116 protein-coding genes, 1 tRNA gene and 1 riboswitch are annotated in these 97,065 nt (G+C 56.6%); of the genes, 15 read left to right on the top strand and 102 right to left on the bottom strand.

Going from position 1 to position 97,065, the window contains the following annotated elements; all coding sequences use genetic code 11:
• Positions 1-157: 157 nt before the first annotated feature.
• The 29 genes from ACI5FR_RS26560 to ACI5FR_RS26700 form a co-directional block, all read right to left on the bottom strand.
• Positions 158-1,843, bottom strand: a complete 1,686-nt coding sequence (locus tag ACI5FR_RS26560; protein WP_405460093.1) for a portal protein — start codon at positions 1,841-1,843, stop codon at positions 158-160.
• Positions 1,844-1,857: 14 nt separating this feature from the next.
• Positions 1,858-2,100, bottom strand: coding sequence for a hypothetical protein (locus tag ACI5FR_RS26565; protein ID WP_405460094.1), 243 nt, complete (start codon positions 2,098-2,100; stop codon positions 1,858-1,860).
• Entirely contained in the window at positions 2,094-3,611 is a 1,518-nt protein-coding gene (terL, locus tag ACI5FR_RS26570; RefSeq protein WP_405460096.1) for a phage terminase large subunit, read from the bottom strand. Before terL ends, ACI5FR_RS26565 begins: the two co-directional genes overlap by 7 nt.
• On the bottom strand, positions 3,559-4,128 hold the full coding sequence (locus ACI5FR_RS26575) for a hypothetical protein (RefSeq protein ID WP_405460098.1): 570 nt from the start codon (positions 4,126-4,128) through the stop codon (positions 3,559-3,561). The genes terL and ACI5FR_RS26575 overlap by 53 nt, the downstream gene beginning before the upstream one ends.
• 260 nt (positions 4,129-4,388) lie before the next feature.
• Positions 4,389-4,703 carry a hypothetical protein gene (locus ACI5FR_RS26580; protein WP_405460100.1) on the bottom strand — a complete coding sequence of 105 codons (315 nt, stop codon included), beginning with the start codon at positions 4,701-4,703 and terminating at the stop codon, positions 4,389-4,391.
• 260 nt (positions 4,704-4,963) lie between these two features.
• Complete coding sequence (locus ACI5FR_RS26585; protein ID WP_405460102.1) at positions 4,964-5,419, bottom strand: sigma factor-like helix-turn-helix DNA-binding protein; 456 nt, start codon at positions 5,417-5,419, stop codon at positions 4,964-4,966.
• A 335-nt stretch (positions 5,420-5,754) separates the two neighbouring features.
• Positions 5,755-5,937, bottom strand: a complete 183-nt coding sequence (locus tag ACI5FR_RS26590; RefSeq protein ID WP_405460104.1) for a hypothetical protein — start codon at positions 5,935-5,937, stop codon at positions 5,755-5,757.
• Positions 5,938-6,148: 211 nt separating this feature from the next.
• Positions 6,149-7,171, bottom strand: a complete 1,023-nt coding sequence (locus ACI5FR_RS26595; protein ID WP_405460107.1) for a coiled-coil domain-containing protein — start codon at positions 7,169-7,171, stop codon at positions 6,149-6,151.
• Between the two features lie 229 nt (positions 7,172-7,400).
• Complete coding sequence (locus tag ACI5FR_RS26600) at positions 7,401-7,559, bottom strand: hypothetical protein (RefSeq protein WP_405460110.1); 159 nt, start codon at positions 7,557-7,559, stop codon at positions 7,401-7,403.
• On the bottom strand, positions 7,556-7,951 hold the full coding sequence (locus ACI5FR_RS26605) for a RusA family crossover junction endodeoxyribonuclease (RefSeq protein WP_405460112.1): 396 nt from the start codon (positions 7,949-7,951) through the stop codon (positions 7,556-7,558). The genes ACI5FR_RS26600 and ACI5FR_RS26605 overlap by 4 nt, the downstream gene beginning before the upstream one ends.
• Complete coding sequence (locus ACI5FR_RS26610) at positions 7,948-8,079, bottom strand: hypothetical protein (protein ID WP_405460114.1); 132 nt, start codon at positions 8,077-8,079, stop codon at positions 7,948-7,950. Before ACI5FR_RS26610 ends, ACI5FR_RS26605 begins: the two co-directional genes overlap by 4 nt.
• 139 nt (positions 8,080-8,218) lie before the next feature.
• Complete coding sequence (locus ACI5FR_RS26615) at positions 8,219-8,413, bottom strand: hypothetical protein (RefSeq protein ID WP_405460117.1); 195 nt, start codon at positions 8,411-8,413, stop codon at positions 8,219-8,221.
• Between the two features lie 60 nt (positions 8,414-8,473).
• Positions 8,474-8,908: a hypothetical protein gene (locus ACI5FR_RS26620; RefSeq protein WP_405460120.1), complete on the bottom strand. Its 435-nt coding sequence runs from the start codon at positions 8,906-8,908 to the stop codon at positions 8,474-8,476.
• 23 nt (positions 8,909-8,931) lie between these two features.
• Positions 8,932-9,156 (bottom strand): hypothetical protein, encoded by a 225-nt coding sequence (locus ACI5FR_RS26625; protein ID WP_405460123.1) that lies wholly within the window; start codon positions 9,154-9,156, stop codon positions 8,932-8,934.
• Between the two features lie 16 nt (positions 9,157-9,172).
• Complete coding sequence (locus ACI5FR_RS26630) at positions 9,173-9,604, bottom strand: hypothetical protein (RefSeq protein ID WP_405460125.1); 432 nt, start codon at positions 9,602-9,604, stop codon at positions 9,173-9,175.
• 13 nt (positions 9,605-9,617) lie between these two features.
• Positions 9,618-9,785 carry a hypothetical protein gene (locus ACI5FR_RS26635; protein ID WP_405460127.1) on the bottom strand — a complete coding sequence of 56 codons (168 nt, stop codon included), beginning with the start codon at positions 9,783-9,785 and terminating at the stop codon, positions 9,618-9,620.
• Positions 9,782-10,597: a DnaA ATPase domain-containing protein gene (locus ACI5FR_RS26640; protein ID WP_405460129.1), complete on the bottom strand. Its 816-nt coding sequence runs from the start codon at positions 10,595-10,597 to the stop codon at positions 9,782-9,784. Before ACI5FR_RS26640 ends, ACI5FR_RS26635 begins: the two co-directional genes overlap by 4 nt.
• Positions 10,518-11,408: a replication protein gene (locus ACI5FR_RS26645; RefSeq protein ID WP_405460131.1), complete on the bottom strand. Its 891-nt coding sequence runs from the start codon at positions 11,406-11,408 to the stop codon at positions 10,518-10,520. Before ACI5FR_RS26645 ends, ACI5FR_RS26640 begins: the two co-directional genes overlap by 80 nt.
• Positions 11,409-11,411: 3 nt before the next feature.
• Positions 11,412-11,843 (bottom strand): endonuclease domain-containing protein, encoded by a 432-nt coding sequence (locus ACI5FR_RS26650; protein ID WP_405460134.1) that lies wholly within the window; start codon positions 11,841-11,843, stop codon positions 11,412-11,414.
• Between the two features lie 902 nt (positions 11,844-12,745).
• A complete protein-coding gene (locus ACI5FR_RS26655) occupies positions 12,746-13,666 on the bottom strand; it encodes an ATP-binding protein (RefSeq protein ID WP_405460137.1) in 921 nt (306 codons plus the stop codon).
• Positions 13,653-13,892: a hypothetical protein gene (locus tag ACI5FR_RS26660; RefSeq protein ID WP_405460140.1), complete on the bottom strand. Its 240-nt coding sequence runs from the start codon at positions 13,890-13,892 to the stop codon at positions 13,653-13,655. The genes ACI5FR_RS26655 and ACI5FR_RS26660 overlap by 14 nt, the downstream gene beginning before the upstream one ends.
• A gap of 270 nt (positions 13,893-14,162) precedes the next feature.
• A complete protein-coding gene (locus ACI5FR_RS26665; RefSeq protein ID WP_405460141.1) occupies positions 14,163-14,357 on the bottom strand; it encodes a hypothetical protein in 195 nt (64 codons plus the stop codon).
• Positions 14,354-14,557, bottom strand: a complete 204-nt coding sequence (locus ACI5FR_RS26670; RefSeq protein ID WP_405460144.1) for a hypothetical protein — start codon at positions 14,555-14,557, stop codon at positions 14,354-14,356. Before ACI5FR_RS26670 ends, ACI5FR_RS26665 begins: the two co-directional genes overlap by 4 nt.
• Positions 14,554-14,754, bottom strand: a complete 201-nt coding sequence (locus ACI5FR_RS26675) for a hypothetical protein (protein WP_405460146.1) — start codon at positions 14,752-14,754, stop codon at positions 14,554-14,556. The genes ACI5FR_RS26670 and ACI5FR_RS26675 overlap by 4 nt, the downstream gene beginning before the upstream one ends.
• Complete coding sequence (locus ACI5FR_RS26680; RefSeq protein WP_405460148.1) at positions 14,751-15,149, bottom strand: hypothetical protein; 399 nt, start codon at positions 15,147-15,149, stop codon at positions 14,751-14,753. Before ACI5FR_RS26680 ends, ACI5FR_RS26675 begins: the two co-directional genes overlap by 4 nt.
• The gene (locus ACI5FR_RS26685; protein ID WP_405460149.1) at positions 15,146-15,301 is read right to left on the bottom strand and encodes a hypothetical protein; all 156 of its coding nucleotides are present in this window, start codon (positions 15,299-15,301) and stop codon (positions 15,146-15,148) included. Before ACI5FR_RS26685 ends, ACI5FR_RS26680 begins: the two co-directional genes overlap by 4 nt.
• A gap of 130 nt (positions 15,302-15,431) precedes the next feature.
• Entirely contained in the window at positions 15,432-15,608 is a 177-nt protein-coding gene (locus tag ACI5FR_RS26690; RefSeq protein WP_405460152.1) for a hypothetical protein, read from the bottom strand.
• A gap of 18 nt (positions 15,609-15,626) precedes the next feature.
• On the bottom strand, positions 15,627-16,118 hold the full coding sequence (locus tag ACI5FR_RS26695) for a hypothetical protein (protein WP_405460154.1): 492 nt from the start codon (positions 16,116-16,118) through the stop codon (positions 15,627-15,629).
• A gap of 247 nt (positions 16,119-16,365) precedes the next feature.
• Positions 16,366-16,602 (bottom strand): helix-turn-helix transcriptional regulator, encoded by a 237-nt coding sequence (locus ACI5FR_RS26700; RefSeq protein ID WP_405460156.1) that lies wholly within the window; start codon positions 16,600-16,602, stop codon positions 16,366-16,368.
• A 164-nt stretch (positions 16,603-16,766) separates the two neighbouring features.
• Between ACI5FR_RS26700 and ACI5FR_RS26705 the strand changes: the two genes are divergently transcribed.
• The 3 genes from ACI5FR_RS26705 to ACI5FR_RS26715 all read left to right on the top strand — a co-directional run bounded on the left by ACI5FR_RS26705 (position 16,767) and on the right by ACI5FR_RS26715 (position 19,359).
• Positions 16,767-17,060 (top strand): helix-turn-helix domain-containing protein, encoded by a 294-nt coding sequence (locus ACI5FR_RS26705; RefSeq protein WP_405460158.1) that lies wholly within the window; start codon positions 16,767-16,769, stop codon positions 17,058-17,060.
• A 247-nt stretch (positions 17,061-17,307) separates the two neighbouring features.
• Positions 17,308-17,541: a helix-turn-helix transcriptional regulator gene (locus tag ACI5FR_RS26710; RefSeq protein ID WP_405460159.1), complete on the top strand. Its 234-nt coding sequence runs from the start codon at positions 17,308-17,310 to the stop codon at positions 17,539-17,541.
• A gap of 393 nt (positions 17,542-17,934) precedes the next feature.
• Positions 17,935-19,359 (top strand): recombinase family protein, encoded by a 1,425-nt coding sequence (locus tag ACI5FR_RS26715; protein ID WP_405460162.1) that lies wholly within the window; start codon positions 17,935-17,937, stop codon positions 19,357-19,359.
• Positions 19,360-19,382: 23 nt separating this feature from the next.
• Here the strand turns inward: ACI5FR_RS26715 and ACI5FR_RS26720 are convergent.
• The 5 genes from ACI5FR_RS26720 to galT form a co-directional block, all read right to left on the bottom strand.
• Positions 19,383-19,454, bottom strand: a tRNA-Pro gene (locus ACI5FR_RS26720).
• A 124-nt stretch (positions 19,455-19,578) separates the two neighbouring features.
• A complete protein-coding gene (locus ACI5FR_RS26725) occupies positions 19,579-20,610 on the bottom strand; it encodes a zinc-dependent alcohol dehydrogenase (RefSeq protein WP_405460163.1) in 1,032 nt (343 codons plus the stop codon).
• Between the two features lie 180 nt (positions 20,611-20,790).
• Entirely contained in the window at positions 20,791-21,780 is a 990-nt protein-coding gene (gene galE / locus ACI5FR_RS26730; RefSeq protein ID WP_405460164.1) for a UDP-glucose 4-epimerase GalE, read from the bottom strand.
• Between the two features lie 12 nt (positions 21,781-21,792).
• Positions 21,793-22,995: a galactokinase gene (locus ACI5FR_RS26735; RefSeq protein ID WP_405460166.1), complete on the bottom strand. Its 1,203-nt coding sequence runs from the start codon at positions 22,993-22,995 to the stop codon at positions 21,793-21,795.
• A gap of 1 nt (position 22,996) precedes the next feature.
• On the bottom strand, positions 22,997-23,977 hold the full coding sequence (gene galT, locus ACI5FR_RS26740) for a galactose-1-phosphate uridylyltransferase (protein WP_405460168.1): 981 nt from the start codon (positions 23,975-23,977) through the stop codon (positions 22,997-22,999).
• Between the two features lie 164 nt (positions 23,978-24,141).
• Here galT and ACI5FR_RS26745 point away from each other — a divergent pair, with 164 nt between their 5' ends.
• Complete coding sequence (locus ACI5FR_RS26745) at positions 24,142-25,341, top strand: ROK family transcriptional regulator (RefSeq protein WP_405460170.1); 1,200 nt, start codon at positions 24,142-24,144, stop codon at positions 25,339-25,341.
• Between the two features lie 85 nt (positions 25,342-25,426).
• On the opposite strand, the gene ACI5FR_RS26750 is transcribed toward ACI5FR_RS26745, so the two are convergent.
• The 24 genes from ACI5FR_RS26750 to ACI5FR_RS26865 all read right to left on the bottom strand — a co-directional run bounded on the left by ACI5FR_RS26750 (position 25,427) and on the right by ACI5FR_RS26865 (position 43,296).
• Positions 25,427-25,705 (bottom strand): HU family DNA-binding protein, encoded by a 279-nt coding sequence (locus ACI5FR_RS26750; RefSeq protein WP_405460172.1) that lies wholly within the window; start codon positions 25,703-25,705, stop codon positions 25,427-25,429.
• 253 nt (positions 25,706-25,958) lie between these two features.
• Complete coding sequence (gene spoIVA / locus ACI5FR_RS26755) at positions 25,959-27,437, bottom strand: stage IV sporulation protein A (RefSeq protein ID WP_405460174.1); 1,479 nt, start codon at positions 27,435-27,437, stop codon at positions 25,959-25,961.
• A gap of 321 nt (positions 27,438-27,758) precedes the next feature.
• Positions 27,759-28,493 carry a hypothetical protein gene (locus ACI5FR_RS26760; protein ID WP_405460177.1) on the bottom strand — a complete coding sequence of 245 codons (735 nt, stop codon included), beginning with the start codon at positions 28,491-28,493 and terminating at the stop codon, positions 27,759-27,761.
• Positions 28,487-28,828, bottom strand: a complete 342-nt coding sequence (locus ACI5FR_RS26765; RefSeq protein ID WP_405460179.1) for a 2Fe-2S iron-sulfur cluster-binding protein — start codon at positions 28,826-28,828, stop codon at positions 28,487-28,489. Before ACI5FR_RS26765 ends, ACI5FR_RS26760 begins: the two co-directional genes overlap by 7 nt.
• Positions 28,825-29,448: a nucleotidyltransferase family protein gene (locus tag ACI5FR_RS26770; RefSeq protein ID WP_405460181.1), complete on the bottom strand. Its 624-nt coding sequence runs from the start codon at positions 29,446-29,448 to the stop codon at positions 28,825-28,827. The genes ACI5FR_RS26765 and ACI5FR_RS26770 overlap by 4 nt, the downstream gene beginning before the upstream one ends.
• 13 nt (positions 29,449-29,461) lie before the next feature.
• The gene (locus ACI5FR_RS26775; RefSeq protein WP_405460184.1) at positions 29,462-29,758 is read right to left on the bottom strand and encodes a 2Fe-2S iron-sulfur cluster-binding protein; all 297 of its coding nucleotides are present in this window, start codon (positions 29,756-29,758) and stop codon (positions 29,462-29,464) included.
• Between the two features lie 55 nt (positions 29,759-29,813).
• Positions 29,814-29,993 carry a DUF2768 family protein gene (locus ACI5FR_RS26780; protein ID WP_405460185.1) on the bottom strand — a complete coding sequence of 60 codons (180 nt, stop codon included), beginning with the start codon at positions 29,991-29,993 and terminating at the stop codon, positions 29,814-29,816.
• A 157-nt stretch (positions 29,994-30,150) separates the two neighbouring features.
• Positions 30,151-30,429: a stage VI sporulation protein F gene (locus ACI5FR_RS26785; protein WP_405460187.1), complete on the bottom strand. Its 279-nt coding sequence runs from the start codon at positions 30,427-30,429 to the stop codon at positions 30,151-30,153.
• A gap of 91 nt (positions 30,430-30,520) precedes the next feature.
• Complete coding sequence (locus ACI5FR_RS26790) at positions 30,521-31,561, bottom strand: NAD(P)H-dependent glycerol-3-phosphate dehydrogenase (protein WP_405460190.1); 1,041 nt, start codon at positions 31,559-31,561, stop codon at positions 30,521-30,523.
• Positions 31,562-31,602: 41 nt separating this feature from the next.
• Positions 31,603-32,226, bottom strand: a complete 624-nt coding sequence (gene plsY / locus ACI5FR_RS26795) for a glycerol-3-phosphate 1-O-acyltransferase PlsY (RefSeq protein ID WP_405460331.1) — start codon at positions 32,224-32,226, stop codon at positions 31,603-31,605.
• 9 nt (positions 32,227-32,235) lie between these two features.
• Complete coding sequence (der, locus tag ACI5FR_RS26800) at positions 32,236-33,558, bottom strand: ribosome biogenesis GTPase Der (RefSeq protein ID WP_405460193.1); 1,323 nt, start codon at positions 33,556-33,558, stop codon at positions 32,236-32,238.
• A 119-nt stretch (positions 33,559-33,677) separates the two neighbouring features.
• Positions 33,678-33,860 carry a capping complex subunit for YIEGIA gene (locus ACI5FR_RS26805; protein ID WP_405460196.1) on the bottom strand — a complete coding sequence of 61 codons (183 nt, stop codon included), beginning with the start codon at positions 33,858-33,860 and terminating at the stop codon, positions 33,678-33,680.
• Positions 33,857-34,768: a YIEGIA family protein gene (locus tag ACI5FR_RS26810; protein ID WP_405460198.1), complete on the bottom strand. Its 912-nt coding sequence runs from the start codon at positions 34,766-34,768 to the stop codon at positions 33,857-33,859. Before ACI5FR_RS26810 ends, ACI5FR_RS26805 begins: the two co-directional genes overlap by 4 nt.
• 5 nt (positions 34,769-34,773) lie before the next feature.
• Positions 34,774-35,421, bottom strand: coding sequence for a YphA family membrane protein (locus ACI5FR_RS26815; RefSeq protein ID WP_405460201.1), 648 nt, complete (start codon positions 35,419-35,421; stop codon positions 34,774-34,776).
• Positions 35,422-35,587: 166 nt separating this feature from the next.
• On the bottom strand, positions 35,588-36,829 hold the full coding sequence (gene rpsA / locus ACI5FR_RS26820) for a 30S ribosomal protein S1 (protein ID WP_405460203.1): 1,242 nt from the start codon (positions 36,827-36,829) through the stop codon (positions 35,588-35,590).
• Between the two features lie 128 nt (positions 36,830-36,957).
• Positions 36,958-37,545, bottom strand: a complete 588-nt coding sequence (locus ACI5FR_RS26825) for a lysophospholipid acyltransferase family protein (RefSeq protein ID WP_405460205.1) — start codon at positions 37,543-37,545, stop codon at positions 36,958-36,960.
• A gap of 4 nt (positions 37,546-37,549) precedes the next feature.
• On the bottom strand, positions 37,550-38,230 hold the full coding sequence (gene cmk, locus ACI5FR_RS26830) for a (d)CMP kinase (protein WP_405460206.1): 681 nt from the start codon (positions 38,228-38,230) through the stop codon (positions 37,550-37,552).
• A 140-nt stretch (positions 38,231-38,370) separates the two neighbouring features.
• Entirely contained in the window at positions 38,371-38,655 is a 285-nt protein-coding gene (locus tag ACI5FR_RS26835) for a hypothetical protein (protein ID WP_405460208.1), read from the bottom strand.
• 62 nt (positions 38,656-38,717) lie between these two features.
• Positions 38,718-39,371, bottom strand: coding sequence for a flagellar brake protein (locus ACI5FR_RS26840; RefSeq protein WP_405460211.1), 654 nt, complete (start codon positions 39,369-39,371; stop codon positions 38,718-38,720).
• Positions 39,372-39,623: 252 nt separating this feature from the next.
• The gene (ypeB, locus tag ACI5FR_RS26845) at positions 39,624-40,979 is read right to left on the bottom strand and encodes a germination protein YpeB (RefSeq protein ID WP_405460214.1); all 1,356 of its coding nucleotides are present in this window, start codon (positions 40,977-40,979) and stop codon (positions 39,624-39,626) included.
• A 121-nt stretch (positions 40,980-41,100) separates the two neighbouring features.
• Positions 41,101-41,256, bottom strand: a complete 156-nt coding sequence (locus ACI5FR_RS26850) for a hypothetical protein (protein WP_405460215.1) — start codon at positions 41,254-41,256, stop codon at positions 41,101-41,103.
• 54 nt (positions 41,257-41,310) lie between these two features.
• A complete protein-coding gene (gene prsW / locus ACI5FR_RS26855; protein WP_405460216.1) occupies positions 41,311-42,006 on the bottom strand; it encodes a glutamic-type intramembrane protease PrsW in 696 nt (231 codons plus the stop codon).
• Positions 42,007-42,106: 100 nt separating this feature from the next.
• Complete coding sequence (locus ACI5FR_RS26860) at positions 42,107-42,715, bottom strand: genetic competence negative regulator (RefSeq protein WP_405460217.1); 609 nt, start codon at positions 42,713-42,715, stop codon at positions 42,107-42,109.
• 254 nt (positions 42,716-42,969) lie between these two features.
• A complete protein-coding gene (locus tag ACI5FR_RS26865; RefSeq protein WP_405460219.1) occupies positions 42,970-43,296 on the bottom strand; it encodes a hypothetical protein in 327 nt (108 codons plus the stop codon).
• Positions 43,297-43,490: 194 nt separating this feature from the next.
• Between ACI5FR_RS26865 and ACI5FR_RS26870 the strand changes: the two genes are divergently transcribed.
• Positions 43,491-44,336, top strand: coding sequence for a polysaccharide deacetylase family protein (locus ACI5FR_RS26870; protein WP_405460220.1), 846 nt, complete (start codon positions 43,491-43,493; stop codon positions 44,334-44,336).
• Here the strand turns inward: ACI5FR_RS26870 and ACI5FR_RS26875 are convergent.
• Positions 44,270-44,548, bottom strand: a complete 279-nt coding sequence (locus ACI5FR_RS26875) for a hypothetical protein (RefSeq protein WP_405460222.1) — start codon at positions 44,546-44,548, stop codon at positions 44,270-44,272. The genes ACI5FR_RS26870 and ACI5FR_RS26875 overlap by 67 nt on opposite strands.
• Positions 44,545-45,141 (bottom strand): CPBP family intramembrane glutamic endopeptidase, encoded by a 597-nt coding sequence (locus ACI5FR_RS26880; RefSeq protein ID WP_405460224.1) that lies wholly within the window; start codon positions 45,139-45,141, stop codon positions 44,545-44,547. Before ACI5FR_RS26880 ends, ACI5FR_RS26875 begins: the two co-directional genes overlap by 4 nt.
• A gap of 79 nt (positions 45,142-45,220) precedes the next feature.
• Between ACI5FR_RS26880 and ACI5FR_RS26885 the strand changes: the two genes are divergently transcribed.
• Positions 45,221-46,144 (top strand): hypothetical protein, encoded by a 924-nt coding sequence (locus ACI5FR_RS26885; protein ID WP_405460226.1) that lies wholly within the window; start codon positions 45,221-45,223, stop codon positions 46,142-46,144.
• Between the two features lie 58 nt (positions 46,145-46,202).
• Here the strand turns inward: ACI5FR_RS26885 and ACI5FR_RS26890 are convergent, their stop codons facing one another.
• Complete coding sequence (locus ACI5FR_RS26890; protein ID WP_405460228.1) at positions 46,203-46,526, bottom strand: rhodanese-like domain-containing protein; 324 nt, start codon at positions 46,524-46,526, stop codon at positions 46,203-46,205.
• 578 nt (positions 46,527-47,104) lie between these two features.
• Between ACI5FR_RS26890 and serA the strand changes: the two genes are divergently transcribed.
• Positions 47,105-48,694, top strand: coding sequence for a phosphoglycerate dehydrogenase (gene serA / locus ACI5FR_RS26895; protein WP_405460229.1), 1,590 nt, complete (start codon positions 47,105-47,107; stop codon positions 48,692-48,694).
• 117 nt (positions 48,695-48,811) lie between these two features.
• On the opposite strand, the gene ACI5FR_RS26900 is transcribed toward serA, so the two are convergent.
• The 12 genes from ACI5FR_RS26900 to ACI5FR_RS26955 all read right to left on the bottom strand — a co-directional run bounded on the left by ACI5FR_RS26900 (position 48,812) and on the right by ACI5FR_RS26955 (position 61,479).
• A complete protein-coding gene (locus tag ACI5FR_RS26900) occupies positions 48,812-50,695 on the bottom strand; it encodes an ATP-binding protein (protein ID WP_405460231.1) in 1,884 nt (627 codons plus the stop codon).
• A 1-nt stretch (position 50,696) separates the two neighbouring features.
• Entirely contained in the window at positions 50,697-51,416 is a 720-nt protein-coding gene (locus ACI5FR_RS26905) for a response regulator transcription factor (RefSeq protein ID WP_405460232.1), read from the bottom strand.
• A gap of 28 nt (positions 51,417-51,444) precedes the next feature.
• A complete protein-coding gene (gene ccsA, locus ACI5FR_RS26910) occupies positions 51,445-52,704 on the bottom strand; it encodes a cytochrome c biogenesis protein CcsA (RefSeq protein ID WP_405460233.1) in 1,260 nt (419 codons plus the stop codon).
• The gene (gene resB / locus ACI5FR_RS26915) at positions 52,701-54,374 is read right to left on the bottom strand and encodes a cytochrome c biogenesis protein ResB (RefSeq protein WP_405460235.1); all 1,674 of its coding nucleotides are present in this window, start codon (positions 54,372-54,374) and stop codon (positions 52,701-52,703) included. The genes ccsA and resB overlap by 4 nt, the downstream gene beginning before the upstream one ends.
• Positions 54,375-54,393: 19 nt before the next feature.
• Positions 54,394-54,918: a thiol-disulfide oxidoreductase ResA gene (gene resA / locus ACI5FR_RS26920; protein ID WP_405460237.1), complete on the bottom strand. Its 525-nt coding sequence runs from the start codon at positions 54,916-54,918 to the stop codon at positions 54,394-54,396.
• Positions 54,919-54,983: 65 nt separating this feature from the next.
• Complete coding sequence (locus ACI5FR_RS26925) at positions 54,984-55,733, bottom strand: pseudouridine synthase (RefSeq protein WP_405460238.1); 750 nt, start codon at positions 55,731-55,733, stop codon at positions 54,984-54,986.
• Between the two features lie 186 nt (positions 55,734-55,919).
• Positions 55,920-56,453, bottom strand: coding sequence for a spore maturation protein (locus tag ACI5FR_RS26930; protein ID WP_405460240.1), 534 nt, complete (start codon positions 56,451-56,453; stop codon positions 55,920-55,922).
• A 6-nt stretch (positions 56,454-56,459) separates the two neighbouring features.
• On the bottom strand, positions 56,460-57,065 hold the full coding sequence (locus ACI5FR_RS26935; RefSeq protein ID WP_405460243.1) for a nucleoside recognition domain-containing protein: 606 nt from the start codon (positions 57,063-57,065) through the stop codon (positions 56,460-56,462).
• 13 nt (positions 57,066-57,078) lie between these two features.
• Positions 57,079-58,281 carry a D-alanyl-D-alanine carboxypeptidase family protein gene (locus ACI5FR_RS26940; RefSeq protein WP_405460244.1) on the bottom strand — a complete coding sequence of 401 codons (1,203 nt, stop codon included), beginning with the start codon at positions 58,279-58,281 and terminating at the stop codon, positions 57,079-57,081.
• 121 nt (positions 58,282-58,402) lie between these two features.
• Complete coding sequence (locus ACI5FR_RS26945; protein WP_405460246.1) at positions 58,403-59,140, bottom strand: HoxN/HupN/NixA family nickel/cobalt transporter; 738 nt, start codon at positions 59,138-59,140, stop codon at positions 58,403-58,405.
• 108 nt (positions 59,141-59,248) lie between these two features.
• Entirely contained in the window at positions 59,249-60,727 is a 1,479-nt protein-coding gene (locus tag ACI5FR_RS26950; protein ID WP_405460247.1) for a sulfatase, read from the bottom strand.
• A 26-nt stretch (positions 60,728-60,753) separates the two neighbouring features.
• Complete coding sequence (locus tag ACI5FR_RS26955) at positions 60,754-61,479, bottom strand: FadR/GntR family transcriptional regulator (RefSeq protein WP_405460249.1); 726 nt, start codon at positions 61,477-61,479, stop codon at positions 60,754-60,756.
• A 287-nt stretch (positions 61,480-61,766) separates the two neighbouring features.
• Between ACI5FR_RS26955 and ACI5FR_RS26960 the strand changes: the two genes are divergently transcribed.
• Positions 61,767-63,182: an FAD-binding oxidoreductase gene (locus tag ACI5FR_RS26960; RefSeq protein WP_405460250.1), complete on the top strand. Its 1,416-nt coding sequence runs from the start codon at positions 61,767-61,769 to the stop codon at positions 63,180-63,182.
• A complete protein-coding gene (locus ACI5FR_RS26965; RefSeq protein WP_405460253.1) occupies positions 63,179-64,513 on the top strand; it encodes a (Fe-S)-binding protein in 1,335 nt (444 codons plus the stop codon). The genes ACI5FR_RS26960 and ACI5FR_RS26965 overlap by 4 nt, the downstream gene beginning before the upstream one ends.
• 73 nt (positions 64,514-64,586) lie before the next feature.
• Here ACI5FR_RS26965 and ytfJ read toward each other — a convergent pair whose 3' ends face one another.
• The 10 genes from ytfJ to ribD form a co-directional block, all read right to left on the bottom strand.
• The gene (gene ytfJ, locus ACI5FR_RS26970) at positions 64,587-65,075 is read right to left on the bottom strand and encodes a GerW family sporulation protein (RefSeq protein WP_405460256.1); all 489 of its coding nucleotides are present in this window, start codon (positions 65,073-65,075) and stop codon (positions 64,587-64,589) included.
• Between the two features lie 83 nt (positions 65,076-65,158).
• Positions 65,159-65,869: a DUF2953 domain-containing protein gene (locus ACI5FR_RS26975; protein WP_405460259.1), complete on the bottom strand. Its 711-nt coding sequence runs from the start codon at positions 65,867-65,869 to the stop codon at positions 65,159-65,161.
• A gap of 79 nt (positions 65,870-65,948) precedes the next feature.
• Positions 65,949-66,797: an EamA family transporter gene (locus ACI5FR_RS26980; RefSeq protein ID WP_405460261.1), complete on the bottom strand. Its 849-nt coding sequence runs from the start codon at positions 66,795-66,797 to the stop codon at positions 65,949-65,951.
• Positions 66,794-67,405, bottom strand: coding sequence for an SMC-Scp complex subunit ScpB (scpB, locus tag ACI5FR_RS26985; protein ID WP_405460263.1), 612 nt, complete (start codon positions 67,403-67,405; stop codon positions 66,794-66,796). The genes ACI5FR_RS26980 and scpB overlap by 4 nt, the downstream gene beginning before the upstream one ends.
• A gap of 17 nt (positions 67,406-67,422) precedes the next feature.
• Positions 67,423-68,241, bottom strand: a complete 819-nt coding sequence (locus ACI5FR_RS26990) for a segregation and condensation protein A (RefSeq protein WP_405460265.1) — start codon at positions 68,239-68,241, stop codon at positions 67,423-67,425.
• An 18-nt stretch (positions 68,242-68,259) separates the two neighbouring features.
• Positions 68,260-68,904, bottom strand: a complete 645-nt coding sequence (locus tag ACI5FR_RS26995; protein WP_405460267.1) for a site-2 protease family protein — start codon at positions 68,902-68,904, stop codon at positions 68,260-68,262.
• A gap of 5 nt (positions 68,905-68,909) precedes the next feature.
• Positions 68,910-69,380: a 6,7-dimethyl-8-ribityllumazine synthase gene (ribH, locus tag ACI5FR_RS27000; protein ID WP_405460270.1), complete on the bottom strand. Its 471-nt coding sequence runs from the start codon at positions 69,378-69,380 to the stop codon at positions 68,910-68,912.
• Between the two features lie 2 nt (positions 69,381-69,382).
• On the bottom strand, positions 69,383-70,630 hold the full coding sequence (locus ACI5FR_RS27005; protein WP_405460271.1) for a bifunctional 3,4-dihydroxy-2-butanone-4-phosphate synthase/GTP cyclohydrolase II: 1,248 nt from the start codon (positions 70,628-70,630) through the stop codon (positions 69,383-69,385).
• Positions 70,631-70,663: 33 nt separating this feature from the next.
• The gene (gene ribE / locus ACI5FR_RS27010; protein WP_405460273.1) at positions 70,664-71,347 is read right to left on the bottom strand and encodes a riboflavin synthase; all 684 of its coding nucleotides are present in this window, start codon (positions 71,345-71,347) and stop codon (positions 70,664-70,666) included.
• A 6-nt stretch (positions 71,348-71,353) separates the two neighbouring features.
• A complete protein-coding gene (gene ribD / locus ACI5FR_RS27015) occupies positions 71,354-72,472 on the bottom strand; it encodes a bifunctional diaminohydroxyphosphoribosylaminopyrimidine deaminase/5-amino-6-(5-phosphoribosylamino)uracil reductase RibD (protein WP_405460275.1) in 1,119 nt (372 codons plus the stop codon).
• Positions 72,473-72,719: 247 nt separating this feature from the next.
• Positions 72,720-72,875, bottom strand: a riboswitch (FMN riboswitch).
• A 164-nt stretch (positions 72,876-73,039) separates the two neighbouring features.
• Between ribD and ACI5FR_RS27020 the strand changes: the two genes are divergently transcribed.
• The 3 genes from ACI5FR_RS27020 to ACI5FR_RS27030 all read left to right on the top strand — a co-directional run bounded on the left by ACI5FR_RS27020 (position 73,040) and on the right by ACI5FR_RS27030 (position 74,573).
• Positions 73,040-73,480 carry a peptidylprolyl isomerase gene (locus ACI5FR_RS27020; RefSeq protein ID WP_405460277.1) on the top strand — a complete coding sequence of 147 codons (441 nt, stop codon included), beginning with the start codon at positions 73,040-73,042 and terminating at the stop codon, positions 73,478-73,480.
• Between the two features lie 164 nt (positions 73,481-73,644).
• Complete coding sequence (locus ACI5FR_RS27025) at positions 73,645-73,998, top strand: YflT domain-containing protein (protein WP_405460279.1); 354 nt, start codon at positions 73,645-73,647, stop codon at positions 73,996-73,998.
• A gap of 29 nt (positions 73,999-74,027) precedes the next feature.
• Positions 74,028-74,573, top strand: coding sequence for a general stress protein (locus tag ACI5FR_RS27030; protein WP_405460282.1), 546 nt, complete (start codon positions 74,028-74,030; stop codon positions 74,571-74,573).
• A gap of 156 nt (positions 74,574-74,729) precedes the next feature.
• Here ACI5FR_RS27030 and ACI5FR_RS27035 read toward each other — a convergent pair whose 3' ends face one another.
• Positions 74,730-74,894: a hypothetical protein gene (locus ACI5FR_RS27035; RefSeq protein ID WP_405460284.1), complete on the bottom strand. Its 165-nt coding sequence runs from the start codon at positions 74,892-74,894 to the stop codon at positions 74,730-74,732.
• A gap of 203 nt (positions 74,895-75,097) precedes the next feature.
• On the opposite strand from ACI5FR_RS27035, the gene ACI5FR_RS27040 reads away from it, so the two are divergent.
• Entirely contained in the window at positions 75,098-75,520 is a 423-nt protein-coding gene (locus ACI5FR_RS27040) for a MarR family winged helix-turn-helix transcriptional regulator (RefSeq protein WP_405460286.1), read from the top strand.
• A gap of 58 nt (positions 75,521-75,578) precedes the next feature.
• On the opposite strand, the gene lysA is transcribed toward ACI5FR_RS27040, so the two are convergent.
• From lysA to ACI5FR_RS27060, 4 genes are all read right to left on the bottom strand, one after another.
• Positions 75,579-76,910 carry a diaminopimelate decarboxylase gene (gene lysA, locus ACI5FR_RS27045; protein ID WP_405460289.1) on the bottom strand — a complete coding sequence of 444 codons (1,332 nt, stop codon included), beginning with the start codon at positions 76,908-76,910 and terminating at the stop codon, positions 75,579-75,581.
• A 175-nt stretch (positions 76,911-77,085) separates the two neighbouring features.
• Positions 77,086-78,720, bottom strand: coding sequence for a spore germination protein (locus ACI5FR_RS27050; protein ID WP_405460292.1), 1,635 nt, complete (start codon positions 78,718-78,720; stop codon positions 77,086-77,088).
• A 16-nt stretch (positions 78,721-78,736) separates the two neighbouring features.
• Entirely contained in the window at positions 78,737-79,171 is a 435-nt protein-coding gene (locus ACI5FR_RS27055) for a stage V sporulation protein AB (RefSeq protein ID WP_405460294.1), read from the bottom strand.
• Positions 79,168-79,806, bottom strand: coding sequence for a stage V sporulation protein AA (locus ACI5FR_RS27060; RefSeq protein ID WP_405460295.1), 639 nt, complete (start codon positions 79,804-79,806; stop codon positions 79,168-79,170). The genes ACI5FR_RS27055 and ACI5FR_RS27060 overlap by 4 nt, the downstream gene beginning before the upstream one ends.
• A 230-nt stretch (positions 79,807-80,036) precedes the next feature.
• Here ACI5FR_RS27060 and ACI5FR_RS27065 point away from each other — a divergent pair, with 230 nt between their 5' ends.
• Entirely contained in the window at positions 80,037-80,972 is a 936-nt protein-coding gene (locus tag ACI5FR_RS27065) for a phytanoyl-CoA dioxygenase family protein (protein ID WP_405460298.1), read from the top strand.
• Between the two features lie 41 nt (positions 80,973-81,013).
• Here ACI5FR_RS27065 and ACI5FR_RS27070 read toward each other — a convergent pair whose 3' ends face one another.
• From ACI5FR_RS27070 to ACI5FR_RS27100, 7 genes are all read right to left on the bottom strand, one after another.
• Positions 81,014-82,444, bottom strand: coding sequence for a VOC family protein (locus ACI5FR_RS27070; protein ID WP_405460301.1), 1,431 nt, complete (start codon positions 82,442-82,444; stop codon positions 81,014-81,016).
• A gap of 118 nt (positions 82,445-82,562) precedes the next feature.
• Entirely contained in the window at positions 82,563-84,182 is a 1,620-nt protein-coding gene (locus ACI5FR_RS27075; RefSeq protein ID WP_405460303.1) for an RNA polymerase sigma factor, read from the bottom strand.
• 136 nt (positions 84,183-84,318) lie between these two features.
• On the bottom strand, positions 84,319-85,068 hold the full coding sequence (sigF, locus tag ACI5FR_RS27080; RefSeq protein WP_405460306.1) for an RNA polymerase sporulation sigma factor SigF: 750 nt from the start codon (positions 85,066-85,068) through the stop codon (positions 84,319-84,321).
• 20 nt (positions 85,069-85,088) lie between these two features.
• Positions 85,089-85,535, bottom strand: a complete 447-nt coding sequence (gene spoIIAB, locus ACI5FR_RS27085; protein WP_405460307.1) for an anti-sigma F factor — start codon at positions 85,533-85,535, stop codon at positions 85,089-85,091.
• Positions 85,532-85,885, bottom strand: coding sequence for an anti-sigma F factor antagonist (gene spoIIAA / locus ACI5FR_RS27090; RefSeq protein WP_405460310.1), 354 nt, complete (start codon positions 85,883-85,885; stop codon positions 85,532-85,534). Before spoIIAA ends, spoIIAB begins: the two co-directional genes overlap by 4 nt.
• 219 nt (positions 85,886-86,104) lie before the next feature.
• Complete coding sequence (locus ACI5FR_RS27095) at positions 86,105-87,298, bottom strand: D-alanyl-D-alanine carboxypeptidase family protein (protein WP_405460312.1); 1,194 nt, start codon at positions 87,296-87,298, stop codon at positions 86,105-86,107.
• A gap of 230 nt (positions 87,299-87,528) precedes the next feature.
• A complete protein-coding gene (locus tag ACI5FR_RS27100; RefSeq protein WP_405460313.1) occupies positions 87,529-88,362 on the bottom strand; it encodes a phytanoyl-CoA dioxygenase family protein in 834 nt (277 codons plus the stop codon).
• A 181-nt stretch (positions 88,363-88,543) separates the two neighbouring features.
• Between ACI5FR_RS27100 and ACI5FR_RS27105 the strand changes: the two genes are divergently transcribed.
• Positions 88,544-89,455 (top strand): AraC family transcriptional regulator, encoded by a 912-nt coding sequence (locus tag ACI5FR_RS27105; protein WP_405460316.1) that lies wholly within the window; start codon positions 88,544-88,546, stop codon positions 89,453-89,455.
• 928 nt (positions 89,456-90,383) lie between these two features.
• On the opposite strand, the gene fni is transcribed toward ACI5FR_RS27105, so the two are convergent.
• The 7 genes from fni to ACI5FR_RS27140 form a co-directional block, all read right to left on the bottom strand.
• The gene (gene fni, locus ACI5FR_RS27110; RefSeq protein WP_405460318.1) at positions 90,384-91,433 is read right to left on the bottom strand and encodes a type 2 isopentenyl-diphosphate Delta-isomerase; all 1,050 of its coding nucleotides are present in this window, start codon (positions 91,431-91,433) and stop codon (positions 90,384-90,386) included.
• A 77-nt stretch (positions 91,434-91,510) separates the two neighbouring features.
• Positions 91,511-92,845, bottom strand: a complete 1,335-nt coding sequence (locus ACI5FR_RS27115) for a pyrimidine-nucleoside phosphorylase (RefSeq protein ID WP_405460320.1) — start codon at positions 92,843-92,845, stop codon at positions 91,511-91,513.
• A 163-nt stretch (positions 92,846-93,008) separates the two neighbouring features.
• Entirely contained in the window at positions 93,009-93,395 is a 387-nt protein-coding gene (locus tag ACI5FR_RS27120; protein ID WP_405460322.1) for a carboxymuconolactone decarboxylase family protein, read from the bottom strand.
• Between the two features lie 31 nt (positions 93,396-93,426).
• On the bottom strand, positions 93,427-94,272 hold the full coding sequence (locus ACI5FR_RS27125) for a purine-nucleoside phosphorylase (RefSeq protein ID WP_405460324.1): 846 nt from the start codon (positions 94,270-94,272) through the stop codon (positions 93,427-93,429).
• 42 nt (positions 94,273-94,314) lie between these two features.
• Positions 94,315-95,133, bottom strand: a complete 819-nt coding sequence (locus ACI5FR_RS27130) for a purine-nucleoside phosphorylase (RefSeq protein WP_405460326.1) — start codon at positions 95,131-95,133, stop codon at positions 94,315-94,317.
• 65 nt (positions 95,134-95,198) lie between these two features.
• The gene (gene deoB / locus ACI5FR_RS27135; RefSeq protein ID WP_405460328.1) at positions 95,199-96,392 is read right to left on the bottom strand and encodes a phosphopentomutase; all 1,194 of its coding nucleotides are present in this window, start codon (positions 96,390-96,392) and stop codon (positions 95,199-95,201) included.
• A 129-nt stretch (positions 96,393-96,521) separates the two neighbouring features.
• The coding region (locus tag ACI5FR_RS27140; protein ID WP_405460329.1) for a tyrosine-type recombinase/integrase at positions 96,522-97,065 on the bottom strand (544 nt) is incomplete at its 5' end.

Raw genomic sequence — 97,065 nt, forward strand, 5'->3', positions numbered from 1 at the left:
GCACTCGCTAGAAGCGTACCCTGTGTGTTGTTGCGCCAGCGGTCGAAAGTTGCTCCATTGTACCCCATACCGGGGACCAATCCGCTTTGAGCATCTGCTGCATTACTTCCCGTTAATGTTACAACGTCAATCAAGTTCCCGTTTGAATCCCACTGCCTCATGTTCCCACCCCTCTCTTTGCCTGTGCATTAATCTGTGCAATTTGCACCTTGGTATTGTTGTCCATTTCCTTTAATGCAGCCGTTTGTTGGAACTTCTGCGCTTCTTGCTTCTCCTGCATCTGTGCTTGCATCTCCGCTTCCTGCATCGGATCAACCGGAGGAACTTGCTGTGCCGCCTGAGCTTCGAGATCCTTGAGCAACCGTTCTTTAAACGGCACGACATTCTTCGGCGCGTACTTCAGATACTGGTCAAACGTGATGAATTGCGCTTCCAGCATCTTATCGAGGCTCGCCATCATGAGCGATTCCGAGTATTTGGAGGACGGCCCTACGTCAATCTTGAGGTTCATGTCGATGTCCTTGTACAGCGACCCGTTGAAATTTGCCGGTTGAGTGTTGCCATCGTCATCCTTGACCATGATTCGCCGCGTGACGTTGTACTTGACCTTCCAGAACTCTTCCCAGATTCTTCCTATGTCCTCGATAAACTGGTAAAACCGCCGCTTGATGGACTCGATCGGCACGCCTGCCGCTTGTTGAAGCATCATGATTGCTGAAGCGTTCATATCGGCGCTCGGTGCTTCGCCGGTCGCGGCATCGTTCGCCCCGGTCATTTGGCGTGTGTAGTCGATAAAGCTGTCTACAAGCGCCTGTGCCTGGCCTGTGGTGCTTCCTGGCGTCAGGTACTCAACGCCCTTTTGTCCAGGGGGCGAGTTATCCTTGATCATTTCACCTGGAACGTTGAGAACGAGGGCCGGATCAATCGCCTGTGCCTTATAGACCAACTTCGGCCAGCCGGTGAGTTGCACAGAAAGCACCTGCATGGCCATGAGGAAGTTAATGGACTTCTGATTAGGGATGAGTCCTTCCGTGTCGCCTACGCCAAAGAACGAGCGTTTCCGGCGTTTCCATTGCATCGCCGCGATCGGATATAGCTTCATCATCGTGTCTGTGTCCTTCTTGATTACGATGCCGCTGCACACCTTCTTGAACCAGATTGTTTTGCCTTTTTTCCAGTAGTAGGTTAGCACCGTGACCTTCTCGGCGTCCTGCAGCTCGGTTTGTGCACCGTCATATCCTTCGTCTTTTGTGTCCTTGTCGGGCTTTATCATCGCAATCATTGGGCCGGAAACACCATTACGACCGGCGTACTCCTTGACGCTTTTAAGCTCTTCACGGCTAGACACAATGTTGTACGGCTGCTTCTGTACATGGCGACATTGTGGATTGCCGGGAAAGAAGTTCATGGGGTCAATGAGTTCCCCGCACATCTCGTTTTTCTCTGCGTCCCAATAGTAATGCACCAGTCCGGTTCCCCGGTTCGAGCCGTCATCGAGCATTTCCTCGTTCATGTCGTCTTGCTTGAGACGTTCCCACGTCGTTTCCGCGTATCGGGTGAACAGGTCGGAGGCGTCTTCATTGTTCGGGTCGTCGGTGCTAAATACCATCTTGACTTGTTCGGCCATGACCGTGGATACCTTATGCGCTTCAATCAGTTCGATGATATTGAACACCGGTCGCGGCAGCGCCTTCGTTTTCTCCGTGGCGGTCGGCCATTGATCCCCAGCCTTGAATCGCTCATACTCCGGCCATTTGTCCAGGAACCGCATCCGGCGTTTGTAATTCAACCCGGCCTCGTACTTCTTCTGTACCTCTTGTGCTTCACCGGTTACGGCTTGCATCGCTTCACCTCCTCTCACGTCTTCTCAGGTCCGTTTACCCATTCGTTAAGGGTGTTAGCGCCCAACAACTCTTTGGCGACCTGTTCGGCATTCTGTATCGTCCTGAACGCGTCAATCTGCGCTGAATTCAACTGCTCAGGCTGATTAGTGTACTTACTCAGCAACAGGCGAATCGTGGCATTGATCTGCTGCTTTGTTTCTTGTTCAAGATCCGGCAACTCCAACAGCTTGCCGATCGCGTGAATCTCGTTCACCATTGCATAAACGCTCCTTGATTCGGTTCCTCGGTTCGGAACGGGAATGGAGTCGGCGCTTTTTCTCTCTCCGGGAAGTCGCCGCTAAAATAAATAAAGCGATGCAGCGCTTGGCTCATCGCGTCAACCTGGTCGTCATTCTTGCCCTTCGGGAAACTCGCAGCTTCCTCCACAAAATCATGCACCCATTCCTTGTGGCGCGGTAGGAACACGTTACCCGATTCGATGTAGGCCGATACCGCATTCACCCGGGCCACTTTACCGCCCTCGGGATTAATCGGGATGATCCCGCCAATCTCATTGTGCAGCGTGGAGATGATCGCGGAACCGTTCGCCTTATCCTCAACCAGTTTCCAACCGGCATCCGGGTGCTTAGCGGCCATGTTGCGGATGCTTTGAATGGTTGCGGGGAAGTTCATGCGTGCCCGTACCTGGTCGATGAGGTACATGTTCGCCCGACTCTTCCCCCACACTTGAATGACTACATAATCGCTGTCATCCTCATCCTTGAATGCGGCGTCTATGCTGATCAGCTGGCTTGCGATGTGCGGCAAGGTATCGTAATACTGCCACCACTCACGCTTCAGCATGTTCCCCTCTTGGCTCGTTGGACGGCCTTGATACAATGCGTTGAAGCTCGACGGGTACGCCTTGCGCTCCTCCACGAAGTCACGGCCATATCGTTCCGGCCATAGCGGTTCGCCTAGTTCGCGTTGCAACGGGTTGCCCTCTTGCTCCATGTGCATCTCGTCGCATTCCAGTGGGAGGTTGATCACCTTCCATGGCAGCGGTTTGCCGTACATCGGATCGAGCAGCCGCCCCCACAAATCATCCTCATGCCATCGCGTGTTAATCAGAATCACAATCGCGCCTGGATGAATACGTGTTGAGATGGAGTCTTGCCATTCTTGCCACAACTTCTCCCGATACGTCTCGCTGTTCGCTTCCTCGCGGTTCTTGATCGGGTCATCTATGATAATCAAATCGCCCCAGGATGAACCGGTTACGCCGGACATAACACCGCGTGACATCATGCCGCCGCGTGTCTTACGGCCATCCTTGACGATGGACCATTCACCCTTGGATTGACTGTCTTTCGCTACCTCAATGCCAAATAACTCTTTGCCGTGGAGGATTACCTTGTCTTTGTTACGACCGCCGAACTTCTCGGCAAAGTCGCTGTTATAGCTGATCTCGATTACGCCTTCATCCGGGAAGTGTCCGAGGAAATAGCTCGGCAATGTCTCGGTCACGTGCATCGATTTCCCATGCTGTGGTGGTACGGACAGCAGAATGTATTGCGTCCGAATCGGGATCTCACCGTCGAGCATTCGTTTGCGCTGCTTGATTGCATGGTCCAACTCATTGGCGATATATTCGCCGTGATGTGTATAGCCGTACATTGTCGCGTGGGTGTATCGCACATACGCATAATAGTTCTGCGCCGCTTGATACTTCTCTTCAGCCTCCAGCAGCGCTAGGAGCTCCATTTCCTCGGCGGCGGTTAAGCTCATCGATCCTCGCCCTCCGTTCGTCTGGGCTCATGTTGGTGAGGTCCGTGTTTGTGTTATCGAGCCCGCCACTAACACCGAATTGACCAGTTTTGCCGCCCGTCATTAAGGCGTGCTTGTCGTAGATGGTCCCGATAAACGTCGATATCTGTCCCAATGGCACCGCACTGATGTTGGCTAGTGCTTGTTGCAGTTCAATTGCTTTCTTCGGGTCCAAATCGGAATCACCGACCATGTCGGACAGTTCGTCTAATTTACGATTAGCATCTAAGGCCAGCTCAATCCGTTTATCGGCAAGCCCCAAAGCCTTATCCATGCTGTTCCATAAACGATCGATGAACTGCATTCTTTTCTGTTCTCGCAAATTCTCAAGGTTGTCAGGTTGTTCCTTGCTAACCTTGTCTACACTTGCCCATGATACGCCCACTTCCTTTGCTACTGCATTCTTTGCCATGCCCGTGGCTAACAGGGCCTTTATGCGCTCTTTGGTGCTGTCATCCATGCTGACTCCTGTAGCCATTCCCTCTCATCTCCTCTCTCGGCCATTTGCCTTTGTGTTGCAGATAGGTTGGACCACCTCCGCGCCGCAGCGCCTTCAGTCTGTATCCTCGTCATCGCGTAACACGTCATATAGCACATACATTGCGTACTGAAACCACAGTAAAGCTAGAATCGCAAATAGGGATACCACATCATAGAGGTTATCCACTACGGCCTCCGGGCTGAAGCCCTGAGCATATTCAGTCGATTTGAAGCAAAACAAAAAGCACCCGAAGGTGCTTAGAATAACTTTTTCAACTTTTTCGCCATGTAGATCTCGCCAGCTTTATAGAGCATAGCATCCCACGACTCGAAGTTAGTTTTTTCGTTTACGAATGTATCAACCATGTCTCGTTGGTTAGCCAACATGTCCTCGAACGATCCGTCCGGCAATGCTTCTAGGAAAGCGTCGAATGAGTTGAATTCGGTGTATTGTTCCATAAAAGCTTCGTTCAACAACGCCTGAACAGGTACTTCTTCCTCCGATTGTTTTTCGATGTCCTTCGCTATTTTCTTAAGGTGCCTTTCCAAATCCCTGAACCCATTATTTGGCATTCCGCCACCTCCCAGGACTATTTTCCCATAGGGAGTAAAGGTTTGCAATGGTATTGGGACTAAGCAAAGAGACACCCTCGCGCGGAGAGTGTCCCTGTGGCCCTGGGGTGGGCTATGTGATGTGCTGGTGGCACTGGTCACCTATTTTAGAGACGGTGTGAACGTTGACCGCGCGAGGGATCGTCTGCCCGTTCATCACCTGTCCCCATGGTACAACTATACACTACATATAGTGCAAATAGGGTGCAAATAAAGTGCAATTACGCTACAGGTGCCGCTTGCTTCGGATGGTCAACGAACCTTAGCACGATGTGCATCTTGTCGAGGCTTCGGCCATGGATCGTCTTCACGGTACGCTCGCTGTGTGGGGTCCGTTGACTGATTTGCTGCATCGTCAGTCCTTCCATCCACTTGAGCGTGATCACGTGCCTCTCGTCGGCGGTGAGCGAGTCTAGCGCGATATCCAGCCATTGTACCGTGCTTCGCAAGGACTCGTACTCTATCGTGTCTTGATGCGTCCATTCGCCGGTCAGCGTCGGCGCTCTCGATCCCGATCCAGTACCCATCGGCATGTCACTGTACAAGGTTACGCGGCATCCCGCAGCGTGGAATGGGTTATGTGCGCTTTGGTAGAGGTTCACTCGCTCATAGGCCATGACAGCCGATTTGAACGCCTTATAGAACTTTAGGCATTCTATGATTTGTTCCCGGTTCATTGTCTTCACCTCCGTAATCTCGATTTAATCACCATCGCTAAACTTAGGATTAAAAGGCCGTAAAAGATAGTTTCAAACACTTATTCGGCCCCCATTACGCTTCGCTTCATTGAGCGGATTCGGTCGGGGCGATGCTTTTCAGTTCAACCCCGCAATACGGGCAGTAGAAGCAAATGTGCCCTTGAATATACCACGTTCGATCAGAACCTTTGCCCCATGTGTATATTTCAAGGTCGAGCCCTGGTATGTTTCGATCACATGAGTGCAGAACTTTCACCTTGTACACCGCCTATAGGATATTGGGGAGACCACCTTCGGCCTCCACTTCGTTAAGCTTATTCGGTCGTTCCGGTGGCCTTCGGCAAGTTATCAAACCTCTGCAACTTGTCATAAGCCCACGCCTTGACTTTCGTTTTCAGCTTCATACGCTCGTCTCTGGTTATGATGCCGTCCGATTCCATGCTTTCAAGCGCCATCATGTATTTGCACACTTCATTGTCAATTTGTTCGGGTTTCATGGTTTTGTCCTTTCTTCGATTCGACCGAATCAGCGCGAGCCGTATCAGGATTTTATTCAGTTTTTGTTTGGGGAGAGGGAGCGCGCTAGGCTCCCCACCTGTATTTTACTTTGACAAATGGCGTCCAACGGTATCCGTTCATGTACACCCGTTCTCTTACGAACCAACGGCCGGCCGCATGATCCCATCGACCAAACGAGAGTGCAAACATTTACGCCGCCTCCTCACCGAACAAGTGCTTCTCCAACACTTCTATTCGCTTAATCGCCTCTTCGAATTCCGCTCGCGATACTTCAGCTTGAACGCCTGGTGTTTGATCAGCCATTCCCACGTTTGTCTCGTCGGGAAACTGGCTCAACGCAGGCGCTTCGGCAGCAGGAATTGGATTGTCTTGAGGCTCGGTAGCAGCAACTTCATCTTCGCCACGAAAGGGAGTCACCGTTTCAAGAGGTGGTGGGGTGATCTGATTTTCCGGTGTTTGTCGTGCGTTGAACCGAGCCAAAAGTTCGTCGGCTGTCTTGTTTCGCAAGCTGGCAACACGTTCTTGCAATGGTTGGCTAGGTGCGGTGTATTCGGCCGGCTTTTGTGCCTTCTCAGCGGCTTCCAGCTTGGTTGTCAATTCGGCAATTCGATCGTTCGCCATGTTCAACAGAGTTTGTGTCTGGTTCTGAACAAGTTCAAGTTCCCTGATTCTTTCCTCAAGCATTTCTTCGTCCTGCGCCCATTGTTCTTCCTTGGCTGCTTGTTCCTCGATTGTCCTTTTTGCCTCTGCTAGTTGGTTTTCCGTCTCTAGCCCCTGCTTGGTCATCAAACGAATCTTTTCGTCTTTCGCCGCCATCGCTTCGTTATGTTCGTTGTGTTGTGTTTGGAGCAACTCCCGTGCGACTTCGACTAGGATTTGATTGAACTCCTGCTTTCGCCCCTCGTACTCATGAATGCGCTCACCCTCGAATGGCTGTGGCTGGATCGACTCGAAGAGTTGCAGGCCGAGTATGTATTCCTGCAGTCCATCCAATTGCTGGATTTGCTTCTGTTCACGGTGTGCCTTCTCTTCCTCCGCTTTCTTCAGCGACTCCAGTTCGAGGTTCTTCTCACTCAACCGGTTCCGCACCACGTTCAACTCATCCTCGATGCGCCGGTACTCCGGTTCAATCTGATCCATGCGCTCCAACTTCGCCGCGAGTTCCCGTTCCGTCTCTTCCAACCGCACGATATCCATCAACAACTCTTCCATGTTCACCCTCCAAAAATATAGTTTTTTCAATCTTCCGAATCGCGTGAATGTTCAATCTTATTATAGCATATTTTGGCTATTCCGACTAGTGAAAATCCAGTAATGACGCGGGTTTAAGCGATGTTATCAGGTGGTCGAAATGGTCGTTTCTTCACCTCCTTAACGCTCGGTTTCGGCCGCTTACGATCACCCAGGTACAGTACTTTTGACGTTGGTTGAATGCGCATATTCACACCACCTTTCTCTGACGCTCTACAAGGCTCTTAGGCGCGTTTTTACGCTTAGGAATAGTTTGACATGGTACATCCTTAACGATGCCTACAAATCGATTCTGTGCATCCACAGCTATATGTCCGTTGCCGTACTGGTGGTACGCTACGATATTCATCCGGCTACCTCCTCGATCTCAAATTCAATCCCCGGCTGCTCGGCATAGCGTTTCTGGGCCGTGCATTTGACCACCAAATTGTCATCCTGCCATACGATCTTGTTCGCGGCGTCGAAAAAGCCTTTGATCAGATTGTCGATGTCCGGCCTTTTTTGGTGCGGGCGTCCGTTCATCTCGAACTGCTGGCGTTTGGACCCACTCGATGGAATGGGCATCCAGAAGGTCATATTGACCGCTACAGGCGTTTTCATAGGCTCGGGATACATTTCCCTTAGCTTGTATCCGATTTCGTTCTTGTAGCTCAAATAGGCCATTGCGCTCTTGTCCATGAACTTGCCCTTTTGCGTCATTCGTACCGCGCCTCTGGGGGCGATTTCGATGTAATTGCTCACTTGGTCTCCTCCTCATCCGGTACCTCTACCCAGGTGATGTTGTCGTACAGGTGTTCAACTCGCTTTTTCTCTTTCTCCGTCCTCGGATTGCCCAGCTTCTTGCCCTTGTAATAAGCCTGGAATCTCATCGGATCAACCTCCATTCCACGTTTTTGAATGTTTCGCTGATGGGTTTGATGTCTAAGTAGGTGAATTCGGAGGTATAAGTGCGGCCGTTGATGGTTAGTTCGTATCGGTCATAGGGTACGTACCATTGTTCCTTCGCTTTCATGCCCCTTCACCGCCTTTCAGACATGTTTTGATCTTGCCGATCGGTACCCCGTACCGAAGATGGTATTCCTGGATGAATTGTCGCTCCGTTAGATGGTTCCACACCCGCCGCATGTCGCGGACGCTTTGGTCAATATCTGGGTTACGGTCGTATACTTTGATGTCTCTTTTGCGGAATCGGTAGGGTTTCATTGGATTCGGCCTCCATCCCTTCGGGATTTAGTATTTCGGACGACTCGATGGCCATTCGGCCTATGCCGATACTTTAGGCGTGATCTTTGCCACTTCTTTGCGAACGAAGTCTAGCCAGTCTCTCAAATTGTAAAACTCGTTTTTACGATCAATCAGTCCACAACTGAACGCCCATATAACATCAAAGTCATACCAAGTAGATAAGGGTTCGTGCTTCTTTTCGGGGTCAGCCGTATAATCGCATTCCTCGAAGTACTCTTCCCCGTCTACATCGACTGCCTGGATCTCGTCATTTGCACAATACACATAATCCTGTGTACCTTCTTCGTAGCTCCCAGACTCTAGCACTAAGGTGGGTTTACCGCATTTCGGGCAAACCCTTGCAGCATCCATCTCTTCCTGCAATTCCAACTGATTGGCACACCATACCTTTGCGAGCGAGACCGGTATTCGTGTTTTCTTCGCGTAACTTACATGGTCATCGTAGAGTCCCATTATCCTTACCTCCGATTATTTAATCATGCTCCCGACCGCTTATAGCGTCTCGGCTGCTCGGCTACCAACTCATTGGCGATCCCGGCGAAAAACTCGGGCATATAGGCCGCAATCGCCTTATTGGTGACCCCCAACGCTTTGAGATTGGAGATCATGTCTTGCGTGATATATTCCACTTTGGCTTTGACTAGGGGCCTGTAGCCTTCTGCGGTTTGTTCTAGTTCGAACTTTTCGTATTTGGTGAGCAATGCCACCTACCTCCAATTACTTAGCTTGTTCGCTTGGCAACCGTTCGAGATTCCCGTTCTTCTCTCCACGAAACGTGGTTATCGTCCTGACGCCGTTGCGAGCTGCGTTAAAGGCCATCACATCGCCCACCATCTTGTCAAACTCGTACCGAACCGCCCCATCTTTGTACAGAATGTCGTGATGTTCAAGGAAATTCTGGGCCATTGCGTACCCTCGGTGTTGGTCGAATTTGAACGGCTTTACGCGGGCTAGGTTGCCTTGCGCGTAATTCCTCGCGATTCCGATCCGTCGGGCTTCTGCGTCAAAGAACACGTATAGCTCTATTTCCTTGTTCACGCAGTCCAACATTCGCCGGAGGGCGGCATTCAAGCAAAGCCGCCCCATTTTATCCACTGTGATCATTGGCTCTTCAATCTTGGAATCACTGCTGTAAGGTATAAAGGCCATCCGTTCATTCCTCCTAAAGTGTTGTTATAGTGTTAATCGCTGGACGATTCCACTTCGCACACTTTGGCCCAAATTTATTTTTAAACTGCTCTAAAGCCTCCTGCTGCCACTCGGCTATCATCCGCGCGTTCTCGGCCCGGATCTCGGCAATCAGTTGGTCATAGTCGATATCGTCGTTCATGCGCCCTCCCGCATCCGGTAGTTCAGCTCCCGGCCACCGTCCAGTTCGACCCGGAAGTCTCGGCACATTTCGTTGATCCGGCTTCCCAACGCTTCGTCAATGTCAACTAACTCGCTGATTTTACGTTCGGACGAAATCATGATTGGCATTTGCTCCATGTACCGATAGTTGATGACCTCGTACATTTTTCTGATTTCGTAAGCGGATGGAGTGTTTGGCGGCTTGAATAGATCGTCTATAAACAAAACTTCGACCTTCTGCATCTTCTCGATCCTCGCCTTGTTGATCTCCTCCTTGTGCATGTCGTTCTTCATTTCCTCGATGCACTGGACGAACGGGGCATATAACACCTCAACACCTTCCGACAAGAGCGCATTCGAGATTGCCGTGAGCAGATGAGTCTTTCCACTTCCCGGTTTTCCGAGTAGACATATGCCGTTATTCGGAGTCGTTCGGATGTCGGCAAACCGGGAATGGTACGTCCTTGCTTTCCGGTAGGCAGCTCGTACCGGATCGGCGAGATATGAAAGGTCGAAGCTATCGAATGTACGTTTCTGAAAAGCCCAGGTAATTTTGCTCGATTGGAACAAAGCATCGGTCTGCTCCTGATTCTTCCGTTTCGCTACACAGTCGCAGATGTGCCAATGATCCATCATCACTTCGACCAGTTCACCCTTAACCGTTTGTTTGACCGGCCGTTTTACGAAGTATCCGTCCTCGTCCCGGCATTCGTTACATTTGTATTGAGGTGTCGTCCCATCGACCAGGGTAGATTTTTGACTCTCCCGGTACTTTTGCGCTTTCTCTCGCATTAAGTCCAGATCCGCTTGCGTTAGCGAATCCTTTATGCTTTTCCACATCGGCTTGTCCACCTTTCGGAAATGGTTTGACCTTTTCTAAATGTTTGGCCCACCGTTCGTATGCAGCGACAGAGCAGTAGGAGAAAGTTCGGATTTCATCGCGCTCGTACTTCGGTTGAAATTCCTTAAATGATCGATCAATAGAGGCTTTAATAAATTCGACTGGAATCTTGGCGGCAACTAGAATCTTGATCTCGTGAAAATCGCTTGAGGATGCATCCATAATTCCGCGATGTTTGCAATAATGCTTTTCAATCTCATAAGACCGCTTCATAATTTCCGAATCGGGTAGACTGGCCTCTTCTTCTTCTGTATTTAAGGTTGTTTGTAAAGAATGTATTTCTTCTTGGGCGGTTTCGCCCATACCACCATGGGCGGTTTCGCCCATAGTTCCTTGGGTGTTATCGCCCTTGGGCATTATCGCCCTTGGGTGATTTCGCCCATGGGCAGTTTCGCCCACCCATTGTTCATAATCCTTGTTGAATTGGATCACCCGGGCCTGTCCACCGGACACCTTTTGGAATATGATCTTGCGTTCCTCCAGATCCTTCAGTTCCCGTCGAATATTGCGAATATCCAGTTCTGTGGCCTGTTGGATAAAGCTCAGAGATAGTTCATGTTGTTTTCGATTGAACCCGTATGTATATCTCCAAACTACGAACAGTATCCGGTATTGAGTCGGGCTTAGTTTAATCCGGGCCATCTGTTCCAGGATTTCGTCAGCAATTTTCGTGTAACCGTGTTCTGGCTGGACGTTAGCCATCCATCACACCACCTTATTGTGAGAAGCTGCCAGGTTTTTCAAATCGCGTAGGATGATCTCCGGGGTATTAACAATCTCCGAACCTGTATAACGTAAAATCACATATCCAAGCTTTTGGAATTCTCGGTCTCTCTTTTTGTCTTTCGCTGCTTGTTCTTTTGTTTTTTCGTGGAATTCATGGCCGTCACATTCGATTGCAACTTTAAAATTTATGGAGTCCTGTATTACGGTAATGTCAGCATGGTAAGGACCAACTTCTTCCTGTATTAAAACTCTCATATCTGTTGCACCCATTGAATCTCTGAATTGGATGCATTGTAAAACTGCGATCTTTTCAATTGGTGAACAGTTCTCTATTGTTTTTAATACTCCGTACACGTAGTCCATGTGATAAGTGATAAACTCTCTTCTGTACCATTCCCAATCCTTTGCCACGTTGTCACCGCCTTTCTTGAACCCTTTTGGTTTGTATCCAGAGACTCATAGCTTTAGGGAACCAATATAGTCTTTCTATTATGGTCAATGGGATCGGCCTCCGCTTCGCTGAGCATATTCAGTCGATTGATGGCCTGTCGGCCTGCTAAGTAACGTTTTATTCATTTTGTTTCGTTGAGTAGTTCTTCTAACATCTGTTCGACGCGTATTCTATCTTGTTGTAATTTCCTTACGTTCGCCTCAAGTTCCAGTATCTCCGATAGAATTGCAGACAGTTCTTCTTCCAATTTGGCTATTTGGCTCATGTTCTCACCTATTCATTTTTGATTCGATTAAACGAAGCATTCGCTTTATTACGATGTGCCAGAACATTAATTTGGTTGTGACCATAAAACCGATAAATAGTTCAGTAAGACTCATGTCCACCCGCCTTTGATTTTGATCTTGCCGAAGGCCCTCGATCGACCGAATCCGCTCAGGACGCCAGTCCGGGGGCCGTAGGGGTTCTAGGGGCTAAGAGAATAGAATCGTATTATTCGGCTTGGGCTTCCAATAGTCTCTTATACCGGATACCTTCCGGCGTTTGATCAAGGTAATGATGGCAAGCGATGCAGGAGTCCAGCAGATCCGCCGCCGTTGTTCGATGATTCAGGCGCTTCCGAGAGGTGATATGCGCCATCTGTTGGGCCGAGGCCCCGGAACATCGCTTCTGGACTTCACAGATGCCCCGGGATCGCGTCCGAACCTCTTTCCGCACCTTAGCCGTAATTTCACCTAATTGTCGCTGAGACAGCCTTATACGCGTCTTGGCGAGTTGCTTCTCTTTGGGGTAGGGGTGGAACTCTAGTGATAGATTCATAGGACACCTCAGAACGTCCAACGGCCGGTAACAATGGTACGATTCATGCGGATTGTTCCTCCTCATTTGTTGCGGATTGTTGAGACTCAGCCAATTTCGTCTGCAGAAGGCCGTCCAACTTTGCGATAAAGTCCTGTGCGCTTGTTTCTGTCAGATTGCGCTGGTTGGATCCGTAGGTTTTCATGAGCTGCGCATCCATCGATGCTTCCTTAAATCCAAGTTGCTCCCATTTCTCCTTGATCACCTGCAAGGTATCGCTCTTGACGACCTCAGCGCCTGTTTCTAGCCATTCCAGGAGTTTCTTTCCGGTATCCATACCCGGCTTGAAATATTGCCCGTCAAACAACCCTGTGCGGTCTTTAGAGGCCGATGCAGAATGATTCAGTGCAACGTCCAGCATGACAGTGAATTCATATTCCATGCCGTCACGTTGAATTGGAGCCAACCCGACTTTGCGAATTTCCGTTTTGCCATTGTCGTTCTTCTCCTGCACATATTCGGTCTTGGCGCGCATCGTGCAGATAATGTGGCATTTGCTTTGCAGGATTGTGTTGACGAGCGCATTGTGCTTTGGTGTCACCTCGCGCCATGCAGTGTAGCTATTACCGCTTCTAGATGCTGCCGCTGCCGCCGATTGAATGTCGAGGATTCCACCCTCACCCGCCCAAGCGTGAGAGAGCGAGTCTATGATGATCACGTCGAATCCGTTGTCCTCGAACAGCTTAATGGCTTGAATGTACTTATCCGGAGTAAACGGTGCTTCGATCGGGATCACGCTGTAATCCCCCAGGTGCGCGTACAAGTCTCCGCTACCGTTTTCCGTGTCGATCATCCCGACCTTGCTCCAATCCCCTGTGATGCCATACGCGATGTTAAGACTGCTGTACGTCTTCCCGGCCCCACTAGGAGCGCTGATACCCAAGCGCAATTTTGCTTTCTTACGTTCCGCTTTACGAATTTGCATTGTCTTCATCCTCCAATTCTCTTTTGGTCACTTCGATTCGAGCGTACTTGTAACACTCTTTATCTACGGGCGCGTAGTAGGCGTTCAGGAGCCATTCTGAGGCCTCGCCAATGTCTTTAAAGGTTATGGCTGCGTCCAGGTCTGTCGTTAGCCCAGACGCCCCACGATTGATGTAGGAGCCGCTATATTGCTTATGTGCGATCGCGATGCGAATTTTCGTTTGCATATTCTTCACATCCGTTTTTGTGATATAATTTCAGGTGAATCCATTCGAGAGGGTTCAACCGGCTACTGGTGCAAACAGTAGCTTTTTTCTATTTTTCAGCAGGATCATGACTTGGCGTTTGTTTGATCGGTGCAACTTGGCTAGGTCGAGTAGTGTCACGTTGCATTCTCCCTTTCTGCGCGATGTGTTGTTCCTTCAACTCCCGCACTCTCGCGTGATAGGCGTCTACGGCCTCTTGTGTCCAGTCCCGGCGATAGTTGGGGTTGGTGATCATACGATACCCCTTTGGGCGAACACGAGGTCTACGGTGCTTTTGAACGAGGGCTTTACCGTGTGCGACTTACACGTGACGCTGCCGTCCTCCGCAAATTTCAGCACCTTCACCCGATCGGCGTTATGGGGGCGTATGGCCGATGTGTCCGTGACTTGCCAAAAGGTTTCGTTGTCGAACTGGATGGTTCTCATGCTGTTTCCTCCTCGTCACCCTCAAATTCGTGTACCCACTCCATCAATTCTTTTGCCAGCGCCTTAGCTTCCGGTACCGAGATTTCATGGGTTAGTCCGATTCCATCCATCTTCACTTCCACGTTCAGTACCTTTGCGTCCTTATTGCGGTTGTAGAGTATTTCTGAGATGTACTTTCCAGTACGGTTAACAGTGATCATCCTGCTTTCCTCCTCTCATAGCCTTCCAACGCCTGGAGGCGTTCCACCTCAAGTTCAACCTCGTCGATCTCATCCAGCGCCTCGCGTGTCTTGTGTGCCAATTCCTGCAACTCCATCAGCGTGCTAAGGCCGCTGTGATTCTTGTGCAGGATGTCGTGCAACTTCTCGATTACGTTTCTTGCCGCGTTCATGGTCATTGGTTTTCTCCTCTCAGCCGCTTCAATGTCTCCCGGGCGCGATCTCCACCATCGACATGGATTTCACTCGTCCCATGTAAGATTCCATCCCAGTTATAATCAGCCGCGTACCATTCCAGTGTCTTTTGTGCTTCCTCTAGCTGCCTTTTGTAGTCGTCGCACATTTTGATTAATTCGTGCTCGACGTCCTTCGCTGTCTCTAGCTGAGATACTAGGGAGGCTAACCATTCAGGAGCGTTGGAAAGCAGTTGTAAGTTGTTTCGCATTTCGACAGTAGCGATTACTTCGTCCGCGACTCCAGTGAAAACGGTAATGTATGGTTTGATCGCATGCTTCCCTTTCCACGTTCCCGGCGTTGCCTTGCTCAGCGCTTCTTTGATCTCGTTCAGGTTCATCGGCCTTCCACCTTCTCATTCCACAGTTTGCGGAGCCGATCCATTTCATCGGGCCGGTATACAGGCTTTTGGTATTCGAACCGCTTCTCGGCCCAGATCATCTGTACCGTTTCCCGTTCCTCTTTCGTGAGGTGATCGTCTTCGTAAAGCATCGTTTTCATCCTCCAGCTCATTTATTTGGTTGATCAGGTATTGTACATATTGTTCTTGGGTTGTTAGTTGATGTTCTAGGAGGGTTATTCTTTGGAGTAGGGGATTCATTGGCGGCCTCCGTCCTGCGGACTAAGCGGATTCGTTCGTCTCGGTGGCCTTCGGCAAAACAATTTCGACATAACCCTGATCGAGCATACCTTGAAGATGATCTTCGTATATCTCGATGATTTCGCCTGGATTGTGATCGTCATGATACCCAACAGGCCGTAACACCCTTACGATGACTCTTTTTCGCTCGTCTTTCATTTCGCTTCCTCCAATGAGTTATGCCGGAACGCTCTCCGAATCCTCAATGATTTTGAAAAACTCGCTTGCTTTCATTTCCACGAATCCGGTAGGTGTTACCTCGGGAGCAGGGTCAATCGAACAGTAGAGGATTCGGTTTTGGTCGAATAGTCTGCTCCTGTATCGGCCGCCCATCACCTTGCAGTACATAATGACCATTGGCTTTCGCTTCACCTCTAACCCGGATTCTTTCAGTGACTTAACCCACGTCTTACCGATCTTCGAAGTGGATTTGATCTTCCTTAATCCGTTGTCGTGCTGCGCGCCAAGTATGTTTTTGAAATTCTCAGCGTCATTTCCACTCGGCACGATGTAGAGCGCGTCATCTGCGGCATAATACTCATCGGATTCAATGCCGTTTTCACTCGTAAACTTTTTTACAAAATCTCTGACCAGCTTCGAATTTTCTTTATACGCAAACCAATGTTGATGGAGCGGCGAGTGCTCTGTAACGATAAAGTATTTTTCCATGTTCACTTCTCCTTAGGTTTGATCTTGCTTCGATTTCGACCGAATCCGCTCAGCGATAGCGGCGGCCGTAGATTGTTGTTTAAATATGACTAAGGGTCATGCTATGATAGTGCCGTTATGCATCTTTAGCGTTTGAAGCTTTGTTTTGCTTGGATTGATCGAGGCGGTTTAGGATATCACTAAGGTGCTTATGGTTCTGGGACAGGGTTGAGGCGGAAAGTTTGATGTTCATCGTTTCACATCTCCTTTAAGATGCTGTTTTGTTCTTTTGATTCGAAACGAATCGTTTTTCTTCAAAAAAAAGATTCCAGTCGAAATGTAGCGCTGCTGCGATCTTTTTAGCCAACTTAACGCTTAATCCTCTACCGTTTTCGATGTTAGAATAAGCACTCCGACTAATACCGGCCAACTTAGCAACCTGCTCCTGAGTGAGCTTCCCCCGAATTTCAATAAGCCAAGTCCGAGGCATCAAGTATTGAGACATTAGGTATTCACCTCCTTGATTCGTATCGAATCATGTTATAAGCCTATAATAATGATTCATAACGAATCTGTCAAGGGGTTTTTATTCTTAACGAATCAAAATTGAAACGTTTCGATTTGAAGCGTTATAATATCTTAATGAAGCAAAAAAAAGGAGGCTCAAAAGTGATCGGCGACCGCATAAAGAGTCTACGGAAAGGGAAGGGTTTGACCCAAGAAGAAGCAGCGAAAAGATTAAAAATGATACGAAGCACTTATTCGAATTACGAAAACGGCAACAGAGAGCCAGACTTCGAAACTGCTGAGAAGATAGCAGAGTTTTACGGAGTTGACGTCAATTATTTATTAGGAAAATTCACCAATGATCAAGCGAAGAACGCTGTGTTAGAGGCATACACTCGCTTGCCGCAAGATAAGAGAAAAATCATTGATGAAATGATTAAAGCACTATCTGAGTAGGTTCTCTAATGATTCGATAATCTCAGAGAAATCAACATCATTCAGGGTTTTAATTTGCTCAAGTAGCACTCTTTGTTTGTCAGAGGACAAGTCTTCCATAAGTCTGAGTATCGCTTCAAAATGAATCGATTTTGTCATCGCTGCATTCCCCCATAATCATCCTGTGGATTTAATATTATCAGAAATGCGAACTTGAGAGAATGTATGTTCGCATTTTGATTAAAAAATTTTTGTTGAGGGGTAAAAAATGGCCTTCCGAGTCGGGAGAGTCCTTCTAAACCCTCGTCTAAAGGAACGTGGCCTAACACAAGAAGACCTAGCCCGACATATGAAGGTATCACAATCATACATTTCCCAGATTGCAAGGAACAAGAAACCGCTTTCTCTTGAATTTGCAAGAAATGTAGCTCACTTTATTGGTTGTGAAGTGAACGATCTTGTTATCTGGGAATGGGTTGACGAGGACGAAGAAGGCGAGTAGAAATACTCTCCCCGGCCCGAATATAACCCAGAGGTTATTTTAAAGACAGTAAATACCCCTTCATAGTTTTCCATTCACCATGATGCCGGAAGGGTACACTTGTCTCTAACTTGTATAGGCAGTTTACCACTCTTTTAAATTTTGGAAAAGAGAAATCTTGTCGAATCACCGTCCAAATTGATGCATTTTGTATCGACCTGTTTCATGTTGCCGAGTATCGGGTAAATATGTAATTTGTAAATTATCAGACAATTTAATTATAACAAGGTTTGTAAGGTTTTTATTTAGGAACAAACTCCTAACTTTATGGACAACTCCACCCAAAGCATGGACAATTGGAATTACACATAGATGATTTTGATCAAACTAGAGCCATTCCATAGAGGAGGAACTATGAGAGCTGTCGCCTACATCCGGGTATCCACTGACGATCAAGTTGATGGATACTCCTTAGAGAAGCAAGAAGAGGAATGTCTTCGATACATCAAGCAAAACGGCTATCAGTATATAGAGACGTTTATGGACGATGGCTATTCAGCCAAGGACATGAAACGACCGGCTCTGCAACGAATGCTGTCCGAGATCCCGAATCGATCCTTTGACATGATCGTGGTTTGGCACACGGACCGGTTAACCCGCGATATCATCGACGGTCTGACGATGGTTAAGACACTGTTCAACAAATACGGCATCAAGTTCGCATCTGTGACCGAGGATATAGACACATCGTCGTATGATGGCATGATGATGTTCACCATGCGGCTCATGATGGCCCAAAGGGAGCGCGAACGCATCGGGGAACGGGTAAGTATGGCATTGACCCGTAAAGCCTCTACGGGCAAACGTGTGAACCTGGGAGCCATATATGGATACGATGTGACGGGCGGTCGGTTGGTGGTCAACCCACAAGAGGCGGATGTTGTCCGTGATATTTATCAACATTATGTGTATAAGGGCTGGGGATACGGGAAAATCGCCGCCCACTTGAATGAATCAGGAGTACCGGCGAAGAAGACGCAATGGAACGCTTCCACGATCAAAGGAATACTCAAGAACATCACATACACAGGGATGAATGAGTGGACGCCGAAGAACGGGACGCCCATTGTGACCCAAGGCGATCATGAAGCCATCATAGACGCTGAATTGTTCACCCTCGCCCAGACGCAGCTAAAACGCCGTGGATCGCTCGAAATGTCCCGTAGTAGTTACCACTACCCCTTCTCTTCCATCATCAAATGTGGGGCCTGTGGCGCTTCCTATACGGCCTCCTACACGCGTAAGCCGGTGGACAAGTATGGGTATTGCAATTACCGCTGCTCGAATAAGAAGGCGGGCCTGTGCCATGAGCCGGACATAGCGGAAATCAAGTTCGCTAAGTTGTTCTTTGAGTTTTTCTCCAGGGTGACGATTGAACCCGAACCCTATACACCTGCGATCAGTGAAGACGTGGTGAAGCAAGCCGAGAAAGAACGGAAGCGAATCGAACGGGAAATAGTGAAGTTGGACAACCGGAAGAGTAATTTGTTGGACATGCTTGGGGATAAAATCATCACACGCGAGGACTACAAGAAGAAGGTCGAGGAAATCAATCAGTCGTTGACGAAACTGCAAAATGACTTGAATGTGTTGCAACCGAAGGAAGTTGCGGTTACGCGGTCGCCTGATGAAGTCGTGGACATGATTCGGAAACTCGAAGATAACTGGATGGCAATGCCGAACGAGGACCGGAAATTTATCATTCAAATGTTGTTCAAACGAATCGTCATTCAGAAAACTGAAAATGAATGGGTCATAAAAGAAGTGGAGCCAGCCTAAGCCAGCTCCACTTTCTTTGTAAGTCGGAATGGCGGGGATCGAACCCGCGACCTCACGCACCCCAAGCGTGCACGCTACCGCTGCGCTACATCCCGAAATCTCCGGGGTTTCCTATGTCCTGACAGGCTGCGCCATACCCCGACGATTCAGCGGTGCAAAAACGATTATACTATAGAGGGACGCCCCCTTGCAATCCTTTCCTTCCCCGCGAACACGAAGTCACGGATGCAGCAGCACTTTCGCGACCGGCCCCGGGTTCGAAATCAGCCGCTCGTACCAGGCCCCCGCCTCCTCGAACGGCGCCTTGACGACCCACGCCTCGTCCATGCGGATGCGGCCGTCGGCGATCCATTGCAGCGCAGACTTGAAATTCGCCGCCGAATAGGCGAACGCCCCGACGCAGACGATCTCGCTGCGGATGATGTGGTTTACCGGCAGCGTCGAGTCCGCCTCATGCAGGCCGGTGAAGATGACCCGTCCGCCGTAGGCGACGCACTCGATGCACTGCGTGCGCGTAGCGCCGGCGCCCACGGCATCGACGGCGACGTCTACCCCCTCTCCCCCGGTCAGACGCTCCAGCTCCTGCTTCACGTCGACCTCGAGCGGGTTCAGGGTCACCGCCCCCAGCTCGGCCGCCAGCGCGAGCCGCTCCGGATTGCGGTCGACCGCATAGACCGCCGTCACCCCGTGCGCCTGCATCGCCTGCAGGGCGAACAGGCCGATCGGCCCGAGGCCGACGATGAGGACGCGGTGACCGGGCTGCGCCTCGGCCAGCTCGGCCGCCCGGACTCCGCAGGCGAGCGGCTCGACATAGGTGCCCTGCTCGAACGTGACGTGGTCGGGCAGCACATGGACGGAGCGGGCCGGTACGGTCACATACTCGGCGTTGCTGCCCGGCAGCGCGGCGCTCAGCAGCTTGCGGTTCACGCACCGCTGCTGCTGCCCCCGCTCGCAGGCACTGCAATGCCCGCACGTGACGAGCGGGTTCGCGGTCACGCGGACGCCCGGCTGCAGGTGCGGGAAGAGACGGCCTGCACGCTCCCCGATCTGCTCGATCGTACCGGAAAACTCATGGCCGAAGATCATCGGCGGCTTCCGCAGAGAGTTGTGCCCGAGATAGCCGCTTAGCTCCGAGCCGCAAATGCCGGAGTAGACGACGCGGATCAGCACCTCCTCTTCCCCGGGGACCGGCTTCGCCGTCTCCCGAACGTTCATCTGACGGGGACCGTCGTAGTACAAGGCTTTCATCATGCAGCTGCCTCCTTGTAGGTAGCAAGAATATTTTCTGTAATGCCGAACGTAAATCCGATATTTCAAAATGTCGCCCCTACTGTACCACGGTCCCCCGACGCCGTCAATAGAGCAGCCCGCCCCGGACGGAAAAAAGCCGCACGGCATCCCGTACGGCACATTCCCTATTTCTGAATTCAATTAAGACTCGAACCCTTGCGGCTTGCGAACGTGCCAATCCCAGGCTGTCTGAATGATCGTCTTCAGGTCCGCATACTTCGGCTGCCAGTCCAGCTCCCGCTGCGCCTTGGCTGAGGAGGCGATGAGTACGGCCGGGTCGCCCGCGCGGCGTGGAGCGGCGACCGCCGGGATCGGATGGCCGGTCACTTCGCGTGCGACATCGATGACTTGCTTCACGGAGAAGCCCGTGCCGTTGCCCAAGTTGTAGACACCGCTCTCGCCCGTCTCCCGCAGCCGTTTCAGCGCGAGCCAATGGGCGTTCGCCAGATCCATGACGTGAATGTAGTCCCGCACGCAAGTGCCGTCCTCTGTCGGATAATCGTCTCCGAAGATCGTAATGTGCTGCCGCTGACCCAGCGGTACTTGCAGGATCAAAGGGATCAGGTGCGTTTCCGGCTTATGATCCTCCCCGATAGAATGATCCGGGTAAGCGCCGGCTGCATTAAAATACCGGAGCGAGATCGACTTCAGCCCGTAAGCCTGCTCGCACCAGCGGAACATCCGCTCCATAGCGAGCTTCGTTTCACCGTAGGGGCTCGTCGGCTCGGTCGGATCGCTCTCCTCGATCGGGACCCGTTTCGGCTCCCCGTACGTAGCGGCTGTGGAAGAGAACACGATTTTATTCACACCATGGCGCACCATCGCTGAGACGAGCACATGCGCGCCAATCAGATTGTTGTCGTAATACTCGAGCGGCTGCTGCACACTCACCCCGACAAGCGATGAAGCCGCGAAATGAATGACCGCTTCGATCTCATGCATCGCGAACAAATCGTCCAGCAGCGCAGCATCGCGCAGATCTCCCTGCACGAAGACTACGCCGTCCGATACCGCTTCCTTGTGGCCTGTCACCAGACTGTCGATGACTACGACCCGCTCCCCTTGCGCGAGCAGTTCCTTCACCGTATGGCTGCCGATATAGCCGGCTCCTCCGGTTACCAAGATGGCCATCCCTATTCCTCCTTATATCTCTATCGCTCCATCACCAATATCGCATACATAAAACGAAGGGACAAGTCCGGTCCGGGCCGTATACCGCTCTCCCACCGTCTGCCGGAACGCATCCACCGCATCCTCGCGCACAAGGCTGACGTTGCAGCCGCCGAAGCCGGCACCCGTCATCCGGGTCCCGATACAGCCGTCAACCTCGCGAGCTACGGCATAGAGCGTATCGAGCTCGAAGCCGGTCACTTCGTACAGATCGCGCAGCGATTCATGAGACTGGTTCATCAGCTCGCCGAAGGTGGCCAAGTCGCCTGCGTCCAGGCTGCTTTTCGCCCGCAGCACCCGGTCGTCCTCCCGGACGACATGCTCGACCCGGTTCGCCACGACGGGATCGGTGATCGCATCCTTCACGCGCTCCCACTCCTGTACGGACAGCTCGCCGAGACTCGACAATCCGGGAAGTCGCTCTTGAATCCCGGCAAGCCCTGCCTCGCATTGCGACCGTCGCTCGTTGTACTTGGAATCGGCCAGCCCGCGGCGCTTGTTCGTATTGGTGATGATGAGCTTGTAACCGTCTATATCGAGCGGCACATAGTTGTAGTCGAGCGTATCGCACTTCAGCATCATCGCTTGCCCTTGCCGGCCCATCCCTACGGCGAATTGGTCCATGATGCCGCAGTTGACGCCAACGAACCGGTTCTCGGCTCGCTGGGACAGCTTCACAAGCTCCAGCATCGGAACTTTCAAGCCGGCCAACGTTGACAATGCCAATGCCGTCGCCAGCTCGATCGAAGCCGAGGAAGACAAGCCGGCGCCGTTCGGCACGTTGCCCCAGTAGACGAGGTCTGCGCCCGTATAGGCGCCTTGCCCGTCACCGGACGTACGCTGCAGCTCCAACAGCTGGGCGAGTACGCCCTTCGGGTAATTCGCCCAGTCGTCTTCCTTGCGGTATTCCACCTGATCTACCGGCGTATCGACCTGGGCCTCGAACTGCAGCGACCGGAACCGGTACTGCCCATCCTGTCGCGGAGCGACCGCGACGTAAGTACCGAACGTGAGCGCGGCAGGAAACACATAGCCCCCGTTGTAGTCGGTATGCTCCCCGATCAAATTGACGCGTCCCGGAGCGAAGAAAACCCGAACCCCATCCGATTTGCCGAAAAACCGTTCGAATCCTTGTGTGACCTCATTTTGCCCTTGGATATGCTGCTCCCCACTCATCCTACAACCGTCCCTCCTTCTCTAGATAACGCTGATAAGCTTCACGCAGCTTCAGTGCCGTATCTTCGACCGCCGCCGTATTGGCCGCCGCCCACGCCCCCATCTCGGACGAGGCATACCACTTGATCTTGTCCTTCTCTCGTAGTGGCGGATAAAACTCGATGTGGAAATGGTAGTAGTCCTCCACATTGTCGCCGTTCACCGGGCGTTGGTGCATGACCATCATGTAAGGGAACAGCTTGTCGAACAGCTGGTCCATCGCGCCGGTTGTATCCTTGAGGATGGAAGCGAGACTGCGTTTTTCTTCTGGGGTGAAATCCGTCAGCGCGGTCTTGTGCGACTTGCTCACGATGAACACGCCGTAAGGATAGTCGGTGAAAAAAGGCACGTAGCTGATGAAATGGTCGTTCTCAACAACCACACGCCGCTCGAACGCCTGCTCCTCCCGGTTCATGTCGCAGAGCAAGCAAGTGCCGTGCTCGGCATGATGCTTCTTGCAGTTGTCGAGCTCTGTGCGGAGCTTCAGCGGCACATGCGAGTAGGCGTAGATTTGACCATGCGGATGCGGCATCGTCACCCCGCACTCCTCGCCGCGATTCTCGAAGATCATCACGTACTTGTTCTTCGGGTCCTTCTCCATCTCGACGAACCGTTCCGTCCAGAGATCGATCAGCTTGCCGATGTGGTCCACCGACAGCTCCGGCAACGTCTTATGATGGTCCGGGGAGTACAGGATAACCTCGCATTTGCCGTAAGCTTCCGTCGTCTTGTACAGCGAAGTCGCCACCGGATCGGGCACCGGGGGATTCGGGCTAAGAACGGGAAAATCGTTTTGGTACATCAGCACGTCGTAGTTGTCCGGAACTTTGCCGGAGCCGGGACAGAACGGGCAATAGCCCTTCGGCATATGGGGCCGGTTCGCCCGATTGGACGCCACCATCACCCAGTCGCCCAGCAGCGGGTTGAAGCGCATTTCAGCCATGATTGCCTCCCAGATACTTTATTAAATATTTTAATTAAGATTACCTCTATCATAGTGCTTTTATAGTTTTTTTTCAATTCTTCTCTGTTGATTTCGAAAACTTTTTTCGTTATCCTAATGAAGATAAGATGGCAACGGAAAGGAGAGGTCGGATGCTTCCCCCCATGACAGGCAATTTTCAATGGATGAAGTCGCTCAACCGGTCGATTGTCCTGAACAAAATTCGGGAAGCCGGACCGATCTCCCGGGCGGAGATCGCGAAGCAGACGTCGCTCACCCCGCCTACGGTCACACACCTCGTGAATGAGCTGATCGCCGAACGGTTCGTCGTCGAGAGCGAGATCGGCACCTCCAGCGGCGGGCGCAAGCCGATCCTGCTCACCATTAACGCCTCGGCCTATTATTGCATCGGGCTCGACGTTGGCGTGAAGTCGATCAAAACGGTCATCACCGATCTGAACGCCCATCCGGTACTTGAAGACAAACAACCGATGCCGCCGGGGATCGACAGTGATTCGCTGCTGCAGCTTCTCGAGCAGACCGTCCGGCGCGTGTTGGATGCGTCCGGCCTTGACCGCTCGCTCATCCTCGGCATCGGCGTCGCCATGCACGGGCTCGTCCAGCCTGAGGAAGGCATCGCGCTCTTCGCGCCGAATCTGGGGCTGCGGCAGGTGCCGATTCGCGCTTTTCTGGAAGAGCGTACGGGGATGCCGGTGCAAGTGGAGAACGACGCCGCGGCTATGGCGCTCGGCGAGATGTGGTTCGGCGGCGGGCAGCAGCTGCGGGATTTCATCAGCGTGAATATCGGGGAAGGGGTCGGCGCCGGCATCGTGCTGCAGGGCAGCCTGTACCGCGGCAGCCGCTACTCCGCAGGCGAGATCGGCCACACGACGGTCGATCTGAACGGTCCCCGGTGCAGCTGCGGCAACTACGGCTGCTTGCAGACGCTCGTCTCCGGACCGGCGATCGCGGACAGCATGCGCCGCCATATCGCGATGGGCGGCACGAGCCGCTGTGAGGCGATGGCTGCGGGACGGCTCGAGAGCATCACCGGGGAGATGGTGTTCGAGGCCGCCCGGCAAGGCGACGAGGCGGCACGCGACATCTTCCGTCGCATGGGACAATTGCTCGGCATCAGTTTGACGAACTTGATCCATACCCTCAATCCGCAGAAGATCATTCTCGGCGGCGGCGTGTCCCAGGCGGCGGAATTCATCCTGGAGTCCGTGCACACGGCGGTCCGCTCGCGGGCGCTCGAATCCTCTCAAGCGAATCTTACGATAGAAGTGTCTCCCTTAGGTGAACGGGCTACTCCCATCGGTGCCGCCACCCTCGTGCTGTCCAAGCTGTTTGCCCCGAATTGAACGAAGACGGCGACCGCATAAAAGACGCCCGGCCTTATGAAAAGGCGGGGCGTCTTTGGCTTGGGAAGCCATCAGCTTCCGTGTATTATTGCGCTGCGCATACGTCGCGAAGCGATTTTCCCGGTCTGAAAGCAGGCACCTTGCTCGCCGCGATCTCGATTTCTTCTCCCGTTTGCGGATTGCGACCTTTACGGGCCGAACGCTCACGAACCTCGAAATTCCCGAATCCTACGAGCTGTACTTTATCTCCGGTTTGCAATGCGTCTGTAATCGCATCGAACACGGCATCCACTGCTTTAGTCACGTCTTTTTTGGAAAGATCGGTCGACTCGGCCACTTTGGCAATCAATTCGGATTTATTCATGCCATTCACCTCCCCCCACGAATGATCAATTCCTTTATTCTCCTGTGTTCACCGATTTTGCGGAAAATATACATGAGACTTGAAAAATCCGTGCTCGGCCCTAGGGAGCTGCCAATATAAGCCTAGAGCCCCGAACAAAATTTATGTTAAACGATCGCCGATCCGGACACAACCGACTTTTTACCTAATTGGCGGGCGTGCACCAGTGCATAGAATAGCAAAAAGAGCACTCTTACGAGTGCCCTCGATTGCCTTACAGGATGATGGCGATCAGTCCGCCGGAGCCTTCGTTGATAATGCGGCCCAGCGTCTCCTGCAGCTTGTAGCGCGCATTGTCCGGCATCATGGCCAGCTTGCCCTGAATGCCCTCGCGCACGATGGAGTGCAGCGAGCGGCCGAAGATGTCTGACTCCCAGATCTTGAGCGGGTTCTCTTCGAAATCCTGCATCAAGTAGCGGACGAGCTCCTCGCTCTGCTTCTCGGTGCCGATGATCGGTGCGAATTCGGACTCGACGTCGACGCGGATCATGTGGATCGACGGCGCGGTCGCCTTCAGCCGTACGCCGAAGCGGGAGCCTTGTCGGATAAGCTCCGGCTCGTCGAGCGACATATCCTCGAGGCTAGGAGGCGCGATGCCGTAACCTGTCGTCTTGACCATCTCGAGCGACTCCGCGAACCGGTCGTACTCACGCTTCGCGTGCGTAAACTCCTGCATGAGCTGGAGGAGGTGATCCTTGCCGCGAATTTCGACCCCGACCACTTCGACGAGAATTTGATCGTACAGCTCATCCGGCGCGTACAGGTCGATCTCGGCGACGCCTTGCCCCATGTCCATGCCGGCCAGCGCGGCCCGTTCGATGAAGTCGTACGTATCGAAATGCCCCACGACGCGATCGACGTCGCGCAGACGGCGAATGTCCTTCACCGTGTCGCGGACCGAGCTCTCGAAGTAGGAACGGAGCCAATGCTTCTCGTCCAGCACCATCACCCAGCTCGGCAGGTTGACGTTCACTTCGTGAACCGGGAATTCGTAGAGCACTTCGCGCATCACTTGCAGAATATCGTCTTCGTTCATGTTCGCTACGCTGAGCGCCATGACGGGAATATCGTATTTGGCGGACAGCTCGCCGCGCAGCTCCTGCGTCTCCGGGCTGAACGGACGCGTCGAGTTGACGATCAGGATGAACGGCTTCCCGACTTCCTTCAGCTCGCCGATCACCCGCTCTTCGGCTTCTACATACGAAGAACGCGGGATTTCCGCGATAGTGCCGTCCGTCGTAATCACTACTCCCAAAGTCGAGTGCTCCTGGATCACCTTCCGCGTCCCGATCTCGGCCGCCTCCTGGAACGGAATCGGCTCGTCGAACCAAGGCGTGTTGATCATCCGGGGGCCGCTCTCGTCCTCGTAGCCCTTCGCCCCTTCGACCGCATAGCCGACGCAATCGACGACCCGCACATTCACGTTCAAGCCTTCGGCCACTTGCAGCTTCACGGCATTGTTCGGCACGAACTTCGGCTCCGTCGTCATGATCGTCTTGCCCGCGGCGCTCTGCGGCAGCTCATCGGTGGCGCGCACCCGCTCCGCCTCGTTCTGAATGTTCGGCAACACCAGCGTCTCCATAAAGCGTTTGATGAATGTCGATTTGCCTGTACGGACAGCGCCTACTACCCCCAGGTAAATGTCCCCGCCAGTACGTTCTGCGATGTCCTTGAAAATATCCACTTTCTCCAATTTGATCCCTCCCTACAGGATGATGAATGAAGCAAGTGTCGCGATACGAGAGACGGATGCTGCGAACGGCAGGCCCGGTATGCGACTAACTCGTACATGCTTTCAGACTAGTAAAAAATATATGTACGGAACGTCGGAATATGACTGCCTGGCTCTATTTTTTTCTCTATCAAATTAGCAGCTTCCGCCCGACCCACCCAGCCTGGATATGAATCCAATATATGTGCCTCTCCTAAGCAATATGCGGAAACGACGAAGAACCCTCGCCGCCGAAGGACACAATCGGCATTAAGGGTTCCGGATAAATAGGGGTGAATGCGGCTAAGATTCCGATAGGACCGGCTGTCCGTCTTTCCAGCGGTACGGGTACGACTTCGCCGGTACGAAAGGAGACTCCTGGACCAGGATCGAGCGCAAGTCGGTGGTGCCGTTCAACCCTGCCGCGAGCGAACGCTCGGTAATCAGCTTCATCAAATCCGGCGCATAATCGATCAGCACGGTCCCGGATTCATGAACCCCGAACGTGAGATACGCCCTGGAGTAGCGGCTCTCCACCTGCGGCAGCTTCATCCCGAGTTTGTCGAAGTCCAACTGGTAGAAATGCGGGGCGATGGCCGGACCGACCGGCAGCTGGCCTTGATGGGCGGCCTGATACTCCTTCACCCGGTTCTGCAGGTCCCCGGCCTGCTGATAGGCGACGAGGTCCATGACGCGCACTTCCGGCTTCGTCTCCGCGTTCACCAGCAGGAAGATCGCCGAGCCTCCGTTCTCGTAGGAAACGGAGGGCAGCTGGGACAAATAATGGCCGTCTTTCAGCTTGCGCATATCGAGAATATATTTTTCATAGATCGGCGTGGAAGCCTCGGAGTTCTTGATCGGGAGCACGCCGGTACGCTGCTTGTACGTGTCGACCGCATTCTGCACGAGCAGAATGCTCTCTCGGACAGCGGTCACGTTGTCCAGCTTCGTCTCCTTCTTATATAAACATCCCGACAAAGCGAGCATGATGGCGGCCGCGGCCGCCAGGCGCGTGAGGCGCCTCATTGCGGTTACCATAAATCCTCCTCCTGCTGTTTGGCCAATTGGGCCCGGACGGCCGCGCGCAGCGGGTCCTCCGGCACGACGACCGTGGCCTCGCCTATGACCCGAGCTTGACACGCCAAGCGGATCCCTTGATCGGCGAGCGGGCCAAGCTTGTGCCTCTCGTTCGCCGAGATCGGCGACAACCCAGCCGGCTGCTCCGCCGTCACTTTGCACATCAGGCAAGACGCGTTCCCCCCGCAGCGGGAGCGGATCAACACCCGGGCTTTGCCCGCGGCAGTCAGTACGGTCGTCCCGGGAGAGACGGACACCGATTTGTGATCCGGCTCGAAGGTGATCCGTCCGTTCATGCCGGTCCCTCCTGTTCTACGAGTTCGGGCAGCAGCGAGCGAACCGTGCCGAGGAACGGCTCTCCGATCGGATTGCGGCGCGCAAGCTCCCGCCATAGTTCCTGGTGCCTGGCGATTGGTTGAAGGCGGATCGCCTTCGCGATGGGAATATAGCGGTCGGGCCGCTCGCGCAGGACGTTGAACAGCAGCTCGTGGACGAGTGGCATCACCTGCATGCGAGCTTCCCGAAGCTTGACTTCCATCGCATAGCGGCGCATGACCGCTTCCGTCTCCACTCTATAACGTGCAGTGCCGCGGTCCACCTCTAAGCTGCCTACAAGCTCTACCTGCACATCACAAACTCGATAATGGCTTAAGTTCGACCGGTACATGCCGGTCTCGCTGATTTGCGGTACATCGGTCGCGTAAACGGACAATGCTTCATGGATCACGGCAATCGAAGCGTGGTCCGCATAGAGATCGAGATCGCGGGGCTCCGTCTCGAGCGCGACGCCATGCAGGAGCAGGCCCGTGCTCCCTCCGACGATCCAACTGACGCCCACCGAAGCGAGCCGCGAGCCCAGCGTCTCCAAGGCCGGCTCGAGCCGTGCAAGATGGAGCTCCGTATTTTTCTTGTTCATTCGATCCTTCATCCTAAAAATACGGCTTAAGCGCCACGACGAAATGGGCGTCCGGCCGCTCGATGCGCGTCTGGCAGCCCAGCCGGTAGCCCTGCTCCAGTTCCTCCGGCTCGAGCCGCAGCTCCTCCGCCTCCGTCGGGGGCATTAGCGCCGCTCTCCCTTCCACGACCAGGCATCGGCAACGGGCGCACGTGCCTCGCGTACAATTAAATCCCCAATCCACTCCGTGCTTCATAGCAAGTTCTAGGATCGTCCGTCCCGGCACCGGTTCTACCGTCATCCGTTTCGACCGGCCTTTAAGCTCTAGCATCGGATGGCACCCCCTTCTCTGTGTGAAGCTCTGCAGGACTTCCCCGGGTTATTCCTTACATAATGGAAATCAGCATATACACGATCGATAAGAGCAATAACAGAAAGGCCACCGTTGAGACGACGCCTCGAATAATTCCTTTGAGCTTCAGCCTGGCGAACGTAATCAGGAACGAAGCGGCGATCATCAGCCCCATTCCGGTGAAAGACGCCCACATTTTGGTCAATCCATCCATATGTAATCTCTCCCGTTTCGCGGTGTTCGTCGGGTTCCCGGGCGCATCCCGCCTCGTGAAACCCAACCCTGATTATAGCATTCCGCAAATCGTTTGTGAAACAAGTCACAAAAAAGTCAAGCGGCTTCTCAGGAAGCCGCCCGTACCATAACCTGCATTATTTGTTCATCATCAGTTTCATCAACGATTCCATGCTGTTCGGATTCACGCCGCTCTTCTGCACCGCTGAAATGATCTCGTTAACGGTATTCTCCGATACCGGAATATTGACCATGTCGGAAACCTGCTTGATCAATTGGCGCAGCTGTTTCTCGCTCTGTATGGTGGACGGCTTCACTCCGCTCGCCAGCTTCTGGATATCCTTCTCCGAAACGTTTTTTCCGGTTTTCTTCTTTATGGTATTGAGCACGTCTTTAGACATATCTTTGCTGCTCATTCCAAACCTCCTCTACACCTGGGTTCATGGTATAGTATGAGGAGGCCCTCCCATCTGTATGGGCGGCTGTCCGCTCGGAGCCCGTCTTATTTCACGTATATTTCCCGGAGTCGGCCGCGACCTCTTCGATCTCGTGCGTGCGTCCCCGGCCCATCAGGTCCCGGACCGCCGCTTCCGGCGCCTTGCCCTCGAACAGCACTTGCTGCAATTGCTCCGTAATCGGCATCGGTATGGCATACTCCTTCGCCAGGGCATAGGCGGCCTTGGCCGTCTTCACACCCTCCACGACCATGCCCATCGACTGCAGGACTTCCTCGAGGCCTTTCCCTTGCCCCAGCATATAGCCGGCTCGCCAATTGCGGCTGTGCCGGCTCGTGCCCGTGACGACCAGATCGCCGACGCCGGCGAGTCCGGTGAACGTGAGCGCATGGGCGCCCATCGCCACGCCCAGCCGGGAGATCTCCGCCAAACCGCGCGTGAGCAGCGCAGCCTTCGCGTTGTCGCCGAAGGACAGCCCGTCGGACAGGCCGGCGCCCAGGGCGATGATGTTCTTCAGCGCGCCCGCGACCTCCACCCCGGTGACGTCCGGGTTCGTATACACCCGGAAGTAGGCGTTGATCAGCAGATCCTGCGCCTGCTCCGCCGCTGACACCTCCTCGGCGGCTACGACGACGGTCGTCGGGCAGCGGCGGATGACCTCCTCGGCGTGGCTCGGACCGGACAGTACGACGATCCGACGCGGATCGGTCTGAGGCAGCTCCTCCGCGAGCACGGTCGTCATCCGCTTGAGCGTCTCCATCTCGAAGCCCTTCGTCGCATGAATAATCGACATCCCGGCGGTTATGTGTGGGCTCGCGAGCCGCGCCACCTCTCTCATGCCCGCGGACGGTGCGACGAAGAGCACCGTGTCGGCGCCTGCAATCGCCTCAGCGGCACTCGTAGTCGCCCGGATGCGCTCGGAGAGCTGCGCATCCCCCAGCGCCTTCCGGTTCGTATGCTCGGTCTTCATCTCGTGCGCCTGGTCGGCATTGCGGGTCCACAGCCGCACCTCGACGCCATTGTCGGCCAGTACCGACGCGAGGGCTGTCCCCCAGCTGCCCGCCACCATGACGGCTACTCGGCGATCGCTCAAACGATCCTCTCCTCTCCGGTATCCTTGGTCGTATGATCGGACTACTTGGTCGCGTGTGTCGGCGCCCCGTCTTTCTTCGAGCCCAGCTTGTTCTCCTTGCCCTTGATCAGCTTGACGATGTTGGTGCGATGGCGGATATAAGCGAATACGGCAATTACGAGACTAGCGATTATAAGTTCAGAAGGCCGGCCCATTGCGACCAGCAAAATCGGGAGCAACCCGGTCAAAACGAGCGAGCCCAAGGAAACGTAACGCGTAACGGCGATACACAGAATCGCCACGATGCCGGCGATCAGCGTCGGCAGGAAACAAAGTGTAGCGGCGACGCCGACCGTGGTCGCGATGCCTTTGCCGCCCTTGAACTGAAAGAAGATCGGCCAGTTATGGCCTACAACCGCTCCGATTCCGGCCAAGACGGGCGCCCACTCTTGATCCCCGCCAAGCGCTCCGCCGATTAGGACGGCGGCTACGCCCTTCGCCGCATCCAACAGCAGAACGGCGATCGCCGGGCCGACCCCTAGCACGCGGAGCGTATTGGTCGCCCCCGCATTGCCGCTGCCGTGGCTGCGAATGTCGATCCCCTTGGCCAGCTTGCCGTAGATGTAGCTGAAGCTGATCGAGCCCAGCAAATACCCGATCACGATAGACAGTGCCAGCTGCACGATGCCTCTCCCCTATTCGTCGTCAGATTTCCTTCTCGTAAACAAGCGCAGCGGCGTGCCCTCGAACCCGAACGAGGCCCGGATCCGGTTCTCCAAGTAACGCTCGTAAGTGAAGTGCATGAGCTCCGGATCGTTCACGAAGAACACGATCGTCGGCGGCTTCACCGATACTTGCGTCGCATAGTTCAGCCGCATGCGGCGTCCCTTGTCGGTCGGCGGCGGATTCACAGCCAACGCGTCGGAGATGACGTCGTTCAACAGATGCGTCTGCACCCGCATCGCATGCGCTTCGCTCACTTCCACGACAAGAGGCAGCAGCTTCTGCAGCCGCTGCTTCGTCTTCGCCGAGACGAAGGTGATCGGCGCGTACGTCATGAACAGGAAGTGATCGCGAATCTTATTCGAGAACTGCTGCATGGTCTTGTCGTCCTTCTCTACCGCGTCCCACTTGTTGACGACGAAGACGGACGCTTTGCCGGCCTCGTGCGCGTAGCCCGCAATATGCTTGTCCTGCTCGATGATGCCTTCTTCCCCATTAATGACGACAAGCACGACATCGGCCCGCTCGATCGCCTGCATCGCGCGCATGACGCTGTACTTTTCCGTAGACTCGTACACCTTGCCCCGCTTGCGCATCCCTGCGGTATCGATCAGCACGAATTTCTGTCCGTCCCGCTCGAACGGCGTATCGATCGCGTCCCGAGTCGTCCCCGCCTGATCGCTCACGATGACCCGCTCTTCGCCGAGAATCGCATTGACGAGCGACGACTTGCCGACATTCGGCCGACCGATCAGCGCCACGCGAATCGTATCCTCACCGTACTCGTCTTCCTGCTTCTCCGGCAGCTTGCTCGAGACGTTCTCCAGCAAGTCGCCGATCCCGGTGCCGTGCGACCCGGAGATGCCGATCGGGTCTCCGAAGCCGAGTGTGTAAAACTCATAAATATCGTCTTGACGCTTCAAATTATCGACTTTGTTGACGGCCAGCACCACCGGTTTGTTCGCCCGGTACAGCATTTGGGCTACTTCGGAATCGGCAGCGGTTACGCCTGCCTTCGCGTCCACCATGAAGATGATGACGTCGGCTTCCTCTACCGCCAATTCCGCTTGCGTGCGGACCAACTTCAGAATTTCGTCTTCCCCGTCGATTTCAATCCCGCCGGTATCTATAATACTGAAAGAAGTGCCCATCCATTCCCCGATTCCATAGATTCGGTCGCGGGTAATGCCGGGCTTGTCCTCCACAATGGCCAGCCGGTCACCGACAATGCGGTTGAATATCGTCGACTTCCCCACATTCGGGCGGCCTACAATAGCGACGATAGGTCTTGCCATTTCCGTTCAACTCCTACTCTTTCGAATTCTCACCGCTTAACATCATAGCAAAAAAGAGAAGAAATGGCTAATTGTTTTCCCTTCCCAGCCAATTCCGATCCCAACGCAGCACAGCCCGTTTATCTATGCTTGACGATGATGACGGAGCCGTTGCGCAGATCATGCGCGGAGGCGTCCAATATTTTCTCGAGCGAAAAAGCGAGCTTCTGCAGCTCCTCCGCATCGGGTACGCGAAAGATCGGCGCGCCTCCCGCCACCATGTCCGGGTGCGTCGTCACGATAGCCAGAATCATCCCGCTCATGGCGCTCCCGCCTCCCGGATGTCCGACTTCGCTTCGGACGGCATGCGTACGGCGCTTTCCAGCATCGGCACGCGCAGCAGCACTTTCTTCGCCAAGTTCACATCGCGCTCCTGGGGGAGTATGAAGAGCGCGAGCCGCCCGTCGTCCATATCCAGCTTGCCCAGAGGGATGAGAGAAGGCTCGCCGGAGTCGCGATACACGCCCAGGATCGTGGACAGGTCGTGCAGCATCGCCTGCCGCTGCCCCAGATTGGCCAGCGTCGTGCGGAAATTGCGATTTTTGGGCGTCAGGATCAAGCCCAGCCCGTGCTTCGCGATCGCATCGCGCGTAGACTCCAGCCCGACATTCATAATATAAATATCGCCGACATACAAATCCGGCCCCTCGATCCGCACTTCCGCTTCCTGTACGTGCGCGGCTGAACGGACCGACTTCCCGGACTTGAATTTGAGCGCGATGAGCAGCCCCGCGAGCCCTGCCAGCAGCCCATACCCCCACCCGAACAGGATGGAGAACAAGGAAGTGATAAATGCCGCGAAGATGACCATGTAATTCCGGCCCTCGAACACCATCGCCGTTCCCTCGATATAGGTGCCGCCGCGTGGAACGAGCTCCATCTCATCGATCTTCGATAAAGTGTTGCGCTCCATGTTTCGAACGTCGCGGAACTGCTGAGCCGCCAGAGACAGGAAAGTGATCGCCGTGTAGTTTTTGTCAAACAACGAAGGCACGGCCACCGCTCCTAGCGCCGCCGCAATGAAGCCCAAGGAGATGTGGATAATCCTCCCATGGGGATATGTCGGGTATTGGCGGTAATCGGTCCGAAGCAGCGCGAGCCTCGTGCATAGGCCGATACAGACGCCGAGCACGATCCCGAGCGTGTACCGCTGCGTATACATGGCATCCATGGATGTCACTCCTCTCTCTCTTGTTCGTCGCGCTCCTCGCGCACCAGCCGCTTCCGCATCAGTCCGGAACTCGCCACCCATACAGATTCGAAGGCGAGGGAAGCAAGCCGGACCGCGGCGACCGATGCCCACCATTCGTCCTGAAACGTGCGGCCTCCCCATAGAAAGGGAACCGTATTCTGCCGCACATAGGCGACTAACCCGGTCCCGATGACGATTCCCAGGGAAACGACGCACAGCTGATCGCCCGGGTCCCGGGTCAGGAAGAGAGCGGTCAGCCCTACGACGATGCCGGCGGCTACGGGCGAATGAAGCGGAAGCAGCAGCGGATCGGCCCGGAGGGCATGATGAAGCAAGGCGTACAAGGACCCGAGGAACAGTCCGATCGAGACCAGGTGCAGCCCCTTCACGGGCGTTTCGCACGATCCGATCCGATGCAGGACGAAGATAAGAATGGGGATTAAGACCAGTCCGATCTCCGCCTGCGCCGATCCGGGGCCTGGGATGTGGATTTGACTCAGTACAAGCCAGCCGATCAGGAACGCGATCAGTCCCCGGTCGCGAAGTCCGGGCAAGAGGGCCGACTTCCACCCGCTCGCGAGCAGGATGACGGCCGAGCATAAAAGGATAAGGCTTAAGTAGCCGGGATTCATAACGGGATTCGTTCACCTGCCCCTACCTGCTTTGCCTAGTATTTCTGTTTCCGGGGGGTTTTAGTCTTCCCGCGCATCAAGTGACATGTGCGGGGAACCCAGGATCAAAAAACGAAAAAAACGACTGCCTCCCTTGTCGGAAAACAGTCGTTCTGGTCGTCATCTCTTATTTGAACTTGCTCAGCTTGTCGCCGAACCGCTCGCCGAGCGTCAGGCTCATCGATTGGTTGGAGAGCGAGACGTTCTCGTTCTGAAGCTGCGGCTGCTTCTCGCGACGCTCCGGACGCTTGTCGGCTTTTGCGGGCTGCTCCGGCGCTTCTTCCGTCTCCTTGATGCTCAGGCTCACGCGCTTCTCGTCCGGGTTGAAGTCCAGGATTTTCACTTGAACCTCTTGCCCTTCCTTCAGCACTTCGTGTGGTGTCCCGATGTGGCGGTGCGCGATCTGGGAAATGTGCACGAGTCCTTCTACTCCCGGCGCGATCTCCACGAAGGCGCCGAACGATACAAGGCGCTTCACGGTGCCGGAAACGATCGTATTAGGCGCGAATTGACCGGCCGCCTGTTGCCACGGTCCCGGCTGCGCCGCCCGGATGCTCAAGCTGATGCGGTCCGCTGCCGGATCCACCTTCAGCACTTGCACGGTAACTTTGTCGCCTTCCTTCACGACTTCGGAAGGCTCTTTCACATGGTGCCATGCCATCTCGGAGATGTGCACCAAGCCGTCCACGCCTCCGATATCGACGAATGCGCCGAATGGAGTGAGACGTTGAACGGTGCCTTCCAATTGTTGGCCGACCGACAGGTTAGCCATCACTTGCTGCTTGTTCGCTTCGAAATCTTGGTCGAGTACGTCCTTCTGCGACAGTACGACCTTGTTCTTCTCCCGGTCGAGCTCTTTTACTTTCAGACGGAGCGTACGACCTTTGTAATCGGAGAAGTCTTCTACGAAATGACGCTCCACCATGGAAGCCGGGATAAATCCGCGCAAGCCTACGTCTACGACCAAGCCGCCCTTGACGACTTCGGCCACTTCCGCTTCAATGATCTCGCCGCTCTCGAGCTTCGCTTGAAGCTCGTCCCATGCCTTCGCACCGTCGATGACGCGCTTGGAGAGTACGAGACGCTCCTTCGCATCGTTCAGCTCCATGACCTTGAGTTCAACTTCTTGCCCGACTTGTACCGCGGAACCGGCGTTCTCCAGTTGGAGGGAAGACAGCTCCTTCAGAGGAACGACGCCGTCATATTTATAACCAATATCGACGATGGCTTGATTGTCCTCGATCTTGACGATTTTACCGGACACGACGCTGCCCTTCTTAATAACGGCTACGTTCGCGAAATCCGGCGTGGCGGTATCGGCTGCTTCCTGCACCGCTTCGGTGGATTGTACATTCGTTTCTTCTGACATTGGTAAGGACCTCCTCGACAAGACAACCTGTGCGATCATCTATAGACATATTCAGTAGTATAATTCCAAGATACCATTTCCATACGCTCGAAGCAATGTTCGATTCATGAGTTTCCCCGTATTCCCAACTATTTCTGCCGAGAATACCGCTCAACCATGCCGCGAATATCCGACATGATCCGTTCTGTTGCGAGCTCCAGCGACTCCGAGGACGGATTCTCCTTGAACTCGGACAAATCCACAGGCGGGCCGTAATAGATGCGCATCCGGCGGAACAGCCGATAGTTGCCGACGATCGCGACCGGAATGACGATCGCGTCCGCCTTGAAGGCGAGCGACGCCGCTCCCTTCTTGCCCATCCCTCCCGCATTGCTGCGCGTACCCTCCGGGAAGATGCAGAGCACGTTCTGATCCTTCAGCAGCTGCGTGGCGAGGCGGATCGACTCTTTGCTCACGCCTCCGCGCTTGACCGGGAAGGCGCCCAACGCCCGAATGAATCGGCCGAAGCCGGGAATCCGGAACAGCTCTTCCTTAGCCATAAAATGCACTCGGCGCGACAACGGCGTGCCCACCAGCGGCGGATCGATCAGACTGATATGGTTCGAGCATAGAATAAGCCCTCCGCCGGACGGGATGTTTTCCTTCCCGAACGACTGCAAGCCGAAAGCAAGCTTGAAAATGATCCGCAGCAGAACTCGACACGTGCGATACAGCATAGAGCTAGGCTCCTTTCCCCGAGGACGCTCGCGAGATTTCCAGAATGCGCTCCGCCACCTGCTCCGGGTTCAGCTCGGTCGCGTCTAGCAGCACGGCGTCGCTCGCCCGCCGCAACGGGGAGACTTCCCGCTCCTGGTCCATCCGATCCCGCTCGGCTTGGTCTTGCTCGACCTGTTCCAACGTGATGTTCGGCTGCTTGAGCTTGATCTCTTCAAAACGCCGGGCGGCGCGTGCCTTGACGCTGGCGGTCAGGAACACCTTCACTTCCGCGTTCGGCAATACTTGCGTACCGATGTCGCGGCCGTCCATGACGACTCCCTTCTCGTCGGCCATCCGCTTCTGCATGCCCACGAGCCGCGCGCGCACCTCCGGGATCTGGGAGACGGCCGACACGTTCGAGGTAACCGCGGCGGAGCGGATCTCCTCGGTCACGTCGCGGCCGTCCACGAGTACGATCTGGCCGTTCGCTCCCGGCAGGATCTCCAGCTCCATGGAATCGGCCATGGCGGCTATGGCGTCCGTCTGATCCGGGCGCAAGCCGAGCGAAAGCGCTTTCCATGTAACGGCTCTATACATCGCGCCGGTGTCTACATAGATGAAGCCGAGCCTCTGCGCTACCAGCCGGGCCGCCGTACTCTTCCCGGCCCCCGCAGGGCCGTCAATGGCGATGTTAAACTTGTCCAACGGTTAACTCCTCCTAAAAATGCACAAAAGATAGGCCAGCTCTCAAGAAATAACCCCACTGGCATCCGTGGGGCTCCCGGTTCGTATCGCTGTCCATGATACCATGAATCCCAAGTCATTGCCACCTGCAAACCGTACTCCTATCGCTCCGGAGCGGGATAAGGGTGTCCTTCGAGCCGCTCTACCTTCACTACGGTTTGGCGGAAAACCGGCCATTGCAATAAAGCCTGACCGGCAAGCAGCAGAGCCAGCAGCCCGATGATGGCGACGCGGATGATCCGCTCCCAGCGATCCGACCACCGGAGGAACAAGTCCTCATAGGACCGTTCCGTACTTTCGTCCTTGATTTGCTGCTCGGTCGCTTGGCTTCCTCCGGTATCCGCCGAAGTCGGCTCGTTCGGCTCGTTCGGTTTGTTCGTACGCATCGTGGTCACCTGATGGATGTAGTTTCCATTTATTGTACCCACGCGGCTGTCCGCGTATTCTCTTAACGCTTGCGGAAGTCGAGCTGCCGCTCGAAGCAATACCGGATGATTTTTTGGCGCTCGACGTCCTGGATATCGGTGAACGACATCATGACGATTTGCTTGCCCGTCTCGAGCGGCTTCGTCCGGACGACTTCCCCGGTGAAATTGGCGTGCTCCACTTGTCCGTTCTTATAGGGCGTGAGCAGCCAGCTGTTCAAGCTGTCATGTTTGGCCAGCGGGATACGGCCGTCGCAATAAAAGGAAACGCCTCCCCCTCCGACATCCTCCGTTGTAGCGAGGAATTGCATCTGCTCCGAGAGCTTCACCGCGAGCTCCAGCTCGGCCGGCACCCGCAGGAAGTTCCGGCGCTGCACTTGCGTGATTTGCCCGGGCTCCGGCGGCTTGAGCAGGACCAGGCGCAGCACCTCTTCCTTGAACCCAAGGATGACCGAATTGAAATAGTTCTTCACGCCGCCATCGGTGACGAAATAGGCGGAAATCTGGTCGCCGGCGTACAACCGCTTCAGCTTCCCGGTGCTCGTATGAATCGGCACTTCCATCGAGATGTAGTTGGCGTTCACATCCGCGATGCGGGCTTTGTATTCTTGCTTGGCTTCATCCTCGTCGATCGAGTTGACCTGAAGATACAGCACAGAGTTCACTTTTGGAAGCACTAGCTGGTCCACCCCTGTTCATTCATGCTCAGTCGCACAATATCCTGATTATACCACGTCCCCTTTGTTTGGGAACAGTAGGGATGACACGGTTACTCCTTAGCCATTCAATTTACGCTTGGGGGCATGAGGAAGGGCTCCGACCGTTTGTTGAAATCGGATTCCATGGATTGACCTCTCGGATGGAGCGATCCCCGGACAAACCAAAAAGCGGCCGGCGGCCGCTTCTTGGTGAAGTGCTTATCTTCTCTTTTACGCGCTAACCTCAACGTCAACAGGTTTAAGTTCTTCAACCTTTTCCTCATTCCCGGTGTCGGCATTCAGGAAAATTCGGTAGTCGCCCCCGTTGATCTTGCCCGAGAACTGATAGCACAGTACTTCCTTGTCCAGCTCGTTTTTAATGATCGCAAGCGTCTCATGCGACACCTGAAGCGCCGGGTTGAGCGATTTCTTCACCTGCTCCATCGACAGCGCCGGGGCTTTCGACTCGCGCGCCTTGTGCTCGAACAAGTAGTCCGCGGCTTGCAAACCCGTCACATCGCCGCTGTCCATCGCCACCATGGCCGTGACCTTCTCCGGATACACGATCATGTTGTTTTGCTGCCCGGCGAACGTGATGTTGGCGACATTCTGGTACTCGTCATAGCTGACGGCGGTCATGCCCTTATACCCATGCGCCTCCAGGAAGGACTGCGCGGCCTCGCGCGCCTTCTCCGGACTCAGATTCCGTTCGTTCACGGTTCTCGGGTTCATGTACCAGATCATCTCGCCGCCTTTCTTGGAATAGTCGAGCGAGATGTCTTCCTGGGTATTCGGCTTCTTCGTCGTGACGCTGAAGGAGCTGTATTCGATGCCATCGCCGTTCTCCACGACGTGAATCGTGTTCAAGTCCGAGATGCCGAGGAACGCACCCGCCTTCTGCTTGACTTCGTCCGCGGTCACGACGGGTCCCGAGAGCGCCTGGAAGGAACGCTTCTCGAACAGGCCGGCCATGGAAGGGCCCCAGTTCAAGTCATCGTACTCGCTCACTTTTTTGTCGACGGTCTGGAAGCCGTCGATGATCGTGTTGTCGAGCGCCTTCTCATCCGAAGCGAGCGCCACCTCCACGTCCATCCATCGCAAATTGTTGGCGATAACTTGCGATTGGACATCGCGTAACTGGGTCGAGATTTCTTTAGACCTCTCGTGCAGCGCCGACATCGATTGGAGCTCCTCCGGGGACAGCGGTTCCTTCGTCAAGTCCCGGGCGGCCACTCGGTAGGAAAAGCTGGCGATGTTGCTCAGGAACTCTTCCGTCTTGTTGAACGGCATAAGCGTAAGCGGCAGTTGGTTGATCTCGTTGCGCGCTTCGCTCGTAATGCGCCACACGTTCACCAACCCGCGCCGCTGCGAGGCGTGGGACGTGGAATTGATCGCCAGCGAATTGCCCAGCTCGCGCTGCAGCTGGTCCACGTGGTACGACAAGTCGTGGAACGCCCGCTGGTATTGATTCTCCGCCTTCAGCAGAATCGAGTTTTTCTCTTGGTTCACTTGATACCCCCACAATACGGCTCCAGCCAGGAGCAGCGTGACAATGGGGAACATAATGCCGCTTAATCGTCTGTACATCCAAGGTTCGCTCCTTTCATCCACCAAAACTGTCAATAGTTTTCGTCGGGGGCGAAGCCTTTATGCATCCATTCTCGCGAGCTCAAAAAAAAGAAGGCCTCCTCGCGGAAACCTTCTCATTTTACACGTCATAATCGACTTCAAAATCGTCCCGGTTGTTGCACAAGCACATTTTGAACCCGGTCTCGACCTTGTCTTTCTCGCGCCGGCCGCGCAATACGAACCGTTCCCCGCATTGCCTGCACCGAATCCGAACCTTAATGCGTTCGCCTATCATGGGCTCCCCTCCCGTAAATTTGCGGAATGTATACCCCCAGTATAGACGAAACGCTCAGCTTTTAACCTCATCTTCGCGGCGAACGAGGCGAAAAGGCGATCGGGCGTTGGCGCGCTGCACCTTCCACAAGCTCCGGAGCCACAAGTACACCATCAGCGGGACCATAAACCAAACCCAATACGTCGACACCTGCAGCAGGATGTAGTCGAACAACCCGTGCCAAAACACGGGAATGAGGAGCGATAGGAACAGCAGCTTCGACTTCTCGGACGGCGTGCCGAACTTGGCCCGGCCCATGTAATAGCCCATCATGACGCCGAACAGGGCATGTCCGGACACAGGCAGCAAAGCGCGGAACATAAGCGCAGACAAAGAAAAATGGTTCGTCAGCGCATAAATGACGTTCTCTAGTGTGGCGAAACCCATCGCGATGCTGACCGCGTATACGATGCCGTCGTACGGCTCGTCGAAGGCCGCATGCTTCAACACGGCGAAGTACAGGATGAACCACTTGACGAACTCCTCCACGAAGCCGGTAATTCCGAAGGCGAACAGCAAATTGTTCTCCCCGAGCCCCAGCACTAGCGTCCGCTGTATGACCATGGTCGGGAACACGAGCAGAACGCCAAAGAGAAACACCCGTACTACCATGCCGATGGGTTCCGCATCATACAAGTCCTTCAGGTAAAAGTACACGAGCAGAGCGACGCCCGGTGCCACGGCAGCCGTTATGATCGACAACCATTCCATTCTCGCTTCCCTCCTTTCCGTATCATACACAAGCGAAAAGCACCCGCAAAAACGTAACGTTTTTGAAGATGCTTCACTAGGGGCGTCTGGACGGCCGCAGTTAATTCTTGAAATGCGTGCATAGCACCTTGATCGCCGACTCGCCGATGATCGTATTGCCGTATTCCATGAGGACGGCCGGCGTAACCGACGTCGCTTCCCCGAATTCGGACAGAATGGCGATTAAGGCGTGAAACTTCGTTTCTTCCAGCTCCGACGGATCCACATGCAGAATCCACTTGTTCATATAGGAATACAAGCTCCCGTGCTCCAGCCCGATGCCGGCGATGACCTTGGCAGCTCGTACTAAGTGTTCGAAATCCTGAAACGCGAACGCGATCATGTCGCTCTGTTCCATCGTTACTTCCATCTCGTACACATCTTCCACTTCTTCCTCGTCCAGCACATCGCCGTCCGCCCCTACGTGCACTTTGCCTCGAGTGACGATGACGACCATGCCCTGCGCCGGCAACTGGAATACTTCCACCGCGAGCGGACCGGTCGCGTCGAATCCGACCTCGTTGTAGGCTTGTTCCATCATTTCACTGAATAGCTCATGGACCCGGGGGATTTCGCGCCACATATCTTCCTTCTGAATGCCGCGCTCCTTCAAATCGTCGAAAGTAAGGAAAATCCTAATCTTATCCACGCTCAATCGTTCGATCTTCATGACAGGACCTCCCTTTCCATACTCTGTTAGAACAGATTATGAATTCATAGAAAGAATGGTGAACGAAAGATCAGGCTTGTTTCATATATGTTATCATTTTTTTATGCGCAATGCACGTAAATAATGAAGGCAACTTGTATCCGATGGGCCATCGTCTCATAAGTATGTAACAGACGTCCTGGAAATCCGAACGACGTAAAAATCCGGCAGTTCTCGAACGGAGAATGCCGGACTTTCAACACGCCTATTTGGAATTATTGGGTTAGGGCATGCGAACGCTTCTCGATCGAGGCTCCGTGATGGTCCAGGATTTCCTGCACTTGCTGCTTCACTTTCGGATCCCGGTAAATGATTTCCTTCAGCTCGTCGATCCCAAATCCGAAGTCGAGCTTGTCCTTAACGTTAGAGGCGGACTTCACGGCCTCCTGGCCTTTGTCCTTGGCCCGATTCATCATCCGCATAGCACGGTTCGTAAGCGCGGAGAAGTTCATGTTCATGTTCATATGACGGCCTCTCCGGTTCCAAGCCATCACCGCGCCGATCCCGACAAGACCGCCCACTAGAAATGCTCCCATTCTCATCTTGTTCCCCTCCATCCTGAACCAGAGTGATTTCGATTCATGACGTAGTGTTCGCCCTGCGGGCCAGGTCCATCCCTGAAAAAAACAGGAAAGCCATGCCTGTTCGGCAGACAGACTGAAATGCTACAATAGGTCAACACTAACTGTGAGTCGCCGGCAATCGTTTCGACCATTTTGCATACAGGAGATCTCATATGAAACCTTTCATCTCTATACAATGCCGCACATGGGCGCTGATCGCCCTGATCGGAAGCGTAGCGTCCGCCTGTACCGCATCCGTCCCGGCTGGGGAGCAAACGCCGTCCGCGGTCCCGTCCGTCGTTCCTTCGAGTACATCTCTTCCCACACCCCAAGAAACGCCAGCCCCAGCGCCTACGGCGGCTCCAACATCCGAACCCGTTAAGTTCACGTATCGGCTGAACGCCAACTACGATGTCGTCCCGATCGACCCGAACGGGAACAAGAAGGTGGTGCTGCTCACGTTCGACGACGGACCGAAAGAGCTGGAGTTGAATGAGAAGCTGCTGGCCGCGCTGGAGAAGCACCGGGCGAAGGCGATCTTCTTCGTGAACGGCTACCGGGTGAAGCAGCATCCCGAGCTGCTGAAGCTGATCCACAGCAAAGGCCAGACGATCGGCAATCATTCCTGGGATCACATCGATCTTAAGAAAGAGAAGCCGGAAAAGGTCGATGCCCAGATCCGAGACGTACAGCAGCTCGTGCGCGATACCGTCGGCTCTGCTCCCTTATTCTTCCGGCCTCCGTACGGGTCAGGCAGCGATTATGTGAAGCAGCGGGCGAAGGAGGAGAAGCTGCTGTACATGACGTGGTCGAACGGATCCGAGGATTGGGTAGAAAAATATCAAAACCCTCCTGCCGTAATCAAGAGGGTTCTGGAGCAGCTTCACAATGGAAGCAATATATTAATGCACGAGGTGCCTTGGACCGCGGATGCGCTCGACGAGCTGATCACTCAGCTCGAGGCGAAAGGATATTCGTTCGTCGACCCCAGTTCCATCGAGACTGCGGCCACGCCTTGATCCGAGTCCGAATAGACGTGATACCAAATGACCATGCCTGCGATCAGCATGCACAGCATGAGCACCAAACTGAACTGGAATACCCGGCTCCACTTGGAAGCGTCGTTCGGATGGATGACCCGGCGCGGCGGAAGACGACGCTCGTCGTCGAGAGCACTCGGATCCGGTCGATCCATTGAACCTAGGACAGTGTGTTTCTTGTCCCCTATCACTGCGATTTCCTCCCATAACGAATAATGCAACCCATAACGAAATCAATAATAAAATGCGCTACAATCGGTGTCCATAGGGTATTAGTCTGAATATATATCCACCCTAGGCCATAGCTGATGCTGAAGACGAGTCCGGTCATCAGCCAGTGGCGGAGATACCGGACGTGGATCGCGGCGAACACAATACTCGTCCAATAAGGCCCGAACGCGTGCTGAATCGCTCCCCGAAAAAGCATTTCCTCGCAGATCGAGACGATGGCGGACATGACCGCGATATGCCAGAGAGGACGCGTCCCGAACAGCATCTGGTTGATGCCGCCGTCGTCGGTTACGTCCTCCGGCACCCAGCGCGAGATCACGAAGTCGACGATCAGGACCGCGGCCGCGAAACCCGCTCCCCAGATCAGGATCGAATACGAATTCGGAAGTCCCAGCACGGAGACCGGATTACGGGACTGAAATAATACGATCAAGATGCCGACAATAAGAGTAATGGCCTGGGTGACGTATAGATTGATGACGAGCAGCCGGTCGGTCAGCTCGGACGGCTGCGCGAACCGAACCTTGAATTTTTTGAAATCGAATTTCTTCATATGTCTCCTGGTCTACCCGGTTCACAATTCATGCTTTATCCCCTATACTAGGTTACGACACTGGACAAGGAGCTAAATTATGGAAAAGCGACTCACCCGCGGGGATTATTTGTTCTCGCTCATCATCGTCTTCATGCTCGTTTGCATCGCTGGAGCGTTTTTCTATGGGGTCAAGATCGGCCGAGAGAAAACGGAAACGAAATACGCCATTATCATGAAAAATCAGGAAGAAGCCGCCCGGAAGCCCGGCGCCTACGATCAGCAGCATCTCGTCTCGTTCTACCACAGCGTGCTCGTCCCTTATCGGGAATTTCAGTTGAAATGGTTCGACCAGCTGAAGCAGCTGGACCAAGGCTCCCCGTCCGTCGACCCCTCCGATGTGATGAAGGATCTGAGCCGGCTCGCGGCGCAAAAGATGGAGACCGCCTTTAACGTCCCGATGCCTGCTACGTCTCCCCTGCTCGTGGAGGCGCAGCAAAACTATATGAAGAGCATGCAGCTGTTCTCCGATACGCTGAAGAAGTTTCAGAGCAAGGCGAACGGCATGCCGATCCATACGCTGCTCTCGGAGCTCGAGAAAGACTCTTTCCTGGCGGAGGCGAAGCGGTTCGCTCTCCAAGGCCAGCAGCAATATTACGCCGCGATGACCAAGTGGAACGAGACGATCAATCCGAATGTGCCAGGGCTCGATCAGCTGGGCAAATCACCGCTCACTATGAAGGAATGGGCGCAGATGAGCTTGATCGTGAAGAACAACGCGACGGCGAACCTCGTCCTGAACAGCCGCCAATTCACGGCGGTCTACCCGCAGGACATCACGGTGCGGATCGAGGAGCTGATCGCTTCCGGCCAGGCGAAGAAGATGAACTTGAACGACATCCCGGCGATGATCGACACGCTGCTCGGCACAAACGCGGTTCGCCCCGGCGACTTCATCCAGCGGAAGCAAAAATATTTCGGCAACGAAACTCTCCCGCAGCTGCCGTTCTTCTCCGAGCAATAAGCTTCGCCGTCACCAGCCTGTGCCCTCATCGCGCAGGCTTTTTGGGTTGCCGACGCGTTCAGTCGTAGGCAAACCCTCGAAGCTCAGCCACGGCCGCCATGCCTCCGTTAACATTGATGACATGCGTGTACCCTTGCTCCGCTAAGTAGTGGCTGACGGTTTCGCTTCGAACGCCGTGTGCGCAAATGATATAGAGCGTCTCGTCCTTGGACCAGTCGTCCATGCGGGACGGGACCGTATTCATCGGGACGAGCCGGCTGTTCTCCAGATGGTAATACTCCCATTCATAAGGTTCGCGAACGTCGATAATCGTCCCTTGCTCCGGCGTCCAGCGCTCGAGCAGCTCCGCGAATGCCTTTGGGTGAATATACGTATAGGACATGAAAAAGGTTTCTCCTCCGAACGTATTCGCCGGGCGTTCCCGCTCCGGTCAAAGTGTCTTTACTAGAACAATAGCGAAAATAACGGCTCACTTCAAGGCCGGCGGGCAATTGTGTCGATTGTTTGACGATTCCCGAATGCACCTGCTCCGCAATGTCATTAATGTGTCTCTAATTGATTGACATGAGATGCGATCGCGTGATACAGTAGGAAACAAGCAAACAAAGCAATGGCTTTGACGGAGAATCGGATAAAGTCCCGTTACCAGAAAGCCGGTGGTCGATGCGAACCGGCAGCGCCTTTACCCCGTTCCGCTCCCGAGCTACTCCGCGAAAACCGTTCCTCTCCGAGGCGGACTAAGCGCGAGTCGGTCCCGAGACCGTTATCTCTTCCGGGTCATGCTCGCATGACCGATAAGGCAGTCTTGCGCAAGCGAGCTGCGAAGTTGGGTGGCACCGCGATTACAAACTCTCGTCCCTTCTATACGTTCCGACGACGTATGGAGTTCGGGAGTTTTTTGATTTTTTGATGTACATCCTGTTATGAGGCAAGGGATACAGAAAAGGGAGGAATCTTACTATGTACAAAGTGTTAGTCTCCGATCCGATCAGCGATCACGGCTTGCAGCAGCTGGCCGAAGCGAAGGACGTTGTAGTCGACAAGCAAACCGGTCTCTCCGAGGACGAGATCGTCGCGATCGTCGGCCAATATGACGCCCTGCTCGTGCGCAGCCAGACCAAGGTAACGGAACGCATTATGGAAGCCGGCACGAACCTGAAGGTCATCGGCCGCGCCGGCGTCGGCGTGGACAACATCGATCTGGACGCCGCCACGACATGCGGGATCGTCGTCATCAATGCGCCGGACGGCAATACGATCACGACATGCGAGCATACGTTCGCGATGATGATGGCGCTCGCCCGCCACATCCCGCAAGCCTATCGCAAGACGGTCGAAGGCGTCTGGGACCGCAAGTCGTTCGTCGGCGTCGAGCTTCGGGGCAAGACGCTCGGCGTCCTCGGCCTCGGCCGCATCGGCACGGAAGTGGCGAAGCGCGCGATCGCCTTCGGCATGACGATCATGGGCTTCGATCCGTTCATGAGCGAAGAACGGGCGGAGAAGCTCGGTATTAAGCTGGCGAGCGTGGACGAGATCGTCCGGAGCGCGGACTTCATGACAGTCCATACCCCGCTGACGCCCGAGACGCGTCATATGATCTCCAAGCCGCAATTCGACGTCATGAAGCGCGGCATGCGCATCGTGAACTGTGCGCGCGGCGGGATCATCGACGAGCTGGCGCTCGTCGAGGCGATCGACGAAGGCATCGTGGCCGGAGCGGCCTTCGACGTATTCGAAGAAGAGCCTCCTCGCGCCGACCATCCGTTCTTGAAGCATCCGAAGATCATCGTGACCCCGCACTTGGGCGCCTCCACGATCGAAGCGCAAGAGAACGTCGCGATCGACGTCTCGGAGCAGGTGCTGAACATCCTCCGCGACGAGCCGTTCCGGAACGCGGTGAACATGCCGCCGGTGCCGGCCGAGGTGCTGAACAAAATACAGCCTTACTTCAATCTGTGCGAGAAGCTCGGCCTGTCGCTCGCGCAAATTACGGAAGGCGCCGTGCAAGAAATCAAAATCAACTATTCCGGGGATTTGGCCGACTTCGATATGAACCCGCTCACCCGCTATGTGCTGAAGGGCGTACTCTCCCATCACCTGGGCAAGGAGCAGGTCAACATCGTCAACGCGACTCACTTGGCCAAGCAGCGCGGCGTAGCGGTCGTGATCGAGAAATCGACCGCCGCTCCTACATTCACGAATCTCGTCACGATCACGCTGAAGACGAAGGACGAGGAAAGATGGCTGTCCGGTACGCTCCTGGCCGGCTACGGCGAGCGGATCGTCCGGTTCGGCCCGTACCCGGTCGACATCGCTCCGACCGGGCACATCCTGCTCATCTCGCATAACGACAAGCCGGGCATCATCGGCAAGGTCGGGACGCTGCTCGGCAACAACGACGTCAACATCGCGACGATGCAGGTGGGCCGTACGGACATCGGCGGCTCCGCCGTTATGCTGCTGACGGTCGATAAGCCGACGCCGAAGGACGTGCTCCTCGAGCTCGGCAAGCTGCCGGAGCTGAAGCGGGTGCGCGAAATTACGCTATAAGGCTCCTTGATTCACCGTGTAAGGCATGTGTAATGTTCCACGATAAACAAGATTTGTCTCGTTTGTTCAACATAAAAAGGATTTTTCCGAGGAAGCCCTCGGAAAAATCCTTTTGTTTTATGTGGAATGATTAGGAATCGTGATGGAAAATGTCGTCCCTAGGCCCAGCTCGCTCTCGGCGGTAATCGTGCCTTGGTGGGCTTCCACAAGGTTCTTGACGATGGCAAGGCCGAGCCCGGTTCCCCCTGAGCTCGAGCTGCCTCGGGTGCGCGCTTTGTCGGCCTTGTAGAACCGCTCGAAGATGTACGGCACGTCCTCCTTCGGAATGCCTTGCCCTTGGTCGGACACTTGCAGCCGCACCGCCGGGTTGCCGCCCGTCGTCACCGTCCGTGCGCGTATGGCCAGTTCCCCGCCCGGCGACGAGTGCCGGATCGCATTATCCAACAGGTTCGTCAGCACCTGCTCGAGCCGATCCTCGTCGGCATGATCCAGGCGGATCGAGTCCGGCTCGAACTCGACGTTCAACGTCAGCCCCTTCTCGCGGCACAGCGCGGAAAATTTGCGCTGGACGCGCATCACGAGGGCGTTCAGGTCGACGGGCCCGAAGTGCATCTCGAGGTGGCCGGCCTCCATCCGGGCGAGGTCGAGCAAATCCTGCACGAGCCGCCCCATCCGCAGCGATTCGTCATGGATCACCTGGGCGACGTCGTGCCGCTCCTCCGGCGTCGAGACGATGTCGTCGAGCAGCGCCTCGCTGTAGCCCTGCAGCATCGACAGCGGCGTCCTGAGCTCGTGGGAGACGTTCGCCACGAAGTCCTTGCGCAGCTTGTCGAGGCGGTGTTCCTCCGACACGTCCCGCAGCACCGCAACGGCGCCGCGCAAGCTCTCGCCGGCATTCAAGGGCGCCATCACGACGGAATAGACGCTGTTGCGGACGTGGATAGTCGACGTCGCCTCGCGGCTGTCCTGCACGACCGAGTCGAACAACGCTTGGAGCGGAACGGGAACGTGCGGCGGATTCGCCTCATCTGGCCGGGCTTCGGGATCTGTACCCTTCCGGTCTTCGCTATCGCCCTGCTCTTGCTCCGGGTCCTGGTCTGTATCCGACCACTCTAGGTCGAGCCACTCCCGAACCAGCTTCTCCCCGGGCGGATTCGTCAGGATGACGACTCCGTCCGCGTCCAGTGTCACGACGGCGTCGGTCATGCTGCGCAGCACGCTCGACAAATGCTCCTTCTCATGATTCAGCGCATGGATCGTCTCATCGAGCTGCCCCGCCATATGGTTGAACGACTGGGCCAGCTCGCCGATCTCGTCGCTGGAATTGACCGGCACGCGTGTGCGGTACTCCCCTAGCGTAATGTAGCCGGCCGCCTTCTTCATCTGCAGTAGCGGCTGGGTGATTTTGGTCGACAGGAAGAAGGCGAACAACGTAGTGAGCAGGAACCCGACCACGGCGGCGATGAAAAATAAATTGCGGAAGTAGGCCTGTGTATTGCTGAGCGTTATTTGCGATTGATAGATCATGACGAGCCCGCCCGGCTTCCCCGTCAGCTTATTCGGATGGGGAACCGCGACGGCCATAAACCGCTTGCCGCTGCCGGGATCGACGAAGATCCGCTTCGACGTCCCTCCGCCTGCGGTCACCCCGACGAGCTCATCCTGGGAGAAAATATCGATCGCCTTGAACTTGGGCAATGCCTCTGCCCCCGGATTCGCGAACGCTTCCTCCAATTGGGCGTCCAAGACGACAAGAGCCGCGTCCTGGGCTGCGAGCAGCTCGTTCACGGCGTTCAGGTAATTGACGTCCTGCTGATGATTGTTAAGGTCATCCGATACTTTGGCGGCCAGCTTCTGAAGACTGATCTCCTGGTCCTTCGAATTGGCGAAGTTCGTGTCCAGGAACTGACCCATGAACAGCCCGTTAATAAGCAGCACGACGGCCACGAGCACGATGATCGTCATCCAGAGCTTGCCGACGACGCTTTTCCACAGTTTCACGTTATTTGGGCACCTCGAGCTTATAGCCTACGCCCCAGACGGTCGTGATCATCGAGGCGGCTTCCGCCGACACCTTGTTCAGCTTCTCGCGCAGCCGCTTGACATGCGTGTCTACTGTACGGAGGTCGCCGAAAAACTCGTAGTTCCAAACGTCCTTCAGCAAATCCTCCCGGGAGAACACTTTGTCCGGCGAAGAGGCCAAATAATGCAGCAGCTCGTATTCCTTCGGCGTGAGCGCCACCTCCTGCCCTCCGGCCGTGACGCGGTGCGCGTCGTGCTCGATCAGCAAGTTCGGGAAGACGATGTTGTTGCTCGTGTTGATCGTGTCCTTCGCCAAGTAAGCGGTCGCCGAGGAGCGGCGGAGGATCGCCTTCACGCGATAGATCACTTCGCGCGGGCTGAACGGCTTGACCACATAGTCGTCGGCGCCGACCTCGAAGCCCTGTACCCGGTTCGCTTCTTCGCCCTTCGCCGTCAGCATGATGACCGGCGTAGCCTTTGCCTGACGCAGCTTCGTGCACACCTCGATCCCGTCCATCCCGGGCAGCATCAAGTCCAGCAGCACGAGGTCATAATCGTTGTCCAGCGCAAGGCTTAGCGCCGTCTCTCCGTCCTCGGCCTCCTCGATGGAGAAGCCTTCCTTCTCCAAGTACATCCGAAGCAAGCGGCGAATGCGTTCTTCATCATCCACAATCAAGATGTTCGCTTTCAAATCGTTCATGGGACGTTCCTCTCCTTAGAAGGATTTCTTAAACGCCAGCGTAAGAATGAAGACCTGCTATGATCAAATTAACCCCGATGAGCGTAAACATAACGACGATGAACCCGATTACCGACAGCCAGGCGGACTTGAGCCCGTGCCAGCCCCGAGACAGCCGGAAATGCAGATAGGCCGTGTAGAACAGCCATGTGATCAGCGCCCACACTTCCTTCGGATCCCAGCCCCAGAACCGGCCCCACGCCTCCGACGCCCAGATCATGGCGAAGATGAGCGCCCCGAGCGTGAACACCGGGAACCCGATGGCGATCGCCCGATAGCTGATCTCGTCGAGATCCTCCGCATCCATCCCTTGCATCGCCGGATGGATCGCCGCGCCCAGCTGCTTGCGCAGCACGAGACGGGCCAGGCCGTACAGGACGGCGCCGGTCAAGAACGACCAAATCACCGTGTTCAGCTTGCGCCCTGCGTTAACACCGTTCATCCAGGACGGTGCGGTGAAGAGCGGCTCACTGGCGCCCAAGAAGGGGTCCATCGAGATCACTTTGCTATTGTAGGGCTTCACGATCGGAGGCAGCACGTAATCGACCGTCTCCGTCGTCGTCGTCTCCACCCCCGCATTGTCGATCTTCACGACTTCGCGATCGAACTTGGCCTCGTAGCCGATCGCCTGGAAGGCGAATACGTTTACAACGAACGAGATGATGAGAATCACCGTGAAGATCGTGAGCTCGATGCCGCGGCGGGAACGCTTGCCGCGCTTGCTCGAGTCGGTATAGTCGACGACGCGGATCAAGTACATGAGGCCCGCGGCGAACCCGACCGCGAAGAACGCTTCCCCGGCGGCGGCCGTCGTCACGTGGATTTTCAGCCAATAGCTCTGAAGGGCCGGAATTAACGGCTGAATGTCGTGCGGGAAGACGGAGGCATACGCCAAAATAATGAAGCCGACCGGCGTAGTGAACAGCCCTAGCACCGGTGCCCGGTAGATCAAGTATACGATGACAAAGGCGACCATCGTCATCATCGCGAGGAATGTCATGAATTCGAACATATTGCTCGTCGGAATATGGCCTGCCGCTGCCCAGCGGGTGAAGAAGAACACCAGGTGCGTAATCAGGCCCAATACCGCGACGCCGAAGCCGAACCGGCTCCACAGGCGGGTATGCTCCTGAGGCTCGCGGGCGCTGAAGCGCTTGCCGGTAATGGCGATGGCGAACAGCCCGAACGACAAGCAGTAGAAAATGAACGCAAACAATAAAAAGGTGCTGCTGACCGACTCTAAACTCACTTTTTCACCTCATTCGCAAGCTGCTTCGGATCGATGGGCAGGTCGAGCGCCTTGAGCGCGGCGGCTACCTCATGCCGAAGGCCGTACCAATTCTTGTTCGTATGCGCGCCCAGCGTCAGGGCCTGTCCGTCGTCGATGCGAATCCAAATGCGGCGATGCTGCCAATACAGGCCCATGACGACGCCGATCATGAAGAGCGCCGAGCCCGCCCATATATAGGGGAGCGCCAGATCTTTGCGGATGTTCAGGAAGCTCGTGTAATTCGCGATCTCGACATCCTGCATGGAATTCACCGAGATGTCCCACTGGCTGCCGATCGCCCCGTTGATCGCATCTTGGCGGAAATTCACCTTGTCCACTTCCCGCGGGAAGTACATGAACGCTTCGCCTTCCGCGGGCAAATTCGGACCTGTGATCGAGAACACGAATGCCGGCGCGTTAGGGTCGTTCGATTTCGTAACCGGCTGGCCGGCGTCGTTCAAGCCGAAATCCGGGAAGTAGCTTTTCATGGTCAGCTTGTATGGACCTGCGACGTATGTGTCCGCCGGATTTTTCATTCGGAGCTTAAACGGCCCGAACTGCTCGCCCGTCTTTTTGTTCTTCAGCATCGGACTGACGGACAGCAGCTGCGGCGTCTCGGAGAAATCGAATTGATACGCCAAAAGCCCTTTGTATTCGAGCGGCTTGTTCACCAGGATGTCATGCCGCGCCACTTCCTTCAGTTGCGGTTCCTTCGTCTTGCTGTTGCAGTCCTTCTCGCATTCGTAGAGCACGGCTTTCGTCTCGTACGTCTTGGCCACCGTTTGATTGCGGTCCCGGAATTTATCCGACATCTCGTTCTCGTCATAGTAGGTCACAGTGAATTGCTCGTTCTTGAGGTAATACGGCGTCGACGGAATCGGGACCGGCTGTCCCTCGAGGAAGCCCATGTAATAATCGAGGCTCCAGCCCGGAATGCTCCTCGCGACAACCGCGAGCAGGAAGATGATGAGGCCGATATGATTCACATAAGGTCCCCAGCGGCTGAACCGGTGCTTCTCGGCGAGCAGCGCGGAGCCGTCCGTATGGACGCGGTATCTTTTGCGGCGCAGCTGTTCGGCCATTCTCTGGACCCACTGCTCGTCCGCCCCAGACTCCGGATCCAGCTCCAGCTTCGCCGAATAAGTAACGCGCTGGCGGATCAAAAACTGCATGTGCTTGCGAATTTGCTGCTTGCTGAGCGCCCGATAGAGCGGCAGCACCCGGTCCAGACTGCAGATGACGAGCGAGGTGCCGATCATGACGAGGAGCGTAATGAACCACCACGAGCTGTACGTGTGCGACAGCCCCAGCTTGTAGTAGATCATGCCCAGCGTCCCGTACGTCTGCTCGTAGTAGACGGCCGGATCCAGATTAAGGAACGTATTCTCCTGCGGATAGATCGTCCCCAGCATCGCCCCTACAAGCGTTGCGAGAATAAGGTAGATGGCGATTTTGACCGAGGAGAAAAAGTTCCACACCCGGTCGAGCCAGCCTGGATTCGCTCTCTGGGACCGGCGGGCGACCCCGTCGTACCGCATCTCCAGCAGCTCCTCGCTCACATCCTCATTAAGAGGCTTCCCGCAAGATTCGCACAAGACCGTCCCGACGTGATTCTGGTGGCCGCATTCGCATTTCGTGTTCGTGATCAAACCGTCTGCGCCTCCTTCCTCACTTGTTCAACATGGCGGTTAACGTCTGTTCGAGATAAGCCTCGTCCATGCCTCCGATTTGAATTCTCTCAATTTTGCCGTTGCCGTCGATGAAAAACGTAGTAGGGTAATTTTTCACATGGTACTTGTCCCGCATACGCAGCTCGTTGTCGATCAGAACCGGGAAGGTGAGTCCATATTGCTTCATGAAGTTTTGGATCGTGACCGGGCTTTCGTCCAGATTCAGGCCGAGCACTTCGACCCCGCGATCCTTCCACTTCGCATAACTGTTCTGAATCGCCGGCATCTCCGTATAGCACGGCTCGCACCAGCTGCCCCAGAAGTTCACGACCACCACTTTCCCCCGATAATCCGACAGCTCATGCGTCTTGCCGTCCATGCCCTGGAGCGAAAAATTAGGAGCCGTGCTCCCTTCCTTCGGAATCGACTCCTTGGCAAATAAGCTGTTCCCGATCGTATACCCGCCTATCAGCAACACGGCGACAAAAATGATGATTTGGATTCTTTTTCTATTTGTTCCCATCACCCATCACCTTCAAACTGGAATGTCTCTTATCTTGCCTTCATTATAACGAATCCTAGCCGGTTCTAATCCGGCCTTTTTTGAACATTATGTGTCTCGAGGGCGCTTTGCCGCAGGTCTTTCACTTGAGTGGGCGTCAACTTCTGCGTCTTGCCCCGGGGCAGCCCCGACAGCAGGAGCGATCCGAACTGAACCCGCTTCAGCCGGTTGACCGGATAATGGATCGCTTCGAACATGCGGCGCACTTGGCGGTTGCGGCCCTCATAGATCGTAATGGCGATGACGGACTCGTTCTTGTCCGGGTCGACGTCATGGTATTCTACTTCCGCCGGAGCGGTGATGCCGTCTTCCAGCTCGATGCCCGTCCTCAGCTTCTCCATCAGCGAGCCGTGCGGCACTCCGCGGACGGTAGCGTGATACGTCTTCGGGACGTGATGCTTCGGATGCGTGAGCAGGTTCGCGAGCTCTCCGTCGTTCGTCAGCAGCAGCAAGCCTTCGCTATCGTAATCCAGGCGGCCTACCGGATAGACGCGCTCTTCGATATGCTTGATATAATCGGCCACGGTCTGACGGCCCTCCGGGTCGGTGATGCTCGTAATGACGCCCTTAGGCTTGTTCAGCACATAATACACGAGCGTCTGGGACTTGATCGGTTTTCCGTCCACCGTAATGACGTCAGTCAGCGGGTCCACCTTGGCGCCCAGCGTCGTCACCGTTTCTTCATTCACCTGCACACGGCCGGCGGTGATATATTCCTCGCATTTTCTTCTAGAGGCGATCCCGGCTTGCGCCAGCACCTTCTGCAATCGTTCCATCGTCTCGGTTCAGCTCCAACTCATTCTTGTGATCTCAGCTTTATATTACCGATCCTGTGTGCAAATCACAAGCTTGTCCCCAGGAAGCGCCCGATTGAACAAAGCTAAATTGAAAAATAAAAAAGTGGGGATCCTTTCCTGATGATAGGAAAGATCCGCCACATCGGCGCGCTTGACCCTATTAAGTTAACTAAAAATGAGCAGGCAAATCGCTACCGAGGCTACGAAGCCGACCAAATCGGAGAACAACCCGACCTTCAGCGCATACCGGCCCTTGCGAATGCCGACGGCGCCGAAGTAGACGATCAGTACGTACAACGTTGTGTCGGTGCTGCCCTGAATCGTGGAGGCGATCCGGCCGATCATCGAATCGGCGCCGTATTGCTTGATCAGCTCGGCGGTGAAAGCGAGAGAGCCCGAGCCTGTGATCGGGCGCAGCAAGGCGAGCGGCATCACTTCGCTCGGCACCCCGACGGCATCGAACACGGGTCGGAACCACCCGAGAATCCAATCCATGGCGCCGGATGCCCGGAAGACGCTGATCGCAACCATCATCCCGACGAGCGGAGGAATGATCCGGATGGCGGTGTCGAACCCGTCCTTCGCTCCTTCCACGAACGTTTCATAGACGGGAATTTTGCGGTAGAACGCATATAGCGGTATGAGCACTACAATAATCGGAATCGCCCATGCCGAGAGCATCGAGATGAGTGCGTACATTCGGCATCATCCTTTCGGCTTGCTTTTGCCCGAGGACAGACTACGGTACCGGTACCACCGGTCGAGTGCGATCGCGGCCACAGTGGCGACGGCGGTCGCGAGAAGCGTCGTGCCTACGATCTCCGCCGGATTGGCGGAGCCGAAGTTCATCCGGATGGCGATCAGCGTCGTCGGGATGAGCGTAATGCTGGCGGTGTTCATGGCGAGCAAGGTGCACATCGCCGCGCTGGCGGTATCTTTATCGGGATTCAGCTTCTGCAGCTCCTGCATCGCCTTGATGCCCATCGGCGTCGCCGCGTTGCCCAGGCCAAGAATATTCGCGCTCATATTCGACATGATGTACCCGAGCGCCGGGTGATCCTTCGGCACATCCGGGAACAGGAAGCGCACGATCGGCCGCAGCAGGACGGCCAGCTTGCGCAGCAGGCCGGCATCCTCGGCGATGCGCATCATCCCCATCCAGAACACGAGGATGCTGATCAGCCCGAAGCACACGGTCACCCCGGTTTTGGCGCCCTCGAAGATCGCCTCCGTCATCAATTCAATGCGTCCTTGGAGCGCCGCTGCGATGAAGCCGGCGATCAGAAAAAACAACCAAATGAAGTTCACCACGATGAATCCCCTCCTAATCCGTGCTCCCGGCGGAGAGCAGCCGGATCCACGCTAGCTTCAGGGCCGCGGGCCAGCTCCCCCGTACCGTCACATAGCTGAATGAGGCTTGCTCCTTCTTGGCCGACTGCATCCGAGGGCTGTTCGCCTCATACAGCGGCACCGTGCCGGCCAGCGTATCGTTCACATAGATGCGCAAGAAGCCTCGATCGCCGAACGCATAGCCGGGGCTCTTGCTGTTCGCGAGCACCGCTTCCTTGCGTACCGTCGTCTTCTCCTCCTCCTTCAGCGGATACCGGAACGATCGGCCGACCGTGACCGTCTGGCCTTCCAGACGGTCGCCCTCGGTCACGATCTCGTTCAGCGGGTATGTGGAGAAGCCGTAGTTCAGCAGCTTCGTATGATCGTTCCAATCGTCGGAATCGTTCAGCGTTACGACCGCGAGCTGCTGCCCGCCCCGGGTCGCGGAGGAGACGAGACAGCGCAGAGCCAACTTCGTATAGCCGGTTTTTACACCGTCCGCCCCTTCGTAGATCGTGAGCATTTTATTTTTGTTCCTCCACTTGTAATCCCAAGGCTCGTTCGGGTTCGGCGCCGACTTCTCTTTCGTCTTCACGATATCCTGGAACGCCGGATTGCGCAGCGCATATGCCGTCAGCTTGGCCATGTCGTTCGCAGTGGAGTAATGGCCGGCTTCATCGAGTCCGCTCGGGTTCTGGAAGTGGGAGTGGTCCATTCCGAGCAGCTCGGCCTGCTGGTTCATGAGGTAGGCGAACCCTTCAATCGAGCCCCCGATGTGCTCGGCGATGGCGGTCGCCGCATCGTTGCCGGAACGCAGCATGAGCCCATAGAGCAGGTTATGCAGGCTCATCTCCTCCCCTTCCTTGAGGTAGATGGAGGACCCTTCCTTGCCGGCCGCGTTGCGGCTTACCTTCACGATGTCCGACAGCGTTCCCTGCTCGATCGCCACGATGGCGGTCATAATCTTCGTGAGACTCGCGATCCGCATTTGCTTGTCCCCTTGCTTCGCATACAGTACGCGCCCGGACTGCACGTCGATTAGCGAGGCCGCTTCCGCCCGCGTCGAAACGGCCGTCGGGGTGGGGGTTGGGCTGGAGGCGGGGCTGGGGGCCGCCCAAGCCGCATGGGCGATGCCCATCGCTAGGATGAGGGAGAGCGAGACACTCCAGAGGAATCGCGATATTCTAATCTGGTTCATTCGTTGAACCTCCTGCCTGTACATCAATCGGTACAAGTATATGCGGCCGCACATAGAAAAAGACATGCCCTCCCCAGGCATGCCTTCTTTGAATCACTCTTCCATTTTCAAGGGCGGACGTTTAAAACCACAGCCCGAACAGCCCTTCCGTTACGCCGAGATTGTACATGTAATAGACGCCGTACAAGGCGCTCAGTGCGCCGGTCATCCACGTCATGGTTCGGTTGAGCCGGAACCGGCGCGTCGTCAGCACGAACGGAATGCCGATCGCTGTCGTGAACAGCAGCATCCCAAGAATCGTCCCACAGCCGAAAATGGCTATGTATAGCATCCCTTCCCACATCGAGTCGACCGTCGACATCGTGAGCAGCGCCATCGCCGCGCTGCCTGCCAATCCGTGGACGAGGCCCACAAGCACCGATTTCATGTAAGAGAAGCCGTTCTTGTTGCCGTGCTCCGACGTTTCCCCGTGGTGATGGTGGCTATGGCTGTGGTCGTGGATCACATGAAAATGCGTATGGCTGCTCTCTCCGTGGCTGTGGTCATGCGCGTGAATATGCTGCTTGAACGTGCGGAAGCTGGAAACCCCGAGCACGACAAGCATGATGCCCACCAGAAATTCCAACGACATCGACCATTTGTCGCTGATCTCGCTCTTGAACAGGAATAGGAAAAACCCGACGATGAGCAAAGTCGCCGTATGCCCCATTCCCCAGAATGCGCCGGCAAGCGACGAACGCCACAAGTTCTTGCTGCGGCTCGCGATCGTCGACACCGCAATGATATGGTCCGGTTCAATGGCATGTTTGATGCCCATCAAAAAACCGAGACCCAGAATCGAAAGCAATCCAACCTCCAAACGAACACTTCCCCTCGTACCCGATATCCTCTCTATGCACACGTTCTCATTATGAGGCATCCGGCACGTTTTGCCAATGATTATTTGGGCAAGGTTGTATCCGATCGTTCAGGAAGGCAGCTTCTTTCGGTTAAGCCCAATGCGCTCGTATTGCTCCTCCGGCGCATCCGTTGCTTCCATCAGCTCGATCAGCTTAGCTTGCATACGCTCCACCAGCTCCGGGTCGCTCAAAGAATGCTGCTGGCCGGGATCGGCTTCCATTTCGAACAGCAGATCTCCGAACCGGTGCAGCTGATTGGCGCTCCTCACCTCGATCTTCATCGGGCGAATCCCCTTCGTGAAGGCGAACGGCTCCGCCAGTTCGAGCGTACGCAGCTCATCGAGTGAGAACCGCTTCCGCATATGCGTCGGCATCAGCGTATAGTTGTAGAGGGGCTTGTTATGCGCCGATACGGGGGCGCGCATGTAGACGTAACGACCGTCGGTGCAATTGACATGGCCGCCATGTATGCCGAACAATGCGGCCTCCCGAACCGGCTCATCGCGCTCAATCGTCGCCCGGAGCGACTTGCCTTGCATGTCCGGCGTCGGGTCGATGCCGAAGTACTCGAGCAGCGTGGGCGCCATGTCGATCATCTGCACGAGGCTGCTCCGGCGCTCGCCCCGCTTCCCGCTGCGCGGATCCCAGATGAACAACGGCGTGTGCGACACTTCGTCGTAGAAGGGCATGTGGCACTTCGCCCACATGTCGTGCTCGCCGAGCAGGAAGCCGTGATCCGTATTGACGATCAGCATCGTATCGCTCCACAGACCGAGCTCATCCATCAGATCGAGCACTTGACCGAGATAATAGTCGCACATGCTGAGCAACGCCGCGTATTCGTAACGGATATGCGCAATCTCTTCCACCGTTTCCGTGACGCTGCGGTAGGAGGGCCAATCGAAATGCTTCCCCTCATATGTATGGGTGTACAACTCCCGGAACCGCTGGGGCGCATGGAACGGTTCATGCGGATCGAACGTCTCGAGCTGCAGGAACCAGCTGTCTTCCGCGTGATTCGCCCGTATGAATTCCAGACCGCTCCGGAACGTCCGTGCCTGGGGGAAATCACCCTCATCCCGGATATAACTTCGGTTGATCCAATCCTGCCGAACCATGTTCCCGGTATTCGTGCCGAGGCTGTCCGGGATGACCGGGTCCCGGACTTCTCCCTTCCAGGGGTCGCCCTCCTGGCCTCGGATCAAGTCGAAGCTGCTGTAGCGCGTATGGTACGTCGCTCCGCCATCTTCCCAATAATGCTGATGATCGGTTACGAGGTGCGAGTATACCCCGTGCTGGGCCATCCGTTCGGGCAAAGAGTCATCGAACGGCTCGAGCGGCCCCCAACTCCGGTGCAGGAAATTGTATCTGCCCGTGTGCAGGTCGCGGCGGGCCGGCATACACGGCATGCTTCCGACATAGCTCCGGTCGAATACTACCGACCGCTCCGCCAGACGCCGGAAGTTCGGCGTATGCGTCCAATCGCAGCCATATGGCGACAGCATGCGGCGATTGAGCGTATCGAACATGATCATGATCGCTTTCATTACCACGTTCCCCTCTCGCTAATCGATTAAGGTTGCTTCTGCCTAAGCGCACTTTCCAGGACGTTCTCGACTTTTTGCAAATGGCGTTTCATCGTCTCGAATGCGGCGGCTTCATCCTGGCGACGGATGGCCTCGACAATGCTCGAATGCTCCTGCAGCAGCCGCTGGGCTTCCGCCCGCTCGCCGTAGAACCAGAGCCGGCGCGTCTGCTTCATGCTCTCGTGCAGCCGCTGCGAGACGGATTCCATCAGTTGCTGCAGCAGCGCATTATGGGTTGACGCGGCCAGCTGCAGATGGAAGCGCACGTCCGCCTCTTCGCCGATCGACTCGTCGGACAAGTGCGCCTGCATCGTTGCCAGGATGCCGTCGAGCACAGTCAGATCTTCCTCGGTGCGGTGCTTCGCGGCAGCGGCGGCGCAGCCGGTCTCCAGAATCTTCCGCACCTCGAGCAGCTGCTGCAGCGACTCGGCGCGATCGAAGATCGCTTCCGCATCCAGCGCGAGCGTCTCCTTGCCGGGCAACGGATCGGCCACGTAGGTGCCTCCGCCCTGGCGGATGTCGACCAGGCCCATCGCACGCAGCCCGCTCAGCGCCTCGCGAATCGTCGACCGTCCAACGCCGAACGAGACGGCGAGGTCGACGACCGACGCGAGCTTCGCGCCCGGTGCGAACTCCCCGTCGACAATTTGCCGCTTGATTTGGTCCATGACGAGCTCGTATCCTTTTTGCGGCTTCACTTGCTTGAACGCCACGTGCATCCACCCGTTTCTAGATTTGTATGCGAATCCAGTCTATACACACATTTTATAGTAAGCTATAATAAGGGAAAAGTCATCAGATGACCTGATTAATTTATTTCTGTGGGGATGCTGCGCACCGAGTTAGTCGGTCTCGCCGACTAATTCTCGAGTGACCGTGCGTCTTGACGCCGAGTTAGTTGGTTTCGCCGACTAATTCTCGCGTGACAGGCCCTTCTGGCACCGAGTTAGTCGGTTTCGTTACAAAGTAAGCATTTATTCTACATTCGGGGGTACAGCAAATGCTGGAGCAAGCGGTTCGGCAACGATTGATCGACATCGTCGGTCCCAAATATTTCAAAGATGACAAGGAAGCGCTCGTCACCCACTCTTACGACGCGACGCCGATGCTGCAGGCGATGCCGGACGCCGTCGTTTACCCAGGCAGCACGCAGGATGTGTCTGGCATTCTCAAGATTGCGAACGAGCACCGTATCCCGATCGTCGGACGCGGCGCGGGCAGCAATCTATGCGGAGGAACGGTCCCGGTCGAAGGCGGCATCGTCATGGTCATGAACCGGATGAACAAGCTGATCGAGATCGATACCGACAACTTGACCGCCACATTCCAGACCGGGTTGAATACGAAGGCGTTCCATCAAGAGGTGGAGAAGCTCGGCCTAATGTACCCGCCGGACCCGAGCAGCATGGTCATCTCTTCGCTCGGCGGCAACATCATGGAATGCGCGGGCGGGCTGCGCGGGCTGAAATACGGTACGACGAAGGACTACGTGCTCGCCCTGGAAGCCGTCCTGCCTTCCGGCGAGATCATCCGCACCGGCGGCAAGCTGTACAAGGACGTGGCCGGCTATGACCTGACGAAGCTGCTCGTCGGCTCGGAGGGAACGCTCGCGATCGTTACCGAAGCAACCGTCAAGCTCATTCCGGCGCCGAAATACAAGAAGACGATGATCGCGATGTACAAGGACATTTACGCGGCTGCCCGCACGGTAGCGGCGATCGTAGGCAACCGGATCATTCCCGCGACCCTGGAATTCCTGGACAACCCGACGATCCAAGTCGTCGAAGGCTTCAATAAGATCGGATTGCCGCTCGACATGGACGCTATCCTGCTAATCGAGCAGGACGGCCTGGACGAAGGCGTCGTCGAGAAGGACATCGTCGAGATCGTGCGTATCTGCCAAGAGCAAGGGGCCGTGGAAGTGAAGATGGCGACCGACGCGGCGGAGGCGGAGAAGCTGATGTTCGCCCGCCGTAGCGCCCTCTCCACCCTGGCGCGGATTCGGCCGACGACCATTCTCGAGGATGCGACGGTCCCACGGTCCAAAATCGCCGAAATGGTTATCGAGATCAACCGCATCGCCAAAAAATACAACATTCAAATTTGTACGTTCGGTCACGCCGGTGACGGCAACCTCCATCCGACCTGCACGACGGACGCGCGCGACCATGAAGAAATCCACCGCGTCGAGGAGGCCTTCGCGGAAATTTTCGAGGCGGCGATCGCCCTCGGCGGCACGATTACCGGCGAGCACGGCGTCGGGATGGTGAAGGCGCCTTATCTGGAGATGAAGGTCGGCCCGGTCGGTATCGAAGTGATGCAAGGCATTAAGAAAGTGTTCGACCCGAACAACATCATGAACCCGGGCAAAATTTTCGCCAAGGAGTATCGGAAAAGAGTGGTGGTCCAGCAATGAGCAACGTTCAACTGTTAACGGAGAAAATGAAAGCGACGCTCGACTATGACCAGCTCACGAACTGCATGCGCTGCGGCTTCTGTCAGGCGGCATGTCCGACGTTCGCCGAGACTGGTCTTGAGGCGGCGTCCCCGCGCGGACGGCTCGCGCTCATGAAGGCCGTCGTGGACGACCTGATGGAGCCGGACCAATCGTTCCGAGAGCAGATGGACCTGTGCCTCGGCTGCCGGGCGTGCGAGCCGGTCTGTCCGGCCGACGTACAATACGGCCACCTGCTGGAGCAGACGCGGGACGCGCTCGAGGAGCATGAGGAGCACCGTTGGTGGGTCAAGGGCGTGCGCAATGTGATGTTCAAGCGGGTGTTCCCGTTCCAGAGCCGCATGAAGCTGATCGGCCGCGGCCTGAAGCTGTATCAGAAGTCCGGGCTTCGCACCGTCGTGCGCGGTTCGGGTCTCATGAAGCTGTTCCCCAAGAACATGCGCGATATGGAAAAGATCATGCCGGACGCGTCCGGCCAAGGCGTGGTGGAGCTGTTCGGCACGTTTGTGCAGGCGTTGGGCGGCCCGGCCGTAGCGCGGGTCGGCATGTTCCGGGGCTGCCTGATGGACGTCCTGTTCACCGAGACGAACAAGAAGACGGTGCAGCTGCTGGCCGAAGCCGGCTTCGACGTCGTCATCCCCGAGACGCAGAATTGCTGCGGCGCCCTGCATGCGCACTCCGGCGAGATGGCCGAGGCGCGGACGCTGGCGAAACGCAACATCCGGGCGTTCCGGGAAGCGAACGTCGACTATATTATTTCCAACGCAGGCGGGTGTGGAGCGCTGCTCGTCGAGTACGACCACCTGCTGCATGACGATCCCGAATTCCGGGAAGACGCCGAATGGTTCGCCTCCCGTGTGAAGGACGTTTCCCTCATCCTGCTGGAGAAAGGACGCTTGCCGGGCTTCGCCGCGAATGCCAAGGACAAAGCCGGGCAGGAGCAAGTGACCATTACGTATCAGGACTCGTGCCATCTGCGCAATGTCATGCGCTCCGGCAATGCGCCGAGGAACTTGATGAATCGGGTCGCCGACGTACGGTTCGTTGAACTCAAGGGCGCGGACAAGTGCTGCGGCTCGGCCGGGATCTACAACCTGGTGCAGCAGGATATGGCAAACGACATTCTCGAGCACAAGATGGAGCACGTGAAGGAGACGAACGCCCACTACTTGATCACGAGCAACCCCGGCTGCCTGCTGCAGATGAAGGTCGGGATCGAGCGCGAGAAGTTGGGCGGCAAGATGGAAGCCGTGCACATCGTCGACTTCCTGTACGACCGCATCAAACCATAAACAGCGTTACCATATATGGCTCCGCACAAAAAAGCTGCCCCTTGGGCAGCTTTTTCACTGTTGCATATCCAGCTTAAGCAAGCGGACTATCCGGATCCATCCTGTACTTGCTCGAGCCCGTCGTATTGGATTTAATCATGCCCTGGATCTTATCGAACATATGCGGCGCCTGATCGATAATCCGCTCGTACAGGTGAGTCTGATTATCCAGCGGAACGACCTTCACCCCGCCGTGTCCCACCACGAGAAAAGCGATCGGAGTAATGGACACCCCGCCGCCGCTGCCACCGCCGAAAGGAAGCTGCACAGAGGCGTTGTGCATATTTGAGCCATTGCCGCTCCCGTCCCGGTTAGCTTGCTTGCCTTGGCCGTTCCGATCCTCCTCTTCCATCCCGAACTCGCTGCCCCCGGCGGCGAAGCCGAAGCCAACTTTGGAGATCGGCATGATGACGCTCCCGTCAGGCGTTTCAATCGGGTCGCCTACTATTGTGTTAACATTTACCATTTCTGTAATTTGTTCCATGGCTGTCTTCATCAGCCCTTGGATCGGGTGCTCTGACATGCGTATCCTCCTTCAATGTAGAATATGTCGCTTTGCATCCATTATCATTTCCCTAAGGAACATCCCGTATGTACCCTGCCCGTTCAAGACGGTTCGGGGCTCCGGGAAGTGCCCAGAACCGACTTTCTCCATGTCGATAGCCCCTCCTTGGCCTTGGCGATTCTGCGAAGCAGCTTGAGCCCTGCCCAGAGCGCGGACCCGGCGCGGAGATGACCCTCCGCAAGAAACTCCGTAGTAAAATGAAGCCTATTGTAGAGAGGAAACACGTGAATGACGGGTTGCGCCTGCAAACGAATTCGCTTCGCTGCGAGATGAAGGATGGATGATTTCAAAGCCCATATAAGACCTGTTAATACGGCCGTTTCCGGCGCGTCGTTCAACCCGACGCGGGTCGTCCAGCGAAACTCCGTGCATTTCAAGAGCCGCATCGTTTCTTTCGTCCAGGCGTTAAGCCCTTCGGTATGTGTCAAGAGCAGCTTCGTCTGCTCAAAAAACTGCATGATTTTTCTACGATCTATGACCCCGGCCCCGTCGCTGACGGAGGCGGTTTTCCCGTTGACGCTCATCTCTCCCTCGTACAAAAGGGCCTTCAAGCCGCTCAGCTTCAGCTTAGGCACCTCGTAATCGAGCTTGATCAGGCCGAATAAGGCTTTCACGCGAATATGAAATCGATCGTTCTGCCCGAGTTTGGAGAAATGGACGTGCAGGTAGACCGAACTTAGCATAGCTATCGTGGTCGCGAGTTGCACGACAGCGCTAACGCCAATCCATATCCATGTCCAAGTCGAAAACATTCTTGCCGGACCTCCTCCCTTAGAGAGATTGACAAGAATTAGTATGGCTTGCGTGCTTGATTCCATGCTTCCCCCACGTCTACAACGCCATGGCAATGACGCCCAACACGATCAGGGTACTCGCGATCAGCCGGTCAGGCCCATGCGCCTCCTTCAATATGAAGATGCCGAGCAGCGTCCCGAACACGGTTCCGATCTCGCGCATTGGAGCAAGACGAGAGACCGGCTCGAGCTGCAGGGCATAGAGAAACAGCGTATAGCCCCCGGAGGCGAACAGACCGCCCAGCATCCAGAAGCGCTTATTCTCCCGGCCTTCCGCCGCCCATCTTCCTTCCCGCAGCGCGAACGGCATCAGGCACAGCCAGTTCCCTACGTTGCTCGCGGCATTCAATGTCAGCGGTGGGATGCCGCCATACGAGATGGCGAGCTTATCCACAAACGTATAAGCCGTAATCGCCAGCCCTACCGCGAGCGCCAATCCGATCACTTTGCCCGGAACGGCTCCCGACGATCGCCTGCCACGGCCAATGAGCCAGATCCCCAAAGTGATCAAGGCGATGCCGGCCGCATTCCACAGGCTCAGGCGGTCGTGCAGCACGAGTACACCCAGCAGCGGGACAAGCACCGGCCCCGTACCGCGGACAATCGGGTAGACGACCGAGAGGTCCCCGGCCCGATAGGCGAAAGCCAGCAGCACGAGGTACGCCCCATGGAGCGTCATGCTAATTAGTAAATATCCGAAGGGGATGATGCCAATTGGAAATACGTCCCACTCGAGCAGCAGCGCGATCGGCAGGAACACAACAACCGCTACCAATTGGGCCCACCACAAAAAAGCCATTTGCGAACCGCTTCGTTTGGCAAGCAGGTTCCAAATGGCATGCAGCATTCCAGAGCCCAGCACCATCGCCAGCGCTAAGCCGTTCATCCGGTATTCCCGTCCACATCGTCGATCGTAAGCTGCTCCGCATCGAGGCGGGCGAACAGCATCCGGGTCTCTTCCTCCAAGCCTTCCTCGGAGTGAAAGGCGTCCGCTTCCGGCAAATCCTCGATCTGCGCGAGGCCGAAGTAGTCGAGAAACGCCTTCGTCGTCCCGTACAGGATCGGCCGGCCCACGGCCTCGGCTCGTCCGACCTCCTCGATGAGCTCCTTCGCCACCAGCGTGTGGAGCGCCCGGTCCGACTTGACGCCGCGAATTTCTTCTATGTCTACCCGAGTGAGCGGCTGCTTGTACGCTATGATCGCCAGCGTCTCGAGCGCCGCCTGAGACAAGCTGGTCCGTGTCGGTGAGTAAGCCAGCTTCTCAAAAAAAGGCGCATGCTCCGGCAGCGTAGTCAGTTGGTAAGTGCCGGCGAGCTCCACGATCTGCAGGCCGCGCCCCTGCCGCTTGAAATCGGCCCTCATATCCTTGATCAGCTCTTTCACTACACTGGGCTGAACCTCTAGGACGTCGGCCAGCTGCTTGGCTTCGAGCCCTTCGTCTCCCGAGACGAACAGCAGGGCTTCGACGACGCCCTTCATCCGTTTCGCATCCATGCCGGTTCCCCGCTTTCTTAGTGGTACGTATCCATCATGACATCGGCGGTTCCCGCCTTATCCTCCGATTCGCCGGCGCCTTGGGCTTCTGCCGACTCCTCCCTCCAGCGAAGGACGATATCGTCGAACAGCCGGTTCTGATAGCAGACGATCTGCTTGACCTTCATCAGTTCGAGTATGGCCAGGAACGTCACAACGACGTCCTCTCGATGATAATCCTCGTCGAGCAACGCGGAGAAGAGCGCCTGCCCGCCATTCTCGCTCAGGACGCCTGCGATTTCCTTCATCCGGTCCTTGACCGAAATCTCGTCGCGCCGGATACGCGCGATCGTCTGGCGGCTCTTCGCCTTGCGGAGCGCCCGCTGGAACGCGAGCACCAGATCGGCGACGCTCAACCCTTTGACCGGATTCTCTACCTTCTGCGTCACAAACGGGGTCAAATCATCCGGCTCCCGGGTGTAGATCAGACTGCGCGCCTGCTCTTTATCCCGCAAATCCTCCGCGATGCTCTTGTACTTCCGGTACTCGATCAGCTTCTGGACGAGCTCGGCCCGCGGATCGTAATCCTCATCCATCCCATACTCGTCATCGAGGTGAAACACAGGCGGCTTCGGCAGCAGCATCTGGCTCTTGATCGACAAGAGCGTCGCCGCCATGACGAGGAACTCGCTCGTCACGTCCAGCTCCAGCTCCTGCATGCCGTTCAGCACTTCCATATATTGATCGGTGATCACGGCAATGGGAATGTTGTAAATATCAATCTCCGACTTATCGATCAAATGGAGCAGCAAATCGAGAGGGCCTTCGAACAACTCCAGCTTATACGTCACTTTCATTTCCCGCCGTTCGCCTCCCTAGCCCCATGCATACAAATCCATTATCAGACCGCTCAACCACTCAAAGCCGTTCTGGAATAGCAACTGCCCGATGGGTGTCACCGCCAAGCCGAAGAGCACGGCTATGCCTAGCTTCTCCCGTTTGTTCAGCGCGGGGGCCCACGCAGCCGGCAGCCAACCTCGCACGATGAGCCACATATCCATCGGATAGAACGGCAGCAGGTGCAGCAGCACGAACATCATATTCATGATGTAGCTCCATTCCAGAATGCCGCGAATGAGCTCGTACAGCCATGCCGGCATCCACCCGTCGACGGCTGCCGGCAGCTGGAACGCCACCCACCACAGCACGATGCCGAGCGCCAGATTGGCGATCGGTCCACAGGCGTAGATGAGCGTCGCACGCAGCGCCGTACGGCCCTGCAGACGGTCCCGGTCGACCGGTATGGGCTTGGACCAGCCGAACGGGCCGAACAGGACGGGCAAGAGCCCGATCGCACTCAGATGGGCGACCGGATTCAGCGTCAGCCGGCGCTCTTCCTTCGCCGTGCGGTCGCCCAGCATCAGTGCGGCTGCCGCTTGCACGGCATCGTGCACGGCGATCGCCAGGAGCAGCGCCGCAATCCGGTACAGGAGCGCGTCGAGCTGGATCCCGTTCAACAATGGACTCAGCCCTCCAGCTGTTTGGTCAAATTCGCCATCTCAATGGCGGTAGCGGCCGCTTCCCAGCCTTTGTTGCCGGCCTTCGTGCCGGCCCGCTCGATCGCCTGCTCGATGGAGTCCGTCGTCAGGACGCCGAAGATCGTCGGGACGCCGGTCTTCAGGCTGATCGCCGCCACTCCCTTCGATACTTCGCTGCAGACGTAGTCGAAGTGCGGGGTCGAGCCGCGGATGACCGCTCCCAGCGTGATGACGGCGTCATAGCGGCCGCTCGCGGCCATCTTTTGCGCGATGAGCGGAATTTCGAAGGCGCCCGGCACCCAAGCGATGTCGATCTCCTCTTCCTTCACGCCGTGCCGTTTGAACGCGTCCAGCGCCCCGCCGAGCAGCTTCGAGGTGATGAATTCGTTGAACCGGCCGACTACGACTCCATATTTTAACCCTTCCGAGACTAAATGTCCTTCATAAATACGCGCCATGATCAAATACTCGCTCCTTCTTCGTTGAAATTCAGCATATGGCCCAGCTTCAGCTTCTTCGTGCGCAAATAGTTCCGGTTGTCTTCCTTCTCTTCCATCTGGATCGGCACGCGCTCCACGATTTCCATCCCGTAGCCCTCGAGCCCTTTGATCTTGCGCGGATTATTCGTCAGCAGCCGGATTTGGCGCACCCCAAGGTCCTTCAAGATTTGAGCGCCGATGCCGTAATCGCGCAAATCGGGGGCGAAGCCTAACTTAATATTCGCGTCGACCGTGTCCAATCCCTGCTCCTGAAGCACGTATGCCTTCAATTTGTTGATCAGCCCGATCCCGCGGCCTTCCTGGCGCAAGTAGACGAGTACGCCGCTGCCTTCCCGGCTGATCTGCTCGAGCGCGGCGGCGAGCTGGGGCCCGCAATCGCAGCGGTGCGAATGGAACACGTCGCCGGTCAGGCACTCCGAGTGCATCCGTACGAGCACGGGGCGGGACGAATCGATCGTTCCCTTGACGAGCGCCACATGCTCCTGGTCGTTGACCGCGTTCGTATACGCGATGGCGGTGAATGCGCCGAAGTCCGTCGGCAGCTTGACCTCGACCTCCCGCTGCACGAGCTTCTCCTTCTCATTGCGGTAATGGATCAAGTCGCGGATCGTAATCATCTTCAGCTCGTGCTTGCGCGCGATCTCATGCAGATCCGGGACACGCGCCATGCTGCCGTCTTCCTTGATCACCTCGCAGATAGCCGCCGCGGGATACGAGCCGCACATGCGGGCCAGGTCCACGGCCGCTTCCGTATGGCCGGCGCGGCGCAGGACGCCGCCTTCCTTCGCGATCAGCGGGAAGATGTGGCCCGGCCGGCGGAAGTGCTCCGGCAACGCCTTCTGGTCAATGATCGCCCGGATCGTGGCCGATCGCTCATGCGCGGAGATGCCGGTCGTCGTGTTCACATGATCGACGGAGATCGTGAACGCCGTGCCGTGGTAGTCGCTGTTGCGCGCGACCATCGGCGGCAGATCGAGCTCCAGCGCGCGCTGCTCCGTGATCGGCACGCAGACGAGGCCGCGTCCTTCGCGGATCATGAAGTTAATGACTTCCGGCGTCGCCTTGTCTGCCAGAGCGATGAAGTCGCCCTCGTTCTCGCGGTCCTCGTCGTCGACGACGATAATGACTTTGCCGAGCATCAGATCGATGATCGCTTCCTCGATCGTATGGAATCTCGGGTCAGAACCCTGATTTTGTCCTTGTTCCATATGACTTCCCCTCCTGTGATCAAGCTGTCTCGATTATAGAAACCCATGCCGGGCCAAAAAATCTTCCGTTACCCCGCCGGTCGATGCAGCGGACGGCGTCGATCCCGGGCCCGACGATTCGGAGCCTCGGAACAGAAGCAGGCGCTCGACGTATTTGCCCAACAAATCACACTCGAGGTTGACGACATCGCCCGGGTTTTTGTCCTGCAGCACGGTCTCGGCCAGCGTATGCGGAATGATCGACACCGTAGCCGTCGTCTCCGAAACATTCACGAGCGTCAGACTGATGCCGTCGATCGTGATCGATCCGTTCGGAAGCATATACTTCATGAGTCCGCCCTGCAGCGGCTCGACCACGAAGACGACGGCGTTCTCCTCTTGCCGCCTGGAGACGATTCGCCCCATGGCGTCGACATGGCCCTGCACGAGATGTCCGCCGAATCGGCCGTTCGCCGGCATCGCCCGCTCCAGGTTGACCCGGCTGCCGGCTGCCAGCTGCTTCAAGGTCGTCTTGCGGTACGTCTCGGGCATGACGTCAACAGTGAAGCTGCTGCCGTCGAAGGCGACCACCGTCAAGCAGACGCCGTTCACGGCGATGCTGTCCCCGAGCTTCACGTCGGTCAGCACCGTCTTCGCCTCCACCGTCAGCACCATCGCCTGGCCTTGCTTCTGAACGCGGCGCAGCCGGCCGATTTCTTCTATGATCCCCGTGAACATTGCGGATCAGCTCCTCTCATAGCGCGGATAGCCGGTGATGCAGCAGTCGGCCCCAATCTGCTCGATCCGGACGCCGTCCAGCGCGATCGCGTCCGCCATCCGTTCGACGCCTTCGAAGGCGAAGGCGGAAGGCGCCGCGGAACCGCCGCCTACGAGCTTCGGCGCGATGAAGACGGCGAGCTTGTCGACAAGCCCCGCATCGAGCATCGCCCCGTTCAGCGTCCCGCCGCCCTCCAGCAGGATGCTGCCGATCTCGCGCTCTCCGAGCATCGCGAGCGCGAGCGCCAGGTCGACCCGCGGGCCGTCGCCGCACTTCATGACTTCGACTCCAAGCGCGTTCAGCTTCATGATCTGCTCAATGGACGCTTGCTGCGTCGTGATGACCAGCGTCTTGGCGTCGCGCTCGCGGATGAGGTGCGCATCAAGCGGCACCCGCAGCCGCGAATCGACGACGATGCGCAGCGGCTGCAGCGCCGGTACGGATAGACGGGTCGTCAGCTGCGGGTTGTCTGCGATGACCGTCTCAACGCCGACCATAATCCCCTGATGGCGATGCCGCATCGCATGGACGAGCTCCCGGGAGTCCGGGCCGCTGATCCACTTGCTGTCGCCGGTACGCGTGGCGATCTTGCCGTCGAGCGTACAGGCGGTCTTCAGTGTAACCCAAGGCATCCGGGTGACGATGAACTTGTTGAACGATTCGTTCAGGAGGCGCGCCTCCTGCTCCAGCACCCCGACCTGGACTTCGATGCCGCGGCTGCGCAGCTGCTCGATGCCGGAACCGGCTACCGCGGGGTTCGGATCGACACAGGCGACGACGACCCGCTTCACCCGCTCCAGCACGAGCCGCTCCGCGCAAGGGGGCGTCCGCCCGTGGATGCTGCACGGTTCGAGCGTCACATATACCGCGCTCCCCTCGGCCTCCGCGCCGGCCATATGCAGGGCGTTTATCTCCGCGTGATGCGAGCCGCGCTGCAAGTGCGCGCCCATGCCGACGATGCGGCCGTCCTTCACGATGACGCAGCCGACGACCGGGTTGATGCCGGTCTGGCCCTGGGCCTGTGCGGCCATCTGCAGCGCGAGCCGCATATACGATTCGTCGTTCAACCGTTCCGTCAACTGCATGATCCCTGGCCCTCCTGACTGATGAAACGCATAAAACCCCTTTACACTTTCGTAAAGGGGCGGTTTGATGATTGATGGAAGCTGCGGCAAAATGAAAGTGGGCATAGCTCAAGCAAGGCCAGTCGGAGTGCGCAAGGACTTCCCGCGCAGACCGAAATAAACATAGCCCGGCCGTTCATTCCGAAGGCATGTGAAAAAAAGCACGTGCAACCCCGGCGAACACGGCCGCAATTGAGCCGCTACTCCGTCATTCCTTCTCCCATCCAGACTATACTGTCGGTTTCGGAGTTGCACCGAATCCACCGGCCGGCTTCTCAACCGACACGGGTCACGGACTGATTCGCGCCGCAGTGGCCGCGAAATTACCGCCGGTAGGGAATTTCACCCTGCCCCGAAGGAATATGATTATGAAATTACTGTCTAGTATACCCATTTCCCTAATATCTGTCTAGTGTTTCGGCCCTGCAGCCTCTTTCAGCCTCCACATATCGGTCCCGGAGCCACGCTTTGCGTCCCGCGCTCGTTTTTAGTACAATGGTCGTACTACATCCCTTTAGGAGGTTTACCATGAAAAAAGGAAGTATCGAGCTCGAAAACGGAGAAAAGGTTCTAATTGATTTCTACCCTGAGGAAGCTCCCAATACGGTTGCCAACTTCGAGAAGCTGGCGAATTCCGGTTTCTATAACGGCTTGAAATTCCACCGCGTGATCAAAGGCTTCGTCGCCCAAGGCGGCTGTCCGCAAGGCACCGGCTACGGCGGCGCCGGCTACACGATCGACTGCGAGACGGCTACGAACACGAGCAAGCATGAGCGCGGCACCCTCTCGATGGCGCATGCAGGCAAGAACACAGGCAGCAGCCAGTTCTTCGTCTGCTACCAGCCTCAGCCGCATCTGGACAGCGTCCATACCGTTTTCGGCAAAGTGACGAAAGGGATGGAATACGTGGATGCCCTGAAGCAAGGCGATACGATGAAAGAAGTGAAAGTGTGGGACGACGAAGCTTAAGTCGGATCGACACTAGACTCCATATTCGAGACGGAACCTCCGGGTTCCGTCTTTTTCGTTGTCGCCCGATGTTTCAATGTCCTCTCTGACGGGTAAATCATGTAAGTCAGGAGATGGCGCGGGCTGTCGTCCTGGCGATGAATCCAACCCGGAGGTGAACCCTTATGAAACCGAATCATTACATCAGGGCGGTAAACAGTGCCGCGCGTGCGATGGAAGAGATCGATCGGCTTCACCGGCAAGGTATCCAGCGTGAGGATATTTATGTGCTCGCCCATTCCAAAGAACGGACGAACGAATTGGCGGAGGCGGCCGATATTAACACGATCAGTGTGGAGGAGGAGGGCCTGCTGACCACGATGGCGAACCTGTTCCGCTCTAGGGGCGACGAACTGCGCGCGAAGCTCGTGGCCGCCGGCGTGACCGAATCCGAGGCCCGTATGTATGAGGAAGAGTTGGACCGCGGCAAAGTGCTGATCATGGTTGCGAACCGTCAAGCCGCCTCGGCCTCTCGATAAAGTCAATCAACCTTTAGGAGGTGTGCCTCATGTCACAGCTAATCGCAATATTCGAGCGTCAAGGACAAGCCGTCGAGGCGATCGAGGCGCTGCGGCAAGCCGGCTTCGGCGCCGAGCAAGTCCGCGTGGTCGCGAAGAACGAAGATATGGCCTGGCGAATCGATAATGAGACGGATATCCCCGTCGATCGATTGGAGGACGAGGCACGGGAACGGTATTCCGAGCGAGATCGCCTCGCGGTTGAATCGGACGGCTCGATGCCGATGCCGATGCCGATGCCTACTATACCGCTGGCAGCGAGCCCCATCTATCTGGGCGATACGGTAAGCACCGGTATGCCGGGGCTAGGCGCCAACGTCGCCGGCGAGGGATATGCCGGGATGCCCTACCTGGTAAATTCGGACGAGTCCCCCGCCCTGCTGCGCGATCTGGGCTTGAGCGAGTCGGACTCGAAAAAATTCGGCGAATGGATCGACCAAGGCCGGCTGCTCGTCGTAGTCGAGAGCGGTCCGGAGACCGAAGACATCGCCGAACGAGCGCTACGCCGCCATGGCGCCGCGCATATCGTACATTAGCTCTCTCCCCCCCAGAGCTGACGCCTGAAGCCGTCGACCCCTAGGTCGACGGCTTCTACTTTTAGAAAAAGAATACAAAAAGATCACCCCCAGCCGCGTCGCCGCGCTCGCTGAGGGCGATCTTTCCTCGTTTGGCTCAGCCTGTTTTCCCCTAATTTAGAACATTGGGAAGACATATCTCACGAGGAAGTACAAGGCTCCGAAGAAAATGACTACGTATGCCGCATACTTGATGAAGGTGGAGGCGACTTGGCTAGAGTCCATCCGCTTCTCCACGGTATTGCGATCAATCTCCACATTCCGATTCTCATTGATGGCCATGATGAACATCTCCCTTCCCTGACGCTTGTAGTTCACTTCCTTGTTCTTCATTACCCGCTGCGGCCCGAATTGAAACGCGGTTAGCCCCTTGGAAGAACTATGGGGAAGAGGGTGCGCGAATTTGCTACTGCCCCTCCGGACGTTGTAAGATGGCTATAGAAGAAAGTGCCGGCAAGTTATGAAACCCTAGGGGAGGTGATGGTATGGATGCGCCGACGGAAGAACTGATCGACCGATTTCTGGACTGCTTTATTTCCGCCTTTCGCAAATCGGCATCCACGGTCGATCTCTACGCGCAATTCGGCATCACCCGCCCCCAATTTTTCATCATGAAGACGCTCGAGCAGTGCGGTCCGCTCAAGGTCACTCAGCTCGCGGAGCACATGGAAGTGAAGCCGAGTGCGATCACCGTCATGATCGACCGGCTCGTGGCCCATCATCAGGTGGCCCGCATGGTGGACGAGCAGGACCGCCGGGTTGTTATGCTGCACTTGACCGAGGCGGGCAGCGAGACGATTCAGAAGGCCAAAAAGCTCCAGCGGGATATGATGGCCGAACGACTGACGCGGGTCGACCGCGCCGAGCTGGAGCGGTTTCTGGATACATTCGAGAAAATTATGGAATAAGATAGTACCAAAAAAGCTCCTGGCAGACCGTTATCCGCCAGGAGCTTTGTTGTTTGCATTACTTCGCGACCGGCTGCTTCATCAGCCGCTCAGGAATGAGATCGTTGCCCGCCACATCGTCGTACGTGTCGCGGCGCACGACCAGGTCGGCCTTGCCGTCCTTCACGAACACGACGGCCGGCTTGCGAATCCGGTTGTAATGGCTCGCCATCGCATAGTTGTACGCCCCGGTGCTGGAGACGGCGAGCAAGTCGCCGGTCCTCACGGCCGGAAGCGCCAAGTCCCAGATGAGCATGTCGCCCGTCTCGCAGCATTTGCCCGCGACCGAGACGACCTCCTCCTCTACCTCGAGCGCCCGGTTCGCGAGCATTGCCTCATACTTGGCGTCGTACAGCGCCGGACGCGGGTTGTCGGTCATGCCGCCGTCGACGGCGATATACTTGCGCACGCCGGGAATGTCCTTCACCGAGCCGATTGTGTACAGCGTCGTGCCGGCTTCGCCGACGATGCTGCGCCCCGGCTCGATCCAGATCTCCGGCAGCGGGTAGTTGTAGGCCGCGAAATTCGTCTTCACGGCATCCGCGATCGCGCCTACATAATCCGCCGACGGGAGCGGCGTGTCGCCTTCCGTATAGCGGATGCCGAACCCGCCGCCCAAGTTCAGGACGGTGAACGTGTAGCTCAACTGGTCGCGAACTTCGGCCGCGAAGCGGGTCACTTTGTCGGCGGCGAGACGGAAGCCCTCAGTCTCGAAAATTTGAGAGCCGATATGCGAATGAATGCCTAGCAGTCGCAGCTGCTCCAGCTTCAGCGTCTCCTGCACCGCGCGAAATGCCGTGCCGTTCCCCAGATCGAAGCCGAACTTCGAGTCGATCTGCCCGGTCGAGATGAACTCATGCGTATGCGCGTCAACCCCCGGAGAGATGCGCAGCAGGACGTTTGCCTTCACTTTGCGCGCGCGCGCCAACTCGTTCAACACTTGCAGCTCCAGGAAGTTGTCCACAACGAAGCAGCCGATATTCGCTTCCAACGCCATCACGATCTCATCGGGCGTCTTGTTGTTTCCGTGAAAATGGATTTTTCCCGCCGGGAAACCGGCTTGAAGGGCGGTATACAGCTCGCCGTCCGAGACGACGTCGAGGGACAAGCCCTCTTCTTCCACGATGCGGCACATCGCCATGGTGCAGAACGCTTTGCTCGCGTAGGCGACCTGAAAATTCAACCCGGTCGCCTGAAACGCATCCCGGTACTCCCGGCAGCGCGTGCGGATCAATTGCTCGTCGTATATATAGAGCGGCGTCCCGAACCGGCTCGCCAGGTCGGACGTATCGCAGCCGCCGATCTCCAGGCGCCCCTCGGCATTGATGATGCTTGTTCCGTGTAGGTACATATCGATTCCCTCTTCTCTTCCGATTCTCGCTCGCCAATGGGGCCAACTAATCTGTTTCTAAATTATCATACGTCCAGTAGGAAGACAATAAGCGGACGCACGGAAATGCGTACAGCCCAAAAAACCGCCCCTTCAAATTGTAGCGCGGGCGGTCCATCCAGGCGACGAGAGGGGGCTATTCCTCCTTATTCGGCTGCCGGGTCTTGTCCTGGGATCTCGTCAGGCTCATCCGGATCTTCATGCTCAGCACCGGCCTCCGGATCACGATCGACAGCATCGATTTCGCGTCGAACGGAATGAACGGCCACATGTAGGGCGCATTGTAGGAGCGCTGGGTGGCCAGGATGATCAGCCACAGCGTGGTCGCGATGATGAAGCCGGGAATTTTGAATATCGCAACACTGCACAGCAAGAACAGCCGGAAGATCCGATTGGCAAGCCCGAGCTCATAGCTGGGGGTAGCAAACATTCCGACAGCGGCAACCGCCATGTACATGATGACTTCATTGATGAACAAGCCGGTCTTCACGGCGATGTCGCCCACGAGAATGGCCGCCACCAAGCCCATCGCGATCGAGAGCGACGAAGGCGTATGTACAGCCGCCATCCGCATCAAGTCGACGCCGATCTCGACGAGCAGGAACTGCACGAGGAGCGGGAGGCTTCCTTGCTTTTGCGGCCCCAGAAATTCGAGACCGGCCGGCTTCAGATCGGGGTTCATGACGACGAGGAACCACAGCGGCAGCAGGAACAACGACGAGAAAATGCCTATAAATCGTACCCAGCGCAAGTAGCTGCCGACGAACGGCGATTGCCGGTATTCTTCCGCATGCTGGATCAGATGGAAGAACGTCGTCGGCAGGATCATAACGCTGGGCGAGGTGTCGACGAACAGAATGACGTGGCCTTCCAGCAAGTGCGCGCTCACCACGTCGGGCCGCTCCGAGTAACGGACGGACGGATACGGGTTCCAGCCTTTGCCGATGATGGCTTCCTCCAGCTGCTTGTCCCCGAGAGGCAGCCCGTCGATGCGGACGGACTTGATCTTGTCCCGGATCGACTCGACTAGCTTGGGATTGGCAATGTCCTGAATATACCCGATCGACACATGCGTCTTGGAGCGGTCCCCTACGGTGAGCAGCTCGAACTTCAGCCGCGGATCGCGGATGCGGCGGCGAACGAGGGTTACGTTTGTCAGCAGCGTCTCGACGAAACCGTCCCTTGCTCCGCGCACGACCCGCTCCAGATCCGGCTCTTCGATCGAGCGGACCGGGAACGTCTTGGCATCGATGACGAGCGCCGACGTCTCTCCCTCGATGAACAGCGCCGTGGAGCCTACTAGCACGCTTTCGACGAGTTTGTTCATGTCGTCCTGCGGCGCGACTTGAATGTGGGAGATGTACAGCTCCAGGAAGCTCTTGAGCGCGTGCGGCACCACCTGCTCGCGCTGCAAGTAAGTGAGCCGCATGATGATGTCGGTCAGCACGGTGTCTTTGGCGAAGCCGTTCACGTAGAAGAAGGCGGTCCGTTTCCCGCCGAACACCATTTCCCGGAAGACGAGATCGAAGCTCTGGTGCAAGCCGACCTTCTCCTCGAGCGTCCGTTTCACATCGTCGATCCAGACGAAGACCGAGTCCTCGTTCTTCAAGCCCATCTCTTCATCCGTCAGTATCTCTTTTGCATCCACCTTGTCGTCCTGACGGCGCCGCCTCCTGCGGTGAATGATGACGCCGGAGCCCCGCAGCTTCATGGCGGCACCCGGTTCCGATCGTTCCGTTTTTTCCTCCGGCTCCTTCTTCTCCGTGGTCATTGCAGGTCAACCTCCTCTACGTATGTGAGTACCAAAGCCAATCGAACAGCGAGCCCGCCACTTTTCCCATCACCATCGCCATGAGCAGCCATACGATGTAGTCGCCGATGCCGAGCCGCTTCGCCATAATGGGGAACACGTTCAGCACCTCCGTCAGCGCCCCGGCCAGCATCCCGACGAAGCAGCCCGCGAGCAGGCCGGTACAGATCGCGGAGAGCGGCGAGAGGCGGAACGTCCACCCAAAGAAATCCGTGAGCGTGAAGAACATTACCCCGGATACGACAGCCGCCTCCAGTCCGTGAATCCGGTTCGGCGTTTTCGCGATTTGCGCGAGCCTCGGAATGACGTCCAGCACGACCAAAAAGGCGACCATGCCTCCTCCGACCGCGACGCCGCCCGCTACCCCGATTAAAATGAGCACCGCTTTCTCCAGCAACACCGGTCCAATCATGAGCCATTCTCCCGGTCGTGCATTTTGCGGTACTCCTCCATGATGACGTACCGGTTTAAGCTTTCCTGGTACATGAACATCTCCACCTCGAGGGGGCTCGGCTCCTCGCTGAACCTTTTTTTGAACAGCTGATTGAAGAAAATGACCATCCCGGCTCCGAGCCCGAACGAATAAGGAATTTGCAGCCAATAGGGGTGCTCGACCTCCCGGCCCGAGACCATCTTGAACAGTTTCTGATGCACTTCCATCATGCTGACGTCGACATGGAAATTCATGATAGCGAGACCGGAGCCGACGAACAGCAGCAGCCAGACAAGGGTGAACAGTACCGGGTTGGGTTTGCGCGAAGGCGTCAAAATCTCCACGAGTACGTGAGGCTCGCCAAAATGCTCGATCTGCATGCCGGGATACCGGTCCCGCACCACCTTCACGACGCGAAGCATGTCGATCAGCAGAACGGAGCCGTCGGCCTCCACCGGGGTGTGGACCGTTAGCTGCCTCACTTGCGGCTCCAGCTCGGGATCGACAAGCAGCTGCGCGATGTTGCCCAGTAGAATAGGCGCGCCCCGACGCACGACGATTCGCCGGCGCAGCCGAATGTACAGCACGGACCCGGCCGTGGGTCGTTCGGACATGGGATCACTCCCTTGGATGACAATCTTTCCCTCTAGTATGCGGCGATCGCTGGGCATGTACTCCAGGAACGGCGCAGCAATGATTTCCAGCCTTAGCCGGTTCGCTAATGATCCGCCTGCATGCGAGTAAGTACAAAGAATCGCCGATTCGCTCCATGGCTCGGCCCGGCAAATCCAAGTACAGTTAAGGTAGGAATCAGGGTTCCGAAATTGGAAGGAGGCTGCCGTCGATGAAGATGAAAATGAAGCTGAGCGATCCGCACGAAATTAACCGCGTGCTCTACCCAAGCCTCGAGCTTGTGGAATACCGGGAACGGCTGGAGTCGGTTACGGAAGACGACCGGAGCTTCTATCGCGAGATGGGCTACTTGGCCGTCAAGACCGGGTATACGGGGCAAATGGTGGAGGATGCGAAAAGCGCCCTCCGCGACATGATGGAGCTGCGCCGGCTGAACAGCCGCGAGCGGTTCGAAGCGATTATGCAAGCGGGCAAAGTCGTGTCCGAGGCGGACGAAGACACGTATCCGCAAGCCGAGGGCAAGAAGGCGAAGCTGCCGTTCATTCAGCTGACGAAGTCGGAAGAAGCCGAACAGTCGGAGGAAGCGTTCATACTGGCGACCCGGAAGGTGGCGGACTTCGTTCAGTACGATCGGCGCCTGCTGGAAGCGGCTTATCATCCTGAAGTGCTGCGGGTCGTAGAGCTGCTGCTGGGCGAGAAGCCGAAGCTCGTGCAGGATATGGCGCTGCTCAAGCCCCCGCAGGGCGGCGGAGAGAAGCCGTGGCACCAGGACATGGCGTACCGGGGACTCGACTACGACAAGCCGGTCGTAGGCGTCTGGATCGCGCTGGACGAGGCCGGTATCGACAACGGCTGCATGCACATCATTCCTCGCTCGCACATGCTGGGCGGCAGTCCGCACTATGCGGAGCGCGACTGGCAGCTGTGCGACGAGAGCGTGGGCGCCGACCGCTCGCAGGTGGCGCCGCTCGGGCCGGGCGGGATGCTGTTCTTCCACGGGATGCTGCATCACGGCACGCCCAGCAATTTCACCGCGAAGCGGCGCCGGGCGCTGCAGTTCCATTACGCGCCGATCAGCGCGGAGCTCGTCACACCGCAGGAATACAAGCGGATGTTCACCAACGAGATGAGCGGCGCCCAGTGCTGAGATAGCGTACAAGGCTGAGGGAGTCCCTCAGCCTTGTGACATTAGTCCGTCCGGACTCGGACGGACTTCACGGTAACCGCGCTGCCCAGATCGGCGCCGACCCCAAGCCGGTACCGGCACTCCGCATAATTCCCGGCCCGCTCCAAGCGTAACTCGCCATTGACACGGATTGAAGTGCGGTCGGCGTCCATCGTCCAGACGATCGTTTGGAACCCCTCGGATAACGTCCCCGCGCCATCAAGCCATACTTCCTCCTTGCTCACAGGATCGCGGAAGCTTAACGCCCCGTTCGCGTGAAACTTCACTTGTGCCGAGACGCCTCCGTACAAGAGCAGCGTGCGCCTATCGCTCCGTACGACGATCTCCATCGCATAAGGCACCGCGTACGCCTGCTTCGTCAGGGCATTCCCCCACTGTTCGTTTTGCGTCAGCCACAACCCTTCCCCAGTCAGAACCGGATAGCAGGAGACGTCCGGCACGAGTACATCCGCTTGGGTCCCGTCGCATAACACGGTCAATCGTGGCAAAGTCTCGCGTTCCGGCAGCGCTTCAACGGAGAATGATTTGACCGTGATCCTGCCGTTGTCGTTGCCGATCCCGGCCGTTCCGACGATGCCGCCGAAGTAGCCCTCCTGAGTGTGAAAGAGCTCCCCGTTTACGCGTACTTCCATGCTCCGCTCTTCAATGGTCCACTCGATTCCCACCCACTCCCCGTTCGGGATCGCTCCTTTGGTCAGATCGTCGAAATCCCGATCCACCTTCGGATGTTTGACGTAAAATTCGATTCCCGTTCCATTACTGGAGGAAGGGCCGTAATTAAACACGAGCTGCCCGTACGGACCGTATCTCAACCGCAGACAGCCGTCCTCGATACGAACGGTCGTCTCGATCCGGAGCGGAGTGGCATGCGTCGTCTCCGTGTTCGCCCGGCCCTTCAGCACTAGCCCGTCTCTTGTTTCCGATGCGTAATAGGCATCCGGATGAACGGTCAGCCATGTTCCGCCGCCATTGTAGCGCACGGTTGAGGCGGGAGGAGCTTGAAGGCCGGATGCATCCGCACCTCCGCCCGATTCAGGCGAACCCGGCTTCCCGCATACCATGAGCAAATTCCCGTCCGGGTCGCGGAACGTGAAGAAAGCCATGCCGGGGTAGCGTTCGATCTCCCACTCGATTGGAATGCCCAACCGCTGCACATGTCGGTATGCCGCATCCACGTCGGGAGAATCGATCATCAGCAGAGGCCGGTCTCCCATCGCCAGCCCTCGATCGTAGCCATGCTGGTCCAAAACGAAATCGGCTCCTCCGTTCATCGGCAGCGCATGAACTTTATCTGTGGCACTCGAACGCTCCGGCAGCCCGAATAGCCGGTGGTACCATTGCACCGAGCGCTCCATGTTGCGAACATGCATGAATACGCCGCCGATTCGGTTCGTAATGGGATGGGGTTGCGTGTGTACAATCGCTTCGTTCATTGAGTAATTCCTCCCGGAATGATGGATTTGGAGGCGAGAATTCATGCGTTTCATCCCCTCTACCGGTAATGATGCGAGATGAACCTTTTTTCTTACATCACCATGGTCAATACGCAAGTCAACCTTTTCGCTCTAGGAGGTCGGCAGCTTCCTCCAGCGCCTCAGCGGCTTCCAATTCGGCGGTAAGCGCCTGCTCCAACAACCGCACGGACCGATCGGCCGGACCGGGCGCAGCCGGATCCGCGCTATAGGGCAGCGGGAACAGACGGGCCAGCTCAGCCCAGGCTTCCCCGATCTTCGAATACAGCCCGGCGGCGTGTCTGATGGCGGGCACGGTGGACGAATACAGTACCCGGATAGGAAGGGATTCGGCCAAGCTGTCCAGGTAGCGAGCGGCGTATGCACGCGCCTCGGCGACGACCGCCGCCTGATAAGCAACGCTAAGCGGGCTGACGGCCGTTTGGCCGGCGAAGGAGCGAATCCATAGCCGGTAAGCCTCCTTCCCATGCACGCTCGGGATCTTTTTAGCCATTACCGTATCGCCTGGAATGCCTCCCCTGATATGCATGGCCGCGTCTTTGAAAATCCCAGATACCGGCTGGGTAATCCATGTGGAATGGCGCCTCAGCGGAGCGGCGACGAACCATTCGGAATCCGCGTATAGTCGTCCAAGCTTCGTGTACGGAAGCTTCTTGCCGCTGGACGAGGTGTCCATCACGCTCCAGGAACGCTCCTGGTCGTCATAGCCCGTAATGAGTCCAAATTCGGCGTTCGATACATTCCAAGCGATCGAGGGTATGCCTTGCTCCAGGCAGGACACGATCATGTCCATGCTCTCGATCAGCTCATCCGGTTGATCCAGTCTGACCCCCGAACCGCCTAGTACCGCTCCGACAAAACCAAGTCGTTCGAACCCGCTTCTGGCCGTTATGCCCCAATCGAAGGCGTACGCCCCGCTAATGCCCAAATCCGGCGTTGCTTGAATGCGGAAGGCTAGTCCCGTCGCCCCCATGATCTCCTTCATGGAGATGTTATGATACCCTGACGCCCCTATGGACAGCATCATCGTGGATGCCATTGTGTTGTAGGCCGCCGCCGATCCGTAATACCGTACATGCCGCACGACAGCCTGTTTCGGTTTCCTTCCTCGCCGTCTCGCGCCTAAATACCGGTCAATTTCGTCCTCGAATCTCGCTTCGGCTAGCTTCGCCCGGGAGCGCGACAGCGCCGTATACACAGCACCGGTCTTCATCCCCAACTCGTCCGCCACTTCCTGGATCGACAGCCCGGCCATGCCGTAGGCTCGAACGACGGCCCGTTCGCGATCGCCTAACCTGCCTAGCAGCTTCTCCACTTGATTCAGTGCCAGGTTGCCGATCGCTGCAAGCTGAGGATCGTCCATAGCCCCCGCGTATGATTCGGTCCGGGTCTGATCTTCCAGCAGCTCGATCCCAACGGCCAGCTCGCGCTTGCGCGGCTGTCCTCGTATCGCCATCAAAGCTTGATTCCGTACGATCGTCCGCAGCCAGGGCAGGAACTTATCCGGATTCGCCAACCGGCCGATGTGCTTAAGCGTGGACAGAAGCGCCTCCTGCACGACATCTTCGGCCAATGCGGAATCGTGTACGACTTGATTGGCCCAGCCCAGCATCTGGCTCCTATGTTCGCGCACGAGCTCGGAGAATGCGGCTTGATCTCCGTTACGGGCCCGTTCTACCAGCGAATCTTCCATGGCCATTTCCTTTCTCCTGATAGTTATATAACGAACGATTATTAGCCCTACCCACTCGCCCTGCTAATCTCCTTTATTCGACGCTCTGTTCTGAACTCCTTGCCGTCCAACTATCGCCGCGAAGACCAAAAAACAGACCGCCTCATTGGGCGATCTGTTCTTTGATGACCTGCAATATTTTTTTCTCGAGCCTCGAGACCTGCACCTGAGAGATCCCGAGCCGTACGGCCACTTCCGACTGCGTCTGGTCGCGGAAGTAGCGGAGGTACACGATAAGCCGCTCCCGTTCGGTCAGCGTGTTGATCGCCTCGCTCAGCGCCAGCTTGTCGAACCAGCGCTCTTGTCCCTCGTCCGCGATCTGATCCATCAAGGTGATCGGGTCGCCGTCATTCTCGAACACCGTCTCGTGGATCGAGGTAGGCGGCTTGTTCGCCTCCTGCGCGAAGACGACCTCTTCCGCCGTGATCCCCAGCTCTTCGGCGACTTCGCCGATCGTAGGCAGCCGGCCCATCTTCTTCGACAGCTCGTCCTTCTTCTTGCGCACTTTGTTGGCGAGCTCCTTCAGCGAGCGGCTGACCTTCACCGTCCCGTCGTCGCGCAGAAACCGCTGAATCTCGCCGATAATCATCGGCACCGCGTAGGTCGAGAATTTCACGTCGTACGACAGATCGAACTTGTCTACCGATTTCAGCAAGCCGATACAGCCGATCTGGAACAAATCTTCCGGCTCGTAACCCCGGTTCAAGAAACGTTGTACGACTGACCAGACGAGGCGGATGTTGCAATTCACCAGCGTCTCTCTCGCGAGAGCATCGCCGCCTTGGCTGAGAGCTATCAGGCGCTTGACTTCGGTGTCGTCCAAATAACTATGTGAGGCATGCTTCAGATCCACGGGTCCATCGTCACCTACCTCTAGTTATACAGCGCTTTTTTGGATTCAATCCGCTTGACCATCGTCACCTTCGTGCCCTCGCCAGGCGCTGACACGACCGAGACGGTATCCATGAAATTCTCCATGATCGTGAAGCCCATCCCCGACCGCTCCATCTCCGGCTTCGTGGTGAACAGCGGCTCTCTCGCTATTTCCACATCTTCGATCCCGTTGCCGTTGTCTTCCACGGTCAAGGTCACCCGGTCGCCATCGATCGATGCCGTGATCGTCACGACGCCGTCCATCCGCTCCTCATACCCGTGGATGATCGAGTTGGTTACCGCCTCCGACACGACCGTCTTAATATCCGTCAACTCTTCCAGCGTGGGGTCCAACTGGGACACGAACGCCGCCACCGCCACGCGCGCGAACGCTTCGTTCTCCGAACGGCTGGCGAACTGCAAGGTCATAAAATTAGGTCCACTCATGACACGACCTCCAGACTGGAAAGTGCTAGTCTCTCATTATCCTCAATCGCCAAAATCTTAAACAGCCCCGACAACTCGAACAACCGATATACCGCCGGATTCACTTCGCAAACTACCATTTTGCCGCCCTTGCCGGTGACTTGCTTGTATCGGCCCAGAATAACGCCCAGCCCGGAGCTGTCCATGAACGACAAGTCCTTCAGGCTGAGCACGACATGCCGCGTGTCCCCTTTCAGAATGGCCTCTTCCATCCGGGTGCGGACGACTTCCGCCGCATGATGGTCCAGCTCTCCGCGCAACCGGACGATTAGCGTACGGCGGTTGTGCTCCAGTTCAATATGCAGACTCACGCAAGCTCACTCCCTTCGAGATGCAGACTAGTTTCTACGAAACGATTGGAATTTCCTGCAAGCCGACAAAACTAGAAGAAAACTGCTATAACCTCTGCAAAAACGGGGAGATTTGACACTTTCCGGGCCAATCAGGTCGAAATGCCCGATTCTTACCATCCGTCCCGCCTCCCGAGAGCGGGAAAGCGGGACCGGACGGTCGGAACGGGAGGATTCAGCTTAGTCGACGGTAACCATACGCTGAGCCGTACGTTTCAGCATCGTCCACAACCCTGCTTTGGCGATGTTGGTCGGGGACTCGAGGTCGAATTCGGCCAGCTTCGTGTCGCCCTTGAAGACGACGAGCTTCCCGATCGGCTGCCCCGCCGCAATCGGCGCTTTCAGGTTCGGATTGAATTGCAGTTCGTGACGAATGTCTTCGCCTGCGTCGCCTTTCTTCAGCAGGACCGAATACTGGTGCGTGGCGATAAGCGGCACTTGGCTCGTCTTGCCTTTCTCTACCTGGAGTGTTCCCATCGGGTCTCCGGTTTTGAAGATCGGATGGTTCGTATACTGCGAGAAGGCGAAGTCGAACAGCTTCGTCACTTCCGCGTTGCGGGTCTTCGTATTGGGCTCGCCCATCACGACTGCGATAACCCGGAAGTTCTCGCGCTTCGCCGTGGCGGATAAGCAGAACTTCGCTTCACTCGTATACCCGGTCTTCAGTCCGTCGGCTCCGGAATAAAAGCGTACGAGCTTGTTCGTGTTGACGAGCCAGAACGGCTTGGCCGTTTCCTTGCGCAAGTAGTCTTGGTAAGCGCCAGTGAACTTCGTAATCTCTTCGTGCTTGAGCAGCTCCTTGGACATCGTGGCAATATCCATTGCGGATGTATAGTGATTGTCTGCCGGCAAGCCGTTAACGTTCACGAAGTGGGTATTGTTCATGCCCAGCTGCTTCGCCTTGGCGTTCATCATCTTCACGAACGCTTCCTCCGAGCCTGCGATTTTCTCGGCCATCGCCACCGAGGCATCGTTACCGGAAGCCATCGCGATGCCCTTCAGCATTTCTTCTACCGTCATTTCTTCACCGGGTTCGAGGAAAATTTGCGAGCCGCCCATCGACGCGGCATATTCGCTCGTTCGGACCTTCTCGTTCATCTTGATCTTGCCTTGGTCCAGCGCTTCCATGATGAGCACCATCGTCATAATTTTCGTGATGCTGGCCGGTGCCTTTTTGTCGTGCATATTTTTCTCGTAGAGCACCGTTCCGGTGTCGGCGTCCATCAAGACGGCCGACGAAGCGTTCGGCGCCAAATCGACCCCGCCCGTCCCTGCCTTCGGCTGCGCCAATTTCTCGTCCGCCGCAAGCGCCGGTGCGCTGAACGCCAGCATGATGGCGATTGCGAGCAACCCTATCCAACCTTTTCTAAGCATGCAAATACCCTCCTAGACGATAGAAACCCCATATTTTCCCACTTCGAGACATGGAAAACCTTCTAACAGTTTGGACACATTTGGAGGAAAATAAACGAACGGCCGGAGGAGAATCGCGAGAATTTGCGGGGGTGAGGGATGGCGCTAGTGGTGGAAATGGCGGGCTGAACCCAAAAAAATCGGGCACATGGATTTCTCCCTGTACCCGATCTTCTGATCCAGACTAGCGATTAGGCGTGGCGGTCGTACAAAATCGGATGCGTCGGGCCTGCGGCCGGTTCGCCGGGCTTCAGTCCGGGGAACCAGGATGCGAGATCGTTCTTGCGCGCGTTGCTGTCCGGCTCCAGCAAATTCGTCGGGTCGGCGTAGAAAATAATCGTCATGACCTCCCGCATTTGCTCAGTCGGGTTCGCCGGCGCGCTGTGCAGCGTCCACCCCGCATGGAACGTAGCGTCGCCCGCGGCCATGCCTCCGTAGTTGATCGTCTCGATCCTTTTGCTTTGGATGTAGTCCTTCAGCGTCTTGTGCGATTCATCCGAGATCACTTGCTTCGTAATATAGCCGGAGTGATGCGTTCCGGAGGCGAACGTCATGGAGCCGACTTCGTCCGGGATCGGTACTAGCGGCATCCACATCGTAATCGTGTTGTTCGTATCGAGCGGCCAATAAATTTGATCCTGGTGCCACGGGGTATGCCCGCCGCCCGGCTCCTTATACAACGCTTGATCCGCATAGATGCGCACGCGGTCGACGCCCATCAGGTCGGCCGCGATTTTCGCGAACCGCTTGGCGAATACGAATCGCTGCACCGCCTCGCTTTTCACCCAGACGTTGCCGATTTGGATGAACGCTTTGCCGTACGTGTCCCGCTCTTCCAGCGGCTTCGTGTGCCGGTTCAATTGCCGGACCATGTCTCCGATGATCGGCCGGTAGGCTTGGACCTCCTCCGCGCTGGCTACATGCCTTAGCATGATATGCCCCTGCTCCTGGTAATAGGTCCGTTGCTCCGAGGACAGGTCGTAGTTTTGATGCAAATCCGGGAGCTTCGAAAGTTCGATCGTCATGGATAGGCCTTCTTTCTATTAGGTGATAGCTTTATTATAGGGGCCGGATCGGGGAAGCTCATTGTTCAGCTATCTTGTCTTATTTGTCAAAAACGACTGTTTCCGGTCTTGGGGTTGGGCCGATTCTGTAGTAAAATGAGGGATAAACCAGATTATGATTTGAGGTCAGAAGGGAGCATTTGTGTTGACAACACTTGATGAGCTGATCGCCCGTCAGCCGGTCGTTCCTTATATTCGTAACAGCGATTACGCGGTGCGCAAGCCCTGGCATATGCCGATCCGCCGGCTGCTCGACTACTTGCTCATCTACGTGCAGGAGGGCAGCTGCCTCATTCACGTCGATGGGGTGGACTATACGTTCGAGAGCGGATCCTTTTGTCTGATTCAACCGAACAGCGTGCACACGCTGCAGGGAACGACCAATACGATTACGCCGTATGCGCATCTGGATCTGTTCTACAATCCGCTGCGGGAGGCGAGCTTTCCTACAGGGGCGGGGCAGCTCGATTTGACCGCGTACCAAGACCTGATGCAGCCGGTCCTGAACGACCTGGAGGGCGTGCACGTTCCGGTTCGGTTGAACCCGACGCATCCGATTGGGTTCCGGGATACGCTGCTGCGCATGGTGCAATTGTGGCTCGAGCAGGAGACGCTCGCCCTCTTGGAGGCGCAACACCTGGCTACGGAGCTCGTGCTGGCGATTCTGAAGCAGTATGCGCCGCCTTCCCGGAGCAGCGGCTCTTCGCCCCCTACGCTGAACTGGATCACCTCATTCCTGTCGTTCCACCTGAACGAGCCGCTTTCGGTGGAGGACATGGCCCGCCGGGCGAATTTGTCGCCGTCCCGGTTCAGCGCGGTGTTCAAGGCGACCTTCGGGGTGCCGCCGCATCAATATTTGCTGCAGCTCCGGCTGCGGCATAGCGAGGAGCTGCTGTCGACGACGGAGCTGACGCTGGCCGACATCGCCGTGTACTGCGGTTTCGCCGACGTGCACCACTTTTCGAAGGCGTTCAAGCGGGCACGCGGGCTTTGGCCGGGCGAGTACCGGCAAGCGAAGCGGGTGGAGCTTGGGGGGGAGGCTGCTGGAAAGTAGTTTTCTACTTTGCAGTTCTGGATTCGCCGGTTTCGGCTGCTCCAAAGTAACTTTATTACTTTGCAGTTCCCAATCCGCCGTTTTGGGCTGCTCCAAAGTAACTTTTTTACTTTTGCAGTTCTCAATCCGCCGCTTTCGACTGCTCCAAAGTAACTTTTTTACTTTGCAGTTCTGCATCCGCGGGTTTCGGCTGCTCCAAAGTAGCTTTTTACTTTGCAGTTCTCAATCCGCCGTTTTGGGCTGCTCCAAAGTAACTTTTTTACTTTGCAGTTCTGCATCCGCCGGGCTCGGCTGCTCCAAAGTAACTTTTTTACTTTGCAGTTCTCAATCCGCCGTTTTGGGCTGCTCCAAAGTAACTTTTTAACTCTCCAGTTCTGCATCCGCGGGTTTCGGCTGCTCCAAAGTAACTTTTTTACTTTGCAGTTCTCAATCCGCCGTTTTGGACTGCTCCAAAGTAACTTTTTTAAATTGCAGTTCTCAATCCGCCGCTTTCGACTGCTCCAAAGTAACTTTTTACTTTGCAGTTCTGCATCCGCGGGTTTCGGCTGCTCCAAAGTAGCTTTTTTACTTTGCAGTTCTCAATCAGCCGGTTTTGGCTGCTGCGAGGTAGCTTTCTACTCTACTATCGTTCGGGAGGCGAGACGGTTGACCAAGTTTAAGCCGGAAAAATTGGGTTACTGGGCGTGGCCGGTGGCGGTGGATGACGGTTGCGGGGCGAGGTGCCGGGAGTTAAGTGGTTTTTCGTGCGTGTTAATTCGGTCGGTATCGGTTCGATTTGGTCGGAGTTAAGTCGTCTTTCGTGATAATTCCCCCGCATCTGGTCGATGACGAGGGAGTTAAGTCGTTTATCACTTTAATTCGGTCCGCATCGCACCGATGAGCCGGGAATTAAATGGTTTTTTTCCCGCACGACTCGTGGCGGGAGCCGCTACTGCAGCGGCGTCGGGGCGAACGCGGACGCCGGCACGAGTGCGCGCGTCCCGCGCAGGTCCGCGAGCGTGCGCGCGCCGATGCCGAACATCGCCGCGCGCAGCTCGAGCTCGACCTGCGCCAGCGCCCGCTCGACGGCAGCCTCGCCGTCCACCGCCGCGGCCAGCAGGCCGCGCCCGAAGCCGGCGAGGTCCGCGCCGAGCGCGAGCGCCTTCGCGGCGTCGACGCCGGTCGCGAGCCCGCCGCTCGCGATGACGAACGCCGTCGGCGCCAGCCGGCGCACGTCGCGGACACAGGCGGCCGTCGGCATACCCCAGTCCGCAAACGCGTCCGCCGCCTGGCGGCGCAGCGGATCCGTCGTGCGGCGCTTCTCCACCTCGGACCACGAGGTGCCGCCCGCTCCCGCGACGTCAAGAAAACGGACGCCGGCGTCCAGCAGCCGGCAAGCGGTCTCGCCGTCCAGCCCCCAGCCGACTTCCTTGACCCCGACCGGCACGGGCAAGGAAGCGCACACCTGCTCGATGCGCTTCAGCAGTCCGTGAAAGTTCGTGTTCCCTTCCGGCTGGAACACCTCCTGCAGAGCATTCAAGTGCAAGACGAGACCGTCCGCCTCCAAGAGCTCGACTGCGCGGCGGCAGTCATCCGGCCCGTAGCCGTAGTTCAACTGAACCGCGCCGAGATTGGCGAATAGCGGAATCGTCGGGGCCACATCCCGGATTCGAAACGTAGCGGCGAGCTCCGGCATCTCCAGCGCCGCGCGGACGGAGCCGACGCCCATCGCCCATCCCCGCCGTTCGGCCGCTCCGGCCAGGTGACGATTAATCCGCAGCGCCTCCTCGGTGCCGCCGGTCATGGAGCTGATCAGGAGCGGGGTGCGCAGCGGCTTGCCCAGAAAAGCCGAGGACGTATCGATCTCCTCGAAATCCAGCTCAGGCAGAGCCCGATGTACGAACCGGTATTGCTCGAAACCGGTCGTAATCCCTCGCCCGGCTACCGGCTCCTCCAGCACGATGCGGATATGCTCCGCTTTTCTACGCTCCGTGGTCATCCACCTTCACGTCCCTCTCCGCCCCATAGTTCAAACTCCAAACTCGAATCTCCATTCATCTAGCTCTAATCATCACCTCACACCAGCCGTTCCACGCCCGCTTTCGTGACGACTGCGTACATCAGCGTAGGCTCAGCCGGCTTTGCTTCCGTGATCGTATACGCCGCCAATACCTGCTGCCGCACGGCCTCGACCAAGCTTGCCTCACCACGGTTCGTGTGCAGCTCCACCAGCACGTCACCCGCCTCTACGAGATCGCCGATCTTGCGCTTCAGCAGCATGCCCGCGGCTAGGTCGATGGAGGCTTCCTTCGTCTCGCGGCCCGCCCCGAGCATCATCGCGCCGAGGCCGATGCGCTCCGCCTCGATGGCCGCCACATAGCCGGCCGTCCGCGCCTCCACAGGGAACACATGCTTGGCCGTCGGCAGCTGCGAAGGCTGATCGATGAAGGAAGGCGATCCACCCTGCGCTGCTACGAACTCCTTGAACTTCTTAAGCGCGTAGCCTTTGCGGATAATCTCATAGAGCATATCCTTCGCCTCGCCGATCTCCAGCGCCCGGCCGCCCAGCACGAGCATATGGGCGCCGAGCGTGACACAGAGCTCCTCCAGATCGGCAGGCCCTTCGCCCTTCAGCGTCTCGATCGCCAGCTTCACCTCGAGCGCGTTCCCCACCGCAACGCCGAGCGGCTGGTCCATGCTGCTGATGACCGCCACCGTCTCGCGGCCGACCTCCTCGCCGATCGCGACCATCGCTTCGGCGAGACGGATCGAGTCGTCCAGCGTCTTCATGAACGCGCCGCTTCCCGTCTTCACATCCAGCACGATGGCATCCGCGCCGGAAGCAATCTTCTTGCTCATGATAGAGCTTGCGATGAGCGGAATCGAATTCACGGTGGCGGTCACGTCGCGCAGGCCGTACAGCTTCTTGTCCGCCGGCGTGACATTGCCGGATTGGCTCATCACGGCAAGACCGTGTCGGTTCACCTGCTCCACGAACTGCTCCTCCGTCAGCTCGACCTTGAACCCCGGAATCGACTCCAGCTTGTCGATCGTCCCGCCCGTGTGGCCGAGCCCGCGGCCGGACATCTTCGCGACCGGCACGCCGGCCGCCGCGACAAGAGGAGCAAGGACGAGCGTCGTCGTATCCCCGACGCCGCCCGTACTGTGCTTGTCTACCTTGACGCCCTGAATCGAGCGCAAGTCTACCTGGTCGCCGGAGGCGGCCATCTCCAAAGTGAGATCGGCCGTTTCCCTGGCGGTCATACCCTGGAAGTAAACCGCCATCGCCCACGCCGACAGCTGATAATCGGGAATACGGCCGCTGCTGTAGCCTTGAATCAGGAAAGCCAGCTCTTCCCGGCTGAGCTCCCCGCCGTCGCGTTTTTTCTGGATCAAATCCACAGTTCTCATACGAAACCCACCCTCCGATCGGCTCCGACCCCAGCAACTGCCAATCAGTCACAAATCCTGCGGATCCTAGTGAGCCTTCCAAATATCCCGAATCTTCCGATTACCTCAGATGCAACAAACAGACGCCCGCAACCACGGAGGAGACTGGAGCGCTCAGGCCGCATCAGGAGATCCCGATCCCTCTGGCCTCGAACACTTTCCTCGCTACATGGATAGCGTTCATCACCTTCGGAAACCCGATATAAGGGATGCAATGCAGCATCACTTCTACGATTTCCTTGGCCTCTAGCCCGACATTCAGCGCCGACCCGACATGAACCTCGAGCTCCTTGTCGCAGCCGCCCTGCGTGATAAGCGTCGTCAACGTCACGATCATCCTCATTTTCAGATCGAGGCCCGGACGCGAATAAATATCCCCGTAAGCGAACGAGATAATGAGCTCGCACAGATCCGGGCTGAACTTACGCAGCTCGTCGATCGTCGCTTCACCTTTATCTCCGGTAATTTGCTTCAACAACGTCCAGCCTAGCTCCCGGCGCTCCTCATCCATGCCAGCCTCTCCCATCTATTTGAAGCTAACTCTACACTTCCCGCACGAACGCTTTGACCAGCGCGATGAACTTCGGCTTCGTCCGATTCGCCACCTCGACCACCTGCTCGTGTGTCAGAGGCTCCAGCTCTTCGCCGATCGCCATATCCGTAATGCACGAGATCCCGAGAACGTTTAGTCCGGCATGCCGCGCGGCGATCACTTCGCCCACCGTCGACATCCCTACCGCATCGCCGCCCATAATGGCGAGCATCTTCAGCTCCGCCGGGGTCATATAAGCCGGACCGCTGATCCCACAGTACACGCCGTCCTGGAGCTCCAAAGCGTCGCCGTCGTCCCCGCGGATTTGACTAGACAACTGATGCGCGAGGGCGCGGAACTGCTTGTTATACGCTTCGGACATGTCGGGGAACCGCACGCCGAGCTCCGGATCGTTCGGGCCGATCAGCGGATGGGCGCCGGTCAGATTAATATGGTCGCAGATCAGCATCAAATCGCCCGGACGGAACGCCCGGTTCATCCCGCCGGCGGCATTCGTCATCACCAAGATCTGAACGCCCAACCGCTTCATCACGTAGATCGGGAACACGACCTTTTGCATCGAATACCCTTCATAGTAGTGGAACCGCCCCTGCATCACAATGACGGTCTTGCCTTCCAGCGTCCCCACGACGAACTGCCCGGCGTGCCCTTCCACCGTCGAGATCGGAAAATGCGGAATGTCCGAATAAGGAATCGCGATCGGCTGCTCCACCTCATGAGCCAAGTCGCCTAATCCGGAGCCTAGCACCATGCCGATTGAAGGCTTCAATGCTCCGATACGTTGTACAATATATTGAACGGCTTCGTCGATCCGCTGCACCTGCAATTGTTCCATCTTGATCTGTTCCTCCCGGTACAAATTATAATAAGGGTTAGATTACATCTTGCCGATAATGCGATTGACCAGGTTCAGGAAGGACTCCTTCACCCGTTCTGCCGTCTCCATCACTTCGTCATGGGAAAGAGGCTGGTCGAGAATGCCGGCCGCCATATTCGTAATACAGGAGATGCCCAGCACCTCGAGCCCCGCATGACGGGCCGCCACAACCTCAGGGACCGTAGACATGCCCACGGCGTCGGCACCTAGCGTGCGCAGCATCCGGATCTCGGCCGGCGTCTCATAGCTAGGTCCGAGCATGGCCGCATAGACGCCCTCGCGGAGCGCGATCCCTTCCTCGGAAGCCGCCGTGTGCGCCAGCTCCCTCAACCTCTCGCTGTAGGCTTGCGACATATCGGGGAACCGGACGCCGAATACAGTGTCGTTAGGCCCGATCAACGGACTGCGATACATGAGATTGATGTGGTCGCGGATCAACATGAGATCTCCGGCCGCATACCCCGTATTCACCCCGCCGGCCGCGTTGGTCACGAGCAGCGTCTTGACGCCCAGCGCCTTCATAACCCGAATCGGAAAAGCGACCGTCTGCGCGTCATAGCCCTCGTAGAGGTGGAACCGGCCTTTCATCATCATCGCCCGGCGGCCTTGAATCGTGCCGACGAGCAGCTCCCCCGCATGTCCTTCCACAGTGGACACCGGGAAATGCGGAATTTCGCTGTAGTGGATTACCGTCACATCTTCCATCGCATTCGCCAGCACGCCGAGACCGGAGCCCAGTATGAGCCCGATCTCCGGCATATAAGGGATTTCTTCCTCTATAAACTGCTTCGCTTGTTCGACTTGTTCGTTAGGCGTCATTCTCATGTCTCCCTACCCTTAGATAAACCCCACAAAGAGACGTGGGCCTTCGTAGATTATTCCTGTTACTTTGCGAGGACCCCGGTATCTATCTCGGGCAAAAAGCTCGTTCCGTTAGCCGGAGCCTCAGCCTGAAAATTGTCGGCGATCGTAGCGCCTACGTCGGCGAATGTAGCGCGGACGCCGAGCGGTACCCCGGCCCGGCCCGCTCCCGGCGACCAAACGAGAAGCGGCACATACTCGCGGGTATGATCCGTGCCCGCATGAATCGGGTCGTTGCCGTGGTCGGCCGTAATCAAAAGCAGATCGTCCTCGCCGATCCGGTCCATCAGCTCCGGCAGCCGGCGGTCGAACGCCATAAGCGCCTGCCCGTAGCCTTGCGGATCCCGCCGATGTCCATACAGTGAATCGAAATCGACCAAATTCGTGAACGACAAACCGTGGAACGGCTCGCCCATCACGCGGATCGTCTCATCGATCCCGTGCTCGTTGCTATTCGTGTGGATCGCGGCGGTGACGCCCTCTCCGGAGTAGATATCGTTGATTTTGCCGATCGCGATGCAATCGAGTCCCGCATCCTTCAGGGCGTTCATGACCGTCGGGGCAGGCGGAGAGACCGCGTAATCGTGCCGGTTCGGCGTCCGCTTGAAAGCCCCGGGTTGTCCTATGTATGGTCTTGCAATCACACGTCCTACGGCATATTCGCCCACGGTCAGCTCCCGCGCGATGCGGCACGCTTCGTACAGCTCGGCCAGCGGGATGACGTCCTCGTGGGCCGCGATCTGCATCACGCTGTCGGCGGACGTATACACGATCCAGGCGCCGGACTTCATTTGCTCAGCACCCAGCTCGTCCAGAATCTCAGTGCCGGACGCCGGCTTGTTGCCGATGACAGACCGCCCTGTGCGGGCTTCGAACGCTTGCAATAGCGCAGAAGGAAAGCCGTCCGGGTATGTCTTGAACGGAATGGTGACCTTGAGCCCCATGAGCTCCCAGTGGCCGGTCATCGTATCTTTGCCGACGGACACTTCCGCCATTTTCCCATAGCCGGCCTGAGGTTCCTCTACGGGAGGGACGCCTCGGAGCGGGGCGATGTTCCCCAGGCCGAGCCGCTGCATGTTCGGCAAAGCGAAGCCGGATACCCGCTCCGCGATGTGCCCCAATGTATGGGAGCCCGTATCGCCGAACGCGGCGGCGTCGGGCAGCTCGCCGATCCCTACGCTGTCGAGGACGATCATGCATATTCTTTTGTAAGGCATGCGTGTTTCCCTCCTGCTGGACGTTTCCCATATTATCTCATGCCGGTCTACGGTTTGCAAAACCGCGCCGCCCCCTTCGGGGAAGGCGCCTGGCGGTACAAAAAAAGCCAAGCGCGAATGGCCAGGCTGTTACAATCCGTTCGATCGCGCCCTGGGATGGGCCGCGTCATAGATCTCTTTCATTCTAAGCTTGGAGGCTTGGGCATACAGGAGCGTTGTGGAGATGTCGGCATGTCCCAGCATTTCTTGCACCGCCCTCAGATCCGCTCCATTCTCAAGCAAATGGGAGGCGAACGAGTGGCGCAGCGTATGCGGGGTCACCTCGACGCCGATGCCTGCGGAACGAGCCGCCTTTTTGAGAATTTTCCAGAAGCCCTGCCGGGTCAGCCGCGTCCCGAGATGATTCAGGAACAGCGCCCGCTCCGGCTGCTCCGCTCGGAGCAGCTGCTCGCGCGTCCCTCCCAAGTACGCGGAGAGCCATTGCTGAGCCATCCGGCCGAGCGGGATGACCCGTTCCTTCCCCCCTTTGCCCGGACAGCGAACGAACCCCATCTCCAGATGAATATGATCGACATCCAGCTCAATCAGCTCCGAGACGCGAATCCCGGTCGCATAGAGCAGCTCCAGCATCGCCTTGTCCCGAATGCCGGACGGCGTCTTCGTATCCGGCGAC

This window comes from Paenibacillus sp. HJGM_3, from assembly GCF_045062745.1.
Classification (GTDB): Bacteria; Bacillota; Bacilli; order Paenibacillales; family NBRC-103111; genus Paenibacillus_AA.

Coding starts and splice junctions, on each gene's coding strand:
- ACI5FR_RS26775 (WP_405460184.1), bottom strand. CDS start 29,758: ATGCTAGAGCTTAAAGGCCGGTCGAAACGGATGACGGTAGAACCGGTG.
- ACI5FR_RS26860 (WP_405460217.1), bottom strand. CDS start 42,715: ATGAAGATCGAACGATTGAGCGTGGATAAGATTAGGATTTTCCTTACT.
- ACI5FR_RS26890 (WP_405460228.1), bottom strand. CDS start 46,526: ATGTCCTATACGTATATTCACCCAAAGGCATTCGCGGAGCTGCTCGAG.
- ACI5FR_RS26685 (WP_405460149.1), bottom strand. CDS start 15,301: ATGCTTTACGAAGACGATCACCTCACGAAAGAGGAACGGGAAACGGTA.
- ACI5FR_RS27125 (WP_405460324.1), bottom strand. CDS start 94,272: ATGGAACAATTGCAGGTGCAGCGGATCGACGAAGCCGTTCAATATATT.
- ACI5FR_RS27055 (WP_405460294.1), bottom strand. CDS start 79,171: ATGATTGGACCGGTGTTGCTGGAGAAAGCGGTGCTCATTTTAATCGGG.
- ACI5FR_RS26645 (WP_405460131.1), bottom strand. CDS start 11,408: ATGGCTAACGTCCAGCCAGAACACGGTTACACGAAAATTGCTGACGAA.
- ACI5FR_RS26980 (WP_405460261.1), bottom strand. CDS start 66,797: ATGAACGGCTTAGCGCTGGCGATGGTGCTGGGCTCTGGAATGCTGCAT.
- ACI5FR_RS26810 (WP_405460198.1), bottom strand. CDS start 34,768: ATGGATGCCATGTATACGCAGCGGTACACGCTCGGGATCGTGCTCGGC.
- ACI5FR_RS27115 (WP_405460320.1), bottom strand. CDS start 92,845: ATGAGAACTGTGGATTTGATCCAGAAAAAACGCGACGGCGGGGAGCTC.
- ACI5FR_RS26885 (WP_405460226.1), top strand. CDS start 45,221: ATGGAAAAGCGACTCACCCGCGGGGATTATTTGTTCTCGCTCATCATC.
- fni (WP_405460318.1), bottom strand. CDS start 91,433: ATGACCACGGAGCGTAGAAAAGCGGAGCATATCCGCATCGTGCTGGAG.
- ypeB (WP_405460214.1), bottom strand. CDS start 40,979: ATGTACAGACGATTAAGCGGCATTATGTTCCCCATTGTCACGCTGCTC.
- ACI5FR_RS26760 (WP_405460177.1), bottom strand. CDS start 28,493: ATGGTAACCGCAATGAGGCGCCTCACGCGCCTGGCGGCCGCGGCCGCC.
- ACI5FR_RS26680 (WP_405460148.1), bottom strand. CDS start 15,149: ATGAACCTGAACGAGATCAAAGAAGCGCTGAGCAAGGCAACGCCGGGA.
- ACI5FR_RS26565 (WP_405460094.1), bottom strand. CDS start 2,100: ATGGTGAACGAGATTCACGCGATCGGCAAGCTGTTGGAGTTGCCGGAT.
- ACI5FR_RS27035 (WP_405460284.1), bottom strand. CDS start 74,894: ATGGCCATCAATGAGAATCGGAATGTGGAGATTGATCGCAATACCGTG.
- ACI5FR_RS27095 (WP_405460312.1), bottom strand. CDS start 87,298: ATGCTTAGAAAAGGTTGGATAGGGTTGCTCGCAATCGCCATCATGCTG.
- ACI5FR_RS26940 (WP_405460244.1), bottom strand. CDS start 58,281: ATGAACCAGATTAGAATATCGCGATTCCTCTGGAGTGTCTCGCTCTCC.
- ACI5FR_RS26600 (WP_405460110.1), bottom strand. CDS start 7,559: ATGAATATCGTAGCGTACCACCAGTACGGCAACGGACATATAGCTGTG.
- ACI5FR_RS26865 (WP_405460219.1), bottom strand. CDS start 43,296: ATGAGAATGGGAGCATTTCTAGTGGGCGGTCTTGTCGGGATCGGCGCG.
- ACI5FR_RS26690 (WP_405460152.1), bottom strand. CDS start 15,608: ATGAAAGACGAGCGAAAAAGAGTCATCGTAAGGGTGTTACGGCCTGTT.
- ACI5FR_RS26880 (WP_405460224.1), bottom strand. CDS start 45,141: ATGAAGAAATTCGATTTCAAAAAATTCAAGGTTCGGTTCGCGCAGCCG.
- ACI5FR_RS26745 (WP_405460170.1), top strand. CDS start 24,142: ATGACAGGCAATTTTCAATGGATGAAGTCGCTCAACCGGTCGATTGTC.
- ACI5FR_RS26785 (WP_405460187.1), bottom strand. CDS start 30,429: ATGAGCAGCAAAGATATGTCTAAAGACGTGCTCAATACCATAAAGAAG.
- ACI5FR_RS26780 (WP_405460185.1), bottom strand. CDS start 29,993: ATGGATGGATTGACCAAAATGTGGGCGTCTTTCACCGGAATGGGGCTG.
- ACI5FR_RS26735 (WP_405460166.1), bottom strand. CDS start 22,995: ATGAGTGGGGAGCAGCATATCCAAGGGCAAAATGAGGTCACACAAGGA.
- terL (WP_405460096.1), bottom strand. CDS start 3,611: ATGAGCTTAACCGCCGCCGAGGAAATGGAGCTCCTAGCGCTGCTGGAG.
- ACI5FR_RS26805 (WP_405460196.1), bottom strand. CDS start 33,860: ATGAGCGGGATGATTCTGGCTATCGTGACGACGCACCCGGACATGGTG.
- ACI5FR_RS26960 (WP_405460250.1), top strand. CDS start 61,767: ATGCTGGAGCAAGCGGTTCGGCAACGATTGATCGACATCGTCGGTCCC.
- ytfJ (WP_405460256.1), bottom strand. CDS start 65,075: ATGTCAGAGCACCCGATCCAAGGGCTGATGAAGACAGCCATGGAACAA.
- ACI5FR_RS26930 (WP_405460240.1), bottom strand. CDS start 56,453: ATGTACGCACTCATCTCGATGCTCTCGGCATGGGCGATTCCGATTATT.
- ACI5FR_RS27130 (WP_405460326.1), bottom strand. CDS start 95,133: ATGACGCCTAACGAACAAGTCGAACAAGCGAAGCAGTTTATAGAGGAA.
- prsW (WP_405460216.1), bottom strand. CDS start 42,006: ATGGAATGGTTGTCGATCATAACGGCTGCCGTGGCACCGGGCGTCGCT.
- ACI5FR_RS27070 (WP_405460301.1), bottom strand. CDS start 82,444: ATGAACGAAGCGATTGTACACACGCAACCCCATCCCATTACGAACCGA.
- ACI5FR_RS26950 (WP_405460247.1), bottom strand. CDS start 60,727: ATGAAAGCGATCATGATCATGTTCGATACGCTCAATCGCCGCATGCTG.
- ACI5FR_RS26635 (WP_405460127.1), bottom strand. CDS start 9,785: ATGAACGACGATATCGACTATGACCAACTGATTGCCGAGATCCGGGCC.
- ACI5FR_RS26640 (WP_405460129.1), bottom strand. CDS start 10,597: ATGCGAGAGAAAGCGCAAAAGTACCGGGAGAGTCAAAAATCTACCCTG.
- ACI5FR_RS26710 (WP_405460159.1), top strand. CDS start 17,308: ATGGCCTTCCGAGTCGGGAGAGTCCTTCTAAACCCTCGTCTAAAGGAA.
- serA (WP_405460229.1), top strand. CDS start 47,105: ATGTACAAAGTGTTAGTCTCCGATCCGATCAGCGATCACGGCTTGCAG.
- ACI5FR_RS27005 (WP_405460271.1), bottom strand. CDS start 70,630: ATGGAACAAGGACAAAATCAGGGTTCTGACCCGAGATTCCATACGATC.
- ACI5FR_RS26870 (WP_405460220.1), top strand. CDS start 43,491: ATGAAACCTTTCATCTCTATACAATGCCGCACATGGGCGCTGATCGCC.
- ACI5FR_RS26975 (WP_405460259.1), bottom strand. CDS start 65,869: ATGTTTTCGACTTGGACATGGATATGGATTGGCGTTAGCGCTGTCGTG.
- ACI5FR_RS26715 (WP_405460162.1), top strand. CDS start 17,935: ATGAGAGCTGTCGCCTACATCCGGGTATCCACTGACGATCAAGTTGAT.
- rpsA (WP_405460203.1), bottom strand. CDS start 36,829: ATGTCAGAAGAAACGAATGTACAATCCACCGAAGCGGTGCAGGAAGCA.
- lysA (WP_405460289.1), bottom strand. CDS start 76,910: ATGTACCTACACGGAACAAGCATCATCAATGCCGAGGGGCGCCTGGAG.
- ACI5FR_RS27075 (WP_405460303.1), bottom strand. CDS start 84,182: ATGGCCATGGAAGATTCGCTGGTAGAACGGGCCCGTAACGGAGATCAA.
- ACI5FR_RS26665 (WP_405460141.1), bottom strand. CDS start 14,357: ATGAGAACCATCCAGTTCGACAACGAAACCTTTTGGCAAGTCACGGAC.
- ACI5FR_RS26700 (WP_405460156.1), bottom strand. CDS start 16,602: ATGTCTCAATACTTGATGCCTCGGACTTGGCTTATTGAAATTCGGGGG.
- ACI5FR_RS26925 (WP_405460238.1), bottom strand. CDS start 55,733: ATGGAACGATTGCAGAAGGTGCTGGCGCAAGCCGGGATCGCCTCTAGA.
- ACI5FR_RS26655 (WP_405460137.1), bottom strand. CDS start 13,666: ATGCAAATTCGTAAAGCGGAACGTAAGAAAGCAAAATTGCGCTTGGGT.
- ACI5FR_RS26725 (WP_405460163.1), bottom strand. CDS start 20,610: ATGATGAAAGCCTTGTACTACGACGGTCCCCGTCAGATGAACGTTCGG.
- ACI5FR_RS27040 (WP_405460286.1), top strand. CDS start 75,098: ATGGATGCGCCGACGGAAGAACTGATCGACCGATTTCTGGACTGCTTT.
- ACI5FR_RS27065 (WP_405460298.1), top strand. CDS start 80,037: ATGAAGATGAAAATGAAGCTGAGCGATCCGCACGAAATTAACCGCGTG.
- ACI5FR_RS26765 (WP_405460179.1), bottom strand. CDS start 28,828: ATGAACGGACGGATCACCTTCGAGCCGGATCACAAATCGGTGTCCGTC.
- galT (WP_405460168.1), bottom strand. CDS start 23,977: ATGGCTGAAATGCGCTTCAACCCGCTGCTGGGCGACTGGGTGATGGTG.
- ACI5FR_RS26770 (WP_405460181.1), bottom strand. CDS start 29,448: ATGAACAAGAAAAATACGGAGCTCCATCTTGCACGGCTCGAGCCGGCC.
- deoB (WP_405460328.1), bottom strand. CDS start 96,392: ATGCCTTACAAAAGAATATGCATGATCGTCCTCGACAGCGTAGGGATC.
- ACI5FR_RS27025 (WP_405460279.1), top strand. CDS start 73,645: ATGAAACCGAATCATTACATCAGGGCGGTAAACAGTGCCGCGCGTGCG.
- ACI5FR_RS26825 (WP_405460205.1), bottom strand. CDS start 37,545: ATGCTGTATCGCACGTGTCGAGTTCTGCTGCGGATCATTTTCAAGCTT.
- ACI5FR_RS26695 (WP_405460154.1), bottom strand. CDS start 16,118: ATGGAAAAATACTTTATCGTTACAGAGCACTCGCCGCTCCATCAACAT.
- ACI5FR_RS27050 (WP_405460292.1), bottom strand. CDS start 78,720: ATGACCACGGAGAAGAAGGAGCCGGAGGAAAAAACGGAACGATCGGAA.
- ACI5FR_RS26815 (WP_405460201.1), bottom strand. CDS start 35,421: ATGAATCCCGGCTACTTAAGCCTTATCCTTTTATGCTCGGCCGTCATC.
- ACI5FR_RS27100 (WP_405460313.1), bottom strand. CDS start 88,362: ATGACGATCGAACTTTCGAAGCTCCCGGATTTGCATCAAAACTACGAC.
- ACI5FR_RS27060 (WP_405460295.1), bottom strand. CDS start 79,806: ATGTCCGAACGACCCACGGCCGGGTCCGTGCTGTACATTCGGCTGCGC.
- ACI5FR_RS26835 (WP_405460208.1), bottom strand. CDS start 38,655: ATGCGTACGAACAAACCGAACGAGCCGAACGAGCCGACTTCGGCGGAT.
- ACI5FR_RS26615 (WP_405460117.1), bottom strand. CDS start 8,413: ATGAAACCCTACCGATTCCGCAAAAGAGACATCAAAGTATACGACCGT.
- ribH (WP_405460270.1), bottom strand. CDS start 69,380: ATGGCGCGTATTTATGAAGGACATTTAGTCTCGGAAGGGTTAAAATAT.
- ACI5FR_RS27030 (WP_405460282.1), top strand. CDS start 74,028: ATGTCACAGCTAATCGCAATATTCGAGCGTCAAGGACAAGCCGTCGAG.
- ACI5FR_RS26850 (WP_405460215.1), bottom strand. CDS start 41,256: ATGATAGGCGAACGCATTAAGGTTCGGATTCGGTGCAGGCAATGCGGG.
- ACI5FR_RS26575 (WP_405460098.1), bottom strand. CDS start 4,128: ATGGCTACAGGAGTCAGCATGGATGACAGCACCAAAGAGCGCATAAAG.
- galE (WP_405460164.1), bottom strand. CDS start 21,780: ATGGCCATCTTGGTAACCGGAGGAGCCGGCTATATCGGCAGCCATACG.
- ACI5FR_RS26630 (WP_405460125.1), bottom strand. CDS start 9,604: ATGGCCTTTATACCTTACAGCAGTGATTCCAAGATTGAAGAGCCAATG.
- ACI5FR_RS27020 (WP_405460277.1), top strand. CDS start 73,040: ATGAAAAAAGGAAGTATCGAGCTCGAAAACGGAGAAAAGGTTCTAATT.
- ACI5FR_RS26590 (WP_405460104.1), bottom strand. CDS start 5,937: ATGAAACCCGAACAAATTGACAATGAAGTGTGCAAATACATGATGGCG.
- ACI5FR_RS26595 (WP_405460107.1), bottom strand. CDS start 7,171: ATGGAAGAGTTGTTGATGGATATCGTGCGGTTGGAAGAGACGGAACGG.
- ACI5FR_RS26675 (WP_405460146.1), bottom strand. CDS start 14,754: ATGACCATGAACGCGGCAAGAAACGTAATCGAGAAGTTGCACGACATC.
- spoIIAB (WP_405460307.1), bottom strand. CDS start 85,535: ATGAGTGGACCTAATTTTATGACCTTGCAGTTCGCCAGCCGTTCGGAG.
- der (WP_405460193.1), bottom strand. CDS start 33,558: ATGGCAAGACCTATCGTCGCTATTGTAGGCCGCCCGAATGTGGGGAAG.
- resA (WP_405460237.1), bottom strand. CDS start 54,918: ATGGGAACAAATAGAAAAAGAATCCAAATCATCATTTTTGTCGCCGTG.
- ACI5FR_RS26580 (WP_405460100.1), bottom strand. CDS start 4,703: ATGCCAAATAATGGGTTCAGGGATTTGGAAAGGCACCTTAAGAAAATA.
- ACI5FR_RS26750 (WP_405460172.1), bottom strand. CDS start 25,705: ATGAATAAATCCGAATTGATTGCCAAAGTGGCCGAGTCGACCGATCTT.
- ACI5FR_RS26965 (WP_405460253.1), top strand. CDS start 63,179: ATGAGCAACGTTCAACTGTTAACGGAGAAAATGAAAGCGACGCTCGAC.
- ACI5FR_RS26670 (WP_405460144.1), bottom strand. CDS start 14,557: ATGATCACTGTTAACCGTACTGGAAAGTACATCTCAGAAATACTCTAC.
- ACI5FR_RS26610 (WP_405460114.1), bottom strand. CDS start 8,079: ATGAGATTCCAGGCTTATTACAAGGGCAAGAAGCTGGGCAATCCGAGG.
- ribD (WP_405460275.1), bottom strand. CDS start 72,472: ATGCAGTTGACGGAACGGTTGAACGACGAATCGTATATGCGGCTCGCG.
- ACI5FR_RS26905 (WP_405460232.1), bottom strand. CDS start 51,416: ATGAACGATTTGAAAGCGAACATCTTGATTGTGGATGATGAAGAACGC.
- ACI5FR_RS26990 (WP_405460265.1), bottom strand. CDS start 68,241: ATGAAAGTGACGTATAAGCTGGAGTTGTTCGAAGGCCCTCTCGATTTG.
- ACI5FR_RS26620 (WP_405460120.1), bottom strand. CDS start 8,908: ATGGGACTCTACGATGACCATGTAAGTTACGCGAAGAAAACACGAATA.
- ACI5FR_RS26560 (WP_405460093.1), bottom strand. CDS start 1,843: ATGCAAGCCGTAACCGGTGAAGCACAAGAGGTACAGAAGAAGTACGAG.
- ACI5FR_RS27120 (WP_405460322.1), bottom strand. CDS start 93,395: ATGGATGAGGAGCGCCGGGAGCTAGGCTGGACGTTGTTGAAGCAAATT.
- ribE (WP_405460273.1), bottom strand. CDS start 71,347: ATGTTCACGGGGATCATAGAAGAAATCGGCCGGCTGCGCCGCGTTCAG.
- ACI5FR_RS26585 (WP_405460102.1), bottom strand. CDS start 5,419: ATGAACCGGGAACAAATCATAGAATGCCTAAAGTTCTATAAGGCGTTC.
- scpB (WP_405460263.1), bottom strand. CDS start 67,405: ATGGATGCGAAACGGATGAAGGGCGTCGTCGAAGCCCTGCTGTTCGTC.
- ACI5FR_RS26660 (WP_405460140.1), bottom strand. CDS start 13,892: ATGCAAACGAAAATTCGCATCGCGATCGCACATAAGCAATATAGCGGC.